Below are 115343 nucleotides of genomic sequence, written 5' to 3'. Positions count from 1 at the left end.
TCGGGCCCGCCTGCCGGCTTTGCGAGCGCGTCGGCTGCCTGACGCGCGCCGAGCCGCCGGTGACGCGCCCGCTTGGCCTCGACGAGATGGTGACAGGCCTGAGCGCCTTCGATTTCCAGTGACGCTTCGCAAGGCGGACTTGCCACAATCGCCGCCGGTCTCTGGATCACGCCGGACCCGCGCCTTTGCGTTACGCGAATAAGGTACGTTTTTGTCGTCCCTTGCGCATTGTGCCGTTCTCAAACATCGACAGTCGTACCCATGACCGACACAGCATCATCGCCGATCGCTCGTTCATCGACCGTCCCGCAGCGGGAGGAGCGCATCGGCTTCCTGCTCGTGTTCCTGTCGGCATTGATGTGGAGTTTCGGTGGCACGATCGCCCGCTTCATCACCGCCGGCGACAGCTGGACGGTGGTGTTCTGGCGTTCCGTGTGGGCGGCGGCCTTCCTGCTCTGCTTCATGGTCTGGCGTGACGGCTGGCGCGGCATGCTGAGGTCGTTTCGCGGCATGGGCCTGCCCGGCCTTGCCGTGGGCTTCTGCTTCGCCACCGCGTCGACTTCTTTCGTCGTGGCGCTTGCCTACACCACCGTCGCCAACATCCTGTTGATGCAGGCCGGCGTGCCGCTGCTTGCGGCGCTGTTTGCCTGGGCGCTCTTTCGCGAAAGAGTGGCGGTCGCGACCTGGCTGGCGATTGCCGCCGTCATCGCCGGTGTCGCCATCATGGTGTCGGAATCGCTGGATGGCGCCGTTTCGCCCATGGGCGACGGGCTGGCGCTGCTGATCGCCGTCATGTTCTCGATCGCCACGGTCATCACCCGGCGCTTTTCCAGCGTGCGCATGACGCCGGCGACCTGCCTCGGCACGATCCTGGCGGCGGGTTTTGCCGCCTCGCAGGCTTCGACCTTCGCCGTATCGGGCATCGACATGGGTTTTCTCTTCGTGTTCGGGGTGGTTAATCTGGGCCTTGGCCTCGCTTTCTTCGCCACCGGCGCGAGGCTGATCCCGGCCGCCGTCGCCGCGCTGTTGGGTACGTTCGAGCCGATCCTCGGGCCGATATGGGTGTGGCTGATCCACTCCGAGGTGCCGTCGGGCCGCACCATCGTCGGCGGCGCGGTGGTGGTCACGGCGCTGCTCGTCCATATCGGACTGGAGTTCAAGCGGCAGACGCGGCCAGTCAGGGCAGGGGTCACCGGCGTGCCGTCGCCGAATTGATGCGACGCCCTAGCTTTGCCATTGACAAGTTCGCTGCCGCGCGGGCAGGCTGGGACCACGGCAACAACAAGACAGGCTTATCTTGCCAAGTCTCCCCGGCGACCCGATCGAGACCGGATCACATCCCAGTATTTCTGCCTGCGCGGCGGCGAAAGCTTCTGACGATGCGGCGACTCCTTCCAGCCCAGGACAGTGGCGCGCGAGCATCGCTTGCGACAGCCGGCGGCGCGGCAATTGGCGCTTGTCGCCTCCTGGAAAGCTCAATAGTCTGAAGCAAATGCCCGGCCGCGCGGATACCGCGACGCGCCGGCGATGGAACACTCACCAAAGGAGAATAGCATGATCCGCAAAGCGCTCTGGCTTTCGGCGACTTCGGCATTTCTGGCGCTCTTTACGCTCGGCGGCCACGCCGAGGACCGCGTCGTCAATGTCTTCAATTGGTCGGACTATATAGACCCCACGGTCATCGACGATTTCACCAAGCAGACCGGCATCAAGGTGGTCTACGACACGTTCGATTCCAATGAGATCCTGGAAACCAAATTGCTTGCCGGCGGCAGCGGCTATGACGTCGTCGTCCCGAGCGGCAATTTCCTTGCCCGCCAGATCCAGGCCGGCGTGTTCCAGAAGCTCGACAAGTCGAAACTGCCGAACCTCTCCAACATGTGGGACACGGTTTCGGAACGGACCGCGAAATACGATCCGGGCAACGAATATTCAATCAATTACATGTGGGGCACGGTCGGCCTCGGCTACAACATCAAGAAGGTGCAGGCAGCGCTCGGCACCGACAAGATCGACAGCTGGGACGTGTTCTTCAATCCGGAAAAGCTGGCCAAGCTGAAGGATTGCGGCGTCTATGTCCTGGATTCGCCGACCGACATCTTCCCGACCGCCTTCAAATATCTCGGCATCAATCCTGAGACCACGTCGCCGGACGATTTTGCCAAGGCCGAGGAATTGATGATGAAGATCAGGCCCTACATCAGGAAGTTCCATTCCTCCGAATACATCAACGCTCTGGCCAATGGCGATATCTGCCTGGCGGTTGGCTGGTCGGGCGACGTGTTCCAGGCGCGCAACCGCGCCGAGGAGGCCAAGCAGGGCGTCGAGATCGGCTACGCCGTGCCGAAGGAAGGCGCCGAAATGTGGTTCGACCAGATGGCAATCCCTGCCGATGCGCCGCATGTCGCCGAGGCGCATGAGTTCCTGAACTATATGATGAAGCCGGAGGTGATCGCCAAATCGTCGAACGCCGTGCTCTATGCCAACGGCAACAAGGCTTCCCAGCAATTCGTCGACAAGGCGCTTCTGGAGGATCCCGCTGTCTACCCGGACGCCGCGACCTTGCAGAAGCTCTTTACGATCTCGCCCTACGATCCCAAGACCCAGCGCGTCATCACGCGCACCTGGACCAAAATCGTCACCGGTCAGTAGTCAGTCCGAGGAGGCCCGGCAGTCACCCTGCCGGGTCTCCTTCTTTTCGATGGGGCAAAGCAGCAGGACGGAGTGGGCACATGAAATCGCTTGGCAGCATCCGCAGGGATTTCGCGCCTTGGAACGATCCGAACGCCAAGCCATACATCCAGTTCGACAATGTCTCCAAGAAGTTCGGCGACTTCACCGCCGTCAACAACCTCTCGCTGACCATATTCGAGCGTGAGTTCTTCGCCCTGCTCGGCGCCTCCGGTTGCGGAAAATCGACGCTGCTCAGGATGCTCGCCGGCTTCGAGGAGCCGACGGCCGGCCGCATCCTGCTCGACGGCCAGGATCTGCGCGGCATCCCGCCTTATCGCCGGCCGGTCAACATGATGTTCCAGTCCTATGCCCTGTTTCCGCATATGACTGTGGAGAACAACGTCGCCTTCGGCCTCAAGCAGGAAGGGATGGCCAAGCCAGACGTCGAAAAGCGCGTCGCCGAGATGCTCAAGCTGGTCAAGCTCGAGCAGTTCGCCAAGCGCAAGCCGCACCAGCTCTCCGGCGGCCAGCGCCAACGTGTCGCGCTCGCCCGTTCGGTCGCCAAGCGGCCGAAGGTGCTGCTGCTCGACGAGCCGCTCGGCGCGCTCGACAAGAAGCTGCGCGAGGAGACGCAGTTCGAACTGATGGACCTTCAGCAGGAACTCGGCCTCACCTTCGTCGTTGTCACCCACGACCAGGAAGAGGCCATGACCATGGCCGACCGTATCGCCATCATGGACAAGGGCGAGGTCATGCAGGTCGCGACGCCGGCGGAAGTCTACGAGGCCCCGGCGTCGCGCTTCGTCGCGCATTTCGTCGGCAACGTGAACATGTTCGAGGGCAAGGTTGCCGAACGGACGGACAAGACGGCGCGCATCACCGGAGCGACCGGCGCCCAGATCCTCGTCGAGAATGCCGGCAATGCCGCCGCCGCGGGCGCCGATATCGTCTTCGCGATCAGGCCGGAGAAGATCAAGGTGTCGTCCAAGAAGCCGGCCGATGGCGTCAATGCGCTGGAGGGCGAAGTTTACGACATCGCCTATCTCGGCGACATGACCGTCTATCACGTCCGGCTGGACGACGGGCAGCTCGTGCGGGCAAGCGCCTTGAACGCGGCGCGCATCACCGAGGACCCGCTGACCTGGAACGACCGCGCCTGGGTCTCTTTTCGGCCGGATGCCGGCGTCGTACTGACGCGGTAGGGGGCTGACATGTCCGACATCGCCGCCACCGACGCCGCCCTACCGGCCGCGGCAAAACCGTTGCTGGCGCGGCTGGGCGCCGGCTTCGTCAACCGTCTCGTCATCTTCATTCCCTATCTCTGGCTGCTGTTCTTCTTCCTCGTCCCCTTCATCATCGTCTTCAAGATCTCGTTGTCGCAGACGGCGATCGCCATGCCGCCCTATACGCCGGTGCTTGATTTCAGCGATGGCGTCTCCGGCTTCTTCGCGGGCTTTCGCGATCTCAACTTCGACAACTATGCCTGGCTGACGCAGGACGCGCTCTACTTCAACGCCTATGTCACCAGCCTGATCATCGCGGCGATCTCGACCGTGCTGACGCTGATCGTCGGCTATCCCATAGCCTACGGCATGGCCCGCGCGCCGGCGACGATCCGCCCGACCTTGCTGATGCTGGTCATCCTGCCGTTCTGGACCTCGTTCCTGATCCGGGTCTATGCCTGGATCGGCATCCTGAAGCCCGAGGGGCTGCTCAATCAGTTGCTTCTGTCGCTGCATCTGATCAACCAGCCGCTGGTCATCCTCAACACCTATACGGCGATTTTCATCGGCATCGTCTACTCCTACCTGCCGTTCATGGTGCTGCCGCTCTATTCGTCGCTGGAAAAAATGGATTATTCGCTGATCGAGGCGGCCAAGGACCTTGGTTGTCCGCCGACCAGTGCATTCTGGAAGATCACGTTCCCGCTGTCATTGCCCGGCGTCATCGCCGGCTGCCTGCTGGTGTTCATTCCGGCGGTCGGCGAATTCGTTATTCCCGATCTGCTTGGCGGTTCGCAGACGCTGATGATCGGCAAGACGTTGTGGAACGAGTTCTTCGCCAATCGCGACTGGCCGGTCTCTTCAGCCGTTGCGGTCATCCTGCTGCTGTTGCTGACGGTCCCGATCATGATCTTCCAGCAGGCCCAGGCGAAGGCGCAGGAGCAGGACAAATGAACAGCAGCTGGAGCCGCTTCAACATCACCTCGATCGTGCTCGGTTTCGCCTTCCTCTATCTGCCGATCGTGCTGCTCATCGTGTTCTCCTTCAACGAATCCAAGCTGGTCACCGTCTGGGGCGGCTTTTCGACCAAATGGTACGTGTCGCTGTTCCACAATCAGGGCCTCATGGACGCCACCTGGGTGACGGCGCGCGTCGGCGTCATTTCGGCCACGGCGGCGACCGTGCTCGGCACGTTGGCGGCGCTGACGCTGACACGCTACACGCGTTTCCGGGGCAGGGTGCTGTTCTCCGGCATGGTGTTCGCGCCTTTGGTCATGCCCGAAGTCATCACCGGCCTGTCGCTGTTGCTGCTCTTCGTCGCTGTCGGCCTCGACCGGGGCTTCCTCACCGTCACACTCGCCCATACCACCTTGACGATGTGCTTCGTCGCCGTCGTCGTGCAGTCGCGCCTTGTGTCCTTCGACCGCTCGCTGGAGGAGGCGGCGATGGATCTCGGCGCGCCGCCGGTCAAGACATTCTTCCAGATCACGCTGCCCGTCATCCTGCCCGCGATCGTGTCGGGGTGGATGCTTGCCTTCACGCTCTCGCTCGACGACCTGGTCATCGCCAGCTTCACCTCGGGGCCGGGTGCGACCACGCTGCCGATGAAGATCTACAGCCAGGTTCGTCTGGGCGTGACGCCGGAGATCAACGCCGCCTGCACCATTCTGATCGCGGTCGTCGCGGTCGGCGTCATCGTCGCTTCGCTTGCCAATAAGCGTCGCGAGGTCCAGCGCCAGCGCGACGAGCAGGCCGCGCAACGCGGCTGAGCATGATCCCGAAAAGTGGGCACCGGTTTTCGCGGACAAACGGTTCCGTTTGTCCAGAGATCATGCCCGAATAGGCTGAGCATGATCCCGAAAAGTGGGAACCGGTTTTCGCGGACAAACGGTTCCGTTTGTCCAGAGATCATGCTTGAACAACGAGGCCGAAAGGCTGCTTATTCGCCCGACACGCCGCGGTTGATCGGCGAAATGAACGGCGTGCTCCATGTCCCCCCAACGAAGAAGGACGATTGCTTGGGGCCTTGCTGGCCGTTTGCCTGCGTGACGACCTGGTCCGGCTGGATGACACCGCCTGACAGCGCCAGCCCCCGTCCGGCATAGGAGGCGATGCCGGAAAGCCAGATCTTGTACTTCGCCGAATTGGCCTCGGCCTTGTCCAGTCTCGCCACGCCTTTCGAGATGGTGGCCTTCAGTTCGGCGCCATCGATCGGCAGTGTCCCGTCCGAGACGTCGTCAAGTGCGAAGAAGCCGCCCTGTTCGGTATGCTTGAGAAAGGCCGGCAGGTTGAACTTGCTGAGCGCGCCTGGCCCGAAGGTCGCCGAAACCGAGCCGTCGGCGGTTTCGAAGATCGAGTCCCAGGTCCTGCCGGGCCCTTTGAGGATGACGGACACGGTCCCGGTGCCGACCGGCACCAACCGCGTCATCCCGGCCGCCGTGCCGAAAGCGCCGCCATCGATATCGGAAGCCAGCAGCCGGATCTCGACCTGGCTGCCCTCGGGCTTGCGGTCGAAGCGAAGGCTGCTCTGGATGTTGCCGCCAAAGGCCGAGGCATCGGAAATGTCGAAAACGGACAGGCCATCCTTGACCTGCGCCGTGGCGGCGACGTCGGCAAGCTGGATGGAGCCGGCCGTGGCGTGCGCCGCCGACAGCCTGAGGTCGAGATTGACCCGGTCGGCGAAATTCGTGTCGACTTCGCTCGGACCTGCCCCGCTTGCCGGCCCGAGCGGCGTGAAGGCGGACAGGAACGACCTCAGATCGAGCGTGTCGAAGGCGAGCGTGCCGGAGATCACCGGCTGTGCGTCGCCAAGCGACAGGTCCAGCGCACCCATGCCTGGGTTATTGTCGAGGGAGAGTGCGGTGTTCTCGAATTTGACGCGCCCCGCCGTCGCGGTCACCTTGCTCGAGATGCTGACGGAGCCGATCGCGGCGCCCGGCGCGATATCGGCCTGCGACCATTCGAGCACACGCCGCAACGAGGGCGCTGAAAACTTGGCCTGGCCGTCGAAATAGGCGTTTTCGGACATGCTGGCCGTGCCGTCGAAAGAGAAGGTGGCGGGGGCGGCCTTGAAGGACAGGGTGAGCGGCGCCATGCCGCCGGCAAATAACACCAGCGGCTTCGGCGATGCGGCATCAACGGCGACGCTTTCGCCGCGCCAGATGCCGGTCGCCGAGAGCGTCGCATTGCTGTTCATCGCCGCCCATGTCGCCTGGCCGCTCAGGCTACTCAGCACCTCTTCGTCCTTGCCGTTAACGGACGCCACCATGCGGCCGTCCCTGAACTCCACCGTGCCGAAAGTGTCGGCCGGTAGCTTGTCAAGATCGGGTTTGGCGGGGTCCGCACCGACCACGCCGCGCGCCACGTCGATGGCGCGTGCGATGCGGCCGCCGGTCGGAGCGGTGGGCAGGAACAGGCCGCTCGCCGTGCGCTGGACCCTGATCGTCGGCCGCACCAGCCGCGCCGTGGAAAACACCACGTCGCCGCGCAGCGCCGCCATGGCCGAGAGGTCGACCTCGACCCGTTCGGCCTCGACGACCGGCGGTGCGTCGACGTCGGTCCACTTCGAAAGCGTCACATCCGTCAGGATCGCCCGGAAGTTCGGCCAGACCTCGATGCGCGGCGAGCCTTCGATGGCAACCCGGAAACCGCTCCAGGCACTCAATTCCCAGGCGATGCGATCGCGCACGATACGCGTCGAAGCGATCAGCGGCAGGGCGGCGACCACCAGCGCGATGACGATCACGGCAGCGCCGATCGCCCATGTTCCGCGTCGGATCAAAGATGATGGCATATCGCCCCGTATGCTTTCGTTCCGACAAAAATCGTCCGGCGGGTGTAAACCCGGTCGTCACCACGACTTCCAGTCGTCACTACGACTTCTAGTCGTCACTACGACTTAGGGTCGAGGCATTTCAAGTCTTTATGGCCCGGCGATGGCATTTGCGCACATCTGGACGCCTCGGCCGAACAAAATCTTGCTCTGCTGCGGCGCAATATGCATAAGCGGTGGCGATCCTGGGAGGACCCATCATGGCTGCCGAAGTACCACTCTGGACCCCGACGCAGGACCAGATTGACGCTGCGCCGCTGACCGCCTTCATGAAGGCCGCCGCTGCAAAAAGCGGCATATCCGTGACTTCCTATGCCGACCTTCACCGTTGGTCGGTGGCGGACCGCGAAGCGTTCTGGAGCCTGGTCTGGGATTTTTGCGGCATCGTCGGCGACAAGGGCAGCGCCGAAAGCGAGCGTGTGCTCGTCGATGGCGAGAAGATGCCGGGAGCGGCCTTCTTTCCCGACGCGATGGTGAATTTCGCCGAGAACCTCCTGAAGAAGACCGGAGCAGGAGAGGCGATCGTGTTTCGCGGCGAGGACAAGGTCGAGCGCCGGCTGTCCTGGAACGAACTGCATGCGCTCACCTCGCGCTTCCAGCAACTCTTCTTGTCGCTCAAGGTCAAGAAGGGCGATCGTATCGCTGCGATGATGCCCAACATGCCGGAAACAGTCGCCGCGATGCTCGCGACCGCCTCTATCGGCGCGGTGTGGTCGTCCTGCTCACCGGATTTCGGCGAGCAGGGCGTTCTCGACCGGTTCGGGCAGATCGAACCCGTCGTCTTCATCGTCCCCGATGGTTACTGGTACAACGGCAAGGCGATCGAGGTCGCCGACAAGATCGCCGCGGTGGCCGCAAAGCTGGGCACTGTCCGCAAGGTGGTGGTCGTTGACTATCTCGGCACCTCGGCCGATGTCGCTGATACGATCGAAAAGGCCGTGGCGATGGAAGAGGCGCTGTCGCCCTTCGCGGTCAGGCAGGTCACCTTCGAGCGGCTGCCGTTCGCGCATCCGCTCTACATCCTGTTCTCGTCCGGAACGACCGGTATTCCCAAATGCATCGTCCATTCGGCCGGCGGAACGCTGATCCAGCACCTCAAGGAACATCGCCTGCACGCAGGCCTGCTCGACGGCGACCGCTTCTTCTACTTCACCACCTGCGGCTGGATGATGTGGAACTGGCTGGTGTCGGGCCTCGCTTCGGGCGCGACGCTGCTGCTCTATGACGGCTCGCCTTTCTACCCCAACGGCAATGCGCTGTTCGATTTCGCCGATGCCGAGAAGATGACCTTCTTCGGCACCTCGGCGAAATTCATCGATTCGGTACGCAAGGCCGGCCTCAAGCCGATCCAAAGCCATGATCTGTCGACCGTGCGCGCCATCTCTTCGACGGGCTCGCCGCTGTCGCCCGAGGATTTCCGCTTCGTCTACGACGGGATCAAGAAGAACGTGCATCTGGCATCGGTCTCCGGCGGTACCGACATCGTTTCCTGCTTCGTCCTCGGCGTCCCGACTGAACCGGTATGGACCGGCGAGATCCAGGGACCAGGCCTCGGCCTTGCTGTCGACGTCTGGGACGACGACGGCAAGCCGGTCAGGCAGGAGAAAGGCGAACTGGTCTGCACCAAGGCGTTCCCGGCAATGCCGATCGGCTTCTGGAACGACCCCGAGGGCAAGAAATACCGGGCTGCCTATTTCGAGCGTTTCGACAATGTCTGGTGCCATGGCGACTTCGCCGAGTGGACCGCTCATGGCGGCATGATCATCCATGGCCGCTCCGACGCGACGCTCAATCCGGGTGGTGTGCGCATCGGCACGGCGGAGATCTACAATCAGGTCGAGCAGATGCCGGAAATCCTGGAGGCGCTCTGTATCGGTCAGGATTTCGACAATGACGTGCGCGTGGTGCTGTTCGTGCGGCTGGCCGCCGGCGTTCAGCTCGACGAGGATCTGGAGAAGCGCATCCGGGCGAAAATCCGCGCCGGCGCCAGCCCGCGCCACGTGCCGGCCAGGATCATCGCCGTGTCAGACATTCCTCGCACCAAATCGGGCAAGATCACCGAGCTTGCGGTGCGCGACGTCGTGCATGGCCGCGCCATCAAGAACAAGGAGGCGCTCGCCAATCCCGAGGCGCTCGAGCTGTTCAGAAACCTGCCGCAATTGGCCGAGTGACCGCCCCGCCCGGCATGGTTAATCAAATCTGCCGCGCGAATTTACCTAGATTTCACGAGTGGTACACATTCGTAAATTTTTTCGGGACCTGGTAAGGACTTGTTAAGGCCCGGCGTCGATAGTCGCACGTAACTTGAGGGAGAAATCCCGTTCCTCAGCCCCCGGAGGATCTGAATTCGCTCAAGCCCCCGTTGTGACAGCAAATCCCATCTTTCAAGGCGTCCTGTTGGGCGCCTTTTCTTTTCCAGGCGGCTGGATGGACGGGAGCTTGCCTATTCCGCAAGCACGCGCGTCGACGGGAACGCGATCTCGACCAGGGTTCCTTCGCCGGGCGTCGAGGTGATGATAAAACGGGCGCGGTTCGCTTCAACCATCGCCTTGGTCAACGGCAGGCCGAGACCGGTGCCGTCGCCGCGCCCCCGTTTCAATGCATTGATCTGTTTGAACGGCTTCAACGCCTGCTCGATCTCGGCTTGGCTCATACCGATGCCGGTGTCGCGCACGCGCATGACGACATCGCCCGAGGTCTCATAGGCGGTCGAGACGATCACCTGGCCGCCGGCCTGGGTATAACGGATGGCGTTCGACAGGATGTTGAGGGCAATCTGGCGCACGCTGCGCAGGTCCGCCACCACTTCCGGCAGTCGCGACGCGAAGCTGGAGCGGATGATGACGCGCTCGCGGTTGGCCTGCGGCTGCATCATTGCCACAGTCTCGGCCAGCGTGTCGTTGAGCGACACCGCTTCATAAGCCATTTCCTGCTGGCCCGCCTCGATCTTTGAGATGTCGAGAAGGTCGTTGACGAGATCGAGCACATGATTGCCCGATCGGTTGATATCGCGCAGGTAATCGCGGTAGCGGTCATTGGCCACTGGCCCGAATTTCTCGTCCACCATCAGTTCGGAAAAGCCGATGATGGCATTGAGCGGCGTACGGATCTCGTGGCTGATGCGGGCGAGGAAATCCGTCTTCTGCGAGGAGGCGCGCTCGGCCACCGCACGCGCCTGGGTCAGGTCCTCTTCGGCCCTCTTCCACTGCGTGATGTCGCGCACCACCGCACAAAAGCCGCTGTCGTTGGGCAGCCGGCCGATGGTCATGAACAGGGGAATGAAGCGGCCCTGCGCCTCGCGGCCGATGACTTCGCGGCCGTCGTTCAGGACGCTCGCCACGCCGGGCTCGGACAGGCCGTCGAGATAATCGCGCGCCGCGCGCTGGCTTTCGATAGCAAACAGCGAGGCGAACGGCTTGCCGGTCACGTCGTCGCTGTCGAAGCCGAACAGCGCCTCGGCTGGACGGCTTATGGAACGAATCGCGCCGTCACGGCCGATCAGCACGACGCCGTCGGTGGCGGTATCGATGATGGTGCGCATCTCGGCGATGCGCGCCTTGAGCTCGGAAATATCGGGCTGCGTCTGCTCGTCGCCAGCCGCATACAGTGCCGCCGGTGCCTCATCCTCGCCCGAACGGCGCACCACCAGCATCAGCGCCTTGCCGTCGCGCCACGGAACCGAGCGCAGGATAGCCTCGATTGGAAATTCCTGCCCGCCATGCGTCTTCAGCCGCAACGCCCGGTCGGCGCCCTCGGTGACGCCGTCATGGCCATAGGGATCGGCAAACAGCGTGCCCAGCCCGCCGGCGTCCGCCAGTTCATCGAGCGTTTCATAGCCTGTCAGGACGAGAAATTCCTCGTTGGCGTAATGAAGTTCATCCCCGGAATGGATGAGCAGCGGCACGGGCAGCTTGCTCAGGAGCGAGGTGTCGGGAGCCTTGCTCTCGTCCCCGACCGCAAAGGCCGACGGCACGTACCCTTCGAGCTTGAGCGGAGGCACTTTGAGGCGTGGCCGCTCGACCGGAGCCTCCACCGCGTCGCTGGTGCCGGCGGCCCCCTCGGCGGTTGCGGCCTGCTCATCGGATGCGGACGCTTCCTCGTCCTCGACCCAGTCCTCACTGTCCTCGGCATCGCGAAAATCGGCCGATGTCATGCTCTCGTCGTCGGCAATGTCATCGTTGGCGCCGGCGACGGTCGGTTCGCCTGCCGCCGCGACGGGCTCTTCGCTCTCCCGTTCCGTCTGCGCCGCCGCCGGTTCGGAAGCCGGGGTCTCGTCATTGTTGTCGGCGATCGGCGCTGGTTCCTCGCTCCGCTCGGCATAGTCGAGCAGCGAACCCGTCACTCCGGCCACCGTGTCGGCGGGCTCCTCATCAGCCGTTTTGTCCGGCCGTTCGCCATCAAGCCGGGCGAGATCCTCTGCATCCTCGGCATCGACATCGGTTTCGGACGGCTCAGCCGGTGCGGCTTCGCCCTTTGGCGCAAGGTTTTTGCGGGCGTCCGCTGGTTTCTCGGACGGCCCCGCCGGCGTTGCCGCCTCCGGTTGCCCGGCATCGTCCGGACCCGGTCTTTCAGCCTCCGGCTCGTCCGGGCTGCTTTCCTTCTTCAGCCGCTCGCCGATTTCGCGGAAGGCGCTGCGTTCCAGGGTCGACAGACCCTTGTCGTTAGCCGGCTGGCGATGTTCGGCCAGACGGATCACCTTGTCGGCAAAGCGGCGTTCAGGCTTCGGCACGATGGTCAGCGCCGGCACCTCGCCCCGGAACGGGTCCGATGGCTTCAACTCCTCGGCCTTCGGCTCCTCGGGTGCGGGTTCGACCGGTTCCGGCGCCTGGGGGGCCTCGCTGTTGGACACCAGCGCCATGCCGATCGCTTCCGGATCGATGACGGCGTCGCCGGCGCGGGCGACGCCGAAACCGCGGAAGCCCTCGAAGGCACGGCTGCGGCCATAGACCGGCAGGGCCGCCAGGTCGACCGGGATCTTCAGGTCCGTGCCGACGACCGGCCACAACACGGAACGGCCGGACCAGGTGTCGCGCCGCTCCAGGAGACCGGCGATCTCGCCGGACGCATCCAGCCCGAAGGCCGCCGCGACGTCCCTGAAGCGCCTGCCGATGACGTCCGCGGCCGGTTTGCCGACGACGTCGGCGAATTCCGGCGACAGCGCGCTGAACCTGCCCTCGGCGTCGGTTCGCCAGACGAAACGCAGCGGCGCCGCCGTGCGGTCCACGGTCCTGGCGGCCGGGGCTGCCGGAACAACTGGAGCCTGGGCATCGTGCTTCGCGTCCTCGGCTGGACCTTCGGCGGCAGCCGGCGAAGGTGCAGCTTCGGCGTCCGGCGCGGCTGGGCCGCGCGCATGCCTCCCGTCCTCGCCGGCATTGAAATACCAATGGTCGTGCTGTGCCGGCGTGCCGCTTGCCGCCGGTTGTCCGGGTTCTGCCGCCTCCGGCTCCTGCACGGCCGCTTCGGCAGCGATTCGCGCTGCCGGTTCCGAAATATCCTTGGCGACGGCCTGTGAGCGGTCACGTTCTTCGGAACGCTCGGCCGCTGGAGTTCCCTGCCCAGGCGCACCGTCGTCCAGCCTGTTCTCGTCGATCACCACCAGCAAATGCCGCTCAGGCGTCAGCCGGGCGAGACCCGCCGGATAGGATGTGCCGCCGCCCGGAACCAGCCGCTTGACGATGCGGTCGCCCTCATTCGCGACGTCGGCCACCAGCGCGGCCAGCGTCGCGGGCTCGATGCCGAGCTGCGAAAAGCTCTCCGATGCCGCTTCGACATTGCCGCTGGCGTCGATGAAGGCGATGAAATGACCATCTTCCGTGAAGCCGCTGATGGCCCTGCCGGCGATTTCGGCCGCACTGCGCGAGCCGGTCTGGGCCGCCCGCACCGCCAGCATGATGGCGTTCTCGCCGTCGGGCAGCGTCACAGCGCTTGCAAGGAAGCCGATGGCGCGGCTGGTCATGCCGGTCGCCAGCCTGACCGTGATGCTTCGGTCGCTGCCGATGTCGGGAAATCCACTAGTTGCCATGATCTGGCGGCGGGCGATCAGCGGCAGCCGTGCCTCGGCGCCGATGATGCTTTCGATGTCGGGATAGCCGAACACTGCGGCACCCGGTCCATTGGCCCAGATCACTTGCTCCAGATTCGCCGACAGGATCGCGATCGCGTCGCCGGCGGCGAAGCGCTGGCGGACCGCGTCGAGCACGGCGACGTCAAGAAAGGAATATTCGGACGGCATGCGCTGGCGAAATCCTCATGCAGCGGGCATTTTTGCAGTTAACGCTTTGTTAATAAAAGCCGGCGGCGCGAAGGTCCACAAGCCAGAACGTGCATAGGCCTGAATTTCGGCTCTTGGTTAACGGCCGAGACGGGAATCTATGGTGCAGTGCAACAAAGATATTGCAATGCACAAAAATTGCCTTTATATTGCCATCATACATGAACGAGACGGCTTTCCGTCAAAGCCGCTACCGCTGAAAAGGATGGAAAATGTCCAGGACCAAGACTGCCGAGACCATCGAAAACGTTGAATTCCCGAGCTTTGACGCTTCCAAAGCCACCGACCAGATCCGCGCTTTCGCCGAGAAGGGCGTTGAGCAGTCGAAGGAGGCTTACGCCAAGCTCAAGACTGGCGCCGAGGAGACCCAGAAGGCCCTGGAATCCACATACGAGTCCGCCAAGACCGTTTCCAGCGACCTGTCGCTCAAGACCGTTGCCGCACTGCGCGCCAATGCCGAAGCGGGCTTTTCGCATCTCGAGGCGCTGATCGGCGCCAAATCGCTGTCGGAAGTCGTGGAGCTGCAGACCGCGTTCCTGCGCAAGAGCGTCGAAATGACCGTCGAGCAAGCCAAGGAGTTCCAGACCGTCGCCTCCAAGGCGGCCGAGGATGTCTCCAAGCCGATCAAGACCGTTTTCGAGAAGGCGATGAAGGACATCAAGGCCGCCTAATATTTGCGCATGATCAGAAGATGTAACAAAAGGTCGCATTTTCTTCGAAATGATCGTGTGTATGATGGCAGCCATCAACGAATACCCGGTCGGCGGAACCTCCTCCCTCCGCCTCCGGGGTGACCAGCCAGCACCTCCTCCCGCTGGCTCGTAACAGGAAAAGGCCGGCACCTCCTCCCGCCGGCCTTTTTCTTGTCGGCAGATCCGCTTCCATGTGGGCAAGTGACCTTTGCTTTGCAAAAGCCTTGAATTAAAATCCATAAGCCCGTAAGGACGCATCGCCGAACGACAGAGCACTCGAGGGGACTACGTTCCGCCGATCCCGCTCAGGCAAACGTGCCGTTGTAGCTCAGCTGGTTAGAGCGCCGGATTGTGGATCCGGAGGTCGCTGGTTCGATCCCAGCCAACGGTACCATCGGCTTTCCTCTAAACAACTGGTTTGCTCAATAAAATTTTGACCGTGGACTTCCGGGCTTGCTCTGTAAAGCGACAGCCTGCTCAGGCTGTCGAAACCGCCGAAGTGATCCATGTGCATATGCGTCACGAAGACGTGCGAGATTCGCAGGATTTCGCGCAGCGAAAGCGTCGAAAGCTCTCCGAGATAGAAAAGGATGGCCCTGTTGCGGAAGCGGAAATCCAGTAGCAGGCCCGGATCGGAAAAAGGTTCGTTTACCAAGCGCGGCTGGACAAAAAGCGTGACTGGGAGAAGACCGCCGCGAGCGATGCTGGCTTCCTCCGTTCAGCTTCTCTTTGCCCGACCGGCATATTGGTCGACCGCGCCGGCCATCTGGAGCATGAGTGTGTCCATGGAGATGGAATTCCCGCCATAGGGGTAGAAGTCGGATTTATCGCCTTTCTTCCATTTCTCCCGCAGCTCGGGTTCGGTGATGTCCCAGTCGCGATAGGTCCTTTGCGCCAGTTCGCGCAGTTCTGCGTGCAATTCGGCGGTGGAGGGGCGGCCCCAGTAATAGTAACCGTTGTAGACCTTGAAGACTTCGAGGTCCCGCCCGAGCACGATCGTGTGCGGGATCATCACGTCGTGCGTGGTGTCGGTGTATTCCTTGATGTCCAGGTCCTTCTGCACGAGCCGTTCCTCGTCATAAAGAAAGGGCCAGGGCGCGGAGGTCTGCTGGCGGTAATTGTTGGTCGTATGCCAATCATCCGTGGTGATCGTGACGAGCTGTGTGTAGCCGACGACCAATTGCGAGTGAAACCGCACCAGTTCGAGCATTTGCTGCCGGTCTTTCGGACAGAAGAACCCACGCGTCAGCATCACGATCATCAGCTGGTCGCCCTGCAGGTCCGACAGCCGCCGTGGTGTCTTGGTGTGGTCGGGAAGAACGTAGTCGGGGAACTTCGCGCCAGCCACAATGTCTTGTCTCATTTTCAGTCGCTCCCATCGATCCGGTTCTGTAACTCCCGAACAAAAGACTCCCCCCCATGTTCCTTTATTCCAGGCAAGCCGATATGACGGCCGTCTGCCGTCGAACCGGCGACCCCATCGAGAGCGCATCCAAGTCGAGTTCGCCATCGACGATCGGCTTGCCGCCCTTTTCCAAACTCGAGCTTCGACCGGTTTTCGGTGCCTGCTTTTGAGTTCGTCAATCACTCCCTTGATCATCGCTAAACGGATTTCCGCGTAACCGCCGTGTAGCGCGTGATGGCACCCTCGTCGGGATCCTGAAAATGCACGGTAGCGTCGGCTGCGGCCGAGAATCCGCCGCTTTCAAAGTGTCGGCTCGGGAGAACGTGTTGTAGCCCGGCAAAACCGCAGCGCTGATCCGTTCAGCGAATTCCGCTGGCCAGTCACCTGGCCGAAATACGGACGCGCCGGTCACGCCATGCGTGATGACCTTGGTCATTGCCAGCCGGCTAGGAAGCACGCCGCCAAAGAAATCTTTTGGGCCTGCGAGGGACGCTGCGGATGTTCCGATGATCCACACCTTTGGGCTACATGCCCTGCAAAAGTTCGAGATCATCACACATGCGGTGTAACGAACCAGGTCATTGGCCAGAAGCTGAGGAGGTGCCAGTATATGGACCAGCGCACGCTTTGCGCGGTTAGGCCATGGCCGTCCTCTAAATCGCGAGATTGCAGATAGGTCCCATCATGCCCCCTGCTTTTATGACATCGAAGTTGGCAACCGTCGTGGCGATGATTGCTACCGTCGCCATTCTTTACGTCGCCAAGGAGGTCCTGCTGCCATTGGCAATAGCGGTCCTTCTCACATTTGCGTTGGCGCCGATTGTTTCTTTGCTCCGAAAGTTGAAGCTGCCGCGAATGATCGCTGTGCTTGGCGCGGTTGCATCGGCCTTCGTCCTCGTGTCGCTGTTCAGCCTGATCGTTGCCACGCAGGTGAGCCAGGTCGCGCAGGACATTCCGACATACCAATCCAACATCCTCGAGAAGATTCGGACTTTGAAAGAAACAGGATCCGAAGACGGCCTTATCAGCCGGCTCGGCAAGGTGTTCGAGCGCGTCAACACTGAGATAAACAAATCCCAATCCAGCGGGCAGGCAGATGTGGAGCAAACCACGAAGCAGCAGGATCCGCTTCTGGTTCAGATATTCTCGCCCCAGCGTCCGATAGAGACGCTGAGGAACATCATCGAGCCGCTGATCGGACCACTCGCCACGACCGGCCTTGTCATCATCGTGGTGATTTTCATGCTGCTCGAGCGTGAAGAATTGCGGGATCGATTCATCCGCCTTGTGGGCTACAGCGATCTCCATCGCACGACCCAGGCATTGCAGGATGCAGGCAGTCGCGTCGGACAATATCTGCTCATGCAATTGGTCGTGAACATCGTCTACGGCGTGCCCCTTGCGATAGGTCTTTGGTTTCTTGGCATTCCCAATGCCCTGCTATGGGGCATGTTGGCCGTTGTCTTGCGTTTCGTACCCTTTATCGGTCCGGTTATCGCGGCGGTGATACCTTTGTTTCTTGCCTTCGCAGTGGCTCCCGGCTGGAGCTTACTGGTATGGACTGGCGCTCTCTTCATCTTGGCAGAGCTCGTAATCAGCAACATCGTCGAGCCCTGGCTTTACGGCTCGCACACGGGCCTCTCGCCGCTGGCGATCATCGTAGCCGCCGTTTTCTGGGCCTGGCTATGGGGCCCGGTCGGCTTGGTGCTGTCGACGCCGTTGACCGTCTGCCTTGTCGTGCTTGGACGGCACGTGCCCCAATTCGAATTCCTGCAGATCCTGTTTGGCGATGAGCCGGTGCTTGACCCGAAGGAGCGTCTGTACCAGCGGCTTCTTGCCGACGATATCGACGAAGCCACCGACAACGCGGAAGAAATGCTCGAGGAGAAATACCTGATCGAGTTCCACAGCACGGTTGCCATTCCGGCGTTGCTGCTTGGTGAACAGGACCGGGCTCGGGGCGCGCTAACGGCAAGTCAGTTGGCGAACCTTGCCGAAAACGCCCGCACCCTGGTGGCCAATCTCAACGAGATCGCCGCGGAGGAAGAAGAAGAGGAAGAAGACGAGCACGCGGAAAAAGAAGGCGCGAGCGCGGATCCGGGCGAAGAGGATGAGGATCAAGCCGAGTTTGCGCCTGATCTCCCGGATGGTGCTGGGAAGTCAGTGCTGTGTATCGGCGGGCGCGGAGACCTCGACGATGTGGCCGCTGCGATGCTCGCGCAGGTCATTTCGATCGAGGGTGCGGATTGCGTGGCCGCGAGCCACCGTGACCTCCTCCCCGCGCGGATCCGGAAACTTCCGCTTGAAGCTCGCGACGCAGTCGTCGTGGGCTTCCTCAACCGCGATTCGTTCAAACACGCGGTGTTCGTCGTGAGGCGCTTGAGGCGACTCGCACCGCGTGCACGCATCGGAATCGCGCTCTGGCACGACACCCATGACAAGCCCAGGGAGGATGCGGCGGGCCTCGCCGAGCAATTGGAAGCGGACTTTGTTGCGTTCAACGTGGTCGACTGCGTGACGGGTGCGCTTTCAAACGAAGAACCGCGTCAAGTGAAAAAGAGAAAGCAAAGAAATCTAAGGCGGCCTCGCGCTCGTCAGGGCGTGGCGGCGACGGTGCAATTGGACGATTCGTTGGCTCAGCCGGTGCGGTGATCGTCAACGGCACGGCCCCTTTTGGACCAACTTCGGCTACCTGATAATGATCATGTGAGCGGTACCTCTGGCACCGGCAGGTAGTTTCGAAAGTTCGCTGGCAATCGCGCATCCACAGCGAACATCCGGGTGTTCGCTCTCCGTTCGACCTTAAGCAGATTCTGAAACAGCTCTTGTTCCGGCCCCAATTACGGAATCCTACCTATCTGTTACATTCGGCGACGCGGCGCTTTCGACGGTGTTTGAGCAGGAAAGGGCGGTGCCGGATTATCTGCTGCCCGGCTTTCGCTGGGCCTGAAATCTACACGGAGACGGGTGCGATCAACTCCAGAGAAACGAGTCCGCGCGCGACTTCGTCCCAGTCGGCGCAGATGGTTCGGGCGCCGGCCACGCGTAGTTTCTCGGCATGCCCCGGATAGGTGTGGCCGCCGCCGATGAAGCCGATCGCCGTCATACCGGCGGCGACTGCGCCCTGCACGCCGAAAGGCGAGTCCTCGACAACCGCGCAGTGCTTCGGTTCGATGCTCATCTGATCCGCGGCGAACAGGAAGATGTCGGGGGCGGGCTTCCCGCGCGCGACCATTGACGATGAGAATATGTTCTCGCCGAAGAATCTCGCGAGCCCTGTGACCGAAAGGCTGTGATGTATCCGCTCCAGCGAGGAGGATGAGGCGACGCAGCGGGGATTGGACAGCCGTTCAAGGAAGGGCTTCAGGCCCGCCATCGGCTGCAGACTTTCGGTGAAGAGCGCTTTCACCTCGTCCCACAAATCCGCGGTCTGGTGCTCCTCAAGGCGATGGCCGGTCGTGAGCCTGATGCGCTCCAGGATATCGGTCTGCTTCATGCCGACGCATTGCAGGACCGCCTGCGGGTCGAGTTCCATGCCGTGTTTCGAATAGACCCGCCCGTAGGCAAGCGCCGCCAGCGGTTCGCTGTCGACCAGCACGCCGTCGCAGTCGAATATGATCAATGTGTCTTGCATGCTCGCTCAGGTTTGCGCGCCAGGTGTCACAGGCCGCGTAGCGCTTCAAGAAGTTCGTCGTGAATGAGCCCGTTCGAGCCGACCTTCTGCGTGTCCTCGTCTGTGGAGTCGACACCTGAAAGCGTGGTGACCTTGCCTCCTGCTGCGCGTAGCAGCGGCATGGCAGCCGCGTAGGACACGACGTCGGCCTTGATCGAAACCGCCGCATCGAGCTGGCCGGCGGCGACCATCGAATGTTCAAAGGCCCCTGAGACGATAACGCGCACGCCGCGCGCGCCGACGCCGAGCCGCCGCACGATCTCTGCGGTGCGCGCCACCTCCTCGGCCGAAAAGTGCGACGTCAGCACGACGGCAATGACCGCATCGGCCAGTCTTGCAGTTGTCGACACATTGGCCGTCTTGCCGTTGACGGTCGCGATTCCGTCGCTGGTGTAGTGCGCCTCGAAGCCGGCGGCGGGTGCGACGGTCAGGCCGATCTTCGTCGCACCCTGCTCCTGATAGGCCATGGTGACGGAGAACCACGGCAGGCCGGACGCGTAGTTTATCGTGCCGTCGAGCGGGTCGACGATCCAGCGGCTTTCGCCCAAGATTCCCGTCGTGCCGGCTTCTTCCGACAGGATGGAAGCTTGCGGCGTAAGCGCGCGCAGCCCGTCGATGACAATGCGCTCCGAAGCGAGATCGGCGGCGGTGACAATATCCAGCCCTTCCTTGCGCGTGACGTCGAGGCGCTCCTCGCGCATCGACATCAACGTCGCGGCTGCCTTGCGTGCGATGGCATCGGCGTCTTTCAGGATTTGACGGTAGTCGCTCATGTTTCGTTTTTCCCGGGGTAGTCGACATCGGTGATGAAATCGTGGGCGGGGCCGAAATCGCCGATCGGGACGACGTGCGAAACGACACCGGTCTGCGGCGACCAGGCGTGCAGGGCGAAAGCCGGCGGTTCGAAGATGAAGCGATTGGGCTCGCCCGGACGAAGATCGAGCGCGACCTGGTGCGCGACGCCCGGCGCGACGAAGCCGACCGTGCCGGCAAAGCGCGTGGTGATGGGCCGGTGATAGTGCCCGCAGGCCACCCGCTCGATTTCGGCGTGGGACCTGATCATGTCGCGGAAGCCGTCGCCGACGACGCACATCATGATGTCCATGCCGTGCACGCCGACGGGAAAGGGCGGATGGTGCATGAAGACGAAGGTCGGGCGGCCGTCGCCCTCGGCGAGACGCTCACCGAGCCAGGCTTCGCGCCGCTCGCAGATCGCACCACCGTCCTCGCCCGGCTGCGCCGTGTCCAGCCCGATAAGGCGGACCGGAAGGTCCTCGATCGTATAATGCAGGAAATCCGGCGACTGGCTCAGATAGGGGAATTTCGGCGCCATCACCTCGCGCATTGTCTCACGCCGGTCGTGGTTGCCAGGAATGACGAAGACGGGCATGGGCAGGGCCGACAGCATGTCGGCGACCAGCGCATACTCTTCCGGGCGACCGCAATCGGCGAGATCGCCGGTGACGAGGACGCAATCGGGCGCCGGATCGAGCGCGGCGACGGTCGCGATGGCGCGACGAGTCATGGTGTTGGTCTGGAGACCCTCATAGGCCATCTGGCCGTCGGGTCGGATATGAAAATCGCTGATCTGTGCAATGAGCATCGGGAGGTCCGGCAGTGTGAAGGGAGGGCTGACACAAGAAGGGCGCCACATCGGCGCCACCTTAAAAAGGGCGCGCCAGCCGAAGCCGGCCGGCGCGCGTGGCATGGCGACTTATTTCATGAGTGCCTGTGTTTCGGAGACGAGGCTGTCGAGCCCGTCCTTGATGGATACGTCGCCGCTCATGACCTTGCTGATGATCTCGCGCTGGGTGCGCCAGATGCGGACCGTGTTGCCCGCCGAATAGCCGGGCCACGGGCGCGACAGTGCCATCTGCTTGGCAACGGTGGCGTAATTCGGGTTCGCTTCGTAGAACGGGCCGAGATAGTCGGTCCCGGTGGCGGCCTTGTTGGTCGGGAGGTAGCCGCTCATCTTCACGACCTGCTCCTGCGCCTTGGGGCCGGTGACGAATTTAAGGAATTCCCAGGCCGCCTTCTGCTTTGCCGGGTCGGAGGCAGTGATCACCGCCGCGTTGCCGCCTGTGGGCAGGCCACCCTTTTCCTTGTCGTCGACCGGGAAGACCGCGGTACGCAGCTTGAATCGGTCGCCGATCAGTTCGGTATCCTGGCTGAGACGGGCAGGCGTATCGAAGAAGATGCCAATCTGGCCGGCGATAAAGGCCTGGCGCGACTGATCCCAGTCGATCAACGGCATGCCGGCATCGGTGACGAAGCTGCGGAAATATTCCAGCGCCTTCAGGCCGTGCTCGTCGCCGAAGGCCACTTTGCCGTCCTTGGTCAGCTCGCCCCCACCCTGCATCAACATGGCGTCCCAGAGCCATTCGTCGGGCCAGTCATGAATATTGTAGGCGAGGCCGGCGATGCCGGAACCGGTGGCCTTGATCTTCTTGGCGAGTTCCATGATGCCCGGCCAGTCGGTGGGCATGTTGTCGGGATCGCCGCCGGCCTTTTTAACCAGATCGGCATTGTAGAACATGATCGGCATGGAAGCGTTGAAGGCCAGTCCGTAGAGCTTGCCGTCCACCCGGCCGAGGTCGAGAATGTTGCCGGCGTAGTTGGCGTCGCGCCATTCCTTCGACTCGGCGTCCATCATCGTGCCGAGGTCCAAGATCTGGTTGCGCGCCTTCAGCTTGCCGACCAGTTCATGCAGGACGTGATAGCCCGAATAATAGACGTCGGGCAGGTTGTTGGTGATGGAGGCCCGCAGCATGGCCTGGTGGCCTTCGTCGTAGCTGGCCGCCGGCGCGCGGAACTGGATCTTGATGTCGGGATGTTCCTTCATGAATTCCGCGGCCAGCGGCTCATGGAACTTCGCGAAGGCCGGGAATGCGTAGTAGACGTCGAGCGTCACGGGAGACTGGGCCAGCGCTGTCGACGCCGCTCCCAGCAATACGGCCGAGGCCGCGATGATCTTTGACAGGAATTTCATTAAGGCTTTCCTCCGGTTATGCGATTTGCCCGATGCTCTTGAGGCGATGATGCCGCCTTGCCCCGCGAAAGGTGTGGGGGAACGGCGCGACCGGGCTTCTAGCCGCGCCAGTTGTCAGTTTTATTTCACGCCGGTCATCGTGACGCCCTCGATGAAGCGGCGGCGTGCGAACAGGAACGCGAGCAGCAGAGGCGCGGTCAGGATGGTCGCGGCGGCCGTCAGTGCGCCGTAATTGGTGCCGGCTTCGGCGTCCGAGAAGAACATCATGCCGAGCGGCGGCGGCGCCAGGTTGACGTCGGATATGACGATTAGCGGCCAGTAGAGGTCGTTCCAGTGCGCGACGAAGGAGAACACCGCGAAGGCGGCGATCGCCGGCATGGCGCTGGGCGTGACGATGCGCCACACGATCTCGAACTCGCTCATCCCGTCGAGCCGCGCGGCATGAATGATGTCGTCGGGGAAGGAACGGAAAAACTGCCTGAACAGGAAGATCGCGAAGACTGAGAGGAAGAAGGGCACCATCATGGCGAAATAGGTATTCAGCAGGTCCATCTTCGCCAGCGCGATGTAGATCGGCAGCGCCGGCACCTGTTCGGGCACGCATAGGCCGAGCAGGACGAGGACGAAAAGCAGGTTGCGGCCCGGGAACTTCAGCTTGGCCAACGCGTAGGCGCATGGGATGGCGACCAGAAGCTGGATGATGAGGATGCCGCCGCACACTATGACGCCGTTGAGAGCGAAGCGCAGCAGCGGCGCGCTGGTCAGCGCCATCGCATAATTCTCGAAGCCGTAGAAATGCTTCGGCCAGATCCTGAGCTGGGCGTTGAACACCTCTTCCGGCGGCTTGATCGAGGTCACCAGCATCCACAGGAAAGGCAGGAGAATGAAGGCCGCGCCGGTGATCAGGATGCCGTGAGTGATGAACAGAGAGGCGAAGCGCCGGCCGGCGGAGCCAGCTGGTGTGGTTGTTGTGCCCGTCATCGCGGGAGCAGTGATGGTTGTGTCGGTCATCAGTAATGCACCCTGCGGTCCATGACGACGGTCTGGAGGATCGAGAAGACCAGAATGAAAATGAGGAAGATGAAGGTGAGGACCGACGCATACGCCATGCGGAAGTACTGGAAGCCTTCGAGGTAGACTTTGTAGAGCAGGACCTCGGTCGATCCCACCGGACCGCCATGGGTCAGCACCGCCACCGTGTCGAATACCTTGAAGGCGGTGATCGAACTGGTGACGATGACGAACATGGTCGTCGGTCCCAGCAGCGGCCACGTGATCGTCAGGAAGCGGTCGATTTCGCCGCCGCAGCCGTCGATCTCGGCGGCTTCGTAGAGGTCCTTTGGAATGGTCGAGAGGCCGGCCAGGAACAGGATCATATTGAAGCCGACCAGTTGCCAGATGCCGATCACGGCAAGCGTCGGCAGCGCCAGCGAGGGATTGCTCAGGAAGGCGACCTCGCCGATGCCGAGCCAGCGCAGCACCGCGCTCACCGGGCCGAGGCTGGGGTGCAGCAGGAACTGCCACACGGTCGCCATGGCGATGAAGGTCGAGGTCACAGGCAGGAAGTAGATGATTTCGTAGAGTGAGCGGGTGCGCTTGCGGCGGTGAACGAGGACGGCGACGAGCAGCGACAGGATCACCGAGCCGGGCAGGACGATCGCGACGTAGACGAGCGTGTTCTTGAGTGCGCGGCGGAATTCCGGATCGGTCAGCGCGTCGGTGATGTTTTGCAGGCCGACATAATGGACATCGACCTCGCCGAGCTCGTAGTCGGTGAAACTGAGATAACCGAGCACGCCGAGCGGCACGAGAATCGTCAGCACCAGCAAAAGCAGGGCAGGCAGCGCGAAGCCGCCGGCGACCAGCCTCTCGATGAAGGCCTGCCGGGCACCGGGCCGGGCGGGCGGAGCGGGTACCGCGGTCAGGCTCATGATGCGCGCGCTCCCTCTGCGAGGCGCAGCTTTCCCTTGGCGGCGGTGGCCGCGTCTTGGGAAACTTGGGGTTCCACGCGGTTTCCGGCGGCATCGAAGACATGGCAGGCCGAGGGATGGAACAAGAGTTCGGTGTTCTCGACCTCACCGTCCGGCACGCCCGCGCCTATGCGCGAGGTCACCAAGATCCCAGGGAGCGAGGGAACATCGAAATGCAGGATCTTCTCGGAGCCGAGATGCTCGCTGCGCCGCAGCTTCGCCGGAAGCGGGACCTGGTCCGCCGACTGGCCCGAGACCGCGCCGGGCAGGATCATTTCCGGGCGGACGCCGATCGTCGCTTTCTCTCCGGCGGGGAGGGCGGTGCCGATCGGCAGAGGCTTTCCGAGCAATTCCAGCCGCCCACCGACCCCCACCGTCACGGGAATCAGGTTGATCGTCGGGCTGCCGATGAACTGGGCGACCTGGACGTTGGCCGGCCTGTCGTAGAGTTCGTCGGGCGTGCCGAGTTGAAGGATGTCTCCGCCTTCCATCATGGCGACCCGGCTTGACATGGTCATCGCCTCGACCTGGTCGTGCGTGACGTAGACGAATGTCGCGCCGAGTCTCTGGTGAAGCTCGGCCAGCTCGCTACGCATGTGGACGCGCAGCTTGGCGTCGAGGTTAGAAAGTGGCTCGTCCATCAGGAAAGCGGCGGGCTGGCGCACCATGGCGCGACCGAGCGCGACGCGCTGACGCTGGCCGCCGGAGAGCTGGGCGGGCTTGCGCTCTAAAAGAGGTTCAATCTGAAGTTGCGCCGCGATGCCCCTGACCTGCTTGCCGATCTCCTGCATCACCTTGCGGCGCCGGGACGAGAGTAGGCGGACGAGCGGCAGGCGCTCGTAGAGGCTAAGCCCGGTCATCGTCAGGGGCAGCGCCATGTTGTTGAAGACGGACATGTGCGGGTAGAGCGCGTAGCTCTGGAACACCATGGCGATGCGCCGCTCATGCGGCCTCAGATGATCGATCGGCGCGCCATCGACGAGGATCGAGCCCGAGGTTTGCGGCTCGAGGCCGGCGATGATGCGGATGAGCGTCGATTTTCCGCAGCCGGAGGGGCCGACAAGCGTCAGGAACTCGCCATCGTTGATGGACAGGTTGATGTCTTTGAGAACCCGGTGGGGCCCGAAGGACTTCGAAAGGTTCTTTATTTCCACTGCAGCCACTGGGGTTGCTCCGTTTCGCGAACAATTGGGTAGAGGCGCTATCTCGGTGGATAGACCTCATGCACGACATCACCGATGAAAAAGGGTGTGAGGCCCGGAATTTCATGAGGCCGCACGGTGAAATCGGACCCGGAAAAGTCGTAGACGAGCACGCCCAAGGTGGCTTCTCCGGCCATCCCTTCCGGCTGCAAGTGCGCCTCGACGAGGAAGCCGGACGACGGCCCCCACAGGTACCGCACGCCGCCGAGTTGACGATCGTAGAGTTTGTGCAGGTGGCCGCTGGCCACGAAGGCCACGTCGTAGCGGCGCACCATGTCGAGCAGTTGCGCGCGAGGCTCGGGAGTGGGCGCCCAGTATCCAACGTCGCCTTCGGTCGGCTCGCCGATGAAGAGCGGGCGATGGGTGAACCAGCCGATCCGGCGCCCGGACGCTTCGCGCATGGCGTTTTCCAGCCACGCGATCTGCTCCGTTTCGGCCGGCTCGTCGCTGCCGAACAGCATCGAATCGAGTCCGATCAGGCGCCAGCCCTCGATGTCGCGATGCCACCAGTCCGGCCCGAAATGACGTCGCCAGCGGGCCAGGCGTTCTGCGTTGACTGGCTGATAGAGATGCTTGGGCTCGCCCACGTCGTGATTGCCCGGCACGGCGAGATAGGGCAGTCCGATGGAGTCCATCATCTCGGCGCAATAGCTCATGTCCTCCTCGACATCGGCGCCATCCACGGTGACGTCGCCTGTATGGATAACGAGGTCGGCATCGCTTTCCTTCAGCCAGTCGAGGAGCGGCTGGCTGTTGGCATGGAAATGTCGCTTGCCAGGGCTGAGATGGGTATCGGAAATCTGCACTATTCGCGTCATCGGACGTTCTGGAACCTTTGCCGGTCTCGCGGCGTTGATCTCGTCGTTTTGAAAAAAGCGCCTGAAGCCGGATGCACTCTTTCCCTTGCATGTGAAGGTGTGACGACGACGTCGGATTTTTAGGTCCAGGACGCGGCGTCTCCCGCAGGAAAGGCTCACTCGGTTGAAACGGCTTGGACCGGCATATTGAACCTCCCATCGTGTTCTCCGTCCGATGCCCATTGTCAGGGCATTCTGAGGTGCGGAAAACTTCCTCCAGCTTTCGAATGAAAAAAATTTCACAGCTTGATAAAAATATCAAGACAAAAATCGCGACCGTAGCCGCACCTCGAACTGCGGCGCCTAGAGGGTGCTGCCGAAGCGGTGCAGATCGACCAGACCGAGATCGAGTATTTGAGCGCGGCCGTGAACCGCTACTTCAAAAGAGAAGCTGCGCCCCCAGGACTTGCTGTATGCGTTCTGGGGCGTGCGGCTGTTGTTCGACGACGGCAATGGGAACCCTTCGGCGGTTACGCGCGACTACGTCTTCGACCTTGACGAGACCGGGGGCACGCCACTGTTCAATGTCTTCGGCGGCAAGATCACGACCTTCCGGAAATTGGCCTGGGAGAATCGTAGGATTCCCAAAACCGGATGTTTGTGATTCAAGATGCTGGCTGGATTGGAGGCCAGCATCTGATGACGCGAGCGCTTTCAAATGATCTTCGTGAGCGTGCAGTAGCGGCAGTTGTCGACGGGGAGACCTGCCGTGCGGTTGCCTCGCGCTTTGGCGTTGCGGTTTCCTCTGTGGTGAAGTGGTCGCAGCGTTACCGTGCCACCGGCTCGGTGGCGCCGGGCAAGATGGGCGGACACCGTAAGCGCGTTCTGGAGCCCCATCGGGCTTTCATTGTGGAGCGGATCAATCAGACCTCTGAACTGACGCTGCATCGGCTGAAGGACGAGTTGGATGCGCGCGGGATCAAGGTCTCGCACAATACGGTGTGGCTGTTCTTGAGGCGCGAGGGCCTGAGCTTCAAAAAAAACGCTGTTCGCCCTTGAGCAGGCACGCGCCGATATTGCCCGCAGGCGTCAGCGATGGCGATCCTGGCAGACCGGCCTCGATCCGCAGTGCCTGGTCTTCATCGATGAGACCTGGATCAAGACCAACATGGCTCCGCTGCGCGGTTGGGGGCCGAAGGGCAAGCGGCTGCGCGGCCTGGCTCCGCACGGCCACTGGCGCACGCTGACCTTCCTCGGCGCGCTGCGCTGGGATCGGCTCACAGCGCCTTGCGTCTTCGACGGCCCGATCAACGGCCAATGCTTCCGGGCCTATGTCGAGCAGCTCATCACGGTGCTGAAGCCCGGCGATATTGTCGTCATGGATAATCTGGGAAGTCATAAGTCGGCGGCCATCAGGCAGATGATCAAAGCTGCCGGCGCCAGGCTTTGGTACCTGCCGCCCTATTCCCCGGACCTCAATCCGATCGAGCAGGCCTTCGCCAAGATCAAACACTGGATGCGCCAAGCTCAGAAACGTACAATCGAGGACACTTGGCGCCACATCGGCCACCTCGTCGAAACAATCGAGGCAGCCGAATGCAGGAACTACTTCGAAAACGCAGGCTACGCTTCCGTCAAGATATGAAACGCTCTAGCGCGGCCTCCATCGCCTCGAACATATCTTTCCGCAGATGGGGGCGACTGGACCGCGAGTGTGCCGCTGCCGGGCGGCAACATGCCGAACGCGGACTTTGAGCCTTTCGTCAACGGATTGTGCAAAACATGGCCGTGGATGCCGCGCGCCCTCGTTCATCCTTACGGTGGCTCTACGGCACGCGGCCAGGAGGTGGTGGGCGCCACGGCTGGCATGTCCGACCTCGGGCAGCACTATGGCGGGCTGCTCTACGACTCGGAAGCGCGTTACCTGGTGGCGAGGGAGTGAGGGCGCACGCCCGAGGACATCCTCCCGCGGCATGGCGGCCCTCTTGGGACGACTTGCTGTGGGTCATAAGCTTGCTGTGGGTCATAAGCTGGATGGTTTGACCGGCGCTAGCTGCCAAGCCAGTCCCGGACAACTCCGTTGAATTCGCGTGGGCGATCGATCATGACCATGTGAGCGGCATTGGCGAAAATGTGCATGTCGGCTTGCGGCGCGCGTTCCAGCAGCTTGATGCCGCGCGCCACCGGCACGGTTTCGTCGCAACCTGACCAGGCTATGAACAGCTTGGCGTGCATGGTGGGCAAATGCGGAAGGAGATGGTCCTCCTGGATCTGGGTATATTCGGTGTCGTCCTTTTTCCGGGCAGCCTGCTTGAAGCGCTCCAACTGACCGGACTCGCAGGCCAGGCGATAGTTCTTTTTTAGCAGCTCCACGAACTCCGGCGGATTCTTCGTGCTTAGCCTCGCATTGGTTCGCAGAAAGTCTTCCTCGGTGTCGCATCCCTCGAGCACATTATACGCTGCTGCCGCTGCTGCCTGCCAAGCGTGGTCCTCATTTCCGCCGAGGCGCGGGGAGGTCGCACCGCTGCTCACGACGACCACCTTATCGACCAGACCCGGCTTTTCAACGGCGAGCATTGCCGCGATGAAACCGCCTTCGGAATGGCCGACGAGCGCGCATCGGGTGACGCCGAGCGCTTCGATGAAGGCTGAAACGTGATGCCGCCTTTCGAGGCGGGGAACGTGTTTCCCGTCCACCGGCGCATCCGAGAGACCGAAGCCGACCAGATCGGGCGCCAGCACCCGGAAGTCATGCGCGAGTGCCGGGATGGTGTTGTGCCAGGTGGACCAGGCATCGATCGCCAGTGACGAGCCGTGCAGAAGGATCACGGCCGGTCCGCTGCCAGCTTCGAAATAGCGCGTACGGATGCCGCCCGCCACGACATAATTCTCCTTCACCGTCGCCGCAGGTAGCGGCGGACGGGCGGCGTCTCGCGCTTTCAAGCGCCGCCGATCAGCTGACGGATTGGTTTTCAAGCTGTTCGATCATCCCGAGCGCGAACTGGGCGGCTTTGCGTACATGCTTTTTTGCAAGCCGCTCGGCATCCGATGCCCTGCGGTTCACCAGGGCGTCGAGCAGGGCTGCCAGCTCTTCCTGAGATGCCTTTCGCCGCTCTGCATCGGAAAGAGAAATCATGCGCAACTGTGAGGCCCGCATATGGATGCTGCGAAGCATCCGTTCCGCCTCGGAATTGTTCGCGCCCGCTATCAAGACGTCGTAGAATCTAGTCTTTGCAGCTATCATTTCGCGCGCCACACCGACGCGATAGGTTTCCATCAGCTCGTCATACACGCCCCGACAACGCGTGATATGATCGTCAGTCGCATTCTCGCAAAACAACCTGCATACAAGCGCCTCCAGCGCCTCGCGAAGGTCAAAAATGTCCTTCGCGATCTTGGGATCGACGACAGAGACGATAAGCCCCCGGTTGGGCAGGTTCGTGACCAGGCCCTCGTTCTCGAGCTCGCGCATCGCTTCCCTGAGCGACGTCCGTGAAACGCCCATGCGCTCGCAAAGCGTGCGCTCCACCAGCCGCTCTCCCGGCGCCAGTTCTCCGACGACGATGGCGTTGCGGATGGTATCGGCCACCTGCGTGTACAGGCGCGGCGGAGCATGGACTCGCAGATCATACACGGCGGATTTGCTCCTTTGAAACCTGCGCGGACGAGTGCAATGTCACAAGCATATCAGCTTACCGCAAGCATTGTGCTTCATTCAGTGGCCTGAGGCGTTCAGCGGCCGTGGCTCGTAGGCCCCGTCGATGCGGTCGATATGTTCGGGCGTAAGCACTATGTCCAATGCCGCGACTGCCTCGTCGACATGGTCTGTCGAGGTCGCTCCGAAGATGGGCGCGGTAATGCCGGGGCGCGCCAATGTCCAGGCGAGAGCCACCTGCGCCGGTGTCTTTCCGATGTCGGCGGCAACGGCAGCGACGGCTTCGCGTACGGCGTGGTCGCCGTCGCGGTGGTAATATCTCTGCGTATAGTCGTCGCTTTTCGTGCGCGCCGTCTGCTGGCCGGGATTGCGGCGGTCCGCGGCAAGGAAGCCGCGCGCGATCGGGCTGAACGGTATCAGGGCAACATCATCGTGGCGGCAGTAGGCAAGCAGTTCCCGCTCGCACTCCCGGTGAGCGGGATTGTATTCGCATTGCATCGAGATGAATGCCGGAAGGTCGCGTGCGCTGGCAGCCGCACGGCATTTTGCGAGTGTCCAGCCGGGCATCGTCGTGACGCCTACATAGAGCGCCTTTCCGGCGCGCACGATATCCGCCATGGCATCGACCAGTTCGTCGAGGTCGGTGTCCTTGTCCCAGATATGCGTCTGGAAGAGGTCCACGTGATCGGTTCCAAGGCGGACCAACGAATCGTCGATTGCCTTGAACAGGTGCTTTCTGGAGTAGCCGCGGCCGTTGCAATGCGCGGCCATCGGGTTTCCCGCCTTGGTGGCGATGACGAAGCTGTCGCGCGGCTGCTTGAGAACGAGTATCTGGCCGAGAATGCGTTCACTCTCGCCAGCCGAATAGAAGTCGCAGGTGTCGAAGAAGTTGATGCCGTGGTCGAGGGCGCGCGCAACGATCGGCGCCGACGCCTTCTCATCGAGCACCCAGGCCCGCCATCCCGCGGATCCGAATCCCATCGCGCCGAGGCATAGCCGGGATACCTTCAGATTGCTCTTGCCGAGCCTGACATAGTTCATGTGTCGATCCGTTGCTTGCGTGATGAGGATTTGGCGTTCTGCCCGGAGTCCCGCAGCAGCGACAGCGCGAAAGCCGCGGATCTTTCGACATACCCGCGCGTGAGCTTTTCGGCGAGGTCGGCATCGCGCGCGCGCAGCGCGTCGAAAATGCCGTGGAGCAAGGCCATCGTATTCCTGCGCCGTTCAGCCGAGGCGACGCGGGTGGTGACGGTGCGCAGATAGGTGACGCGGCCATGCAGGAGAAAGGTCATTTGCCTCGTGATGTCGTTGCCTGCGCCTTGCATGATGATGTCCCACACCGCGTCGAGCTTCTCAGCATGCTGCCTGGCAAGCTCGGAGGTGTCGGTTTCGCCTGCTTCCGAAATACGCCGCGCCAATTCGTCCATTTGTTCCTGGTTGGCCCGTTCGACAAACAGGCGCGCCATGGCCGATTCCAGGATTGCGCGGGCCTCGTAGATCTGCCGGACTTCCCGTTCCGACAAGCGGGTCACGAACATGCCCTTGCCGGCTACCCGAGTCACAAGCCCTTCGGACTCAAGCTGGCTCAGCGCTTCCCGAATGCTTGTGCGGCTTACGCCGGTCTGCTCGGCGAGCTTCCGTTCCACCAGCTTGTCACCCGGCTTGAACACTTCGTTGAACAACGCCTCGCGCAGCGTGACAACGGTCTGCTCGCGCAATGTCGGCGAATCCGCAATCGACCAGTCCGTCCATTCATGCATCGCGGCGTCCTCTCCCGTCATTCCTTTCATGACAGCTACGCGTTCGACTCTTTCATCACAAGTAGCCGATTCAAATACGGTTGACCATATGCCTGTCTGTCGGTATACCAAAAAAATCGAGTTCGAACGAGGGACCTGGGATGGCGCCGATGCGCACCAAAGACGATCTCATCGCCTATGAGAGAAGCGGTAAGGGCCATCCTCTCGTGCTGGTGCACGGTGTCGGCGCCAATCTGCAAAGCTGGGACGACGTCAGCAGCGAACTGGAGGGCAGCTTCGACATTATTCGTTCCGACCTGCGCGGTCATGGTCAGTCCGCGCACATCGATTCGGAATATTCCGTCGAGAAGTTTGCCGCCGATATCGTTCGGGTGATGGACGATGCCGGCGTGCGCAAAGCCCATCTGGTCGGCTTTTCATTGGGGGGCTTGATCGCGCAAGAACTGGCCTGCTCCTATCCGGACCGGTTTGAGCGCGTCGTGCTTCTTTCCGCAGTTGCGGGGCGCACCCCCGCCGAACGTGAGAAGGTTGTGGCGCGCCTGCAGATGATCCGCGACGGCGGTATGGACGCAGTCGTTGGTGCTGCGCACGACCGCTGGTTCACCAAGGAATTCGCCGAGCGCCATCCCGATGTGATCGAACGGCGAATTGCCGAGCTCAAGGCTGTCCACGTGCCGTCTTACCTGGAGGCGTATCGGGTGTTCGGCCTTACCGAACTGGTGGATCGGCTTTCCGAGATCAGGCAGCCAACGCTGGTGATGACGGGCGAATTCGATCAGGGGTCGAATGTCCGGATGGCCGAGACGATGCACCGGCTGATCCCCGATTCGGAATTACGCATTCTGGCCGGCCTGAAGCACAGCGTCCTGGTCGAGGCATCCAAGCTGGTGTCCGACCATGTCCGCGAGTTCCTTTTGCGTCCACGCTGAAAATGAAGGGAAGACGAATGAACGAGACGCTATTTGAGCGTGGGCTGGAGCGGCGCAAGGCGACGCTCGGCAACGAATATGTTGAAAATTCGCTGAGCAAGGCAACCGAGTTTTCCAAGGGCTTTCAGTCATTTATCACAGAATATTGCTGGGGAACGGCCTGGGGCGACGACAGGCTGGATGCCAGGACCCGCAGCATGCTGAACATCGTCATGATTGCCGCGCTCAACCGCATGCATGAGTGGGAACTGCATTTTCGCGGCGCCCTTCGCAACGGAGTCACTCGTGACGAGCTGGACGCGTTGATAACCCATCTCACGATCTATTGCGGCGTTCCTGTCGGCGTCGAATGCCATCGCATCGCCAACCGCGTGCTTGCCGAACTCGCAGCCGGCGGAGTGGAAAAATGACTGGGGTCCTGATCCGCAAGGTCGTCGATTTCGTCGAGGACACGCTTATCGAAGGGGGGCGCGTCGCGCCTGTTCCGCTTCGCATGGCCGCCTGCGCGGCGGTAATCCGCAATCCTTGGGCAGGATCGGCATTCGTCGAGGACCTGCAGCCGCACATCATGGAGCACGCCAAGGCGCTCACGGATGCCCTCGTGCCTCGCCTGGTGGCGATCATGGGCGGCCCGGACCGGATAGAAGCGTTTGGAAAGTGCGCGGTGGCCGGGACGGATGGCGAAGTCGAACACGCGGCCGGCCTGATCCACACGCTGCATTTCGGCAATGTCTTCCGCATCGCCGCCGGCGGCGATTCCTTTCTCCCGTTTACGAACAAGCGTGCCGGCGCCGGCACCGCGCTCACCGTTCCCTTGACCCACAAGGACGCCGAGAAGAAGGGAAGCCGCGCTCATTTTCTGACCGTGGAATTCACCATTACCGACGCACCTGCGCATGACGAGATCGTCATCGCCTTGGGCGCCGCGAGCGGCGGGCGTCCGCACCATCGCATCGGCGATCGGTTCAACGACATGCGGATCATGGGAGTCGATCAGGCCGGCCGGCCGCTGCCAGCCGAGAGCAAATAACGCGCAAGCCTCCGGGTCCTTGCCCGGAGGCCAATAACGGCAATGCCGATAATATCGGGAACTGAACCAACGGAGGATTTGTCATGGATAGAAGGCAATTTATGGCCGCCGTCAGCGGCTTCGCAATCGTGGCCTCTTTGCCGGCGGTAGCGCTGGCTCAAGATACCCAGCCGGTCACCGGCGGCACGCTCAACGTCGGCTTCATCAGCGACGTCCGCACGCTCGACCCGCTTCAGTCGTCGCAATGGACCGAGCGGCAGATCCTTTTCCTGATATTCGATACGCTTCTCGAGACCGAGGCGGACTTCTCCCTGAAGCCTGCCCTGGCGAAAAGCTGGGAGTTTTCGGACGACGGCAAGCGCGTGGTCCTGAAGCTGCAGGAAGGCGTGAAGTTCCATGACGGCACACCGTTCAACGCCGAGGCCGTGAAATGGAACCTTGATGCACGTCTCGATCCGAAAGGCAACTCATCGCAGCTCAAGTTGCTGGAAGGCGTCAAGAATGTCGAAGTGCTGGACGAATTCACCGTCGCCATCGACATGAAGGAACCTTATCCGCCGCTGCTGGCGCTGTTTGCCGACCGCGCAGGGCTGATGGCTTCGCCAGCTGCGGCCAAGAAATACGGCAGCGACGTCGGTTCCAATCCTGTCGGGACCGGTCCGTTCGTTTTCGGCGAATGGGTCCGCGGGTCGCGCATCGCGCTCACCAAGAACGACAGCTATTGGCAGAAGGGAATGCCATATCTCGACGGCATTACCTTCCATGACATTCCGACGAACGTCGTCGGCATTCAGCGCATGGCCATCGGTGAACTGGATTTCATAAGCCAGCTTGATCCGTTGGATACGCGCCTTTCCAAGGCCAGCCCGGACATCGAGCTTGTGCCGTCGAAGGGTGGCGTCTGGTATTCCTACCAGTGGCGGTGGGACGCCGAGCCATATAACAAGCCGGAACTGCGCCAGGCCATCGCGCATGGCCTCAACCGCGACCGCATCAACCAGATCATATGGGCGGGGCAAGGCAAGATTTCCGACAGCTTCACGCCAGACGGCCTGTGGTGGACCCCAACCGATCTGGTGCACTACGAATACGATCCGGAAAAGGCGAGCAAGATCGTGGCTGATTCCGGCCTGAAGGGCACCACCATCAAGCTTGCGGCGCCAAGCGGCGATACGCTGCGACGCTTTGCCGAACTTGCCAAGGAAGACCTCGACGCGATCGGCCTCAACATTGAGCTCGAGCCGGTCCCCCAAAGCGACTACTACGCAAAGGCGGTCTCAGGCGAGATACGCTTCACGCCGATGCGCTGGACGCAACGGGCGGATCCCGACGGCCTGATCCACTATCTCTTCTCCAGCAAAGGCACCGCGAACTCCACGGGGTACAAGAATGACCAAGTGGACAAATGGATCGATGAAGCGCGGGTAATTTCCGATCAGGCGCGCCGCAAGGAATTGTACGAAAAGATCCAGCGTCAGATTTCTGCCGATCTGCCTTACATGCCCGTCGGGTTCAGCGTCGAATTCAACGCCATGCGCAACACCGTCAAAGGGTTCGCTCCGATGCCGGACGAGATCCCGCGGTTCCGTTACGTCTGGAAAACGCAGGCCTGATCTTCATGCTTTGCCGCGGCGCGGCGCGCCGCGGCCTCTGGCGCGGGTGGGACCTGGTCCCGCCTGCAACCGGTAGAGGAACTTGATCGCCATTATGACCGCCGCCCATCGGATGTGCCCAACCGCCCGCTTTGCGAGACGGGCGCCCCGGAGGCGTTTCTTCAATCCTTCGCGATGAACTGAGGCCGGCATGCTTGCGCTTGTACTTTCCCGCATAGCGATCATGGTTCCGAACGTTATCGTTCTGACGTTTCTGCTGTTCACGTCGGTGACGTCCTTTCTGGGGACGCCGGCGGCGATCATGCTGGGGGAGAACGCATCCCCTCAATCGATCGCCGAACTCAACGCGAAGCTAGGCTTCGACCAGCCCATCCTGTCGCGTTACTGGAACTGGATCAGCGCCGCATTGTCGGGCGACTTGGGCCGGTCTTATTCCACCCAACAGCCTGTCGCGCAAATGATCGCGGATGCCCTTCCTCTAACGCTTGAGCTGGCATCCTGGGCGATCCTCATCGCATTCCTGGGGGCCACGCTGATCAATTCGGCGACGTTCATGAAAAAGCTGGTGGACCGGCTCACCGCCGCCGTCAGCATCGTCGGCATCACCGTGCCCAATTTCTTTCTCGGACTGCTGCTGATCTACCTTTTTTCGGTTCAGCTCCGCTGGCTGCCGACGACCGGATGGTCGCCGTGGTCACGGGGTGCCGGGCAGCATCTCATCCACATGATCCTGCCCGTCATCACGCTTACGACCTTTTATTTTAGCTCCTTCACGCTCGTCTACAAAGCCGAATACCAGTCGGTGAAAGGCAGCCTCTACATCCAGGCCGCGCGTTCGAAGGGGCTGTCCGAGGCGCGCATTTCCTACCGGCACATTCTGCCCAACAGCATATTGCCCTTGATCACCTATGCCGGTCTTTCGCTTGGACAACTGGTTGGCGGCGCGGTCGTCACCGAAACCGTCTTTTCGATGCCGGGCATGGGCCGGCTTCTGGTGGAAGCGATCTCGTCCCGGGATTTTCCTGTCATGCTGTCGGTTGGAATGGTGATCATCGTCGGCGTGATGATCCTCAACCTTGTGGCGGACGTGACCTACAGCCTCGTCAATCCGCTCGTGCGAACATCGGCTTAGCATCCAATGAGAAAACTTCCATTCCGATTGGTCCTTGGCCTGACGCTTCTGGTGATCATCACTTTGATCGCGGTGTTCGCGCCCTTGATCGCGCCCCTGCACTCGACCGCCACGACGGTAAACGTCCTCGGCCCGCCTTCGGCTGAAAACATCCTTGGCACGGATCAACTTGGCCGGGACGTGCTGTCGCGCGTCATCTACGGAACAAGGGTTTCACTGCAGGTGGGCGCTTCGGCGGCCACAGTGGCTGTGCTGATCGGCGCCCCCATTGGCCTGATCGCCGGATTTTTCCGTGGCTGGATCGATTTTGTCCTCGTCCAGATCATCGACATTTTCATCGCCTTGCCGGGGCTCGTTCTCGCATTGATCATCACCGCGATGCTCGGGCCATCGGTGGTCAACCTGGCGGTCACGCTGGGTGTCGTCACCGCGCCGACGGTCGCCCGGCTGGTTCGCGGTCAGGTCTTCGTCGTCCGGGAAATGGTCTTCGTGGAAGCTGCGCGCGCCACGGGCGCAAGCTCTTTCTGGATCATCCGCCATCATATCATGCCAAACACGATGCGCGTGGTGTGGGCGCAGTTCGCAATCAATGTGGCCTTCGCGATCTTCACCTCCGCAAGCCTCAGCTTCCTGGGGCTGGGCGTTCCTCCGCCGGCTCCGGACTGGGGCGGCATGGTACGCGACGGTTCGATGTTCCTGCCGATCCTGCCGCTGCTCAGCCTGGGGCCGGGCGCTGCCGTCGCCCTTACAGTTTTCACATTTTATCTTGTCGGGTCGAGCATGAACGAGGCCGCGTCCCGCAATGATCGCTGATTGGAACAGGGAAATGACGTCTAACCAGATCGAGCCGCCGCTGCCGGCATTCATAGAACAACGCCTGCAGGAGTTTGCCGGCCGGGAAGGTGCCCTGAAAGCGCGGCGATGGATGCGGCCGGCGGATGTTCTGATGCGTGTGGAGAACCTTCGCTGCTTCAAGGCTTCGCGCGTCAGTTTTGCCGACATGTTGTTGCGCAGGATCGTTCGCGAACGCTGGCAGATAAGGATGATCTCGGCGGAATGCGGCGATGACGGCGCGGCGAGATTCGTCTACCGGATCGACGCGGAAGGCCATTCCTTCTCCTATATTGCCCGAGCATATCCATGGGACGGAATCGAAAAAGTCGGACGCCGCTCCGATGGCGCGGACCGTGACATGTTCGGCGCGCTCTTCGTCAATCTTGCCAGCCAACAGCGTATCGAGCGGGAATTTGAAACATTCGACATCAAGGCTGAAGGCCAGATGCGTACGGATTCGGATGTGGTCGGCTGGACCCCGGCCAATCGCAGCAGCCGGCATTTCGACGCCGTAGTCGAAGCACTGTCCCGCGGCGAACAGCCCGCCCCCGAGCTCGGCATCGCCTATCTCATGCGGAACGGTGGCTTTCAAAGCAGCGGCCGCAATGGCACGGTTTCCTATCCGGGCATTCCCGAGGGGCATCCGCTGGCGCACCCGTTCTTTGCGGATATCTTCGCCATCTACCTGGTGCGGCTCGTCTCCATCGATCTCGTCAATGCCGTGGCGCGGCGGCGCAATCCGGATGCAGCGCAGCTCGACATTTCGATCGCGCGCGGGCTTGGAATAGGCAACTCCTCAGGCCAGGGCATGTGCGTTGCCCTCCAGCGCTGGCCGCATTGGGTCGCCACATGGGTGACCGTACGCGAGGCGGCTCTTGGCTACGCAAAAAGCCTGCCGGTCGATGCGGGAAGCATTTCAGTTGTCCGCGGCTCGATAGAGAGCACCATCCGCATCTATGCGCAGACCGACCCACAGACGCAGGACTACGTGGTGGCCAACGAAACCATCATCGAGAACCTGACACGCATATCGGCAAGCCTGCGCGAAGGACAGTTTCGGTGCTGGGGCGACGTTGCTGCGCACGTCGCAGAAGTCATGGATGGCGAGACCAGTGAGCAGTTCCACAGCGTACTTCTCGACGTGGTACCGGACTTTTGTGACGCCATCGCGCCCTATTTCCAGATCGGCGCAGCCCGCAAGCGGCAATTGCAGCCAGCAATGACGGTCGCTGAATTGCGCGAGATCCTGCGCAGGAACTACGTCTGGGCTCTCACCGCCGACCGCACGCTTGCCGAAACCCATCAGCACTTCTGGTACCATTCGATCGACAATGGCGAACAAAGGCGCGGCGAGCGGGTCATCGACCCGCACGAGCGTTTCGAATCCTTCATCGATCATATCGGATTGATCCAGAGGCTGGCGGCGGTGCTGGTCAGCCGTGGTGACAAGGAGCGCGCCGGCGACGTCGTCCTCGACCATCCGGACTTGCATTACGCCATTTCGCGGGTGCAATATCTGGATGGCCTGCTCTATGCGGAAATACGCGATCCGCTCGCGCATCGCGATTTCGTCCCCGCCGATCTCATACGGTTTTTCCTTGCGTCGCTGGGCATTCGCGGCTCGACGCCGCTCAGCATCCGCTATGTGCGGGGGACTTTCTTCCAAGACCAGCCGCTGCCTTCGGAATTCCTCGAGCCTGGCAGGCCGGGTTCCCGGGTTCGCAAGCATGAGAATGAGGTCGCCCTGTGAGCACGAGCATGTTTGTTGCCTATTCCGAACTGACTCGCGTCCTGCCGTGGTCGCTCAGGGCGCTGGGCTACGCGTTCGGAACCGCTGACCGGGGTGCTCATCTCGTTGCAACAGGTGCGGCGCTCGATCCGGCTATTCTGGATGAAATTCGCCAGGCGGGACCGCGGCCCTCCCATGGCTTCCGCTACCGGAAATCGAACGGGCTCACGATGCTGGACGCCGCCGGCGTTTCATTTCTGGAAACGGGACCTGCCGCGATCGATGCTCTCGCCGCGCATGCAGGCGGCGCCAAATGGGAAATGTGCCGGATATTGGCGGCGACCGAGCTGTCGCTTGTTCCGGCCACGCTGGTCGGTGCGATGGACTACAATCTCTCCTCTATCGGCATCATCGCCAGGGATGGAACCTTCGACTGGCTGTTGGCTGACCCCGACGCACGGGGTGTGCTTTATTCGGGCCGGGGCCGGGATGCCCTGGCGGCGCTCCTCGGTGAGGACACGGCGGTTCTGGGTTCGATCGACGCCGCCGGGCTGACGCCGGGCTGCGCGCTTCTCATGGTCAGCGCCCGCAGGCCTGAACTGAAGGCGTCCGGGCACGTTGCCGTTCGGCCTCGGGAAAAGATCGCCATGGCGCACCAGAAGGGCATTCCCCTGTCGCGCGAGACGCTGGATGCGCTGTACGCGCTCGAAATGCTCACCTGGGCTCCAACTTCGGAGCGCTCTCGCTCGCAGGCGGGCTTCACTGTTGCACCGGCGCCAAACTCATGAGTGAACGGAAATCCGATCCAGTGGTCGAGGTAAAAGGCCTCAACGTCGCTTTCGGCAAGCATCAGGTGGTGCATGATGTCGATCTGGCCATCCATGCTGGCGAGACGCTGGCGCTTGTCGGCGAGTCGGGGTCCGGCAAGAGCGTCACCTCCATGACGATCATGGGACTGCTTTCCGGCAATACCCAAGTGACCGGTTCGGTCATCGTGGATGGCCAGCAAGTGGTGGGGGCGTCGACATCGACATTGCGGCGGGTGCGTGGCGGCATTGCCAGCATGATCTTCCAAGAACCGATGATGAGCCTGAACCCGGTTCTGCAGGTCAGCACCCAAATCAAGGAAATGCTGCGCCAGCATCGACCCTTGAGCGATGCCGAGGCGCGGGAGGAGGGCATCCGGCTTTTCGACCGCGTTCGCATTCCTGACGCGCGGCGGCGGTTCAATGACTATCCTCACATGTTCTCCGGGGGGATGCGGCAGCGGATCATGATCGCCATCGCATTGGCGTGCTCGCCGAAGCTGCTTATCGCCGACGAGCCGACAACAGCGCTCGACGTGACGATACAGGCGCAAATCCTCGATCTCCTGAACGAGGTCCAGCGCGATACCGGCACCGCGATCCTGTTCATCACGCATGACATGGGCGTAGTGGCCAACATCGCCGACCGCGTCATGGTCATGCACAAGGGACGCGTGGTGGAGACGGGAGCAGTAAAGGACGTTTTCGAGCGTCCGCGCGAGGACTATACGAGGATGCTGATCGACGCGGTCCCCCGCCTGGGGCAAGGCGTCGCCCGCTCCTACCGCGCGCCCGCCAAGGATGCTGTGCCGAAGCCGGTTTTGAGCGTGCGCAAGCTGGTGACCCGGTTCGACGTGCGTGGCGGGGCGATGCGTCGCAAGCTGGGGCGTCTCCATGCCGTCGAGGGTCTGAGCTTCGACATCATGCCTGGAGAAACGCTGTCGCTGGTTGGTGAATCCGGCTGCGGCAAGTCGACGACCGGACGCAGCATCCTGTTTCTCAATCCTCCGGATTCCGGCGAGGTGGTCTTCGACGGACGCACGGTGCGGCGCGACAACAGGTCCGATCTTTCGGATCTCCGGCGCAATGTGCAGATGATCTTCCAGGATCCTTTCAGTTCCCTGGACCCGAAGCAAAACGTCGGTGCGATCCTGGCGGAGCCCCTGCTATGCCATGGGTTGGCGACCAGGGCCAAGGCCCTGGACAAGGCGAAACATCTTCTGGAGCGTGTCGGCCTCGAACCGTCGATGATCACCCGTCTTCCGCACGAGTTTTCCGGCGGACAGCGTCAGCGAATCTGCATTGCGCGGACCCTGATGCTCGACCCGAAGGTCATTATAGCCGACGAGGCCGTCTCGGCGCTCGACGTTTCGGTAAAGGCGCAGGTGATCGACCTGCTGCTTGAGTTGCAGGAGGACCTGCGGTTGTCCTACCTCTTCATCAGTCACGACATGGCCATTGTCGAACGTGTCAGCCACCGCGTGGCGGTCATGTATCTTGGCGAGATTGTGGAGATCGGGCCCAGCCGCGAGGTGATAGGGAATCCGAAACATCCCTATACCCAGAAGCTGATGGCAGCGGTGCCGAACCCGGAGCCGGCCGCGGACAGGCACCGCTTGATCGGCAAGCCGGTGACGGAATTGCCGTCTCCCGTGCGGCCGCTCGATTTCATTCCGCCGAAGCGGCAGCCTCGCGCGGTCGGACCCGACCACTTCGTGATCGAGTGAAAAGCTTTAACGAGGGCGCTTCAGATGGACGCCCTTGAACGAATCCGGGCAAGGCGCTTCCCGATACCTATGGAGAATTCGATGAACACACATGCTGATCAGTTCCGAATTGGAGAGAAGGCGGCGTCCTTTTTACGCCAGGAGAAAAAACTCCTTATCGATGGAAAATGGGTGCCGGCTCAGTCCGGGAAGATTTTCGACACGTATGATCCGGGCACGGGACGCATAATTGCACAGGTTCCGGAGGGCGACGCCGCCGATATCGACAATGCCGTCAAAGCTGCGCGGCGGGCCTTTGAAGAAGGCCCATGGAGCCGCATCACGCCCAGCGAACGTGGACGTCTCATCTGGAAACTGGCGGATCTGCTGGAACAGAACGCCGATGAACTGGCCGAACTGGAGGTTCTCAACAATGGCAAGCCGCTTGCCAATGCCCGGAATTCCGACGTCGCGCTCAGCGTGGATATGTTCCGCTACATGGCGGGCTGGGCGACCAAGATCACAGGGGAAACCATTTCGATCTCCGCGCCGGACAAGTACCATGCCTTCACAGTGCGCGAGCCGGTCGGCGTCGTCGGGCAGATCATTCCGTGGAATGCGCCACTGCTCATGCTGTCCTGGAAGGCAGCGCCGGCGCTGGCCACCGGCTGCACGATCGTGCTCAAGCCGGCGGAGCAGACGCCGCTGACGGCGCTGCGCTTCGGTGAACTGGTCCAGGAGGCCGGCATTCCCGCCGGCGTGATCAATATCGTGACCGGTTTTGGACCTACGGCGGGCGCAGCGATCGCCTCGCACCCCCAGATCGACAAGGTTGCCTTTACGGGTTCCAGCGAGGTCGGCCGCATCATCGTCAAGGCTGCCGCGGGCAATTTGAAGAAAGTGTCGCTCGAATTGGGAGGGAAGTCGCCCGTCATCGTCTTTCCCGATGCTGACATGTCGGTTGCCATTCCCGGTGTCACGCAGGGCATTTTTGCCAATAGCGGCCAGGTCTGCACAGCGGGATCGCGGCTGTTCGCTCATAAGAAGGTGTTCGACCAGATCGTGGATGGGATCGGCCAACGGGCAGGGAATATCCGCGTCGGTCATGGCCTCAGCGAAGGCGTCCAGATGGGGCCGGTCATTTCCCCGGTCCAGTGCGACCGCGTCATGAGCTATATCGAGCAGGGCAGGAGCGCCGGTGCAACCGTGGCGTTTGGCGGCACGCGGATAGGCAATGAAGGCAACTTCATTGCGCCGACGGTGCTGACCGATACCCGACCCGACATGGCGGTGGTGCAGGAAGAGATTTTCGGTCCTGTCCTGTGCGCCATGAGCTTCGATGACGACGACCTGGAACAGATCGCGCGGCAGGCGAATGACAGCATCTTCGGACTAGCTGGCAGCGTCTGGACGCGGGACCTAAGCGTCGCCCACAAGATGGTACGGCGAATTCGCGCGGGCCGGATCGGGGTCAACGTACACGGCTCGGTGGACGCGGCGATACCCACCGGCGGCTTCAAGCAATCCGGCTGGGGCAGGGAACGGGGACAGGAAGGGCTGAACCTTTATACGGAGACCAAGTCGGTCATCATGTCGCTTTGAAGGCCTGCCAAACCTTTCGCGAACAGCCGGCAAGGTCGATCCTATCCATGCCGGCCATATGGCGGCGGCATGACCCCCGGTAACGAATATGACTGTGGCGCGCCATCGACCAGGAAGGCTATGTAACGATCGAGTACCGGCAAGCAGCGAGGTTCTGTTGAGCGCTTTGGATCGCCCGCTGTCACGCGTCCTGCGCGACGTGACCAGCCTCATCAATTCCAGCGTCGACCTCGAGACAACGCTGCAGCACCTTGTCGATGCGGCATGCCAGCACGATGCCTGGTCGATGGCGGCGGTGATGAGCATCGATCAGGCGGATGGCAATGCTGTGGTCGTGACCCGGCATGATCCTAGCCAGTTGACGAAGTCCTATCGCAACCGCTGGACGCTGGCGACAAGTCCATCCCTCATCGCGTTGACCCGCAATGATCCGGTGATCATTCGCGATGCCCAGGAGAGCATCGAATTTCCGGGCTATCGGGAAGAGGCAATCCAGCGCGGTTATCGCACTGTCGTGGTTTTGCCTCTGGGCTGCCGGGACATGGAAGACCGCGCGATGGTCTTGTCGGTGCAGTCGCGCGACGTTGTCGATCTGTCAGCGGCCGATCTCGCATTCCTGCAGACGATCGTCCATCTGGGCGCCATAGCCGTGGACAAGGCCCACAGGCTAAGGGCGGAACATGCTGCCGCCGCGCAACTCCAAAACGCACTTGCCGCGCATTCCTCCCTGATGCACCAGGTCCTGTCGGACGGTTCCGTCGCATCCGCGGCTTCCATGGTCGAAACCTTCCTGCCGAACGCAATCGTCGTGGTGGATCTGACTGCCAACCTGGTCGTTGCCGGACGTTCGCCCAAGCCGGACCTCATCGACACCGACCGCTGGCGCGAGGAGATGGACGATTGCATGAGCCGCCAGTTTCTCCGTCTTGCTCGCGATATCTCGGACCAGGCCGGGCTTGAAATGCGCAAGCTGTACCTGAACTGCGGCGGCCATCACCTCAACCTGCCGGCGGCGGTGGAGCCGTTGGTCGTGGATGGCAAGACGGTAGGGGCGCTGATCGTGTTTTCGCTCGACGCCAATTTCGGCGACCTCGATCATCTTCTTCTTCAGAGCGCTCGGTTCGCGCTCAGCGTCCAGTTGATGCGCAGCCATTTACGGTTCCAGACGGAATCGCAGACTTCCAGCGAATTGTTCATGGAAATAGTTTCCGGCAACTGGCGCAACGTGGACGATTTGACGGCGCGGGCGCGCCGGCTCGGCATTGACGTAAACGCCACCGCCAGGCTGGTCGCGATCGGCCTCCCGGAAACTGTGCCGGAAAAGGGCAAGACCATACCCGAACTGCACCGCTCCATCATGCGGCTCGCCGGCCAATTGGCGCCGCAGGCGACCGCCGCCGCATTGGGCGAGATCATTCTGTGCCGCATTCCCGACGCGCCCCGCGACGCGGACACGGTGGTCAAGACGTTTGTGCGCAAGCTGATCGAGGAAACGCAGTGGCTGATCGGCACCAAGCCGATCATCGTGGCGGGTAAGACCTGTTCGAGCATTCACGACTATCCCCAGGCATGGCTTGAATGCGAGCGCATGATCCGTCTTGCCGTCCGCTTCAACCGTACCGGGTTGCTTGCGCCCCAGGACTTCGGTCCTTTTCCGCTGCTGCTTTCGGCGGCCGACAGCAAGGAAGTGAGGTCGTTCGTGGATATCGCCATTGGCGCGGTCGTGCGTCACGACGAGGCGCATGCAACGGACTATATTAGGACCCTGACCGTCTTTCTGGAGCACGGTTGCCGCAGCCAGGCCTGCGCGGACGCGATGGAATTGCATGTTACTACGCTTCGTTATCGCCTGAACCGTATCCAGGAACTGTTTGGCATCGAGATCGATTCACCCGAACGTCGGTTCGCGCTTGAACTGGCAATACGCCTCAACGAGACCATTGCCCGGGAGCAACCTGTCTGATGCGGTCTCTGCTTCGTGTCCTAGGAGTCTGACTACCGCCTCTCCTGCGTAGAGCAGGAAGACCCTCTCTCACGTCCCTTTATCCTTCCACCCTCCTGGAGAGGCAGGACGCATGGCGGACAAGAGGGAAAAAGAGCTGAGCACGATCGATCCAGTGGAACTGCGGCGAACGTTCGGCACCTTCGTCACGGGCATCACGGTGGTGACGACGCGGGACGAAGATGGTTCGCCGCGCGGCATGACTGCGAATTCCTTCACCTCAGTCTCCCTTGAGCCGCCGCTGCTGCTCGTCTGCATAGGAAAGAGCGCCAGCAGCTTTCCGGCATTCAACACGGCCGAAGGCTTCGCCGTCAACGTACTGCACGAGCGCCAGAAGGAGGTGGCGAGCCTCTTCGCCTCGAAGTCACTCTCCAAGTTCGAGACGATAGCCCATACTACCGTGCATACGGGCTCGCCGGTGCTCACCGACAGCCTTACCTGGTTCGACTGCACGGTGCATGACCGTATCGAGGCGGGAGACCATGTGATCCTGATCGGCCGGGTGCGTGCTTTCGGCACCAGCCCTGCCGCTCCGCTAGGGTTTTGCCGGGGGCGCTATGTCTGCGTGGAAGACCCGATGCCGCCTGGCTGGACGCCTTCCCATCGCATGATCATCGGCTACCTGGTCGAGCATGACGGCCGCATCCTGCTGCGCGACGATGGCGCCGGAGGCTGGGAACTGCCGACGGCAACGCACCGTAAGCCGGGCGACATGCTCAGCTTCGAAGGCGGCGGCGTGGTTGCGCCGCTCACCAGCGATGCGTTTCTCTATTCGGTCTTCGATGTGGCCGACCAGCAGCCCGGTTATGTCGTTTACCGTGGCGCGCTCGCGGGCCCGCCCGGCGAAATTCCGGATTTGTCGCCGTCGCTGAGGTTCTTTGCCCATGAAGAGCTGCCTTGGGACAGCATTCCGATCAGGCAGATACGCGCAACGCTGCGCCGTTACCTGCATGAGCGCGCGGACTCTCGCTTCGGGATCTACGTCGATTCCAGCGATGGCGGCCGGGTGGCGATGATAGACGGCGCCCCGCGTCCGTGGCGGTCGCTTAACGGCTTGGCCGGCGACCGAGAAACCGCGAAGGGATGAGATGATGGACCTGACGCTGAAGGTGATCGAAGGATCGCGCCAGGATCTTTTCATTGCCGGGGAGCGCGTCGCGCCGCGGTCCGGCCGCTACATGCCGAGCTACGATCCGACGAACGCGGCGCCTTGGTATGAGGTTGCCGACGCCGGGGCGGATGATGTCGACGCCGCCGTGCAGGCAGCCAAAAGAGCGTTTCACGATCCGGCCTGGCGCAGGCTGACGCAGACGGATCGCGGCAAGCTGCTGCGCCGGTTGGCCGATTTCATCGCGGAACACGCCGATGAACTCGCGGCCATCGAGACGCGTGACAACGGCAAGCTTCTGAAAGAGATGCGTGTGCAACTGCGCGCGGCGCCGGACAGCTATCTCTATTTCGCCGGAATGGCCGACAAGCTGCATGGCGAGACCATACCGGTCAATAAGCTCGATATGCTGAACTTCACGCTGCGCGAGCCGATCGGCGTGGTGGGCATGATCTCGCCGTGGAATTCACCGCTGATGCTGCTGACCGGCACGCTCGCACCCTGCCTGGCGATTGGCAATACGGTCGTGGTCAAGCCATCAGAGCATACTTCCGCGTCCACCCTTGCCCTCGCCGAACTGATTGCAAAAGCGGGCTTCCCGGCTGGCGTTTTCAATGTCGTTACCGGCAAGGGCGCCACGGCGGGCGAAGCGCTGACCTTGCATCCCGATGTCGCCAAGATCGCCTTCACGGGCAGTACGGCAACCGGCCGCCGCATCGCCGCCAACGCTGCCAGCCGACTTGTTTCGTGTCAGATGGAACTGGGCGGCAAGTCGCCTCATGTCGTATTCGCCGATACCGACATCGAGCGCGCGGTGAACGGCGTGGTTGCCGGCGTGTTCGCCGCTGCCGGGCAGACCTGTATCGCAGGCTCGCGCTGTTTCGTCGAAAAATCCATCTATGCCGCATTCGTAGAAAAGCTGGCGGATCGTACCAGGCGCGTGCGTATCGGCCATCCGACCGATGAGGACACGGAAATCGGTCCGCTGGCGCTCGCTGCCCAACTCGACAAGGTCGAGCAGTATGTGGACTACGGCGTCGCCGATGGCGCGCGGCTGGTTGCCGGAGGCCACCGGCCGCGGCGGGACGACCTCCCCGGCGGCTGGTATTACGAGCCCACGGTTCTGGCGGATGCGCGCAACGACATGCGCTTCATGCGCGACGAAATTTTCGGGCCCGTCGTGGGCGTCGTGTCGTTCGACAATGAAAGCGAGCTGATTGGGCTTGCCAACGACACCCATTATGGGCTGGCGGCGGGTGTCTGGACCCGCGACATCGACCGGGCGCTGCGCTTTGCGCGCAACGTTGATGCCGGCACGGTCTGGGTCAATACGTATCGCTCTGCTGCTTACATGTCGCCCTCCGGCGGGTTCAAGGAGAGCGGTTACGGCAAGCGCGGGGGCTTCGAGGTTATGCGCGAGTTCTCCCGCCTGAAGAATGTCGTCATCGACTACTCCGGCGCCACGCAGGACCCGTTCGTAATCCGTTTGCGCTGACGCTCATCCGACGGTTCCCTAATATTCGAAAAGGTCATTGCCATGAAATTTTCCGTTTCCCTGAACATGGAGAGGTTCAGTCCCGACAAGGATATGCGCCAGGTGGCGGCTGAGACGCTGGAACTGGTCCGTATGGCCGATGCCGGCGGCTTCGAGACCGCCTGGTCGCCCGAGCATCACACGATTGAATTCACGATCGCGCCCGGCCCGTTCCAGTTGCTGGTCTGGTGGGGAGCTCATACCGAACAGATCCGGCTTGGCACCGCCACCATCGTCGCGCCGTACTGGACCCCGATCCGTCTCGCGGGAGAGGCCGCACTTTGCGATCACCTGACGGGAGGGCGGCTGGAATTCGGCATCGCCCGCGGCGCCTATCAGTATGAATTTGACCGTATGGCGGGAGGCATCCCGCAACAGGAAGGCGGCGCCTACATGCAGGAACTGCTGCCGGCAGTCCAGAAATTATGGGCAGGCGACTACGCCCACGAGGGTAAGTATTACCACTTCCCGCTGGCAACCTCGGTGCCGAAGCCCTTGCAGCAACCCAACCCGCCCATCTGGGTGGCGGCGCGTGACCCCGGCACATTCGATTGGGCGGTGCGCAATGGCCACAACATCCTCTCCACGCCGTTGTCGCGGCCGGTCGCGGAAATCGGCATTCTCGGCGACAAGTTCAAGAAGGCGGTCCAGGATCATCCCGAAGTGCCGAGGCCGCGGTTCATGATGCTGCGCCGCACTTGCGTGTATGAACGTCCCGAGGACTGGGAACTGCCGGTTCGCTACAGCTATCAATATGGGCGCAGCTTCGAGAACCTGTTCCAGAACATCGGCACGGTGAAGAACGGCTTTCCTGAAGCGGTTTCTTACGACACCGTTGGCAACAGCGGCGACTACGATCCGCGGTCGATCCGCGACAATCTCCTGTTCGGCACGCCGGACGAGGTGGTCGAAAAGCTGATGGTCTATGAAGCGGCGGGCGTAGACCAGTTCTGCCTCGGCCTCGCCTTCGACCTGCCGTTTGAAGTGCAGAAGAAATCGCTGGCGTTGTTCATCAAGGAAGTGATGCCCGTATTTGCGATGCGCGAGAAGGAAGCGGGCAGGGAAAAGTCGCGGGTGATCGCCTGATGGGAGCTGTCGCGCCATGATTGTCGAGGAACGCATCTACAAGATAAGGGCCGGCCGTCTCGCCAGATACATGCAACTTATCAGCGAGGAAGGCCTTGCCATCCAGCAGCCGATCTTGGGCAACCTGATCGGCTATTTCCGCACCGAGATCGGACCTCTCAACCATGTCGTGCATCTATGGGGCTATAGCAACCTGAACGACCGCGCCGAGCGGCGTCAGCGGCTGGCCGAAGATCCCGCGTGGCGGGCGTTTACGGTCAAGCTCACCGAGAATATCGAAACGATGGAAAACCGAATCCTGATCCCGACCGATTTTTCACCGCTGCGGTAGGTTCAAGACCTCGCATCCCGCTTGCCCGACCGCGAAAGAATCCAGGAGCCGGTCCGTGGTCATCACCCAGCCGTAGTTGCGTGCGAAAGCATCGAGCATGGCCTGCCGGCTGGGCGGATGGTTGGAAGAAACAGCATCCTCCACCACAATCGTGGGATAACCGAAATGCACGGCGTGACGGCAGCTATCTTCGACGCACATCTCCGCTACCGTGCCGACGAATACCAGACCGTCTACCGCAAGCAGCTTGAGCGTCTTGGCAAGATCCGTGGCATGAAAGGCGCTGAAATAGACCTTGTCCAGCACGATATCGCCATCCTGTGGCGCAAGCTCGTCGATCACCTCCGCGGCATCCCGCAGGCCCTCGACATCGCCGTAGGATCGCATGAAGCCCGGCACGCACGCATGGGTCGGCGCATCGGTCAGCTTGATCCAGGTCAGCTTGCCGGCCAAGGCCTGATACAGGGGGTCGGCAACGTATCGCGTGAATACCACCGCCTTGCCGTTGCCGCGAAACGCCGCAATGAGTCTGCTGATCGAAGGTATGGTTTCGCGCGCGGATGCAACCTCCATCGGCGCATGCCTGCGCACGAAATCGTTCTGCATGTCCACGACCATGAGGGCAGGGTTTTTAGGCGAAGCCAGCACGCCGTTCCTCCATACAGGCGTCCCGGATTATACCTATCCGGGTAGCGGAGAGCCTATATCATCGAACCCGCGAGCCGTATGCTTTCCTTCATAGCATTGGGCTAGGCGGGTATCCTGCCGAACGGGGGAAGACGGCGGGTGCAGTTCTATCTTCATTAATCGGGATCGTGGCTCTGGAATGTGCTGACTATCGTCCGCCAGGCCAGGAGTGGAGGACAGGTGTGACGGATCGCATAACGGTCGAGGGCGTGTACAAGATTTTCGGCAGATCGCCGGAATCGGCTTTGGCCATGCTGAAGTCTGGCGAGACAAAGGAAGCTGTGCTCCAGAAGACCGGGCAGGTCGTCGGCTTGAGCGACGTGTCGCTGTCCGTTCCCGTCGGTTCGATTTACATGATCATGGGCTTGTCCGGCTCCGGTAAGTCGACGCTTGCGCGATGCATCAATCGCCTCATCGAGCCGAATGCAGGGCGCATCCTTATCGATGGCGAGGAGATCACCGGCGCCAGCGAAGCGCGGCTGCGCGAAATCCGCCGGACGCGTATCTCCATGGTGTTCCAGCACTTCGGCCTGTTGCCGAACAGAACGGTGTTGGAGAATGCCGAGTTCGGCCTGAAACTGCGCGGTGTGCCAGCCGCCGCGCGCAGGAAGAAGGTGATGGAGGTGCTGGAGGTCGTCGGGCTGGCTTCGTGGGCAAATCATCTTCCCGGTACGCTGAGCGGCGGCATGCGTCAGCGCGTCGGATTGGCCCGCGCACTCGCCACGGATGCCGATGTCCTGATCATGGACGAGGCTTTCAGCGCGCTGGACCCACTCATCCGCAGCGAAATGCAGGACGAACTGCTGCGCCTGCACAGGACTTTCCACAAGACCATCCTGTTCATCACGCATGATTTCCAGGAGGCGCTGAAGCTCGGAAGCAGGGTCGCCATCATGGCGGATGGAATGGTGATGCGCGAAGGCGTTCCGCAGGACATCGTGACCAAGCCCGGCAATGACTACGTCGCAGCCTTCACCCGCGACGTCAACCGGGCCCATCTGTTCGATGCGAGTTCCGTGATGGTGGAAAGCAGCCCGCTCCGGCTAGACGGACGTGCGTCCGGCGGCCGCGATGCCGATGGCGAACCGGTGTTCATCGTCGACGATTCGATGCAGGTCGTGGGTGTCGTCGGACCACGCCAGTTGCCACGCCTCGCCGATGGTTCGGCGATCCAATCATTGATGAGCAAGGACTATGAGACGGTATGCGGCACGGAAAAGCTGTCGGTGGTGGCCAGCCTGTGCCATCGAGACCGGCCGATAGCCGTTGTTGACGAGGGCGGCCGATATTTGGGGCGTGTCGATCCACTCCAGATACTGTCCCGCATTGGCGCTCCGGCGGCGGCTTCCTCGCAATCCCGGGGAGCGGAGGCCTGATCATGCTGGATGTCGATAATCTCTATGTCATCCCGCTGGACCAATGGATCCAGGTCGGCGTCCGCTGGCTGGCAATGCATTTCCGGCCACTTTTCCAGACCATCAAGTGGCCCGTCGAGACCCTTCTGACCGCGATCGACCATGGACTCCATGCCATTCCGTTTCCGATCCTGATCGGGATCTTTGCCCTCATCGCATGGCGCTCCGCATCGCGTGGCGTGGCTATATTCACGCTGCTTTCGCTGACCCTGATTGCCTTCATGGGCCTGTGGGCGGAAGCGATTACCACCCTGTCGCTCATCGCCACGGCAATCGTGGTGTGCGTCATTCTTGGCATTCCAATCGGAATCCTGTGCGCGCGCCACGATCGCGCCTGGACCATCGTGCGGCCGGTGCTCGATGTCATGCAGACGACGCCCAGCTTCGTCTACCTGGTCCCGGTGGTCATGCTGTTCGGCGTCGGAACGGTGCCTGGGGCAGTCGCGGTCATCGTGGCGGCGATATCGCCGCTGATCCGCTTCACCAATCTCGGGATTCGTCTTGTCGACAAGGAGATGGTCGAGGCGGGGCGGGCCTTCGGTGCCACCGATCGCCAACTTCTCTGGGAAGTCCAACTTCCATTGGCCTTGCCAACCATTCTGGGCGGCCTCAACCAGACAGTACTGATGGCTATGGTCATGTCGGTGATCGTATCCATGATCGGGGCCGAAGGGCTCGGACTTGTGGTCCTGCAGGGGCTGGGACGTCTCGATGTCGGCATGGCTGCCGTCGGCGGCATCGCCATCGTCCTGCTAGCCATGATCCTCGATCGCATCACGCAGGGCCTGGCCAACCAGGACAAGGCCGGACCAACCCGGGGCATCCGGGCCGCCCTGGCTCAGTTGCTGCGTCCCAGAAATGAGGAAGCGGGGAGTTTCGAAACGAACCACCAGCAGGTTTGAACACCGTCTCGATCAGGCGGAACGACGCAACAAATATCACAACAAGGGGAGAATACATGTCGGCGAATTATCGATACCGCAAAGGGCTGAGACTGGCCTGCGCCATGGCTGTTGCAGCAACCATGATGGGTGGGCAGAGTTTTGCGCAGGATAAGCCTGGCGAAGGCAAGACCATTCGTTTCACGTCCTCCGACAGCCTGGGCGCCAACTATATTCAGGACCAGGTCCTGATAGCGGGCCTCGAGAAACTCGGTTACGACGTAAAGTTGTCGACCATGAACATGTCGGCGATCCTGCAGGCCATTTCGCAGGACGACCTCGACATGACCGGCGACATCAACTGGCCGCAGGCCGAGCCCGCCATCGCACAGATCTCGGATACGGTCGAACTGATCAATGAAGGCACGATCGCGGGCGGCGGCATCAACGGCTACATGATCGACAAGAAGACAGCCGAAGCCAACAACATCACCAATGTCTCGCAACTGAAGGACCCGAAGATCGCCGCCTTGTTCGACACCGACGGTGACGGAAAAGCCAATCTGGTGAATTGCGATCCCGCTTGGAAGTGCGGTGACGTCGTCGATTTCCAGGTCAAGGAGTTCGGCTTGAGCGATACGGTGCGCTCCATCCGCGCCAAATACGAGCCGCTGATCGGCGAGGTCTTTGCGCGGGCCGACCGAGGAGAGCCGATCCTTCTTTACACCTGGAGCCCATCCTGGATCGTCTATCGGCTGAAGCCCGGCAAGGACGTGGTGTGGCTGCCGATCCCGTATGACGCTCTTCCCGAGGGCGTATCGAAACCGAAGACGCACGAGGTCAAGGACGTGGTTGGCTGTGCGGGGGGGCAGAACCCATGCCGCATGGCGGTTGGCCCATGGAACTGGCGCACGCTCGCCAACAAGAAGTTCCTGGCTGACAATCCGGCGGCCAAGAAATTCATCGAACAAGCGAAATGGTCGCTGGACATCTGGAGCCAGTGGGAAGGCGATCTGGGGGCCGGCAACAAGACCGACGCCGAGATCAAGAAGATCGCCAACGACTGGATTGCCGCAAATCAGTCGGAGTTCGATGGCTGGGTAAAGAATGCGGCTGCCGCCGGGAAATAATCCGGGCAGGCCTCTATCGTGGCCTGTTATCACAATGGTGGCGGACCCTGTCCGCCACCATTGTGATTGAGGAGACCGATTGCCGGCCAAGCGTTTTCGCTTCATGGCGACGTTTCCTTATGGGGAGCGGCTACACAGGCTCATGCAAAGGGCAGGCGATCGTTTGGACATGCGGCCTCAGAGACGATTATCTCGGGATAAATAGCTGCCGCCGCGCCTGATCGAGCGCGGGCCGCTTGGTATAGTGAGAAAAACTGAGTGAAGCCTTATTTCACGCGCAGCTATTACTCTAGGTCGCGCGTGAAGGTTCCGTTCTCCTTGAGCCCCCCGCTGTCGTGGAACTTGACATCCAGACGCCAATGCGAACGGCGGCGGCATGTCGTTACAAGCGCGAAACCGTCGCCAGGGGCGAAACTTGTCTGCACCTCGCAACAATACGGCCCCTGCTCAGGATCGGGATCGGGAAAGCAAAAAGTCTCATTGGCCTGGAAATTGTCGGCAGTTCCGTTCGCAAACGGATATGGCGCGTACAGCGCCGAACTGTGGATACAATGCAGGATGCTCTGCTTGCCGGTTTTGCTGTTTGTTACACGAGCGGTGACCAGGCTGCTCACGTGCTCGTCACCCGACAGGAATACCAGTCCCTTTATTTCCTTGTTGCACACGAACCTGAGCAGTTTATGTAAGGAAAACGGGTATCCATCCCACGCGTCCGAACGCAAGGCACAAGTGGGGGCCTCGGCCACCTCCCGCCGCCGCGGCAGCACTGCCGAGGATGTGAGAACAAATTTGGGCATTTCGGTGTGTTCAGGCTTGGTAAGCCATTCACAAAGTTTGGCGAATTGCGTTGAACCCATGATCCGCGCTTCGCACCAGTTCGAAACCGTCCGTCCTTGACGTTCGGTGCGCGTGTCGCAAAGGAAGAATGGCATACCGTTGTGGGTTAAATCGTCTCGCCAGATGTGTGCCGGCAGGCGCTTTTCCAGCACCTCGGTCTTGCCACGTTCGTACCTGAAGTAAGCCAGCTTCCCAGGCTTTATGACGATATCATTCTTGCGCATCGCCGGGTCAGGGTCTTTTGCCCAATTGTCGCGAATCTCATGATCGTCCAGCATCATTTCAACCGCCATGTCCAAGCGCTGCATCACCGCCTTCACACCGCGGCTCTGGCCCCGGCGTTCGTAGGGTATTCGGAATCGGTCGTTGACTACCTTAGGGTCGAAAAGCCCTGCCGTAGCGTCGATATATACCTGATCGCCGGCCAGCAGCAGCAACGTTGGGGCGCCGGGTTTGCCCAGTAGATCGCCGAGCGCGAGCAGAGACGCATCCGCGGGCCCTCGTGTCGCATGCTGACCGTCGGGCATGTGGTCGAGGAAATCACTGGGGTATTGGCAACTTGCGAGAGCGAATGAAAGGTTCGATACCGCGCGGGCATCGCTCTTGTGCCGATGGCTTCTGTGCGACCTTCCAGGCCTGCCGACGATCAGGCCACCTCGCAAATCATCCAATGTGTCAGTCTCGAGCGCATACCGAATAGCCTCGGCGGCCCTCTTCACCGCGTTCTTGGCATGCGAACCTGTGTCGAGGATTTCAGGTGGTGATCCCGCCGCGTCGGGCAGTTTCGGTAACCGAGCCAAGCCGCCAATACCCTGCGCCTGAACGTACAGCAGCAAGACCAGTACCTGCTGCGCTTCAGGCCACTCATGGAGCGGAACTTCAAATACGTAAGGAGATGCGGGTTGCTTAATATAGTAATGCGGAAGACTATTATAGAGGCTATCGTCGCTCTGTCCTTTCTCGTCGCCGCGGCTCGTAACCGGCGGACCGATCATGTGCAGGCGGTCGCCCTTTGCGTAGACGGGAACAATGAAAGCTGCATGAGGCAAGCCCCGCCCTCCGCTATCGGCCGCTTGCACCAGGATCTTGCCCGCCTCGACCTCTACGCGCACCCCGAAGGCGGGCGCCCTGGCTTCAGAGGGGAGAGAATGCGTCATGGCTTTTCCTCCAAGGGCCCCGGCATATCGGAGATATCCGGCATTCCTAGGTATTTCGCTATAACGCCGCAGATCGACGAGGCGTCTTTGCCGATCAGGCAATCCTGATGACCGTGGCCGGCAATGCACCAGGTCAGGTAGGACGGTTGGCCGAGCGCCAGGAACTGGCCGCTTTTGTCAATAAGATCCCTGATTTCTTCCTCCGATTGCACCGCCTCGACCGCATGCAGAGATGAGTTCAAATGCGGCACGCCGGCCCCTTTGAGCATATTTCGCATCAGTCTTAGCGTTGAGGGGGCGACCAAACCGTTTTCCGCTCCATGGATCGACATCATCGGGAATCTCAGTCGATCCCTCACCCGGTCCGGCAGCACATAGCGATTTATGCCGGCGCGATCGGTCACGGTGTTGAAGCCAGCAAAATGTATGACCTGCGAGACTGTCTCGACGCTGAGCGGGCCGAAGAAATCGTCGATGTGGTCGAGTACGAGGTCAGAGAGATTGTTGAGCGAGAAGGTGCGTGCATAGAGCGCGTCCATCCGATGTCTTGTGCCGACCCAAGGCGTCGCTTTGCCTGGGGGCCAGAGGGGATTCTCGCGCCGATACTCGTCGGACGGCAGCCACATTGCCGAGAGCGCTCTGTCGAGCAATTGACCGGCGAGCGAGATATCGCCATGCGGACTAAACACATAGTCTTCAAGTTGAAGAAAATAACGTACATATCGCATCACATATGCGGCGAGCACATTTGCCGAACTCAACAGCATTGCCGGGCCGACTTGCGAAAACACCACGCGCCCGATCTTATTGTGCAAATTCCTTCGATCATGCTCGCCAAGCACTGCCATGCTGAACATTGCCGCGCCCATGCAATGGCAGACGACATCGAGCCTTTCCTGCCCTGTCGCAGCCAGCACGTGTTGGACGGCGATCGGAATGTCATTCTCCGCCATCTCCTCAAAAGACCAACCGCCTGTGGCGGTAGTCAGGCCTGAACTCGATCGCATATCGAGCACCCAGACATCGCGCCCAGCATCACACAGCGATTGAGCGAGGTTGCCGGGTACGGCAGCATGAGCAAATGTGGTGCCGCTCGCACTGTAACCATGGATGAGCAAGACGGGGCGTTTCGGGACGCCCTTCTCGATCACCTTTGCGGAACTGCCGTCATAGCGGGCCAGGCGAATGCGGATCGGCGGGCTGAGCTGACCTTTCAAGGTCAACCAGTCGATTTGGGGCGCAGGTAAGCCCGGCACCGCCCCGGGCAACCGTTGTGGTTCACGCGCAGATGGCGGGTCGGGGCGGCGAAAACTCAGTGCATGTATCTGAAGCACGACGCGAAAACCGTAGAGTATGAAAGAGGCCAGATCTGCCAGTGCCGCGACACGGTCTTGCTGCCCCACTATCCGCAGCAGAGGCACCGATTGCCGCGCCAGGTATCGTTTGTTTAGCTCTAGCGACGGTAGCTTCTTGCCAATGACGGTCTTGCTCATCTGCGGGAAAACTTCGACCGACATCTCCATCAATTGCTGCCAAGGGCTGGCGCCGCGCGCATAGGTGAGCCGCTTCACCGCTCTGATTTTCTTCTGCGTGAACAGAGAGCTGTCGAACCTCGCGCCCGTGCCGAGATCTTCCGGCTCGACAACCTTGTCGATGTGCAAATCGTATTCGATCAGGCGGACCCCGCCCGCACGCGAGCACAGGTGCAGAATGTCGAGCAGTCTGAGATGGGATGCCCCTCCGCTAGGCGGCGTGAAACGCAACCATTCCTGGCCCTGGCGGACCAAGCGGTAAGCAAAGTCGCGCATCCCGCGGTTGAGCGCCCACGCAAGGATAGCGCGCAGCATTCGGGGCACGGGGCGCGATTTTTCCAGATCGAACAGGTGGAGCGATCCCGAGATCTCCGCCTCGAGCGCAACATGGCTTTCATAGGCCTGATCTGCAATGGGGTCGAACTCCTTTCCTGCACGCAGAATGCGCAGCCGACCATGGGCAATCGGCAAACACCGTCCACGGGGCGTTTGCAGCGCGTAGAGATCGGTGAGCACCACCGGCTTGGTGGTTAGCGTCAGTTCGACCATGTGTGGTTTCACACCGTTGCCGCGCATAGCCAGAGGGACCTTGCCGCGCACCTGTTCGGTCAGTTCGATGCTGGTAGGCGTAGGCGCAGGGTTCGTCCGCGGCGTGGAATATATCGGCCGCGTTTCGCCACGAGAGTTCCCAGGCAAGGGTGCATTGATCAAACGGCCGCCACTGAGTTGCCATTCCTCCTTGAGCTCGGTGATCGCTCGCAATGCCAGAACGGCTATGGTCAAGGCGGGATTGATGCCCAGCGACGTGGGCACGACCGAGCCATCGAGCACGATCAACCCTTCGTGAGTGCGTCTGAGGCCGACCGCAGCGGCATCGAACACGCGGCCGCAATGATCGGTCACGCCTTGGCGAACGTCGTCACCCATGGCGCAGCCCCCCAGGGGATGCACCGTCAGCAGCGGCCCGCGTTGGCGACCGAACACGGCTTCGAGCCTGTCGGACAAAGGTCGCCACAACAGGTTGTTCACCAGCCGTCCGCCCAATCCAGACTCTCGAAGCAACTTGCCAAGGCGCGCATGATGGTTCTCCAGCCGGGGGTCCAGTCGCAACTCCGGCCAGCGCACCGTGAGCATCCCGTCGGCGAGCAATTTTTCAGCATCCTTTTGCACCCCGTCGGCGCGCAATTTTTCAGCATCCTTTTGCATCCCGTCGGCGCGCATTTTTTCAGGATCGCCTTGCATCTCATCGGCGCTGTTTTGCATCGAGGGCCCTAGCGCAAGTGCTCCCTCCGCGTCGTCGCGGCCGATCATGGCCAGCACCAGGGAGTTGGTGATGGCGGCAGGATTGACGGCTGCGTCGTCTACTCGTGAAGGATCCGGCTCATGCTTCGCCCAGTCGCCATCGGCGACGCGATTGAGCACATCGAATGTGGTGGCGCTTTCCTCAAACAGGCGGCGCAGCGGTCCCGGTACGGCAAGATCCTGGATTACCAGGTCAGTAGCCGCGTTGCCGTCGCGCAGATCGATCATTGCGGTTATTGTCGGGCCGACCGCGCGACCGCAATCCTCGCTTTTGGTGTTTGGGGCCGGATCCTCGGTTTCATCAGCGACGCCATTCACCCGTGCCGCCAAATCATGGGCAACGACGAGCATGTCACCATTGGCGGAGAACTTGCTTCCCAGCTGATCGGAGAACTTTATCCCGCGGATTTGCGAGCGCATCAAAATTTCCGTCGAGCCGAATGTGCCTGCTGCAAGGATCACGCGCCTCGCCAGCAGCGCGAACGGCTTCCGCTGGTTATCGCGTAGATGGCCGTCGGTGTGATTGACGTCCAACTGCCATCCTTCGCCCGCGCGCAAAACGCGCAAGACGGTGGCGCCAGTGACGATTCGTACTCCGCTTTGTCGAGCCAGCCGCAACAAATTCAGGTCGAGGGATTCTTTGGCATTGTAGTTGCAACCAGTGGCGCAGTCGCCGCAACGGCGACATTTGCTCATCGCGACCCCGGCGTGGTTGGTGTGGCAATCGGAAGCGACGGTTATGTGAGCGGGCCGTGCTTTGCCACCAGCCAAATTTCTAATTGCTTCGGACTTGGCCAGGAAAGGCTTGGTGACACGTATCGGCTTGGCTCCCAGCCAATCGCGCAGCCGTTTACCCGTCTCCTCGAGATTCGTATCCCTGCGGATTTTGGTGGGCCAGCGTGCTTCCCGGAAAATCTCCAGCAGCGGCATCTCCATCACGCCGGCGTTGATTAATGAGCCTCCACCCAAGCCACACGCGACGAGAGCTACCGCGTCGTCGCTGCAGCGCAAGTCGTAAAGACCATCGAACACGCCGCGTTGGCGTTTCGCAAAGGGGGTGGCAAAGCGGATGTGGCCACCCAGATCGGCCAATCGCGAAGGGAACATTCCGGCCAAGTACTCCTTGCCGCGTTCGAGCACGCAGATTTTTAAAGATTGGCCTTGCACATCCTTGCAGCTACTCAGTTCGGCGGCAGCCACCGAGCCGCCATAGCCGCTGCCAACGATGACAACATCAAAGTCATATCCGCCCTTGACAGTTGCCCTTTCCGTATCGGCGATCTGCGGAAAATCGTGGACCAATGTCTCGAGTCGGTGCGAGAGCCAAGCCGTCGCACGTGGCGGCTCCGGCGCTGCCTTGATGTGTACCGGCAATGCGTCCTCCCTAATTTAGATATCAATCATATACGAAATTTGGTGTAACGTCAGGAAGTCACGCAATCTATCGGGGCGATATTCATTCCCTTTAGGAAGTGCGCGGTCGGCGGTGCCTTTCTCTGCCCTGAAACCATGGGCACGGCTGCGGGAAGGAACCCATGGAGGGTACTTGCGAGCTACTTGAGAGTTTTCTGCCGCTGGAATTACTCGGTAGAATTCACGCACTTCGAGCGGATGGCCCAGTAGCCGTCGAATTCCAGGCTGCAGTGGTGTTTGTCGATGTGTCCAGATACACGGCCTTGGTCGAGCAACTAGCACGACGGGGGCAAGAAGGACTTGAAAGAATCCCGAGCCTGCTTAGTCACTCCTACGCGCGATGCGTAGAGCAAGTATACAATCGTGGAGGCGAGATTTTGTACCTCGCCGGCGACGAACTGCTAGCCTACTGGTCGGCGGATGTCCGCGGACTTGAAAGCGCGGTGCGAGCGGCGACAGCCTGTGCCAAGGCAATCTGCGGCGGCCAGAACGAGCGTTTGGAGGACGGAACAGCTGAAATCGCACCCGCGCTGCATGTTGGAGTAGGGGCGGGGGCCCTCTGGGCGGCGGCTTTAGGCGGTCAGCCGGTCTGGACTCTCTTTGCAGGCGGAGATGCCATCATGCAGGCCGCTCAGTCCCAAGCGGCTGCGCGCCAATGGGAATATGTACTTTCCGACAAAGCCAACTTGGCCCTTGCGCAGCCGTCTCAATCGCGGCGCAGTCGGCCTACGCTGGCTTCTCCGCCTCCGGGCTGGCTGGCAAGGTTTTTGCCTTTGCAGCTCAGGGACCTGCTGTCCGAAGCCGACTTGCGCTCAGTTGCCGCGGACAGCGCCGTTGCCATCCGTTCCGAAGAAGATCGTCCAACGACCGCCCGCTTAGACGCCCTGGCGGAGATTAGGCCGATCACCGCCCTTTTCGCGCGAATTGCCGGACTTGACCATCGTCAACCTCAGGCGCTTGCGCGCTATCAATTGCTATGCGCGACCCTCCAGGAGGATCTGCGTTCGCGCGGTGGGCCGGCCGGCGAGTTGCTCTTCGACGACAAAGGTCTGATTTTCTTTGCGACGTTCGGAGCGCGAGGCAGTTTCCACCGCGACGATCCTTGCCGTGCCGTCGATGCTGCTCGCGCGATCCGTCTGACGGCCCAACGCTTGGGCCTCTCCGCGTCGATGGGCGTGGCTACCGGCGATGCGCTTTTTAGTGTTGTCGGAAGCGCACGCCGGCGCCAGCTGATGGTGATCGGCGCGCCCGTGAATCGGGCGGCGCGGCTTATGACGGCGGCATCGGCAAACGTTCTCTGCGATGCACCAACAGAGCGAGCCAGCCGGACGGCGTTTTGGTTCGAAGAACACGGCACGTTGCAACTGGACGGACTTGGGGACATGGCAACGGTATTTTGTCCCATGGATCCGCGCGCCCCGGTCCAACCTCTTAGTCCGCTGATTGGTCGGCAGAGCGAGCTGGAGTTCCTGAAACGTACGTTCGAGGAGACCCGCCGTGGAGGCAGGCGTTTGCTCGTTGTCTTGGGTGAGTCGGGCATTGGAAAAACCGCTTTGATCAGAGCTTTCACGGACGAACTGCGCTCAACCGCAATCGAGGTTTTGACCGCGCGCGCCGAACGTGACGATCGCCGGACATCGCTCCTGCCATGGCGGCGGGTGCTTGTGTCCCTTCTCGGCCTACCGTCCGACAGCGATGGATTTGCGGTGCTTGATGTCGTCACACAACGGGTTCAAGGCAACTCGTCGCTCGTTGGGCGACTGCCCTTGCTAGGTGATGTTCTGAGCATCGAAATTCCCCAAAACGACGGGACGCGACATCTGGAGGGACCTCATCGCGCTGATGCCACCATGCGTCTTTTGGGTGATCTCATGGATAACTTGGCACCGCGCCCGTTGGCATTGGTCCTGGAGGACAGTCAGTGGCTGGATTCGGCATCGTGGCGCCTCGTCGAGTGGGTTCTCTCATCTCTGTCCTCGTTGCTTCTGGTCCTGTGCGTACGCTCGGACGAAGTTCCGGAGGAGTTAAAAAACCTACGAAGGCGAGCCGAGGCCACAAGAAGGAATACATCCGGAACGGAACCTGACGATCCCGCGCGCCTGTGTCGTATCCTGGATCTTGAGGAACTCAGCGAGGCGTCGATTTGCGAACTGGTCGCCCGCACGCTCGGGGATGTGCCCCCACATGGCGAACTGGCGCGCCGGGTCTCGGCCTTAGCCGGTGGCAATCCGTTTTTCGCCGAGGAGATAGCGCTGACATTAAAGAGCCAGGGGCTCATCGCCATACGCGATGGTTTGTGGTGTCCGATCCGCCCGCTCGAGAGCCTTCGATATTTCGAAGGTGTCGATCGGGTCATTCGGGAGCGCGTTGATCGATTGGAGACCTCAGTCCAGCACGTTCTCAGGGCTGCGGCCGTGATCGGGCGTTCATTTACCGGCGAGGCCCTGGCGACGTTGCTCGAGGGCGAGTTGGATCACGACGGTGTGGGTGCAGCTGTCGAGTCGCTCGTGGCGGCGCATCTCGTGCGTCAGGGCACTGGATCAGGGAACTACGAGTTCCGTCATGATCAAATCCGAGACGTCGTTTATGGCTCAATTCCCAGTGAAGTGCGACAGCGACTTCATGCAGCTCTGGCCGCTTGGATCGAGTCGAGCCAGTCGGCCGCCATGGGCGCGGATGTCGCGGCCCTCGTTCAGCATTTTGAGGCCGCCGGAAACAATTTCAAGGCAGTTGGATATGCCAATTTGGCAGCAATCAAGGCGCTGCAGGTCGGTGCGTTTCGAGAGGTCGAGGCGTTTCTGGAAATCTGCTTGAGATACGAGTCGAAGCAGCCTTGGAGTGCTGAGCAAAGACTTCAGTCGGTGCGTTGGCGCAGGCAGCTCGGCGAGGCCCATTACAGTCGTGGCGACCTCCATGCTCAGGGCATTTCGGTGAGGCGCGCCCTCACCTTGGCGGGCACGCCGGTTCCACGTTCCTCGGCAGCCCTTTTGATGCGGCTGCTTGGGGGTGGAATGCGGCTCGCGTTCCAACAAGTGTTCCCTCCTTCGCTATGGTCAACTCAGGGTGGTGTGCTGGACTCCTGGGAGCGAGAACTAGCTCGCTGCCTTAACCAGGCGGCGGTCGTGGACTATTTCGAGCTTCGCTTTTCGCGAGCGTTTTCCCACACCGTCGCGGCTGTCGCCCATGCGGAGCGCACGGGGCTCACCATGGAGATGGTGATCGCGTCCGCCCAACTGGCATGCGGGCTGGGAATTCTGGGGCGCCGGCGCGCTTGCAACTACTTCATGGCAAGGGCAGAACGGGTGGTGACTGCGCTCGCCGATCCAGCGGTCCATGCCCACCTGTGTAATCTCGATGCGCTCTGGCGCATCGGCCGCTGCGACTGGCTGATGGTAGATCGTCGTCTGGATCAGTCTCAAGAGCTGTGTCTAAAGGCGGGCGATCAACTAAGTTGGTGCAACGCCCAGGCCATGCGCTTCTGGTCAATGTACTACCGCGGTGAATCGGGTGCGCTGGAGTACACCGCCCAGGCGCTGCTCTCCCGCGCGCAGAACAGCGGAAACCTCCAGCAAGAGATTTGGGCGCTCCGATGCAAGTCGTTGTGTGTGCTCCACACGGATAGCCCCCGTGAAGCGGTCGACATCCTTCGGCTGACCACGTCCGCTATGGTCGGATCCGCCGATCTCGCCGACTTGGTCTCCGCCAAAGGGTCGCTTGCGCTCGCGCTTGCACGGGTCGGGCTCCATGCTGAGAGCCTTCGGGCTGTGGTCGAGACGCTACGCCTGCTGCGCGAGATGCGTCGCCCGACTGTGCACAGCACACTGCCCGGCATTGCCGGCGTGTGCGAAGTGCTTCTGCGCGGCAGGGAGGTAGGCCTCTCGCGCGAGTACGACCAGTGGCGCCACTGGGAGCGCCAAGCGCTGCATGAGCTCAAGCGTTACCGCCGCGCGTTTCCTGTCGGCACTGCTCAGTATGGGCTGTGGGTCGGCGTGGCCCATTGGCTGGACGGGCGCGGTGACCGCGCCGTCTCTACTTGGCGGCAAGCACTCGCGGCTGCGCGGCGCCTCTCGTTACGCAGGGATCAGTCGATCATTGCGGCCGAGCTGAGGCGCCGGCAAGACAAGATCTAAGATACTCTCCTGCGTTGGAGTTATCCGATCGGCAACTTGGGGGCGACATGGCTTTTGGCGGCGCGAACGAAAGAAATGATCTCCCGCGCCTTGCACGGATCGATCCGCGCCTGTTCGATCTTCTTTTCGGCGGCTGCAAGGTTGAACGCCACGCGGCGGGCCAGATTCTCTTCGTCCAGGAAGATCCATCCGATCGTATTTACGGGGTGATGAGCGGGACGGTGGAGATCTCGATGTATTCGCCGGGAGGCCGGAAGCTGGTGGCCAATATCGAGCTTTCGCACAGCTTGGTCGGAGAGATCGGCGCGCTCGACGGGCGCCCGCGCACCGCAACCGCCACTTGCCTGACCGTTTGCGATCTGGCCTCGCTCGGTCGGAAGCAGCTCTTCGATCGCATCGAAAAAAACCCACCTCTGGCACGCGCCATGATTGAGCTTTTGTGCGCACGGCTGCGTTGGGTCAGCGGCGAACTTGGCGATCAGGCTTTCTTCGGCATTGAGGCCAGGCTGGCAAAACGACTGGTCTTTTTGGCCGGCGTTATGGCGGATGGCTCAGGTTGGATACCGATCTCCCAGTCCGAACTGGGGGAGTTCCTGGGCGCCACGCGCGAGTCCGTCAACAAGACACTTAACGATTGGCGCAACCGTTCGATCATCGCAATCAAGCGTGGTGGCCTGCGCATAAGGAACGCCGGTGCGCTTCGTCACATCGCCGAGTCACAGGACGATGACTGATGTCGCCATTCGCAATCGGCGCGCGTGCATCAGAGCCGCGAAATTAGATTGCGCAACGAAGACCGGATCGGCATGAAGGGATAGTCCTCCACCTGTCGTGGTGACGAACTGGGAACCTCCGTTCAGCATCCTGACGCCGTCCCAGGCGATTGGACCTGCCACGGCTGTCGCGCGATCTATGGTCGGGCTTTTCTTAATAGTCCGTCGGTCAGTCGGTACCCGCTCAAGGAGGCAGAGCGGTGGCGCTAGCCACCGCTCTTATCTGGATCAATTCCGGCAGTCCGGGCTGACAGGATCGTACTGGTGTGGGCTGACCCCCATGCACTTGGAGTTCGAAGCGCCACCAGGCAATCCGATCGACCCGGTCGGGAAGCCATACACCGCTTCTTCTGAAGCCAATGAATGTTGACCCTTCAAGTCACCCGGGGCTTCGAAGTCACCATTGTCGGCTCGCAGACTGTGGACGAAGGTCGAGTCGATCGCGAACGAAGGCACCGTGAGGATGAAGAATGCAGACGCAGCTGTAATGATCTTATACATGTTTCTCTCCCTTTGGTTGATGGCATCACAAAATTCGTGATGAGAACGAAATTGGCTTAGTTTAAAAACCAACTTCCTCTTCGGGCTTGATCTTTGCTATTTTCTTTATGATCTGTCCGAAAGAGAGACTAAATTGCCTGCTCTGTCATCTCTTGTACGCCGCGGGTGAGATTTGTATGTGAAGGAATTCACGCAGGGTGCTAATATGATCGACGGGACGCTTTTCATTCCCGCTGCTTCAGCACCGGGATCGGAACGAGGGACATCGGCTGGTACTGAGCCAGTCTTCGAAGGCCCGCAAGATCAGTCAAGTCGATGAAGCGCGCGTTGCTGGTGATAAGCTGTTCGGCGCGCAATTGCTGAATGATGCGATTGAGATGGGGCACGCTCAACCCGAGCGCGTCCGCCATGATTTCCTGTGAAAACGGCAGATCGAAACTTGCTTCGTCGGCGCGTTCGACTTCCAGGAGACGCGCGTGAATCTCCAGCAAAAGGTGCGCCAACCTTTCAATCGGAGTGCGCCGACCTAGATTGACGATGTGTTCCGCATAAGTCGCTGCCTCTTGGGCGGCGAGCCAACTTAACACCAGACCGAATTGGGGCTGCTCGTAGCAGAGACGAATGTACGCGTCGAACGAGCAGACGGCGTAGGTCAGTTCGCTCACGGCAACGACCGAACAAGTGGATCGATCGAAAAAGCTGACCGGGAATCCAATGACATCACCGGGCAGGATGAGCTTCAGGATTTGCCGCCTGCCGCTGCGCAGCAACCTGTAGCGGATCGCGTAGCCGTCTTTAACAAAGCACAGGTTTCGGAACTCGGAGCCGTGAACGACGAGTTCCTCCCGTTTCCGAATGGTAAGATCGCGCTCGAAGATTGCCTCAAGACGTTTGATGTCTAGCGAATCCAGCTTCATTGCACGTGTCAGTCGGGTCACGATCGGGTGGCCGGTCAGCGGCATGCCATGCTCCAAATGTTCATGACCTTCAACGAAACTTTCCTATGCTTATTAATCCAGATCAATGAACAGAATTATCAAACGAAAGTTGTATTGACTGGCAGGCCTACGCCACTGCGAATGCCCATGCAAATAGGCCATTTTCAGCGTTTCGCTGGAAAAAACCGGTTTGCGGGAACAACAAATGAGAGCCGTCCGACGGCTCCACGCTAAGGAGGAACAGCTGATGCCGCTCGACGATCAAAATACTTCCAATATATCCCGCCGCACCATGCTGCACGCGGGCGCAGGTCTTCTCAGTAGTGCCGTTCTGCCCTTATCCAGCTTTGCGGCTTTTGCAGCCGACGACAAGCCCGCGATAGGCACCTGGCCGGCCGGGTCGGCGGGCGACACCGTCTACATCGGAGCCGCGGTGCCCCTCACCGGTGCCTATGCCGTGCAGGGTGCTGATGAACTTAAGGGCTGGCAGCTGGCGGTCGACCACATCAACAACGGCCATGAGTTGATGAAGGCGTTGGCGCCGAAAGTCGACAAGGGGTTGCTCGGCAAGAAGGTCGAGCTGTTGTCCGCCGACAGCGCGGCCAAGCCGAACCAGGCCGTCGAGCTCGAGCAGAATTTCATCCACCAAAACAACATCATCCTGATGACTGGCTCGACTTCATCGGCGGTCGCGGTTGCGCTCAACAAATTCGCGCAGCGCGAGAAGATCCTCTACGTCGCGGGCATCTCCGGCTCAAACGACACAACAGGCAAGGACTGTGTCCGCTACGGCTTCCGCCAGAACTTCTACGGCCAGACCGCAGCCAACGCGATCGGCCCGATCCTTCTGAAGACCTACGGAAAGGGAAAGAAGGCGGCATTCATGACGCCGGACTACACTTACGGTCACACCGTCACCAAGTCGGTGAACGACTACCTGACCTCTCAGGGTGGATGGGAGATGGTGACGGACCAGGTCTCGCCGCTAGGCACCCAGGATTTCAGCCAGTATCTGACCAACATCGCCAATTCGGGCGCCGAATTCATTGTCAACGTCAACTGGGGCCGCGACGCGGTGCTGTCGATCCAGCAGGCCAAGCAGTTCGGCCTGACTCCGAGCATGAAGATGGTCATCCCCTACCAGATCCCCTTCCTTGCCAAGGAAGTAGGCCCCGAACTGACAGCCGGCGTTTTTGCCGCTACCGATTTCTGGTGGACCCTGCAGGACAAGTATCCGCTCGCCAAGCAGTTCGTGGACGCGTTCCAGAAAAAGTTCGGTTATCGGCCGGAATGGGGCGCCGAAAATGCCTATGTCAGCTTCGCTCATTGGGCGCGCATGGTGTCGCAGGCCGGTAGCTTCTATCCGCCGGACGTCATCAAGCAATACGAGAAGGGTGAGACCATCCCTTCACTCGTCGGCGACGTTCACTATCGGCCGGAAGACCATCAGTGCGTGCGACCGGTCGTACTCGTCCAGGGTAAGGACCCCAAGGACATGAAGAGCGACGACGACTACTGGAACGTGGTCGAGGTGGTCGATGGCGCGCCGCTGATGCAGAAGCCTGACGAGTTCGGCTGCAACCTGGGCAGCTACACCTGATATCCCGCAGCGCCTTCTCCGCCCGCCACGGGTGGAGAAGGCGCTCGCACCGGGACTGGCTCTGGCTGGACTCAGACGGTTCGTCTCCCGGCGGTCGGTGGAATGTCGATTGTTCGCGACTTGTCAACCAAACCCTTGCTGGCGCGAGGGCAGGGCATATTTTTCATGATTAAGGTGGGCACAGAGTGATCAACTGGGCAAATTTCATCTCGCAGTGCTTCAATGGGCTCGTGCTCGGCGCGCTTCTGGCGCTGATCTCCTCCGGGCTGACCATCATCTACGGGACGCTCGGCGTCCTGAACCTTGCCCATGGCGCGATGTTCATGCTCGGAGGCTATGCCGGCTGGCTCGCCTACACCTACACAGGTTCATTCCTCGCCGCGGTGGCGGCCGGATCGCTGTTCGTGATGATCATCGGCGTGTTGATCGAGCGGCTGATCATTCGCCATTTCTACATGCGGCCGCTTGAGGACCAGCTTCTCGTTACGTTCGGGCTCGGCATCGTTTTCGTCGAGACGATCCGCTTCTTCTTCGGCAGCCTCTCGCGCACGGTGCCGCCGCCCGCCTCGCTGGTCGGCATCACCCATCTGGGCTTCATGGTCTATCCCACCTACCGATTGGCGCTCCTCGGCATCGTCGCCCTGGCTCTGCTGATGCTCTATGTCGTGCTCTATCGCACCCGCATCGGGATGATCGTGCGAGCAGGCATCGAGGATTCGGTAATGGTCGATTCGCTTGGAATCGACGTCTACAAGATCTTCATGCTCGTCTTCGGCATCGGAGCCATGGCGGCCGGCTTCGCCGGCATTGTCAATGCACCCGTGGTGTCGATCGCGCCCGATGTCGGGGAAGCCATACTGGTCCAGACCTTCGTGGTCGTGGTGATCGGCGGCGTCGGTTCCTTTCCGGGCGCGATCCTCGGCGGCCTCATCGCCGGCGAAATCATCAGCATCACCTCGATGTTCAATCCCGGTTATTCCTATGTCATGCTGTTCGTGGCGATGACTCTGGTGCTGGTGCTTCGCCCGCACGGGCTGCTCGGCACGGCAGGGCGCGAGTAGATGCGGTCGCCATGAACATCAAACATCCCTTCCTTGTCGAGCTTCTGACGGCGCTGGCGCTCGTCCTGGCGCCGTTCGTGCTGCCCCATCTCGGCTTTTCGCCCAGCACGATCAATCGTATCCTTATATGGGGCCTGTTCGGGATCGGCTTCGACATCCTGTTCGGCTACACGGGATTGCTGTCCTTCGGCCAGTCGGCCTTCTACGGTACTGGCGGGATGTTCGCCGCCTATCTCCTGACTGAAACCGGCTTCTCCTATGTCATGGCTGCCATCGTCATGGGCGCCGTCGTGTCGGGTGTCGTCGGCTATGTGATCGGCCTGATCGCCCTGAGACGCACCGGCATCTATTTCGCCATGATCACGGTGGCGATCGCCGAAGTCTTCTTCTTTGTCGAGTTCAATCCGCTCTCGGCATTCACAGGCGGCGAGAACGGCTTGCCTGGCGTGCCAACCCCGGTCGTCAACCTCGGCTTCACGGTACTCGAATTCAACACCGACTGGACGATGTATACCTTCCTGGCGTTCTGGTATTTCGTGGGCATTGTCGTCGCACTTCGCATCGTACGCTCGCCGGTTGGCGCGATCCTTTCGGCAATCCGCGACAATCCGCTCCGCGCCGCGGCGCTTGGCCACGACATACACGGCTACAAGCTCACGGCCTTCGTGATTGCGGCGATCTATGCCGGCTTTGCCGGCGGCCTGTTGGGCGTCATGCAGGGCTTCATGCCGCCGGACGCTTTCATGTTCGACACGTCCGGCCAGGTCGTGATGCAGACGGCGATCGGCGGTGCTGGCACACTGTTCGGGCCGCTGGTGGGCGCGACGGTGTGGCTGTATCTGAGCGACTTTTTCCAGAACACATTGCATCTCGGCGCCACATGGAAGTTGGTGCTCGGCATCGTTTTCGTGCTGCTGGTCTGCTTCCTGCGGCGCGGCATCGTCGGTGCGATCGTCGATCTCTATGGGTTGACCGGCGGCCGCAAGCGCATCGAACGGGCCAATACCGCGGTCGAGAGTGCGCCGCACGTCGTGACGGTCGTCGAACCGATGCCGGCGCGCCGGCATGGCACTGCGCCAGCATCCGGACCGATCCTGCAGGTGCAGGGCCTAACCAAACGCTATGGCGGCATCACAGCCAACAGCAACATCGACTTCAGTGTCGATCATGGGGAGATACGGGGCATCATTGGACCCAACGGCGCGGGCAAGACCACGTTCTTCAAGATGCTCACCTGCGAGATCGCGCCGACCTCCGGCCGCATCATGCTGGCCGGCCGCGACATTACGGGCATGGGCGTGTCCGAGGTGTGCCAGCTCGGGCTCACCAAGAGCTACCAGATCAACCAGCTGTTCGACCGCCTGACGGTGCGGCGGAACCTGATGATTGCCGCGCTGGGCGAGGCGCGTGGAAAGTTCCGGCTTGACCTGTTCAAGAGTATCCACAGCGTTCCCGGTCTCAATGAGCAGGTCGAGCGAACGGCGGCGCTGGTGAACCTTACGGCGCGGCTCGATCGGCCCGTTTCGGAACTGGCCTATGGCGAGAAGCGGCGGCTGGAAATCGGCCTTGCGCTGGCGACGTCGCCGAGCCTGCTCCTGCTTGACGAGCCGCTTGCCGGCATGAGCCCGCGCGAGCGCGTCGAGACCGTGGCGCTGCTCAAGTCAATCGCGCGTGGACGCACGATGATCATCATCGACCACGACATGGATTCGCTCTTCGAGCTGGTCGAGAAAGTGACCGTCCTGCAGGAGGGCAGGGTACTGGTCGAAGGCATGCCCGCTGAGATCAAGACCAACGCAAAGGTGCAGGAAGCCTACCTCGGCGGGGTACATGGAGAGGTGGCATGAGCCTGCTCGAAGTCAGGGCGTTGAACAGCTATTATGGCGACAGTCACATTCTGTTCGACGTCTCATTGAGGGTCGAGAAAAACGAGGTCGTGGCGCTGCTCGGGCGCAACGGCGCGGGCAAGTCGACGACGCTGAAGAGCCTGATGGGCGTGGTGACGCCACGAGCCGGCTCGGTTGAGCTCGACGGGGTTGAGCTGGTTGGCAGGAAGGCGCACAGCATCGCTCGGGAAGGCATGCAGCTCGTGCACGAGAATCGGCGCATCTTCGGCAGCCTGAGCGTCGAGGAAAACATCATTCTGGCCGGATTGACCGCCGACGACCGCTGGCCGCTGGAACGTATCTACACGATGTTCCCACGGCTGAAGGAACGGCGCACCAGCCGGGGCACGGATCTCTCGGGTGGCGAACAGCAGATGTTGGCCATAGCCCGTGCATTGGTGCGCAACCCGAAGATCCTTCTGCTTGATGAACCCTTCGAAGGACTTGCTCCAGTCATTGTGCACGATCTGGTGCGCGCCTGCCGCGAACTGGCCCAGGCAGGGCAGACAATCGTGCTGGTGGAACAGAACATCGCCGCGACGCTGGCGCTCGCGAGCCGCGTTTATATCATCAATAACGGCCATATCGCCCACGAGGGCCCGGCCGCCGAGCTCAAGACACAGCCGGGGCTGCTGCAGCATCATCTCGGCGTCTAGGGGCGAGCAGCCGCGGACGGCGTTCGACTTCCGACCGCCTTCGGCCATCCGTGCTTCATGCCGGCGACTATCCAGGCCATCGCTTGCAGGACCGTATCGCCTTCTGGCGCCAGCCGCTGATCGCCGGAAATATCAGGACAGTCTCCAGGTTGGAGTCGGCCTGGATTTTTGCCGACCTGCCGTGTTGGAAAAGAGAGGCACCGTTCGATTTTCGAGGAATTTCAAGTCGAGCCGGCGCCGGCTTCGGCGGCAATCGAGCAGATGATCGCGTGGAACCCGGAACGGATCGGGTCGACGCACGGTTGATGGTCTCCGGCGGTGCGGTGGGCGAACTGAGGCGAGCCTTCCGCCGGGTCTTGTAAAGAGTGTTTCGCCGGCTTGTGCACCGCAAACGAGCGCTCTGATATTTGGCGCGAGGACACCGAGATGACTGAACGACCGGAGAGATATCGAAATGCGATTGTCCCTCATATCTACGTCGACGGGGCGTCGGATGGGATCGCGTTCTACGAGCGGGCATTCGGAGCGATGGAATTGTTCCGAATTGCCCACCCAGGCGGCAAAATCATGCACGCCGAGATTTTGATCTGCGGAGCCGTGATCATGATCGGGGATCCGGACGAGAGACTATACGGCGAGCCGCGGACACTTGGTCGCTGCACAGCTGGCCTTCACATCTTCACTGATGATAACGCGACCTTGCTGCGGCGCGCGGTCAAGGCTGGCGCGGAAGAGATCCAGCCACCCACGAATATGTTCTATGGCGCCAGTTCCGCCACCGTGCGCGATCCCTTCGGCCACGTCTGGGTGCTCCTGTCGTGGAGGGGGGACCTCGATCCGGCAGAGATGGAACGGCGCGGGAATGCGCTCCTGGCCTAAAGAAGAAAACGCTGGCGACATGCTAAATGCGGCTGTTCGCTGTGCGGCTCGTTAGTGAGAACCGGCTCGAAAACCTCCGCGAGGCAGTGAGCTTCGCCCGAGCGGCGTCGCAGCATTCTCCACAGGACGTGAGAGGTGTGGGGCATCGAGATTGCTCCCGGATCTCTGAACCCGCAGCGTCAATCATTCAGATGCTTCGCGTCAGGGCATCGGCCTTTGCCGCTTTCCATTCCGCCGGCTCCGCCCTGCGCCATTCGGTTTCCCCTGCGGCGTGCCGAGCAGCACGCAAACGGCGATTTCATGAAGCGGTTGCGCGGCGCCTTGGACGACGTAGTCCAGGCTGGAGCGATCGGAGATCAGGGTCGGCAGGCGCAAGGTGCCGATCAATCCTTCCGCCTCGAAGCGGGAGCGTAGAAGTTCGTAGAGTCCGGCATTGCAGGTAAACGGGCCGGTGATGAACACCTTCTCGGGGAAAAGCAGCCTGCAGGCGTTACCCAGCGCGCGCGCCATAAGATCGACGGCGACCCGGATTTCGGGAATATCCGTCAGCTCCATCGTCTCGATTTGGCTGGAGAGGAGTTCCTCCTCCCCTGAAGCCCACGGATATATCTCCCGTATGACCGGCAACAGGGCTGACAGCGAAGCTGCTGTTTCGAGACAGCCCCGGTTGCCGCATCCGCAGGGGCGATCCTTGAGCACGTTGAAACGCCAATGGCCGATTTCGCCGAAGGGGCCGCCCTGGCGCATCGGCGCATCGTCGCTGCCGCGATAGGCCAGGCCGATGCCCCAACCCCAATGAAGAATGAAGGCGCCTTCCAGTCGTTCCATGCCCGGCACGGCGTATCGGGCGCTCAATTCGACATCCAGTTGGCGAAACAGGAACACGCGCGGCGTGATGCCATCGAGCGCCTTGCCGACGTCGAAATCGCGAACGTTCGGCCATCGCGAGGTCAATATCCACGTCCGGGTCTTCACGTCCACGATGCCGGAAACGGCAACGGACGTTCCGACATGACGCATGCCAGACGGGCAGCTGCCGAGCAGACCGGCGACAAGGTCACGCATCGTCGCGGTCATGCGGGCCGAATCGGCGTCGGACGGAACATGGGCGGTTTGCCGGGCGAGGACACTTCCGCGGAAATCGACAAGGACGCCAACCAGTTCCTGGCTGGAAACAAGAAGGACGGTCGCGCCCGCGCAACCGGGGTTCAAAACGATTTGCGCCGGTGGGCGGCCACGGCCGCTCACCTGGCCGACGCTTTGCTCGATGATGCCCCTGCCGACGAGGTCGGCGATGGCGCGCGAGATCGCCATCGAGGTCATGTCCAACTCGGCGGCAAGTGCGGCGCGGGATTTGCCGCCGCCTTCGTGCAGGCTGGCGATGACGCGTGCGCAGTCGCGTTGGCGGGCGTCCTCGAAATCCGCGGTGTAGAGCGTCAACATGCCCGGATTCTTTTCCTTTCGCATTTTTGGATAACATTATTCAAAAATGGCTTGCAAGCGGTATCAAGCCGTGTACTCTCCGCGTAAGGAATCTTGGCGATCGGCCGCAACATGATTACTCCCGGTCTGGTCGACATGCAGGTCAATGGCTTCGCCGGCGTCGATTTCAACTCGGGGACCCTGACGGCGGCGGAACTCGACGAAGCGCTGGAGGCCCTCCTGGCGTGCGGCGTGACAGCGTGCCTGCCGACGATCATCACGGCAAGGCCGGACGAATTGTCGGCGCGGTTCAGCGCTCTCGACAAGGCTGTCTCCGAAAGCCGCCTCGGTCCCCTCATGTGCCCCGGCTATCATCTGGAAGGTCCGTTCCTCAATCCCGCCCCGGGTTATTCCGGATGCCATCCCGCCTCGGCGATGACCGCTGCGGATCCTGCGCTCATTGAGCGTCTGCAGTCGCTGCTCAAGCGCCCGATCCTTTTGACGACGCTGGCTCCCGAAGTGGAAGGTGGCATTGCTTTCATACGGGCCATGAACCGGCACAACATTCTTGTTTCGATCGGCCACTCGGCTTGCGGTTTTGAGCTCGTGGCGCAGGCCGCGGCGGCTGGCGCTGTCCTTTCCACCCATCTCGGCAACGGGCTGCCGCAAACCTTGCCGAAACTCGACAATACCCTGTTTGCCCAACTGGCCGAAGACCGTCTCGCCGCGACATTCATCGCCGACGGGATTCACGTTCCGCCAGGCGCGTTGAAATCGCTGGTCCGGGCAAAAGGGCTGGACCGGTCGGTCCTGGTTACCGATGCCGTTTCGGCGGCCGGTGCGCCGCACGGATCTTACGAATTTGCCGGAATGCGGGTCGAGAGCCGCGCCGATGGCTCGGTCCGCGTTCCTGGCGGCGTCGGGCTCGCCGGGTCGGCGCTGCGACTGGACGACGCCGTGCGCAACCTGGTGCGCTGGGGCATCGCCGGTTTCGCACAGGCTGTCGATATGGCCTCGGCAAATGTGATGGCGCTGCTGCAGCCGGCGCTGGACGCGCATGGCCTTCGCGTGCCCGCCAGCGAGATCGAGTGGGCGCCCGACATGACCATCACCCATGCGCGCGTCGGAGAAGAAGAACGCGAATACGACCGGCAAACGACAAAATGGGAAGGAAGACAACCATGACTGCTCGTGAACTCAAGGTGAATCGCCGCACCATCCTTGGCGGCATTGGCGGTACATTCCTCGCCGACACGACGCGGGCCTGGGCGCAATCACCCAAATTGGCGGCATCGCCGGTCGTCATTTCGGTGATGGACGTGGGCGGCGCGCTGGCGCTTTCGCAGCCGGCCTTCGAAAACTACGCCAAGAAATATCCCGAGCGCACCGAACGGATCGTCTTCACCAAGGCGCCGGTGACCGAGCTTGCCGGAAAGCTGCGCGCGCAGCAAGAAGCCAACCGCGTCGATATCGACATGGTGCTGACCGGCTCCGACGGTCTGGCGGCAGGCCTAGCCAACGGCACATGGATCAAGATTCTGCCTGATTTCAACGACAAGTTTCCCAAAATCGAGGACAATTACGAACCGGCCGCACTGGCCCTGCACAAGAAGCAGGGCGCGGGATATGGCGTTGTCGTCAACTACTATCCTTCCGGCCCGCTGATCGAATACGCCCCTGAGCGGGTGAAGGAGGTTCCCGGCTCGGTCGAGGAGCTGCTAGCCTGGGCCAAGGCCCATCCGGGCCGCTTCATGTATGCGCGGCCCACCAATTCCGGCCCCGGCCGTACATTCATGATGGGTCTCCCCTACCTGCTCGGCGACAAGGATCCGCAGGATCCCGTCGACGGCTGGGAGAAGACCTGGGCCTATCTGGCAGAGATCGGCCAGTATATCGACTATTATCCCGCGGGCACCGGCGTCACCATGAAGGAATTCGGGGAAGGTAGCCGCGACATCATCATTTCGACCACGGGATGGGACATCAATCCGCGCGCCCTCGGCATCGTGCCGGAATCGGCAAGGATCGGCACGCTCAAGGGCTTCCATTGGGTTTCGGACGCCTTTTTCATGTGCGTTCCGAAAGGCATTTCCGACGACAAGCTCGCCGTGGTGCTTGATCTGATGGCATTTTTGCTTACGCGCGAAGCGCAGGCTTATTCCTACGATGAGGGCTATCTCTACCCCGGCCCGGCGGTGAAGAACGTGCCTGTCTCCATGGCGCCGCAGCACAGCCAGGACATCGTCAAACGTTTCGGCAGGGACGAGTATGCCAGCCTCATCGCCGACAACCCGATCGAACTGCCGCTGCCGCCGGAAAAGATGATCGCCGCCTTCCGAAAGTGGGACGAATTGGTCGGCGCAAAGAAATCCTGATGCTTCGCCAAAGGCCGGCCGCGTCGAGGGGCTGGCGCTAGGATAGTGCAGCATGCCAGGCACCGGCCTGACGCGGCCTGTCCGCGACGGGACCTTCAGCGCAGCGGGGCGTCATTTGTGTTGCATTCGATACTAATAGACTAATATATCATTCGTCTGGGAGAGCCGGGATGAAAGTGCGGAGATGCCGCTCTTTCAAGGAGATAAATGAGGAGGACGACGATGTTCACGATTTCACGCCGCCAGGCGCTTGGCGGATTGGCTGGGTTTGCAGCGCTGCCCTTTGGCAGGTCATTCGCCGACGAGCTTGCTCTGCCCACTTCGCCGGTGGCGCTCAACATCATTGATGTCGCGGGCAATCTGCAGCTTACCCAGGCGGCAATCGAGAAATTCGGCAAGGAAAATCCGGGGCTCGTCTCCAAGATCACGTTCTCGCGCGCGCCGTCCCCCGAACTGCCGGCCAAGCTCGCCGCGCAGCAGGCGGCCAACCGGGTCGACATCGACCTGGTGCTGACGGGTCCGGGTGCCATGTCGGACGGCATCACCCAGGGCCTGTGGATCGACGTGTGGACGAAATACCCCACTGTGCTGCCCAAGGCTGAGGACGTCTATCTCGACAGCGCCTTGATGATGCAGAAGAACTTCGGCCAGAACGAAGGCGTCGCCGTCGTCTATTCGCCATCGGGCCCACTCTTCGAATATGCGCCGGACAGGGTCAAGACCATCCCCAGGAACACCGACGAACTGCTGGCGTGGGTGAAGGCCAATCCCGGCAAATTCTGCTATGCGCGGCCGGTCAATTCGGGACCGGGCTGGACCTTCCTGATGGCCATGCCCTACATCCTCGGCGACAAGAATCCTTCCGATCCCATCAATGGCTGGGAGAAGACCTGGGCCTATCTGAAGGCGCTGGATGAAGGCATCGATTACTATCCCTCCGGCACCACGGTGACGATGAAGGAGCTGGCCGAGGGCACCCGCGACATGATCGTTTCCACCTTCGGCTGGGACATCAACCCGCGTGTGTTGGGCATCGTGCCGAAGGAGATCGAGACGTTTGCGCTCGAAGGCACGCATTGGGTGCCCGATACGCAGTTCATGTGCATTCCCAAGGGCGTCGCGGAGGAAAAGGTCGCGGTTCTGGTCAAGCTCATGGCCTTCATGCTCGAACCCGCGCAGCAGGCCTATACCTACGACAAGGGCTATTTCTATCCCGGTCCGGCGGTCAAGGGGGTACCACTCAGCGCCGCGCCGCAGGAAAGCCAGGACGCCATCGCAGAGTTCGGCCGCCCACAATATGAAGAGCTGATCAGGAAGTTCCCGGTCGAAGCGCCGTTAAAGCCGGAAGCACTGGTCGCCGCCTTCGAGAAATGGGACCGCGAGGTCGGTGCCAACAAGATGAAATAGCGGACCAATGCGATTTGCCGTGATCGGCATCGATCATCGTCACGTCTATGACCTGATCGGTGGGCTTCTGGATGCCGGCGCCGAGTGCGCCGGCTACGATCCCGCGACGACCGATCCCAAGGTTGCCGCCGGCATCGCCGAGCGTTTTCCACGGATCGCGCCGGTCGAACGACGGCGCCTGATCGAGGATCCCGCCATCGACCTCGTCGTTACCGCGGCTGTCCCCTCCGACCGGGCCGCCATTGCCGTCGAGGCCATGTGGCATGGCAAGGACGTGCTTGCGGACAAGCCCGGCCTGACCACGTTCGAGCAGCTTGCCGCCGTGCGGCAGACCGTGCGTGAGACGGGACGCATCTTTTCGATCTGCTTTTCGGAGCGCCTCCTGACCCGAGCCTCGACGCTGGCGACGCAACTGGCGATGGACGGCGCCATCGGCGAGGTCATCCATGTGACGGGCCTGGGGCCGCACCGGCTCAACCGTGCGCTACGCCCGGCGTGGTTTTTCGATCCCGTGAATTACGGCGGCATCCTGGTCGATATCGCCTCGCACCAAATTGATCAGTTCCTGTTCTATACTGGCTGCGCCGACGCGAATGTCGTTTCAAGTGCGGTCGGCCATTTTGGCGCTCCTGACATTCCGGCATTCCAGGATTTCGGCGACATCCTCCTGCGGGGAGACAAAGCGAGCGGCTATATCCGCGTCGACTGGTTCACCGCCGACGGGCTGCCGACCTGGGGGGATGGACGGCTCGTCCTGCTCGGCACCAAGGGCACGATCGAGCTTAGGAAATATGTCGACATAGCCGGCAAACCTGGCACGGACCACGTATTTCTCGTCGATGGCCAAGGCACGCGCCATTTCGATGCGTCGGGTGAAAAGATATCCTATTTCGAGCGCCTGCTTGCCGATGTGCGCGAGCGTACCGAAACGGCGATGACGCAGGAGCATGTCTTCACGGTCTGCCGGCTGGCGCTCGAGGCGCAGGCGGCGGCGGTCGTCGTGACGGGGCAGGAAAGGAACGCGCGATGAGCAGGCTACGTGTCGCCATGATCGGCTTGGGTCCGGCGGCGTTGCCGCATGCGAAGAGCCTCGTCGATCTTGCGGGCAGGATCGAGGTGAAATGGGCGGCCAGCCGCAGCCAGGCGACGGCAGAAGCCTTTGCCGACCAGTTTTCCTTTCCCGTGACGACCGATATTGCGGCCGCGATTGCCGATCCCGAGGTTCAGGCGGTAATGGTGCTGACGCCGGCCAACGCGCATCTGGCGGTGGCCGAGCTGGCCCTTGCCGCCGGCAAGCACGTGCTCGTCGAAAAGCCGCTCGAAACGACGCTGGCGCGCGCCGAGAAGCTGGTCACGCTGGCCCGCGGGGCCGGCCTGCGCCTCGGCGTCGTCCTGCAGCACCGTTTCCGGCCGGCCAGCCTGCGGCTGCGCCAACTGCTGGCTTCCGGCGCCATCGGCACGGTGGAGGCGGCCAGTCTTCGGGTTCCGTGGTGGCGGCCGCAGGCCTACTACGACACCGGCGGCCGCGGCAGCTTCGCGCGGGACGGGGGCGGCGTGCTGTTGTCGCAGGCCATCCACGCCATCGACCTTTTCCGCTCTCTGCTGGGAGAGGTAGAGGTGTTGGCTTCGCAGGTGCGGACGACCGGCCTGCACCGGATGGAGGCTGAGGATTATGTCACCGCCCTGATGCGGCTCGGCAACGGCTCACCGGCCTCGCTGCTCGCCACGACGGCGGCCTATCCGGGCTCGCCTGAAACCATGGAGATTGTCGGCTCGCTCGGCACGGCCACGCTGACCGGCGGGGCGCTGAGCGTCGACTGGCTCGACGGGCGCGAAGAGCGCGTCGAGGCGGAGGGGAAGACAGGCAGCGGCGCAGCCATCATGGACTTCCCCCACGACGCGCATCGTGCGCTGATTGACGATTTCGCCGATGCGATTTCGCAAGACCGCGATCCGGTCGTGACGGGTGAGGAGGCGCTCCAGACACAGCGCCTGATCGCAGCCCTCATCCGTGCGGATCCGGCCAGCAACCAACCCGTATAAGAGCGCTTCCTTCGAACCTCGAACGCTCCAGGATTCCTGGAGAGTGGCTTTCCGCCGCCATCATGCGGCGGAAAGAAAAGCCTGTTTCAGGCGGAGGCGGGCTGCTGCTTTGCCCGCGCTACAATCTGCGTCGGATTGACGAAGCGCAATGCGATCAGCAGCCAGACCAGCGTCGTTATCATATACACCACCGCCATCGCGTCGATCGACTGCACCGCGCGAACGCCCGAGGCGAAGACCGAATAGTACAGCGCCACGACGAGCGTCTGGCTGGTCGGCCCGGCTGTCAGGAAGGTCAGTTCGAACATGCCGATGGTACGCACCAGCACCAGCAGCAGCGCCGCCAAGATGCCCGGCATCAGCATCGGCAGCAGAACATGGAGAAAGAGCTGGAACGTGTTGGCGCCGAAGACACGCGCGGCCGCCTCGATCTTGGGATCGATCTGCTCGATGAAGGGGATCATCACCAGGATGACGAAAGGAACCGTCGGCACGAGATTGGCCAGCACCACGCCCCAGAAGGTGCCACCGACCCCCGATTGGTAGAGCACGGTAGCCAGCGGAATGCCGAAGGTGATCGGCGGGACCAGAAGCGGCAGCAGGAACAGAAGCATGACCAGCTTCTTGCCGGGAAAATCGCGCCGCGCCAGCGCATAGGCCGCCGTCACGCCGAGCAGGCCTGAAAGCGCGACCACGGTGAAGGCGATCTGGAAGGTTACGATCAGGATATCGTGGAGCTGGAATTCCGCCCAGGCGGCGAAATACCAGCGGGTGGTGAAGCCGGCAGGAATCCATGTGCCCAGCCAGCGCGTGCCGAAGGACGACAGGATGACCGTGGCAATCATCGCCGCGAGGTTGAGTACGAAGAAACCCACCACCACCCAGATGGCGGTGATCCAGAGCTTGGCGGCGATGGTTGTGTCGCGGATCATGTCAGCCCTTTCCGCCTGCGGTGCTGCCGCGATAGAACAGGTTGCGCAGCATCAGGATGGCGACGACGATGACCAACTGCACACCGGCCATGATCATCGCGATTGCCGAGGCCATCGAGTAGTCATATTGCTCGAAGGCGGCCTGGTAGGCCGCAATCGAGATCACGCGGGTCGGCCCGGCCGGCGCACCGAGCAGAACCGCCGACGGAAAGACGGCGAAGGCCTGTACGAACGAAAGCAGGAAGGCGATGGCCAGGCCGGGGATCAGCAGCGGCAGGAACACATAGCGGAACCGCTGCCAGGAGCGCGCGCCGTGGGTCGCCGCTGCCTGTTCCAGTGCCGGATCGATGCCTGTCACATAGGAAAGCGTCAACAGGAACGTGAACGGGAAACCGGTGATGATCAGCGACGCGAAAACACCCCAGTAATTGTTGGTGAGTTTCACGGGACTGCTGATGACGCCGAACAACATCAGCGTGCGGCTGAACCAGCCCTGCGGTCCCAGATAGTTGAGCAGGCCTTCCGCCACCAGCACCGTGCCGAGCGTTACCGGCAGCACGAGGATGGTGGTCAGCATACGCTGGTGCGTCATCAGGCGAACGCGAAAGGCGATGGGCAGCGCCAGCGCCAGGCTGATAACGGTGACCGGCACCGCCAGCCACAGCGTTGTGGCAATGGTGTTGTAAAGGAACGGGTCGGAGAAGAAACGCTGGTAGTTGGCGAGGAGCCCCCCTTCCTTCGGCTGGAAGGACAGGAGCAGGCCGTAGACAAAGGGATAGACGAAGATCGCCAGCGTAAACAAGGCGGCCGGAAGCACCAGAAGGGTGACGCCGTCGATCCCGTGCAAGGCCAGCCGCTGGCGCAGAGAAGGAGAGGGCGTATGATCGAGCGTCGACATCGCCGTCCTCAGGCCGCGTAGATCAGGGCATGGGCAGAATCGATCGAGAGCGAAACCGTGTTCCCGACCGACGCGGCCTGGCTGGCATGGAAAATCAGCTCGAGGCCGCCCTCGGTGCGTGCCGTGCCGACGAATTCCCGGCCGCGATACTCGATGGTTTCGACCTTCGCATCGAGCGTCCCAATGCCCTTGTCGCTCACGGTGACATCGTCCGGCCTGGCGGCGATCACGGCTTGCGCGCCAACCGCGAGATCGTCGCGCACTCTGCCCGAAAGGCTGACGCCGCCGACCTCGACCGTGGCAATGTCGCCGTCGCGCCGGGTGACCTTGCCGGTTAGCCGGTTGCGGTAGCCCATGAATTCGGCGACGTCGAGATGGTCCGGGCTCTCATAGAGGTCCCGCGGAGCGCCGACCTGCCGGATTCGGCCATCGCGCAGCACGACTATGCGGTCGGCAAGCGACAAGGCCTCATCCTGGTCATGCGTCACATAAAGGGTGGTGGCCCCGAGCTGGTTGTGGATGCGCCGGATTTCCGCACGCATCTCGATGCGCAACTTCGCGTCGAGGTTGGAGAGCGGCTCGTCCATCAGCACCAGCGGCGGCTCGATGACGATGGCGCGGGCGATGGCGACCCGCTGCTGCTGACCGCCTGACAGTTGACCCGGCAGCTTGTGGCCCTGCGTTTCCAGCCGCACCAGCCCCAGCGCCTCGTCGACGCGCTGCGTGATCTCGGCCTTGGGCGTGCCGCGCATTTTCAGGCCGAAGCCGATATTGGCTTTGACGGTCATATGCGGGAACAGCGCATAGTTCTGGAAGACCATGCCGAAGCCGCGGTCTTCCGGCTTAAGCTGGTCGATGCGCTTGTCGTCGAGATAGATGCTGCCGCCCGTGGTGGAAAGCAGTCCGGCGATGCAGTTCAGTGCGGTCGACTTGCCGCAGCCCGAAGGTCCGAGCAGGGCGATGAATTCCCCCTTGCGCACGGTCAGCGAAACGTCACTCAGCGCGCTCATACTGCCGAATTTTCGACTCATATGATCGAGGCGGAGTTCGTCGAATTTCGACGAGGCGAGCAGCATCCGTTCGTAGCCCCATTGTTGTAGGCGAACCGGGCGGCATGCCCGGTTCCTATTATGCGCTGAAACTCAAAAGTTTGTCATTTCGCGGCGGCGGCGACCTGTTCGTCCCAGGTTCGGAATGCCGTTACCATCGAAGCGGGCTCCAGCGGCAGTTCGATCGGGTTGTTGGCGATCAGGTCGGCATATTCGGTGCGGCCGAATTCGGCGATCGCATTCTGGCTTTCCTGCGGCGCCATGTCGAGGGTGACATCCTTGGCCGCCGGGCCCGGATAGAAATAGCCCTCGTCATAGGTATAGGCCTGCTGTTTAGGCGTCAGCAGGAATGCCATCAGATCCTTGAGCACGGCGAGTTTTTCGTCGCTGACCCCTTTCGGCACGCACATGTAATGGGCGTCGGCGACCCAATGGAAGCCTTTCAGCGCCCCAACCTTGGCTTCCTTCGGCACGACGCCGAGAACGCGCGGGTTGATGTCCCAGCCAGTCGTCGACACCGTCATGTCGCGCGTGCCTTCGCCGAGTTCCTTCATCAGCGCACCGGTGCCGGTCGGATAATATTCGATGTATTTGTGCAGTTCCTTAAGATAGGCCCAGGTCTTGTCCCAGCCCTTGACCGGATCCTTCGGATCGCTGTCGCCGAGCAGATAGGGAAGACCCATCAGGAAGGTGCGGCCGGGGCCGGAATTGGCCGGGCGCGCATAGAGGAACCGGTTCGGGTTCTCCTTGGCCCACGCCAGAAGCTCCTCCGCCGTGGTCGGCACCGTCTTGACCTTGTCGGGCATGTATTCGAGCAGCGGCCCGGACGGGTAGTAGGTGACGACGACGCCGTGGTCCTTGGCCAGCGTCTGCATCCGCGCTGCCGGCTCCTGATAGATATCGGCCAGCTTCGGCAAGGCGCCCGAATCGTCAGGAAGCAGCTTGACCCACAGGTCCATCTCGAGGCCTGCCGACAGCGCATCCGTTCCGGTAAGCACGAGGTCGATATCGACGCGGTTCGCCGCCTGCTGCGCCTTGATCTTGCCGGGAAGCTCGGGGGCGGGCGCCTTGGTGAAGACGATGTTCGAGATCAGTTCCGGCTTGGCCGTCTTGTAATTCTCGATCGCCTTCTGGGTTAGCGCCAGATTGCCGGCGACATCGACGATATTGATGGTGACGGGCGCGGTCGGCAGCTTGGCGGTCTGGGCAAACGCGCGCGCAACCGGAAGCGCCGCCATGCCGGCTAATCCGCCGACCGCCTGTCGCCGAGTGATCTTGATCATCTTCATCTCCTCCGCTGGTCCTGTCTTGTCCGGCAGGATTTCAATTTTGATATATTAATCTACCAGTCATCAAAAACAACCGCTTTCTGCTCCGTGCATGAACCGCTGCGCCAATCATGCCACGGTGGCTGCGGCGCCGTCGTTCAAAAGATCGGTCAATACGGTTCCCAGGCTTGCGAAATGGGCTCGGCCGGGAGATCGGTGCCGAGGACCTGCTTCAGCCGCAGGAAGACGGCGGCCAGTTGGGCAGCCAAGCCGATCTTTGCGGTCCGCGCGCCCGATCCCGGCCGGCAGGTCACCCAGGTCCGATTGGAAAGCCGCTGCGCCATGGTCAGAGCCTATAGGCTTTCTTGGCCAGGCGGTAGGCGAGATCGTGCGCCACTTCCTGCGCCTCGTCCTCGTCGAGCCGGTGGTCAGCCACCAATTCCGCGAGAAAATTGCAGTCGACGCGGCGCGCCATGTCGTGCCGCGCGGGGATCGAACAGAAGGCACGGGTGTCGTCGTTGAAGCCCACCGTGTTATAGAAGCCGGCTGTCTCCGTGGTAAGCTTGCGAAACCGGTACATGCCTTCGGGGCTGTCGAAAAACCACCAGGGCGGGCCGAGGCGCAGCGCCGGATAATGCCCGGCAAGCGGCCCAAGCTCGCGCCCATAGGCCGTCTCGTCCAGTGTGAACAGGATCAATGTCAGGCGCGTGTCGTTGCCGAACGCGTCGAGGAGCGGCTTGAGGTCGTGGACATAATCGGTGCCGGTGGGAATGTCTGCGCCCTTGTCGAAGCCGAACTCGGCGAAAATCTGCGGGTTGTGGTTGCGGAAAGAGCCGGGATGGATTTGCATGACCAGGCCGTCCTCGACGCTCATGCGCGCCATTTCGGTCAGCATTTGTGCGCGGAACAGGTCCGCATCCTCGGGCGAGACATCGGCCTTCAACACCCGGTCGAACAGAGCCGTTGCTTCCGCCTTCGACAGGTCGGCGGTGCGGGCATTCGGATGGCCGTGGTCGGTGGACGTCGCGCCGCGCTGCTTGAAATATGCACGGCGGATTCGGTGCGCCTCAAGATAGCCGGGATAGCTGGCCGGCGTTCCGGCCAACGCCAGGAACCGCTCCACCTCGGCATGGAAACCCTTGCGCGAAGGGTCGACGACGGCGTCTGGCCGGTAGGCTGGCACAACCCGGGCGTCCCATCCGGAAGCCTTGATCGCATCATGCGCGGCAAGCGCATCGGTGGCGGCGTCCGTCGTTGAGATGGCTTCGATGTTGAAACGCTTGTAGAGCGCGCGCGGGCGCATCTCCGGCCGCTCGAGCTGTTCGGCGATGCGGTCATAAAGAAGGTCGGCATTCTTCGCGCCGAGCCGCTCTTCGATTCCGAAGACCGTTGCCAGCGAATGCTCGAACCACAGCCGTGTCGGCGTGCCGCGGAAAAGGGCGTAGTTCTCGGCGAAGCGGCGCCAGATCTTGCGGGGATCGGTTTCGATCGGGCCCCCATCCAGTCGTGGGACGCCGAAATCTTCCATGCGCATTCCCTGGGAATAGAACATGCGCAAAATGTAGTGGTCGGGCTTGACGAACAGCGTGGCCGGATCCGGGAATGGCAGGTCATACGCATACCAATCCGGCTCGGTATGGCCATGCGGGGAGATGATCGGCAAGGCACGCACGCCTTCATAGAGGCGCCTGGCGATGGAACGGACGGTAGGGTCAGGCGAAAAAAGCCTGTCGGGATGGAGCGGCATTGCAAAATCCTTGCGGTCGAGCCGCGAAAGCGGCGTTCGGAAGGGAGGGGCGATTGAATGCGCGCGATCATAATTTGGGATGAAGCGGCGTTCCGATATTGGCGAACAGTAAGGAATAATATATTAATATGCAACTGATTGAAGATCGGGGATCGAGAAATGACATCAGCAAAGGCGCATGCGGGCATTGCGGGCTCCGACCGCGACGCCGCCCCCGTTCGAACGAAGATGCGTCGGCCGGGCATCGTGCGTACGACGGCTGCGTCCGCAGTATACCGCGAACTGCACGAGGCGATCGTATCCATGCAGCTTAAGCCCGGCAACGCCTTGAATGAAAAGGTGCTGACCGAGCGTTTCGGTGTCAGCCGCACGCCGGTGCGCGAGGCGTTGATTCGTCTGGTCGAAGACGGGCTGGTCAATATCTATCCTCAGTCGGGAACCTTCGTCGCGCCGATACCGATCTCGCTCATTCCCGAAGCCGTCGTCATCCGTAAGGCGCTGGAAGGCGCCACGGTCGAAAAGGCCGCGCAATGCGCAAACGGCAACGATGTGGGAAAGCTCGACGACATATTGGCGCGGCAGCGGTTCCTTGCCGAACGACAGGACATGAACGGCTTTCACGAGGCCGACGAGGCCTTTCACGAGGCGATTGCCCGAATAGCCAGCTATTCCGGCATCTGGAACTATCTGAAGCCGGTCAAGGTGCAGATCGACCGGGCGCGACGCATGACGCTGCCCGCGCTCGGCCGCATGGACCATGTGATTGGCGAGCATACGGTCATCCGCAACGCTATAGGGGCGCATGACGTGAAGGCTGCCTGCGAGGCCATGCGAATCCACCTGGGCGCTGTCATTCCCGATGTCGAGCAACTGCGCGACGCCTACCCCGACTGGTTTATTTGAGCCGACCAGCCCTGAAATAGTTGGAGAAATGACGAATGCGCGAGGCATGGAGATGGTTTGGGCCGGACGCGGGGGTTCCGCTCGATGCGGTGCGTCAGGCCGGCGCCACCGATATCGTATCGGCGTTGCACGAAGTCCCGATCGGGCGTGCCTGGACGAAGGCGGAGGTGGCGACGCGCAAGGCGACGATCGAGGATACGCCGTCCGACCGCTCGCCGCTTGTCTGGTCGGTCGTTGAAAGCATACCGGTCCCCGACGCTGTCAAGCGTCACGGGGGCGAGGCGAAAGTCGAGATCGAGGCCTGGATCGCCAGCATGGAAGCGGTTGCGGCCAACGGCATCCATATCATCTGTTTCAATTTCATGCCCCTGGTGGACTGGACCCGCACCGATCTCGATTACGAACTGCCAAGCGGCGCGACCGCGATGCGTTTCGACCAGGACCGGTTCGCAGCCTTCGACCTGCACATCCTGCAGCGCAGGGGAGCCGAAGCCGATTATTCGAACGAGGACCGCGAGCGGGCGAAAGCTGTTTTCGAGGCGATGAGCGAAGAGGAGGCCGCGACCCTCGTCGCCAACATCGCCAGTGCGCTGCCGGGCTCGACCACGGAGCCGTTGACGGTCCCGCAATTTCGCGACCGGCTGGAGCGTTATGCGGGCATCGATGCCGCCCGGCTGCGCCACCATCTCACCGAATTCCTGGCGGCGATCGCGCCCGCCGCAGAGAGCAGCGGCGTCCGGCTTGCGCTGCATCCGGACGATCCGCCCCGCTCGCTCTTTGGTCTGCCGCGGGTGGCCTCGACCGCCGCCGACTACAACGCGCTCTTCGAGGCAGTTCCGTCGCCGGCCGTCGGCATGTGCTTTTGCACCGGAAGCCTTGGCGTGCGCGCCGACAACGATCTTCCGGCGATGGCGAAGCACTTCGCGTCGCGCATCCCCTTCGCACATTTGCGGGCGACCAAGCGCGAAGGCGATGGCCGCACCTTCCATGAAGCGGCGCATCTGGACGGCGACGTGGACATGGTTGCGGTACTGCGCGAATTGTTGGCCGAAGACGGCAAACGGGAACCGCACGACACCATCGTCTTCCGCTCCGACCACGGCCACCGCATGCTGGATGATCTCACAAAAACGGTGAATCCGGGCTATCCGGCGATAGGTCGCCTGCGCGGTCTGGCGGAACTGCGCGGCGTGATCCACGCGCTCCAGTCGAAGGGTTGACGGCGCGGCAATGCCTACCGTGATCGGCGCGGCTTCGGTCCGCCTGCGCCGATCCTGACCTATGTCTGACGTCGATCGGCATTAGGTCGGTTTCCGCCTGTGGAGGAGTGCCTCGGGGGACAGCCCGACTATCCGACCTGTTCTAGGCCAATCAATCCTTGACACGACTTCGTGCAAGCGCTTTCATGCAAGCGCTTGCATGGGGACGCGCATGCCTGACCGAAGGCGGAACAATTCATCTTCAACACCGACGCTGAGCGAGGTGGCGGACGCCGCCAACGTCTCTTCGGCTACCGTTTCGCGTGCTTTCAGCCGGCCGGAACTTCTCAGTCGCGAGACGGTCGCGCGGGTTCACTCGGTCGCCGCGCGGCTCGGCTATGTCCCCAATCATGCCGCGCGCGCACTAAGCACCGGCCGGATGGGCAACATCGCGCTAATCGTGCCCGATATCACCAACCCGTTCTTCGCGGCGATGATGCGTGGGGGGCAGGCGACGGCCCGCGAATGTGGCTATGCGACGTTTATCGGCGATTCTGACGAGACGCCGGAAGTGGAAGACATTCTCCTGACCAAGCTGTCAGCGCAGGTAGAAGGTTTCATCATCGCCTCTTCGCGCCTGCACACGAAACAGATCCTTGAACATGCGCGGAGGCGGCCTTGCGTCCTCGTCAACCGCGACATTCCCGGCATGGTACGGCTTCTGGTCGATAGCGGGCCAAGCTATGGGCAGGCGCTGGAGCATCTGGTTTCGCTGGGCCATAGATCGATCGCCTATGTTGCCGGGCCGGCATTCTCCTGGTCGAACAGCCAGCGCTACGGCACCGTGACCAGGAGGGCCGCCGAGCTTGGGGTTGAGATCGTACGGGTTCCGACCTCGCGGCCAAGCTTCGAGGCCGGCCAGGCCTGCGTCGATGAACTCGTCCTGACGGGCGCGACCGCCGTACTCGCATTCGACGATGTCATGGCGCAAGGCATCATGGCCGGGCTTGCCGCGCGCGGCCTGTCGGTGCCGGGCGACTACAGCGTGATCGGCTGCGACGGCATACTGGCGCCGACCCTTTTCCCGCCCCTGACGTCCATCGCAACCCATTGCGCGGAGGCCGGCAGGCAGGCGGTCGAGCTTCTCGTCGCTATGCTGCAAGGCAAGCCGCTCGCGCACAAGCGCATCAATCTCGTCACCGAATTCGTCATCAGGGCGACAACCCAGGCCCCGTGCTCGCAGCGAGAAACGGCGGGGCTCGATCGACTTACAACCACGGAGTGATCATGCGAATTTACGTGAAACCGGACAAAAAGCTGCTGGGCGCCGCTGCCGCTGAACTGGGGGCGCAGTCGATCCGCGCCGCGATCGAGGCGCGCGGGGCGGCCAATATCGTCGTCGCCACCGGAGCCAGCCAGTTCGAGGTACTTGCCGCGCTGGTGAAGCGGGATGACATCGACTGGTCGCGCGTCACCGGCTTTCACCTCGATGAATATGTCGCCATGCCGGATACGCATCCGGCCAGTTTTCGGCGCTATCTCAAGGAGCGCTTCACCGCGTTGCTGCCGTCGCTCGGGGCCTTTCATTTCATCGACGGGGACGTGCCGGATCCAGGTGCCGAGGTGGCGCGCATCAATGCGTTGATTGAGCGTCACCCCATCGATGTGACATTCGCGGGCATTGGCGAGAACGGCCACCTCGCCTTCAACGATCCGCCCGCGGACTTCGAGACGACCGCACCGTTCCACCTGGTAACGCTGGACGACCGCTGCCGCCGCCAGCAGTTCGGCGAAGGCTGGTTTCCGACGCTGGAAGACGTTCCGCACAGGGCGATCTCCATGACCGTCAACCAGATCATGAAAAGCGGTCTGATCGTGCTGGCGGTGCCGGACCGCCGCAAGGCCGAGGCGGTGCGCGATACGGTCGAAGCGCCGATCTCGCCGATGGTGCCGGCCGGTATCTTGCGCAGGCATGCCGACTGCCACCTGTTTCTCGATCCGCAATCGGCTGCTCTGCTTCGCGAAGTGCCGGACACCGTGGGCGAATAACCGTCCACGCAACCTAGAAAGGGAGGAGACACCAATGACAACCCGACGCAATGCCCTTCTAACGATCCTGGGTGCTGGCGTTGCCGCGGCGGCAAGGCCGGTTTTCGTGCTTGCCAAGGAGTTCCCGAAGCCGAAGGAACCGCTGGTCATCAATGTGGTCGACGTTGCCGGCGACCTGCAACTCAGCCAGCGGGCGCTTGAAAAGTTCGCCGAGACCCATCCGGAACTGATTTCGAAGTTCGTTTACACGCAGGCGCCCGCGCCCGAACTTGCCGCCAAGCTCAAGGCCCAGCAGGCGGCAGGCCGGTTGGACATCGATTTCGTGCTCACCGGTAACGACGCCCTTGCCGCGGGCATCGACCAGGGATTGTGGACCCAGATCCTGCCCGACTACGCCGATATGTTCCCCAAGCTCGACGAGCGCTACCTACCGGGCGCCTATGCCATGCAGCAGATGGCGAAGGGCCAAGCCTTCGTCGATAGCTGGTATCCGTCAGGCCCGCTCCTGGAATATGCGCCGGATCGGGTCAAGGACCTTCCTGGGACCGCTGAAGAGTTGCTTGCCTGGTGCAAGGCGCATCCGGGAAAGTTCATGTATGCGCGCCCGGCGAATTCCGGCCCCGGCCGAACCTTCGTCATGGGCCTTCCCTACCTGCTCGGCGACAAGGATCCGCTGGATCCTATCGACGGCTGGGAGAAGACCTGGGCCTATCTCAAGGAACTGAACGACTGCATCGACTATTATCCCTCCGGCACGACCGTCACCATGAAGGAACTGGGTGACGGCACGCGCGACATCATCGCCACGACCACCGGATGGGACATCAATCCGCGCTATCTCGGCATCGTTCCCGAAGACTACAAGATTGCGACCCTGAAGGGCTTCCACTGGGTCAGCGACGCCAACTATGTGGCTATCCCAAAGGGCGTTTCCGACGAAAAGCTCGGCGTTCTCCTGCAACTGATCGCCTTCATCCTTGAGCCCGAGCAGCAGGCATTCATGTACGATCACGGCTACATGTACCCCGGCCCGTCGATCAGGGACGTGCCCATAGAGATGGCGCCGCAGGACAGCCAGGACACGATCAAGCGTTTCGGCCGGCCCGAATATGCCGCGATGATCGCCGACAACCCGATCGAACCGCCGCTCGACGCCAAACCGCTGGTTGCCATGTTCGAGAAGTGGGACAAGGAGATCGGCGGGGCCAAAAACGCCAAATAGGGTATCTCCGCGCACGGCCATTCGACAGCGGTTTGTCCCCGCTGCCATGATAGCTAAGCCGCCTTGACGATCCCTGGTGGTCCGGGGAACCCGCCGGTCCGACCGAGATCGCGGTCGACTGGCCAAGGCCTTGGCCGGTCAAGGAATGGATGACTCGTCTGGCTATATGGCGGCCGCGGTGCCATCCATCCTGATGCGAATGCGGCATCCGTTGCGTACGGTGCCACATTCGACGCTCGCCCGCCTGCGCCGCCGAGGATGCCTCCAATTGCGCTTGGTGCCGCCATTGGCCGGCACCTTGGAAATCGTCGAGGACGAGGGAAGCTTTCATCTGTCCCGAACGTTTATGAGGGTGTTTACCACCTCTCAGGGGCTGGTCCCGACCCGGTCGGGTTCGTAGTCACCGCCCGCGGTACACCAGCCTAAAGCTGTAGGCCGAGGAAAAGATGCCCGCTCAAGCTTTCATCAACCGGATTGCGGCAGCCGTTCCGGAGAATGGCGTTCACCGCTTCTTTCTTCAATTTGCCGGTTCCCAGTTGACGGCAAATCCCCGTCGCCGGGCGATCTTTGATCGCATGGCGGACAGATGCGGAATAGAGCATCGTTATTCGTGCTTTGCGCCCGCCGATGATCCTGAAGGCCCAAGTGTCGATTTGGAGGGTGTTTTCAAACGCGGCGCGTTTCCAGGCACGGCAAAGCGCATGGAGATGTTCGCGGCCACAGCGCCCGCTCTGGCTGAACAGGCCGTGGAGAAGCTCCTTCATGGTCAGGACAGGAGCCGTATCACACATTTGATCGTCACCACCTGCACGGGGTTTTCCGCCCCCGGCCTGGATCTGGAAATAATTGCCCGGTGCAACCTGCCGACCTCCATCGAGCGCACAATCCTCGGCTTCATGGGTTGCTATGCAGCGATCAACGCACTCAAGCAGGCACGACACATCATCCGGTCGGAACCCGAGGCCCGGGTTCTGGTGGTCAGCATCGAACTCTGTACGCTTCACCTCAAGGAGACCTCCGACCTTGAAAAGCTGCTCTCGTTCTGCCTGTGGGGCGATGGCTGCTCGGCTGCGTCGGTAAGCGCCAGTCCTTTTGGCATAGGACTGGATAGTTTTCACGCGCTCGTCGATGGCGGCAGCCGCGACCTCATGACCTGGAACATACATGACGACGGTTTCGACATGGTGTTGTCGGGAGAGGTTCCCGCCGCAATCCACCATGCACTCGGCACAGACATAGGCAGCATTCTGGGAAACAGGAGCGTTTCAGACGTCGACCTTTGGGCCGTCCACCCGGGCGGCCGCTCCGTTCTCGACGCAGTGGAGCGCGCGCTGAATCTCCGTTCCGACGCGTTGTCGACCTCCCGCGAGGTCCTTCGTGAAAACGGAAACATGTCCTCTGCTACCGTCATGTTCGTACTCGAGCGAATGCTGCGCGAGGCCACAAAGGAAGACCGTGTGGGTTGTGCCATGGCATTCGGACCTGGCCTGACGACCGAGACGATGATGTTCCACACAGCCGGCGATACCTGAATGGCCAATGATCTCGACCATCGTCGGATCGAGCGGGAACTGCTCGACAATTTGCCTCCCGACGATCCAAGGGCCGTCGGTTCGCGGCGTGATCTCGCCTGGATAAACGCACTGATGTTTCAGAGCGCGATCATGGCCAGCCTGTTGAAGGCAAGCGTGCGCAAAAGCCCGACCAGATTTTTGGAAATTGGTTCCGGCGATGGAGCATTCATGCTTTCCGTCGCAAAGCGCCTCGCCCGGCGCTGGACAGATGTCGACCTGGTCATGCTTGACCAGTTCAACCTCATTTCAGACAGGCGGTTCGCTGATTTCTACGCACTTGGTTGGCGGGTCGAAACCATCATCGATGATGTCTTCGAATGGATCCAAAGCCCCCGAGCCGGCGCCTTCGATGTGGTATCGGCCAACTTGTTTCTGCACCATTTTCCGGACGCAGCCCTGAAACGCCTGTTTTTGGCGCTTCGCCCTCTGGCGCCAGTGTTTCTCGCCACCGAGCCGAGCCGAAACGCCATTGCCTTAAGAGCCTGCTCGCTTCTGCATATCATTGGCGCGAACGAGGTGACTTTGCACGATGCGCCGGCAAGCGTCCGCGCCGGTTTTGCGGGTCATGAGCTTTCCAGCCTATGGCCCCCGGATTTCAGGCGCCAGTGTGCAGAACGCAGAATTGGACCGTTTACCCATGCCTTCCTTGCCGTCGACCGCGCTTCGGAAGGTTTGCCATGATGTACGACGCCATCGTCATAGGCGCCGGGCCAAGTGGTTCTTCGGTGGCCCTGGCTTTGAGCGGCCAGGGGCGCGCCGTTGCTATCGTCGAGCGAAGTGAATTCCCGCGCCGCAAAGTTTGCGGGGAATTCATGTCCGCGGTCAATCTGGATCTATTGGATAGATTGGGCGGAGGCGCCGCGGTTCGCGCCAAAGCCGGTCCGGAGGTCAAGCGGGTTGCACTTTTTGCATCGGGTCCCGGCACGGATGCGGGCATGCCGCGGGCCGCGGGAGATGCATTTGGACGCGCGCTCGGGCGCGACGTTCTGGATGGCATGCTTTTGGATGCGGCTCGCGATGCCGGAGCCGACGTGTTCCAGCCTTGGCGGGCGGCGGAGATCACCACCGATGGTGACAACGCTATGGTTCGGATCGAAAGCAAGCACGATCAGGGAGTTCTCGTTGCGCCGGTCGTTATTGCCGCGCATGGCTCGTGGGAACAAGGAAGGCTTCCGACGAACCTGCCGAAAACCAACGCGCCGCACGATCTTTTCGGATTCAAGGCTCATTTCACCGGCGCTGAGCTCGACCGCGACCTCATGCCCCTGCTGGCATTTCCGGGCGGCTATGGCGGCATGGTCTGGGCCGACCGGAACAGGATGTCGCTGTCGTGCTGCATACGCCGCGACGCCTTGATCAGGCTACGCAAAAAAGGCAACGCCTCGTCGGCAGCCCAAGCTGTTCATGCGCATATCCTTGCTTCGTGTCCCCGTGTCGCCTCCACGATCGTGAATGCCACGCTCGATGGCGAATGGCTCGCCGCAGGTCCCATACGGCCTGGCATACGCCCATGTTTTGCCAACGACATATTTCGGGTGGGCAACCTCGCCGGTGAGTCCCATCCCATCATCGCTGAAGGCATCTCGATGGCCTTGCAGTCAGGCTGGTTGTTGGCCAATGAACTGGCTAGGTTCGCCCGTTGGGACCGAGCGGCAAGGATTGCTATTGGACGCCGCTATTCGAAGGGCTGGAACAGCCAATTTGCAACCCGCATTCGCGTGGCTGCCTTGTTGGCGCGCCTTGCCTCCCATCCCATGTCCGCTGCCGCGATGAACACGTTCGTCAGCGGTTTCCCGAACAGCCTGACGCTGGGAGCCAGATTGACCGGCAAGACGAAACCGCTGCCGATCGCGTGCGACTGAGAGGCTCAAGACTTTGTGCTCCAAGACGCTATAGCGGTCATGCACTCCGTCTTTCGATAGCCCCAGCCTTGCGATTCGACATGATGTCTCAGGCCCGGTCATCGCCGGGCCTGAGCTGAATTCTGCTGGCGGAACTATTTGTTGCAATTTTGGGACGGCGAGGTGGCAGTGCCGCTGGCGGTATTGGTGTCGACGTCATTGCCCGCAGTGTCCTTGCAACGGTCATTCATGCCGTTTGGTGTTGTCGTGGTCGAGTTCGTCGCATTCGGATCAGTTGTGACGGTCCCCGTGGTGCTGCCGGAGCCGTTGACGCTCGTGCCGCTGTTGTTCATGCCGCCGCCTGCGGTACCGCCGGCATTGCCCGAGCCGCTCGTTTGGGCCAGGGCGGATGTGGCGAGCGCTAAGGACAGGGCGGATGCGACCAAGATCGTTTTCATCATAAGTGCCTCCATTGGTTAAATCGCTTGTTGCGATCACTTTCCCAACGGAGCGCCGTCCTTGTTGTTCCTGTAACGGAAAATCGTGATCGATCTTCATTCTTGTCCGGCTTTGATGCTGAGCGAAGCACATCCAGAACTGTATAAAGGACGACTGCGGTCAGTGGCGACGGGCCACGCTCAGCCTGATCGACGGTTGTGCTTGCTGAGCAGGATCGGCAGGGAAACCGGCCGGAAATTCCACACGTCAACGCCGACATCACGCTGGCGAGTAAGCGGCTTCAGCTTGCCATGCGAATGGCCGTGCAAATTCACCGATCCCTTGCCCATCTGATTCCAGGTCCGAAACGGATAATGGCACAGGACGAGGAGGGTACCGTCCACCACCAGTTCCGCATAGTGCTGGATGCTGGCCCAGCCAGATGCGAGCGTTGCATCGCTTCCGTCATTGTTGCCGATGATCAGGTGCTTGCGCCCATTGAGCTGCGACAGGATGTTTTCGATGCCGGCCTTCGGGCGGGCAAAATCACCCAGATGCCAGATCTCGTCGTCCGAGCCGACGGTCTCGTTCCAGAGGCTCATCAGCGCCGCGTCATGCGTTGCCAGCGAGCCGAACGGCCGCCGATCAATTCGCAGGATGCGTGGATCGTTGAAATGAGTATCGCTCGTGAAGAAGATCATCCTGCGCGCGACTTCCCTCGCTGATCGACCCAGCCCGATACGCCGGACTAACGATCCGGTATTCGGCTGTACGCGCTCGTCAGCTTCCTTCCTTACGGCCGTCACCGGCGGCAGACGCTGAGTGTTCAGGCTCCGCAGCCTCAAGACCTTCGATAATCGGCGTAAGCGAGCCATCTTCCTCCGGAACTGGTTGCCGGCCGTTGGCTGCGTTCGCCTTGTCGAGGGCCTGCTGGATGGCGTCCTCTATGTTGCCGATATCTTCTTCGCGAACCTCGCGCCCGTATCCTGCGGCGTCCGCATCCTGCTCGAATTGCTGGGCCAACACCGCGACGCTGACTTGCGTGTCGGTCGCCAGGTTTCCGACATTCTCCTGCAGCCAGGTTCGAAAGAACTCGATCGTCGCGCTCATATTGCCTCCTGAACCGGACAACTGCTGCTGAGAGCGGTTGTTCCATGTTCCTGGCTACACTTTGCGGACTCTTGTGACGTTGACCTTGGGTACCGGGGATCCGATGAACGCGCCGGTTGAGCATGGCCATTGCCGCTGCCATCGGTGCCGCGGCCCTTGCCGTCGGCAACACACGGTATCCGAACGGAGTAGCCCCAAACTGTCAGCTTACAATTTGCAGTCATAGGTTACAGACTTCCCGTGTTCTATAAAGGGAGGTGGGAAGTACCTGGGCCTAACAATACTCTAGGGCGCGGTTGAAGGTTCGCCTTCGAATCGCGAAATGCCCAGGTGGTTCACAGCTCCCAAAACAATGGGAGGTGTCAGCCAAACAGGATGAAAATCGGGTTTCGGACCCTAGTCCCCTCGGTCCGATCCACCGGTTCAAGGGCAACGTAACACAGCTCAAAGCCGACAGGAAAAATGCAGTCCGGCAAGTCTCGGCCTCACATCGGGAAACCAGAGCCAGGCACCGACTTCCGCGCAGCACGACGTGTCCTCTCCGGCGATTGAGGAAAAATTGCGAGGTGATTGTCGTGTCTGTCGCCTGTCTTGACGCAGTCCCCCCGTTCATGGACAGAAGCGCTCCCGCAACTGCACCGAGCACAGTCGGCAGTGCCTGGCACAACGCCGACCACCTCTCCCTAGCTGGCCAGGGCGCGATATCGCGCGGCTTGGCCAGCTAGCTTCCCGCAAATCTTCTTTCAAAATAGATGGATCATTCCGGATCAAGGTCCGGAGATTGAATCGCAAAGCCCGGCAGGATCCAACTCTGGCTCTCCACCCACGCGCAGTGATTCATGTTGGATATCCACATATGCTCATATGATCGCCGAAATTGCAGCAACGCTTCCAGTTCCGGCTTTCCGCGCTCATAGGCGGATTGCGGATCGCCGAGCGTGAGCTTGCTGGCCGCTCGCGAGCACAGCTTCGCATGCTGCAATCCCAGCTCAAGAAACTTCACCCGCATCGAGGCTTCCGGATCTTGGATTGCGGAGGCTGCCGCCCTGTCAAGCAAGGCTTCCGCCGGCGCGAAACTCTCCTCTGGATAGACAGCGTGCGCCGCCTTCGCCCAGCTTCGCCAACGAGATGCTCCAAGAGCCTCGAACCCCTCCCGCAGCTGGGCGCGAGCGTTCGAAGTATACGCCTGCCAATAATCAAAATAGCTTTTGACGTCGTCGGCCGCAGGTCCGAAGGCTGAATAATATTCCGACAACAATGACTCCACGGCAGTCTCAGGATGTGTCTGCAGGCGCATCAACAAATAGAGATTTGGACCTTGCGTCGCCCAATGGCCTGTCAGCGAGTCAAAATCGGTTCCGACCATCCCGTTTCGCGCCGCGTTCTGAAACTCGTCGGCGAACTGGCCGGCGAATATGTGCGGCATGCAGTAGCCATCCAGGAAATAGTTGGTGCGCATGAACACCTGGGCAGTCGTTGCCGCCCATCCGCGCCACTGGTCTTTTATCCAGTCCTGCTCTTCGCCGCTGCGTGGATAGTACCAGGCCGATGGGCAAAACCCGATCAGGATATTCGGGTTCAACTTGATTCCCGATGTCGGTGCCGCGAAGTAATTCATATAGGCGTATCCCACCACGACCGCGTTAGGGTCGTCTTTCGCGGCTATCCGCTGAATGGCTTGCCATGAACGCGCATAGCGGTCCGATACGAAAGGCTTGCTGGCGATCTTCGACTTCGACGGAATGAACTTTCGATAGTCAGGCGGCTCTGGGCCATCCAGCGCTTTGCATATTTCGCACTCGCACTGCCCCGGGATGTCGTTCTCGACCGCATTGACGAAAGTTGGCTGTCCCGCAGAGGCGCTCCGATGCTCACGCCATTGCGAGACGATCTCTTCTCGCAAGCCCGGATTGGAAATGCACATCGAGAAGCGTGCACCCAGCCTCACCGGGCCCCGTTTGCCTCTGACCAATTGAAACCATTCGGGATGCTCGGTGCCATACCGCTGCCACCAGTCGACGAAAGCGTGACCGTAGTTCGTGGGTACTCTGCGGCCCATTCGGTGGCGACGCAGGAACGTGGCCTGGGCTTTCATATATTCTTTCGCCGCTGCTGCGGTGAAGCCCATTTCGGGATGTTCTTCGCTCGTGAAGCCAGCCCCAGCGCGCACGCGACGCTGCATGAACCGGGGCGTAACGACGTAATCAAGCGCGGGGATCACCAAAGACTGTGCCTTTGGGACAAACGTTCCCAGCTCACCTGGCCATAGCCATCGGACACCGAAATAGTGATCAAGGAGCTCGTACACGCCGAAGAGGGTGCCCGCGGACGTGTTTTGGTCGAGTGCACTGCCGGGATGATCGAGGCCGGCGATGCACAGATGGTTGCCGACGGTTCGGATGATACAGGTTTCACGCGCCAATGCGCCGAATGTGATTCCGGCTGCCCGGGCGAACCGGGTGTCGCCCAGAAAAATATGGGCGGCGTTACGCAGGCCAGCCGGCGAGACATGGTTTTCAGTTGTGATGGCAGGTTGGATGCCGGTCGCTTTTTTTATGTGCCAGCCGAGTTCCGTGGCGGCGTAGTGAACAGAGCCACTCGGCTGATCCGAAGTAACGAGCGTTGCCGCAGGTCTGCCGCGGGCGATAAGCGTTACGCCAGCTGAAGATTGAGTGGCCGCTTTGCCAGGGTTGGTAAAGCCAAGCCAGTGTAACAGGCCCAGAACCGTTCCCTGTGCAAACGTCCTTCGCGATAACGGCCCCATGCCAAAGACCTCACCTATGCGCGCGCATCCAAGAATGTAGACCCATTTTACGAGGACGGGCGTTCACAACAATTTGTATCACGTAAGCTTTGCATGCTTCAGCCGTTACGTTTCCCTTACCCGCATGCCGATCCATTGATGGCCAGTCTGCAGTTCGGGGCCAAGACGAAGATCAGCGTGTGAGGGTTCTCTTTGTATAATAGGTACATACACGCAGAGTCCCATATCATTTAAGGGTGCAAAGAATTAATCGAGATATACGCGATATTTTTCGGGAAAAACTATCCATCTCCACGGGATAAGCAATGCCCTCTTTTGGAGGCTTATCATGATCAAACACATTCTTTTGACAATCTCACTGAGTGCTTCGTTGGCTTCTTTCATCTCGCCGTTTTGCCGATTCCGGACAAAGACCGGGTCGTCCGAGGCCGGCCCGATCGGGTGGCACCTGCGGATCTGGTGAAAAACCGCTGGCAAGTCTGGTGGGTGCGGAGAGGACGGCAAAGGCGGCCAAATAGCTCCAGCCTGGGGATATCGCCCAATTCAATACTCCGCTGGCGTAGCCAGCGGAGGCAGTTTTCACCGCTGTGCGACCCATTTGCGCAAACCAATGGTGAAGTCCTCACGATCTGGGAACTCTCATCCGCCATGTTCGTTACTGCTCCACATTATGGAGAGATGGGGGTCGGATGGGTTTTTCGAGACGCAGGGACTGGGAAGCTCTAGCCAGCGCCCTCGACATCAACATCTATCAGCGTTCAAAGACAGTGTGGATTGCGGCTGGAAAGTACCGCGGCAAAGACATTGAAGTGAAAGGCCGCTCGCCAAGCATCGCACTCGCATTGTGGAAGGAAGCTGCGGGCTATACCGGCTCGGAGTGGTAGAAAGAGCGGTTCGTCAAGCCGCGCCGCTCAGGTCCAAGCGCCCATGCACAGTACAAGGCGCAAGCATTGTTCAAGGCTTACGGGCCTGGACATGTCTTGCGCCGGCCGCGTGGACAATCGTGACTTCAAGCGCGCCATGAAGCTCCAGACACGACAGCCTTGAACAAGTCGAGCCGTCGCGAATAAGTCGAGCCGTCGCAGCGAGGCGGCGCTGGATATCGATTTGACGGTCGATACCGGTACGCGACATGTGCGCACCGGCATCGGATCAGTGAGGTCTTGCCGGCTTAGCTGTGCCGCCGGTGTTGCCGGTTTCGCCGCTGCCATCACGGGATCGGGATTGGCAAGCGGTACCACTTTTGGATGGATCGACTGCCGCCAAGGGACAATTGACACAAACGGCACCTGGGGATGGCATTGGGCCATGCAAGGAGCGGGGCATCAGGAGCATTCTCCTGTGACGGTGGGCAATCCTTCAATGAGCGATGCAGAACGTGCTCCGCGCCTCGGCCACGGAAGATAGCCTTCTTCAGGCAATGAGCGGACTCATGGACTCTGACCCCGCCGACCACATTGAGCTAACCGCTGATATTGTTTCGGCCTATGTCAGGAAAAACCGGACGTCGCCTTCCGATCTGGTTGATCTGATCCAGAATGTCGGCCGTGCTTTGCAAAAGCTTGCCGTGGGCGATCACCAGCCCGAACCGAAACCTGTTCCAGCCGTGCCGATCCGCAAGTCGGTGACCCCTGACTTCATCGTTAACCTGGAGGACGGGCGCCGCATGAAATCCTTGAAGCGGTATCTGACATCCATCGGCATGACGCCAGCGCAATATCGCCAGAAATGGGGCTTGCCGCCGGATTATCCGATTGTGGCGCCAAATTTAACTGCGTTGCGCTCGGAGGCGGCCAAGAGGATCAGGCTTGGACAACGGAATGCCAGTGGCCGAACTTCCAGAGGCTAACCGAATGGAGCACAGGGCGAGGCTCCGGCAGTCCTCGCGCCGTTGCTCGTATCGTGACATTTGTTTTCTTCGGATCACAAGTTTGACGTGCCCGCCCGATGCCAGCGGGACCAACAGCCAAATGGGGCTGGGGGCAAGGCGCAAATGGCCACGCTCTCACAGGCGTGCAATTGCTGGTCCCGATCGACACCATGCCCGATCGACGCCATGATTGAAGATTGCAACGCGTTTCCGCAAGGCATGCGCCTGGAGGCGGATGTGTGCATCGTGGGAGCGGGTGCCGCCGGCCTGGCGATAGCATCACAACTAGAAGGCACGCGGCATCGCATATGCGTCATCGAAAGCGGTGGCATGACGTACGAGCACTGGCGCCAACGGCTGTCGCGCGGGCTGTCCGTGGGTCAACCTTACGAAGCTCTTGATCTTTGCCGCCTTCGTCAGTTCGGCGGGAGCACAGGCAAGGCTGGTTGGGGCGGATGGTGCAAGATGTTGGACCATGGCGATTTCGAGCACCGGCCCTGGATACCCCTGAGTGGTTGGCCCGTCGCCCATAAATCATTACTACCCCATTATGAGACCGCAGCCCGCCTGCTCGGAATCGACGACCTGCTGACCGATTGGCCGACTTCCGCGGTCATGCCTGAAAACGGGCCGCTCTTTTCGGAACGCTGCTTTCTCAGTCCCACTCCGGATCTCGGAGCAACGCTTCGCAAGAAGCTTCAGGACGCAAAAAACGTCCAGGTCGTGCTGCATGCCACGGCGCTGCGGCTCGACACCGACGACTGCGGAAGGCGGGTTCGCTCCATCGAGGTAGCGAGAACGCCGAACAAACGGTTCCAGATTGCTGCGCGATTTTTCGTGCTGGCCTGCGGCGGTATCGAAAACGCGCGCCTGCTCCTTGTTTCAAACCGACAGGCGCCGAATGGCATAGGAAACCAGTATGACCTGGTTGGCCGCTATTTCATGGAGCATCCCCGGGTAAAATGGGGAAGCTTGCAAGTCAGCCAGCCCGACAACATGATAGACCTCCACGTGCCTTGGACCCGCACGACCGGATTGTCGCCTGAAAACCGCGGCACCAATGATGCATTCGGACTGGCGCTGCGGCCCGAAATACGTGCAAGCGAGCGCCTCCTCGATTCCCGCACATGGATCAAGCCTGGGCCTTGCGTCAATCATATGGATGGTTCCGAAGCTTTGCAGTATCTTACCTTCTGGCTGCGGAGAGGCCGGCTGCATCGCGACCTTATCAAATGCGGCCGAACTATCCTGATGCATCCGGCGGGAGCAATATCGGCAGGTTTCGAACGGATCTGGCACTCACGTCGGCGTGCAAGGCATTTTCATTTTGACACGATACTGGAACAAGAACCGGATCCGGCAAGCCGCGTCACGCTCGATACAAGGCTCGACGAGTTCAGTCTGCCCCGTGTGAAGCTGCAATGGAACGTGGGGCCTCTCGTCCGACGGACGCTTGAGCGTGTCCAGGCGATCATCACTGAAGAGATGAAGCGGCTGGGGCATAGAAGCGCCATTCATCCAGGCCAGGACAAAAACCCGGCGGGGGAGCGAGACATTCCATATCACTGGGTTCGACACCACATGGGCACGACGAGGATGAGCGACGACCCGCGAACCGGCGTGGTCGATAGTTCGTGCCAGGTGCACGGCCTCGCAAATCTGTTCGTCGCCGGCAGCTCGGTCTTCCCGACCGGAGGCAACGACATGCCCACCCTCACCATTGTCGCGCTCGCTATCAGACTGGGCCAGCACTTGCGGCAAAGCCTCGAATAAGCTCGCCTCCACCTTCGCCAAAGCGGTCAATCGACGAGGAAAGGGAGCAGGCTGCGACGTCTCATGCCGCAGGTCCGCCATATGGAATATGCCGGCTCCTGAATGTAATTTTACGCTTTGCCGAGAAAGTGTGCGCGTTTTGAGCGAAGGTCTGACCAACGGCTCACATAGCCACCCCTGTTCAGCTCTTTGTCGTAACGATTCTGGATGACCGCTACTTCCGTAGCTACCCCCTATTGGTAAGCGCATGGACTTCGAAGCCAACTATAATACTGCAATCACGACTTTTTCACTTTGATTGCTTGAGGAAACCGAAATTTTGGCCGCGCTGTGCGTTTTGTCACACCACCACCTCCGGTCCACAAGCTATTACTAAAGTGTTAAGGTATGGGTTTAAAAGCGAAATCTCCGTTGGGGCGAGATTTGCGCGGGGGTGAGTCATGACAAGTTTTTTGCCTGCGAATGATCGGACGGACAAAACTGATCTTGATCAATATCCATCTATTCTCGACGTCAATCGTCTCTCACCGTCCTCGGGAGAGGGAATCGAGATTGCAATCATCGATGGCCGGCCTTTGATGTGTGACTGCTTCAGCAGAAGCCTCGAAATCATCGAGCCATCATTTCATATCCAGCATTACGCGTCGGTCGAAGCGTTCGACATGGCGGATCCCGAAGAAACGCAGAGAGTTTCGACGGTCCTGATGTGTGTAATGTGGTCGAACTCCCAGGCGGACTATCATCTTTCCCAGATAGGCCATCTGAAAGCGACCAGGCCCGAGGTAGGGGTGGTCATCCTATCGGATATCGAGAACTTTGAGGACATTCTCAAAGTGGTCGAAAACGGCGCGCGTGGCTATATTCCTACCAGCGTCAGGTTGCAGGTGGCCGCCAAGGCCATCCAGCTTGTCGCGGCGGGCGGAACTTTCGTCCCGCCCAGTGTTCTCTTTCATTCAGGACGCGCCGTCACCGACGGTCAGTCCGCGACCAAGCAGCAGCCGCACGGAGACAACACTTTTACCTCGCGTCAGATGTCTGTCATCGAGGCATTGCGTCGAGGAAAGGCGAACAAGGTCATCGCGTACGAGCTCAACATGTGTGAAAGTACGGTCAAGGTACACATTCGGAATGTCATGAAAAAACTTCGTGCGAGAAACCGTACCGAAGTCGCCTACATACTCAACACAACGCCGTATGAAGGGATTGCCATACGGAATTGAAATATGGGTGCCGCCTCACTCAACGAGTAATGGTTCTTGACGGACCGTTTTAGTAGATGTGATTTGCTTGAGTTTGGGGAGCAGCCGCAACGGAAGCGGCTGCGAACCTTTGCAAGGGGGCGCTACCCAGGATGAAACAACCGCCCGTTCGATATCCAGGCCCGCAGACTGACGGGGAGATCACCTCCGTAGCTGATGCCAACCATATGCACGGGCCGGATTTGAAAAATATCGAGCATTTCAGCAATGTTAAGTCGTCCACGCTGATCGAGATAGACCGCCGCTGTCGTTGGTTGCATCTCAATGAAGGGGACGTCCTGGTCCCGGCCGGCGAAAGTGTCGACCGGCTTTTTTTTCTGCTCGAGGGCGAGCTTCGAGCGCTCGTTTATACCCGCAATGGCAAGATTGTGTCGCTCCCCCCTGCGCATCGTGGCTCGCTTGTTAACGGAATTGCCTTGAGCGGCGACATCCAGATGCCATATTCGGTCGAAGCGGCGGGACCATGCACTATCGCTTCGATCGGCAGTCGTGCCTTTCTGGACATAGTCAAGCAGGATCCTGAAGCCCTGCATGCGGTTGTACAATTGTTGGTGGAACGTCAGCAGGTGCTTGTCGAGCACATCGTTGAGCTTTCGACGCTCAACGTTCGGTCCCGGGTGCATAAGGAGTTGCTGCGCTTATGCGCTGAAGACATCGGAGCCGACGGTTCGGCGAGGATTTCTCCTATCCCGACCCATACGGATCTGGCCCACCGCATTGGCACCCACCGCGAGGCGGTGGCACGCGAGTTGAGCTACCTGCAAAACATCGGACTCGTGCTGCGCCACGCCAAAGAGCTTTACGTGCCTGATGTATCCCGTATCGCCGATCTTGTGGCAAAGTCGGACGACTAAATCGTAGGCGATGCGTCGGGGCACCTTTCGAGAGTGGTCGGGACGTCGGTTGTGTTTGGGCTTGATCTACGCTGGCCCTGAGCGGCAGCCGCGGTGCTCCAAGGCGACTGATAGGCAGCTTCGCCTGCTCATTCGGCTAGTTCAAGACGACCGTGAACTCGCTCTGCGACCGACTTCAGGAATTGGTCGGACGTCGATGTCCATCCAAAGAGTATCTGAACGAGCGTGATCGAGGCATCATGATTGCTCCTTGGGGCGTCCCAAGCGATGGGCTCGCTGGTGCAATCCGTCAGCAGTATGCAGCGATAGTCCCTGAAGAAGGCATCCCGAATTGTCGATTCCACACACACGCTGGTCGTGCATCCTGTCACGATGAGGTGTTTGACGCCTGCGGATTTCAGAACAGAATCGAGTTCGGTTTCGTAGAAACCGCTGAATCGCGTTTTATAGAGGACGACATCCCCTGCCTGTGGCTTGAGGCCGTTGACGACCTCTGTTCCCCAGGTGTCGCGGATCAGAATCCGGCTCTCGCTGCCATCCGGGGCTGTCATGTTCGCGCCCACCCCGAAGATCTGGAGATGTCGAATACGGTTGGGGGCGTCCGACGTTCCAAGGTCCGAGAGGTCGCGATGATATCCCATCTTCAGGTAGACGATGGGCATGCTCAATTCGCGAGCGGCAGCTATTACGCTGGCAGTAGGGCCTACAGCCCGTTGAATCCCGGAGATATCGATTCCGGCTCTGTCGAACATTCCACCGTTGGAGCCGAAGTCATTCTGCATGTCCACGACGAGTACGGCGGCGTCAGCGGGATCAATTGAAATAGGTTGAGGCTTGGCGTCGATGACAAATGGATGCATTTCGTCCTCATCCCTGCTTGCAGCCTAACAACAGTGGTTACGACCAGTCTGCTATCTATCCGCCTCAAAAGCCGCAGGCCGCCGCGCAACGGCGATCCTACCCCCTTAGCCATGCCGCACGTTTGGCATTTGACGCCAGCCAAAGCCGCATCGCGCTTGGCTGCGAGGCCGAGCGATAGATCTTCTGATGATAGACAAACTCATAGGGCCACAGCTCAAGCGTTCGGTTCGCGAAATGCGTCAGCACCCAGGTGATCGCCGCCGCCGCCAAAATGAAGGCGCTCATCGATAGGACAACATTGCCGGAAAAAAGATGGGCGCGGGAAAACAGCGAGCGTGTCAGAAGATACGTGTAGGGATGCACCAGATACAGGCTGTAGCTCACCGTTCCGAAGTATCGAAGCAGCCGATTGCCAAGGAGTAGTGCCGTCAAGCTGTTCCGCGACACTGCAAGGCAGAAGTAGAGCCCCGTCGCGACCATGAGCAAGGGAAGCTCGGCATTTTGGAAATCGGACCAGTGATAGTCGTAATGGCCGCGGCTGGCGAGAAAGACGCAAGCTGCCAGCGCCCCGCTCTCGGCAAGCCGATGGCGGCCCCGGTTTACCCATTCAAATCGGTCGTAGGCAAGGCGGATCAGCCCGCCGGCAAGAAAATACAAGGCGATCGGGTACCGGGCGATAAAGAGCGCCGCGAGAAGACCGAGCGCAATTGTGCCGAGTCTGGTTGGGCGACGAACCGTCAGGAAAACGAACGCTGCCGTAAACACATAGAACCAGACCTCGAAGGTCAGGCTCCACGCGTTCGGCGTCAATTGCTCGGTATGGGTTGCAAGGTTCAGGAATGTCAGTCCTGCCAGAACCGCTGTGAGATTGTTGGTTTCGGGATAAAAGTTGGTGGTTGCGTTCAGCAAGATGAAAAGCAGGCTTAGCGCGAAAAACAGAGGGTAGAGGCGCAGGAACCGTCGGGCAGCAAACTGAGCGGGACTATAGCGTATCGCACTGGGCAGGATGACGAAGCCACTGATTACGAAGAAAAGGCAGACTCCGAAGGTGCCGAAATTCCAGAAGGGCGTAATGCGGTCGACATAGGCCGAATTGGAGGCGTAGACGTGCTCCGCCGTGCCGCCCAGGAGGTGAGCGAAGAAGACCATAAGAGAAGCAATGCCGCGCAACCCATGCGCGGCTACATTGAACGAATTGTCGCCAGCCGGCTTCGCTGACGCTTCGACGGGAAAATGCTGCGGACCCGATGAGTTCTGAGGATGGAGATGTGCAACGGTCATCTGAGCCTTCAAGTTGGATCCCGCAGACCATTTCACCGTACACCATCCCAGGTCTCGCAATGCTCGGGAATTCGAAGGACACCCCCGCCCAAAAGTAGTGGGCTGCCGCAGAAAAACTCCACCGGATGACTAACAGCCGCATTGCGGGACTGATTTAACCCAGGCCCGATGCTGATTGCGGGCGATCGCTGGACCGCAACCGAAGTACGGCTTGACTGACACCGATCGGAATTGGCGAACCCTCGGCCGCAGCCACGAGAGCCGCCCCGTCGAACCGCCCCGCTATGTCGCTTTCTCGAGCCGGAGATCGCCTTGGGCGACATGCATTAGCGGAGATGGCGGCGGCCCTGCGCGTCGACGATGGTGTTGTCTGCGACATTGGCGCTGATGTGCGCGCCGTTGTGGATCAGGCAGTCGGCGCCGATCTGGACGCCCAGGAGCACCGTTGCGCCCATTCCCACGACGGTCAAGGCTCCGATGCCCACTCCGCCGGCTATGATAGCGCCTGGTGTCAGGTGCGCATTGTCCTGAACGACGCTGTCGTGGCAGACTATAGTCCCCTGATTGACGATGACGTTGTTACCGATCGTACAGCGCGGACCGATGCTCGCGCCGGCCAGAATATGGCAGCCATGTCCAATCCTGGTCGCCTTGGAGACGATCGCGGAAGGATGGATCACAGGCGGCAGAACGAAGCCCATTGCGGTGGCGCGTTCATACATTGCCCGCCTCACCTGGCTTGACTGGGCGCCTCCGATGCCGATGAAGGCATGGCGCGTGCCCTCGGCAAGCAAGCGCTCCAGGCAGTCTTCCGTGCCGATCACCGAAATACCGCCGCAGACGTGGTGGCCGGCGGGCAACGCTTGATCGGTGCAGCCCAGGATATCGTATCCGGCACCATCGAGAGCATCGATCAAACAGGCGGCGTGGCCGCCGCCGCCGATGATGACGGCCCGCCTGGAGAAAGCGACGGAACTCGGCTCGCCCGGTTCGGCTCTCTTGGCGCCTGATCGGCGGCTGGCAGCAGCGCGCACCTCGGCTTCGCCAATACGGCCATTGGACGGAACGACGTCCGCAAGGTCGACCCCGAGCTCGGATGCGGCCTTGCGGGCTTTAGCCGTTATCGCGACCTCGCTGGCCCCGACATCGGCCGCGCTGGTCTCCCCGACAACGACATTCGAATTTTCGTCGATGATTTTGCAAAGCGTTGCGCCGACAGGAACGAAGTCACCGACCTTGATGTCCAGCAGGCCGACAGTTCCTGCCTCCGGAGCATCTACCTCGACTGCGGCCTTGGTGGTCTCAAGCACGAAAAGAATGGTGCCTTGTTCGACCCTTTCACCTTGTGCGACCCGAATCTCGATGAGCTGGAGATTGTCCTCGTTGGCGTTAACCCGCGGGGCTTCGACAAGCACGGTCATGTACGCTTAGCCTTTCTGGAACAGCTCGATGCAGGCCGCCTGGATGGCGTTCACACCCGGCAGCAGATCGTCCTCCCAGTCGCGGCTTGAGGGAATGGGGTGATCGGGCCCGGTCAATGCGCTGAAGTGCCTGACCCGGCCGATCAGCGCGCGCGCACACTCCGACGCGAAGCCCCAGCCGGGAGAGCCTTCCTCCACCGCGACCACACGCGTGCAGTTGCCGACCTGGCTTCGGACCTCATCGCCAGGGAAGGGCGACAGCTGTTCGACGGCCACCACGGTGGTCGCGATTTCCTCCTCTTGCGCGAGTTTCTTTGCGGCCGCGACAGCGTGCTCGACGCAACCCCCATATGTCAGGATCACGACATCTGCATCCGCCGGGCGTGGAAGCGCGTCGGGTCCGAGCACGGGCCTGGAATACATCACCTTGTTTTCGATGATCAGGTGAGGGGATCGCGACGCGAAGGCCCGATGCAGAAGCGTGCCAGGATCGGCATACTCGTGAGTGGCAAGCACCGTCAGCCCGGGCACGCCGCAAAAATGCTTTTCCAGACTTTGCGAGTGCGTCGGCCCATAGCCGCGCCGTCCGCCCATGGGAGCGCGGATGATGACGGGGACCTCAACCTGATCGTTGTACATCCAGCGGAACTTGGCGACGTGATTGATGATCTGGTCGGCAGCAAGGGCTATGAAGTCTCCGAACATGAGTTCGACGATCACAGGCCGGCCTTTGATGGCCATGCCTGCCGCCATGCCAACAATGCCGCCTTCGCTGATCGGCGTGGTCCAGACACGGTCCTTATAGGCTGACGAAAGACCCTTGGTGACTTTGAAGGCGCCACCGTAGGGGTCAAGAACATCCTCACCCAAAATCACCAGACGGAGATCGGCTCCCATGAGATCGTGTAGCGCGCGATTGATAGATTCGACGACACGCATGGATCAACCCCGCGCCAAGGCGGCCGCGGCGGCGGATTCGACCGCGCGGTCCACGACATTCAGGCAGTAGGCGTCGATCTCATCGGCGTTGGCAACGCGCCGGCGCATCGGGGGTATGGGATCTCTGGCTCGAGCTTGCTCAAGACGCTCCGCCGGCCTCGTATCATCTCCCTTGCTGTGGGGGCCGATCCGCTCGGTTCGCAAGTAGAGCCAGCAAGGGCGGGATTCGGCGCGTACATAGCCTACGGCTTCTTGGGCGAGCTCATATATCGCGATCGGATCGTTGCCGTCATAGGCGAATGTGCGGACGCCGAACGGCTCGGCCCTGGCGACGATCGAACCGGAGACGGTCAGATGCTTGGGCGTCGTCTGCGCGATCTCGTTGTCCTCGATCACAAAGACCACCGGGGCGGCGAAAACAGACGCAAGGTTCAGGCTCTCGTATACGGCTCCCTCGCCCATCGTGCCGTCGCCGAGGAACACCACTGCGACGGCGCCCTCGTCCTTTCGCGCCAGCGCACTACCAACTGCGACGGGTGCGATGCCTCCTTGGATGCCATTGGAGTGGAAGTTGCGGAAGCACAGGTGCTGGCTGCCGCCGCGTCCGCCGCAAATGCCGGTTACACGCCCCATGATCTCGGCTATCAGGCCCTCGACTTCGCCCGAATAGGCAATGAAATGACCGTGGCAGCGGTGGTTGCTCCAGACAATGTCGCGGTCCCGGTCAAGAGCGTTTATCACGCCAACCGCATTGGCTTCCTGTCCAATGGACGTGTGCGTCGTGCCGAACAGGAGACCTTGGGAAAAAAGATCGAGCAAGCGCTCCTCCACGAGCCGGATGAGCATCATCTGCTGATAAAATCGAACCGCGGCTGGCAGTTCGAATCCGAGCAAACCACGCTCTGTAGGGGCAAGAGTGAGGTTCCGCGCTGCTGACGACGTCACTATCTGCAGCTCTGCCAGAGAAGACGCTAGAACGGTTTCATCCTTCCTGATCGCGCGTTCCTTTGTCATGCTGCCTCGAGCTGGCGCGAAGCCGTAACAAGGATTGACCGCGCCGTCGACGCGGCAGCCATGGTCTCCTCGGTCGTCCAGGACGGGTCGACCAGAAAAGCCATACTCGTTTCACCGAGCTGCCGTGCGATCGGCAGACGTTCGGGCGGCGCTACCCCGGCGTCCGCGAAGGCATGTTCAAGATAGATCTCAGAGCAGCTTCCCGAGAAGCATGGGACGCCGGCCGCATTGATAGCCGCAATCAACTCGTCGCGCGACCATCCGGGGGACAGCATCTCGGGCTTGATATAGAAATAGCATCGGTACCAGGCATGCTTATGCTCCGAACCGAGCTGGGGCGCGTGCAGCATCGGCAATTCAGCAAGCGTCATCATCCAGATGCTGGCATTTCGCTCGCGTTGGCGAGTCCAGTCGGGTAGGCGCTCGAGCTGCCGCAAGCCAAGCACTGCCTGGATTGATGTCATGCGCCAGTTGGTGCCGATGCTGTCATGCAGCCAGCGAAACCCGGTCGCCCTATGGGGGGCAAAGACCAGATCGTAGTTCTTGCCGTGGTCCTTGAGGCTCCAGGCAGCGAGCCACAATTTCTTGTCGTCCATTGCGACAAGCCCACCTTCGCCGCCCGTCGTGATGATCTTGTCCTGGCAGAACGAGAACGCCGCTATGTCGCCGAAGGAGCCAATCGGTCGTCCGTTGTATTCGGCTCCATGCGCCTGGGCGCAATCTTCGATGACTTTTATGCCGCTGCGCTTTGCGAGTTCCATGATCGGCGCCATGTCGCACGGCCAGCCGGCAATATGCACGACGATCACTGCCTTTGTTCGAGCCGTTATCTTCGGCGCAATCGTCTCGGCGGAAAGGTTGCCCGAACTCGGGTCGACATCCGCGAAAACGGGCGTGGCGCCGGCAAACATGACGCAGGCGGCGGAGGCGACGAAACTGCGGGGCGTGACGATCACCTCGTCGCCGGCGCCGATGTGGAGAATCTTCATCGCAAGATCCAGCGCGAGCGAGCCGTTGGCCAGCGCCACCGCGTGACGTCGGCCGAGGCTGCGCGCATAGGCGCGTTCGAAGGTCTTCACATGGTCGCCGGTCCAGGCGTTCACCTGGCCGGATCGCAAAACCTCTACCACATCGGTTATTTGTTCTTCGTCGTAGATTGGCCAGCGTTTCATCGCAGAATACTCCAGCTAGAATTCAAATGACGTTTCGCAGAAGGACAAAGGCCTCGGCCGCCCTCAGATGGGCGGCGGTGCCCCTGACGATCGCAAGCGCCCGCAAGGTTTCGATCGAACGCTCATGCGGGAAATCTCTGATCTGTGAGGCGAACATCGACGCAGCTTCGAGTTTGCGGTCCAGCGTCGATGCGATGTCTATGAAGACGTTCGGCACGAAGCTCGGCGTCACATAGGGGGCATTCCAGTTCGTTTCGGAGACGGTCTCGTAAGCCATGATCGTCCGCGGATATTGAGATTGGGTCGGGCGAGCCGCTACCAGCGATGACAGGAAGATCAGCTGGTGGTCCATGTGCACATCACCGACGAAAGGGATGAGCAACGTATCCGGCACGACATCCCGCAACAGGGTCAGCAGCGCCCTGTTGAGCGTCGCGTGCGGCGTCTCGGCGATCTGCGCTGCCGGCAGATCAAGCCAATGCGTCTGTTGCACGCCCAAACAGGCATGCGCCGCCTTGGCCTCGCTGCGAACCCGTTCCGTCATCTCCTCTGTGAAGGCGGGCGGGCTGCCTCGCGTAACCACTGCGACATGAACTTCTGCGCCTTGGGCAGCCATCCGGGCTATCGTGCCGCCACACCCCAGGACCTCATCATCAGGATGCGGTGCGATCACCAGAAGTCGACCGAGTGCTGGGTTCATGGCCGGACCGTCCCGGCGGGCATAGCCTTCAAAGCATGGTCGACATGGCGGCGGTCGACACGTTCGCCCAACAGTGCCACTTGGACAGTCAGAACCAGTATGTGCAGATCGAGCCACAGGCTGCGGTTGCGCACATACCAGAGGTCGAGCGCTAGCTTTTCGCTGTTGGTGAGGCGGGTATTGCCGTTCACCTGTGCCCATCCGGACAGGCCGGGGCGGACCGTGCCGCGAATACGCCCCAGCTCGCCGAATTCGGCGATGGTGGCCGGGAGCAACGGACGGGGCCCCATGAAGGCCATGTCCCCCCTGGCGATCGAGAGAAGCTGCGGCAGCTCATCGATGCGGACGGAGCGCATCAATCGCGTGGCCGGCGTCTCACGCAAAGCGTCGGGGAGCAGCATGCCATTCCCGTCTCGCCCTTCGTGCATCGTACGAAACTTGCAGATCACGAACGGGCGACCTTCCAGCCCGCTGCGAGACTGGCGGAAAAACAATGGACGGCCGACACTGGCCCAGACAATGGCAGCAGCCACGAGCCATAGCGGCAGGCTGAGAACCAAAAGGATCACCGCGGCGATACGGCTTGGTATGGCCCGGCCAAGCGGAACGCGCGCAGTCCAGCCGCCGGAACGTGCTGTTGGGGTGCTGAGGCCGATCATTGCGACGGTCCGACCTGGACGGAAGAGGTCGTCGCCAAGGTAGTGGCTGAACGGCTTGTCGTGTCCTGGGCGCTATCCAGGCGGTTTATTGACACAAGGATCGTATCTCCGGCCGCAACCGGATCGTCGAGGGTCGCCACCTTTGTGGCGGTCTGGCCATTTACCTTGCGGCGGATCTGGTAGGTGAACGTGATGGAGTTGTTGCTGCGTGTCTGCTCCGCGGCCAGCGAGCTCAACAGCAGGATCTGTTCCTCGGTCGATTCTCGAACCGCGATCAGGCGTTCGATTTCAGAGTTGTGGGCCTGGAGATCCGTCAGCGCCGTGTGTGTCCAGGTCTGGGTGGCGTCATCCAGGTCGCGCTGCAACTGGCTCAATTCGCGGCGCACCGTCGATGCCTGATTGTAGATTTCAAGCAGATGGGATTGCTGCGTGGTCGCTTCGCGCTCGGCGTTCGAGAGGTCTGTGATTGTGACGAGACCTTTCTTGTTAAGGCCCCTGATGCGATCGAGATCCGCCTGTGCCGAAGCGATCACTGTCTTTTGTATGTCCGAAAGCTGTTGAACATTGGCGAGGGCAACATTCACTTCTTCGATCCCCGCCGAGAGCTGCTTGCGACGTGTCGTCAGCGCATGTTGATCTGCTTCAAGGATGCGCTGCTCGGTAGGAAGCAGCGTCGCGAGCAAGTTGGCGTTCATGAGGCCTTTGATCTTGGCAGGCAGATCCAGTTCCGAGATCTTGTCGCTGTTTGCCAATTGGGCCTTGATGCGCGCAGCGGCGACCGCCTCCTTGGCGATCTCCACCACGCTTTCATCAAGAGCTCCGCGCAATCGGGCGCGTGTTACGACGCGATCCTCCGCCGTGGCTCCCCCGGTCGACTGGCCGCCCGCAAGCGCCACCGCCTGCTCCACATTCAGTGCCGGCTGGTAAGGAAACGAGCCCGGCGCCTTTACATCCCCAAGGACGAAGATCGGGCGGAAGCTCACCACCGCAAGAGCTATATGCGGGTCATTGAAGAGTTCACGCTCGATGAATGCCTTACGGATACGACTCAAGGCGTCGGGCACCGTCAGGCCGCCGACTTCAAAGCTGCCGATCAGCGGAATGTTGATCGCGCCATCGCTGGCGACCGTGAGTTGTTCGGCGGGAAGCGCGTCGTCGATGAAGTCAAACGACACCACATCGCCGACCGAAACCTTGTAGTCATCGTCCGCCGCGGCCCAGGCATCAAGCTGGGAAATCAGAATCGCCGCAACCGCAAGGATCGCAATACTGGCGAATCCCAGTGCTTTCGCAAGGAATGTACTGGTCCACGCGCCTGTCGATCGCCTGCTCCGCGCCGCATTGCAATAAGATGCCATGGAAGCCCACCATAGAATTTTCCTGCAAAGACCCTAGCGACACCTGCGCGAGGACAATGAGTCATACCTTTGGTGGAGCGGTGACAACCTTCGGTCTGGTTCCCACCTAATTTGGCTAACTGGATGTCGACTGCAACCAACGTATGGTGCGGCTGGATACTGCCGGACGATTGAATGCTTCCTCAGGGCGGAGCGTTGCAGACAGCTGGGAAGCCTGCGTGCACACAAGTGTTCTTCACACCATTACCAGTCTCGACGTCGGCGGCGCTCAGGTCATGCTTGCCCGTTTTCTTGGCCAGGTCGACCAAAATCGCTTCTCGACTTCAGTTCTGTCCCTGCTTTCACCCGGTCCGGTGGCTGCAAACGTAGAATATACAAGATCGGGGCTCGTTTCGCTCGGCATGACGGAACGGCCGCGACCGCGCGATGTCGTTCGGCTGACGCGGTCGATAAGACGGGCGGCCCCCGATCTTCTTCACGGATGGATGTATCACGGCAACGTCGCGGCAACGCTCGGCTCGATGCTAGGGCTCAATTTCTCGCCGGTCATCTGGAGCATCCATCACACGGTTCGAGATCTCGCCGACGAGAAACCGTTGACGCGTCAATTGATACGGCTCTCGGCCCGCCTGTCGAGGCGCACCAGCGCGATCTCATATTGCTCGCGCGTCGCCGCCGATGATCACGAGCGCCTGGGCTTTGATCCGCGCCGAAGGGTGGTTATCCCGAACGGGACGGATTGCGATCAATTTTCCCCCTCGGCCGACGCCGGTGCGAAGCTGCGCCGCCTGTTCGGCTTGCCGCCCGGACGGCTGATGATCGGCCATGTGGCACGCTTCCATCCCATGAAGGACCAGGTTAGCCTGGTCCGCGCCATCAGCCGGCTCCTGGAACAGGGATACGACGTTCAGGGCATATTTATCGGGGAGGGACATGCCGACGGCCCGGTGCGGCGCACCGCCCGTGAGCTCGGCATAGACGACCGCATTACCACGCCGGGCATCCGCGCGGACATCGCCGACCTCATGCCGGGCTTCGATGTCTACGCGCTTTGCTCGGCTTGGGGCGAGGCATTTTCCCTTGCCGTAGGCGAGGCGATGGCCAGCGGCGTGCCGGCGGTGGTTACCGCGGTCGGCGACTCCGGCTGGCTGGTCGGCGACAGCGGCGTGGTCGTTCCACCGGGAGACAGTGAAGCACTGGCCGCCGGATTGATCAGGCTTGTCAGCCTTGAACCGGCCGAGCGCCGCGCCTTGGGTCAACAAGCGCGTCGTCGCGTCATGGAGAACTTCTCGCTTTCCCTTTACGTCGGCCGGCACCTGGAACTCTACGAAGCAGCTCTAGGGCGTCGTCGCCATATCCGATAGGAGCGGCTGGTGGTTGCTGTGCACATGAATGGTCGAGATTCTCCTCGCGCCCCTGTGGACTATGCGATGCGCCGCAAGCGCATCGTCGTCATTGCGAGCCTGACGCGTTCGCTTGTCAACTTTCGTCTCGAATTGTTGAAGGCCATGGTCGCTGCGGGGCATGATGTCATTGCGCTCGCCCCCGATGAAGATGAGCGGGCGATCGCCGGGCTCAA

98 protein-coding genes, 1 tRNA gene and 1 pseudogene (2 of these 100 only partly in view) are annotated in these 115343 nt (G+C 61.2%); 59 read left to right on the top strand and 41 right to left on the bottom strand.

The window, feature by feature from the left end; translation table 11 throughout:
- From FJ972_RS26515 to FJ972_RS26490, 6 genes are all read left to right on the top strand, one after another.
- Positions 1-122 carry the 3' portion of a helix-turn-helix domain-containing protein gene (locus FJ972_RS26515; RefSeq protein WP_140525263.1) on the top strand. The gene continues 1324 nt to the left of window position 1, outside the view, so the window shows 122 of its 1446 coding nt (coding positions 1325-1446); its start codon lies off the left edge, out of view; its stop codon occupies positions 120-122.
- A 139-nt stretch (positions 123-261) separates the two neighbouring features.
- Positions 262-1215 carry a DMT family transporter gene (locus FJ972_RS26510; protein WP_140525264.1) on the top strand — a complete coding sequence of 318 codons (954 nt, stop codon included), beginning with the start codon at positions 262-264 and terminating at the stop codon, positions 1213-1215.
- A 339-nt stretch (positions 1216-1554) separates the two neighbouring features.
- Positions 1555-2652: a polyamine ABC transporter substrate-binding protein gene (locus tag FJ972_RS26505; protein ID WP_140513398.1), complete on the top strand. Its 1098-nt coding sequence runs from the start codon at positions 1555-1557 to the stop codon at positions 2650-2652.
- Positions 2653-2732: 80 nt separating this feature from the next.
- Positions 2733-3875 (top strand): ABC transporter ATP-binding protein, encoded by a 1143-nt coding sequence (locus FJ972_RS26500; protein WP_140525265.1) that lies wholly within the window; start codon positions 2733-2735, stop codon positions 3873-3875.
- Positions 3876-3884: 9 nt separating this feature from the next.
- On the top strand, positions 3885-4850 hold the full coding sequence (locus tag FJ972_RS26495) for an ABC transporter permease subunit (RefSeq protein ID WP_140498523.1): 966 nt from the start codon (positions 3885-3887) through the stop codon (positions 4848-4850).
- Positions 4847-5665: an ABC transporter permease subunit gene (locus tag FJ972_RS26490; protein WP_140513402.1), complete on the top strand. Its 819-nt coding sequence runs from the start codon at positions 4847-4849 to the stop codon at positions 5663-5665. The genes FJ972_RS26495 and FJ972_RS26490 overlap by 4 nt, the downstream gene beginning before the upstream one ends.
- Before the next feature lie 170 nt (positions 5666-5835).
- On the opposite strand, the gene FJ972_RS26485 is transcribed toward FJ972_RS26490, so the two are convergent.
- A complete protein-coding gene (locus tag FJ972_RS26485; protein WP_140525266.1) occupies positions 5836-7689 on the bottom strand; it encodes an AsmA-like C-terminal region-containing protein in 1854 nt (617 codons plus the stop codon).
- 239 nt (positions 7690-7928) lie between these two features.
- Between FJ972_RS26485 and FJ972_RS26480 the strand changes: the two genes are divergently transcribed.
- Complete coding sequence (locus FJ972_RS26480; RefSeq protein ID WP_140525267.1) at positions 7929-9899, top strand: acetoacetate--CoA ligase; 1971 nt, start codon at positions 7929-7931, stop codon at positions 9897-9899.
- Between the two features lie 272 nt (positions 9900-10171).
- Here FJ972_RS26480 and FJ972_RS26475 read toward each other — a convergent pair whose 3' ends face one another.
- Positions 10172-13960 (bottom strand): histidine kinase dimerization/phospho-acceptor domain-containing protein, encoded by a 3789-nt coding sequence (locus FJ972_RS26475; protein WP_140525268.1) that lies wholly within the window; start codon positions 13958-13960, stop codon positions 10172-10174.
- A 251-nt stretch (positions 13961-14211) separates the two neighbouring features.
- On the opposite strand from FJ972_RS26475, the gene FJ972_RS26470 reads away from it, so the two are divergent.
- Positions 14212-14670 carry a phasin gene (locus FJ972_RS26470; protein ID WP_140525269.1) on the top strand — a complete coding sequence of 153 codons (459 nt, stop codon included), beginning with the start codon at positions 14212-14214 and terminating at the stop codon, positions 14668-14670.
- 338 nt (positions 14671-15008) lie between these two features.
- Positions 15009-15085 (top strand) — tRNA-His (locus FJ972_RS26465).
- A gap of 324 nt (positions 15086-15409) precedes the next feature.
- Here FJ972_RS26465 and FJ972_RS26455 read toward each other — a convergent pair.
- The gene (locus FJ972_RS26455; protein WP_140498517.1) at positions 15410-16054 is read right to left on the bottom strand and encodes a redoxin domain-containing protein; all 645 of its coding nucleotides are present in this window, start codon (positions 16052-16054) and stop codon (positions 15410-15412) included.
- 217 nt (positions 16055-16271) lie between these two features.
- Complete coding sequence (locus tag FJ972_RS30375) at positions 16272-16532, bottom strand: DUF3182 family protein (RefSeq protein WP_413466307.1); 261 nt, start codon at positions 16530-16532, stop codon at positions 16272-16274.
- A 248-nt stretch (positions 16533-16780) separates the two neighbouring features.
- Between FJ972_RS30375 and FJ972_RS26445 the strand changes: the two genes are divergently transcribed.
- Positions 16781-18748, top strand: coding sequence for an AI-2E family transporter (locus FJ972_RS26445; protein WP_140513410.1), 1968 nt, complete (start codon positions 16781-16783; stop codon positions 18746-18748).
- A 301-nt stretch (positions 18749-19049) separates the two neighbouring features.
- Here the strand turns inward: FJ972_RS26445 and FJ972_RS26440 are convergent, their stop codons facing one another.
- From FJ972_RS26440 to FJ972_RS26405, 8 genes are all read right to left on the bottom strand, one after another.
- Positions 19050-19730, bottom strand: coding sequence for an HAD family hydrolase (locus FJ972_RS26440; RefSeq protein WP_140525271.1), 681 nt, complete (start codon positions 19728-19730; stop codon positions 19050-19052).
- Positions 19731-19756: 26 nt separating this feature from the next.
- Entirely contained in the window at positions 19757-20542 is a 786-nt protein-coding gene (locus FJ972_RS26435) for an inositol monophosphatase family protein (protein ID WP_140525272.1), read from the bottom strand.
- Entirely contained in the window at positions 20539-21372 is an 834-nt protein-coding gene (locus tag FJ972_RS26430; RefSeq protein WP_140525273.1) for a phosphodiesterase, read from the bottom strand. Before FJ972_RS26430 ends, FJ972_RS26435 begins: the two co-directional genes overlap by 4 nt.
- Before the next feature lie 111 nt (positions 21373-21483).
- A complete protein-coding gene (locus tag FJ972_RS26425) occupies positions 21484-22758 on the bottom strand; it encodes an ABC transporter substrate-binding protein (RefSeq protein ID WP_140498511.1) in 1275 nt (424 codons plus the stop codon).
- 120 nt (positions 22759-22878) lie between these two features.
- Positions 22879-23739, bottom strand: a complete 861-nt coding sequence (locus FJ972_RS26420) for a carbohydrate ABC transporter permease (protein ID WP_140525325.1) — start codon at positions 23737-23739, stop codon at positions 22879-22881.
- A gap of 29 nt (positions 23740-23768) precedes the next feature.
- On the bottom strand, positions 23769-24683 hold the full coding sequence (locus FJ972_RS26415; RefSeq protein ID WP_411908945.1) for a carbohydrate ABC transporter permease: 915 nt from the start codon (positions 24681-24683) through the stop codon (positions 23769-23771).
- Positions 24684-24685: 2 nt separating this feature from the next.
- Complete coding sequence (locus tag FJ972_RS26410) at positions 24686-25891, bottom strand: ABC transporter ATP-binding protein (RefSeq protein WP_140525274.1); 1206 nt, start codon at positions 25889-25891, stop codon at positions 24686-24688.
- A gap of 38 nt (positions 25892-25929) precedes the next feature.
- Complete coding sequence (locus FJ972_RS26405; protein WP_140525275.1) at positions 25930-26970, bottom strand: metallophosphoesterase family protein; 1041 nt, start codon at positions 26968-26970, stop codon at positions 25930-25932.
- 123 nt (positions 26971-27093) lie between these two features.
- On the opposite strand from FJ972_RS26405, the pseudogene FJ972_RS26400 reads away from it, so the two are divergent.
- The 3 genes and pseudogenes from FJ972_RS26400 to FJ972_RS26390 all read left to right on the top strand — a co-directional run.
- Positions 27094-27352 (top strand): annotated as a pseudogene (locus FJ972_RS26400) (glycerol-3-phosphate dehydrogenase); the annotation flags it as partial.
- 74 nt (positions 27353-27426) lie between these two features.
- A protein-coding gene (locus tag FJ972_RS26395; protein WP_140525276.1) for an IS630 family transposase occupies positions 27427-28372 on the top strand; the annotation gives its coding sequence in 2 pieces (ribosomal slippage) (positions 27427-27762 and positions 27764-28372; 945 coding nt in all).
- Positions 28373-28441: 69 nt separating this feature from the next.
- Positions 28442-28669, top strand: coding sequence for a hypothetical protein (locus FJ972_RS26390; RefSeq protein WP_140525277.1), 228 nt, complete (start codon positions 28442-28444; stop codon positions 28667-28669).
- A 107-nt stretch (positions 28670-28776) separates the two neighbouring features.
- On the opposite strand, the gene FJ972_RS26385 is transcribed toward FJ972_RS26390, so the two are convergent.
- From FJ972_RS26385 to FJ972_RS26370, 4 genes are all read right to left on the bottom strand, one after another.
- The gene (locus FJ972_RS26385) at positions 28777-29703 is read right to left on the bottom strand and encodes an alpha/beta fold hydrolase (protein WP_140525278.1); all 927 of its coding nucleotides are present in this window, start codon (positions 29701-29703) and stop codon (positions 28777-28779) included.
- Positions 29681-30361 carry a GntR family transcriptional regulator gene (locus FJ972_RS26380; protein WP_140498504.1) on the bottom strand — a complete coding sequence of 227 codons (681 nt, stop codon included), beginning with the start codon at positions 30359-30361 and terminating at the stop codon, positions 29681-29683. Before FJ972_RS26380 ends, FJ972_RS26385 begins: the two co-directional genes overlap by 23 nt.
- Before the next feature lie 81 nt (positions 30362-30442).
- The gene (locus FJ972_RS26375; protein ID WP_140498503.1) at positions 30443-31423 is read right to left on the bottom strand and encodes an aldo/keto reductase; all 981 of its coding nucleotides are present in this window, start codon (positions 31421-31423) and stop codon (positions 30443-30445) included.
- The gene (locus FJ972_RS26370; protein WP_181173488.1) at positions 31420-32142 is read right to left on the bottom strand and encodes a GntR family transcriptional regulator; all 723 of its coding nucleotides are present in this window, start codon (positions 32140-32142) and stop codon (positions 31420-31422) included. The genes FJ972_RS26375 and FJ972_RS26370 overlap by 4 nt, the downstream gene beginning before the upstream one ends.
- A gap of 149 nt (positions 32143-32291) precedes the next feature.
- Here FJ972_RS26370 and FJ972_RS26365 point away from each other — a divergent pair, with 149 nt between their 5' ends.
- The 15 genes from FJ972_RS26365 (at position 32292) to FJ972_RS26295 (ending at position 49584) form a co-directional block, all read left to right on the top strand.
- Entirely contained in the window at positions 32292-33071 is a 780-nt protein-coding gene (locus FJ972_RS26365) for an alpha/beta fold hydrolase (protein WP_181172793.1), read from the top strand.
- Positions 33072-33088: 17 nt separating this feature from the next.
- Positions 33089-33481 (top strand): carboxymuconolactone decarboxylase family protein, encoded by a 393-nt coding sequence (locus tag FJ972_RS26360; RefSeq protein WP_140525281.1) that lies wholly within the window; start codon positions 33089-33091, stop codon positions 33479-33481.
- Positions 33478-34101: an amino acid synthesis family protein gene (locus FJ972_RS26355; protein ID WP_140525282.1), complete on the top strand. Its 624-nt coding sequence runs from the start codon at positions 33478-33480 to the stop codon at positions 34099-34101. Before FJ972_RS26360 ends, FJ972_RS26355 begins: the two co-directional genes overlap by 4 nt.
- 101 nt (positions 34102-34202) lie before the next feature.
- The gene (locus tag FJ972_RS26350) at positions 34203-35714 is read left to right on the top strand and encodes an ABC transporter substrate-binding protein (RefSeq protein WP_181173489.1); all 1512 of its coding nucleotides are present in this window, start codon (positions 34203-34205) and stop codon (positions 35712-35714) included.
- A gap of 190 nt (positions 35715-35904) precedes the next feature.
- The gene (locus FJ972_RS26345; RefSeq protein ID WP_140513435.1) at positions 35905-36846 is read left to right on the top strand and encodes an ABC transporter permease; all 942 of its coding nucleotides are present in this window, start codon (positions 35905-35907) and stop codon (positions 36844-36846) included.
- Between the two features lie 6 nt (positions 36847-36852).
- Positions 36853-37659, top strand: coding sequence for an ABC transporter permease (locus FJ972_RS26340; RefSeq protein WP_140525284.1), 807 nt, complete (start codon positions 36853-36855; stop codon positions 37657-37659).
- Between the two features lie 13 nt (positions 37660-37672).
- A complete protein-coding gene (locus FJ972_RS26335; protein ID WP_140513437.1) occupies positions 37673-39430 on the top strand; it encodes a hypothetical protein in 1758 nt (585 codons plus the stop codon).
- Positions 39431-39438: 8 nt separating this feature from the next.
- The gene (locus FJ972_RS26330; protein WP_140525285.1) at positions 39439-40197 is read left to right on the top strand and encodes a hypothetical protein; all 759 of its coding nucleotides are present in this window, start codon (positions 39439-39441) and stop codon (positions 40195-40197) included.
- A complete protein-coding gene (locus FJ972_RS26325) occupies positions 40194-41942 on the top strand; it encodes an ABC transporter ATP-binding protein (RefSeq protein WP_140525286.1) in 1749 nt (582 codons plus the stop codon). Before FJ972_RS26330 ends, FJ972_RS26325 begins: the two co-directional genes overlap by 4 nt.
- Positions 41943-41966: 24 nt before the next feature.
- Positions 41967-43523, top strand: a complete 1557-nt coding sequence (locus FJ972_RS26320; protein ID WP_281405887.1) for an aldehyde dehydrogenase family protein — start codon at positions 41967-41969, stop codon at positions 43521-43523.
- Positions 43524-43611: 88 nt separating this feature from the next.
- On the top strand, positions 43612-45486 hold the full coding sequence (locus FJ972_RS26315) for a helix-turn-helix domain-containing protein (RefSeq protein ID WP_140498493.1): 1875 nt from the start codon (positions 43612-43614) through the stop codon (positions 45484-45486).
- A 112-nt stretch (positions 45487-45598) separates the two neighbouring features.
- A complete protein-coding gene (locus FJ972_RS26310; RefSeq protein WP_140525288.1) occupies positions 45599-46612 on the top strand; it encodes a flavin reductase in 1014 nt (337 codons plus the stop codon).
- Between the two features lie 4 nt (positions 46613-46616).
- Positions 46617-48128 (top strand): aldehyde dehydrogenase, encoded by a 1512-nt coding sequence (locus FJ972_RS26305; RefSeq protein ID WP_140525326.1) that lies wholly within the window; start codon positions 46617-46619, stop codon positions 48126-48128.
- Positions 48129-48170: 42 nt separating this feature from the next.
- Positions 48171-49253: an LLM class flavin-dependent oxidoreductase gene (locus tag FJ972_RS26300; RefSeq protein WP_140498491.1), complete on the top strand. Its 1083-nt coding sequence runs from the start codon at positions 48171-48173 to the stop codon at positions 49251-49253.
- Between the two features lie 16 nt (positions 49254-49269).
- A complete protein-coding gene (locus FJ972_RS26295; protein ID WP_140525289.1) occupies positions 49270-49584 on the top strand; it encodes an NIPSNAP family protein in 315 nt (104 codons plus the stop codon).
- On the opposite strand, the gene FJ972_RS26290 is transcribed toward FJ972_RS26295, so the two are convergent.
- Positions 49570-50232, bottom strand: coding sequence for a cysteine hydrolase family protein (locus FJ972_RS26290; protein ID WP_140525290.1), 663 nt, complete (start codon positions 50230-50232; stop codon positions 49570-49572). The genes FJ972_RS26295 and FJ972_RS26290 overlap by 15 nt on opposite strands.
- A 221-nt stretch (positions 50233-50453) precedes the next feature.
- Here FJ972_RS26290 and FJ972_RS26285 point away from each other — a divergent pair, with 221 nt between their 5' ends.
- Genes FJ972_RS26285 through proX form a run of 3 tightly spaced genes read left to right on the top strand, consistent with a single transcriptional unit; the run spans position 50454 to position 53697 of the window.
- The gene (locus FJ972_RS26285) at positions 50454-51647 is read left to right on the top strand and encodes a quaternary amine ABC transporter ATP-binding protein (protein WP_140525291.1); all 1194 of its coding nucleotides are present in this window, start codon (positions 50454-50456) and stop codon (positions 51645-51647) included.
- A 2-nt stretch (positions 51648-51649) separates the two neighbouring features.
- On the top strand, positions 51650-52588 hold the full coding sequence (locus FJ972_RS26280) for an ABC transporter permease (RefSeq protein ID WP_140498487.1): 939 nt from the start codon (positions 51650-51652) through the stop codon (positions 52586-52588).
- A 56-nt stretch (positions 52589-52644) separates the two neighbouring features.
- Positions 52645-53697, top strand: a complete 1053-nt coding sequence (gene proX / locus FJ972_RS26275) for a glycine betaine/L-proline ABC transporter substrate-binding protein ProX (protein WP_224519139.1) — start codon at positions 52645-52647, stop codon at positions 53695-53697.
- Between the two features lie 284 nt (positions 53698-53981).
- Here the strand turns inward: proX and FJ972_RS26270 are convergent, their stop codons facing one another.
- Both FJ972_RS26270 and FJ972_RS26265 read right to left on the bottom strand, forming a co-directional pair.
- A complete protein-coding gene (locus FJ972_RS26270) occupies positions 53982-55691 on the bottom strand; it encodes an alkaline phosphatase D family protein (protein WP_140525292.1) in 1710 nt (569 codons plus the stop codon).
- Positions 55688-59899, bottom strand: a complete 4212-nt coding sequence (locus FJ972_RS26265; protein WP_140525293.1) for a GMC family oxidoreductase N-terminal domain-containing protein — start codon at positions 59897-59899, stop codon at positions 55688-55690. The genes FJ972_RS26270 and FJ972_RS26265 overlap by 4 nt, the downstream gene beginning before the upstream one ends.
- Before the next feature lie 416 nt (positions 59900-60315).
- On the opposite strand from FJ972_RS26265, the gene FJ972_RS26260 reads away from it, so the two are divergent.
- Together FJ972_RS26260 and FJ972_RS26255 are read left to right on the top strand one after the other, a co-directional pair.
- Positions 60316-64068, top strand: a complete 3753-nt coding sequence (locus tag FJ972_RS26260; protein WP_181173490.1) for an ATP-binding protein — start codon at positions 60316-60318, stop codon at positions 64066-64068.
- Between the two features lie 47 nt (positions 64069-64115).
- Entirely contained in the window at positions 64116-64802 is a 687-nt protein-coding gene (locus FJ972_RS26255) for a Crp/Fnr family transcriptional regulator (RefSeq protein ID WP_140525295.1), read from the top strand.
- A gap of 267 nt (positions 64803-65069) precedes the next feature.
- On the opposite strand, the gene FJ972_RS26250 is transcribed toward FJ972_RS26255, so the two are convergent.
- Together FJ972_RS26250 and FJ972_RS26245 are read right to left on the bottom strand one after the other, a co-directional pair.
- Positions 65070-65342 carry a hypothetical protein gene (locus tag FJ972_RS26250; protein WP_140498482.1) on the bottom strand — a complete coding sequence of 91 codons (273 nt, stop codon included), beginning with the start codon at positions 65340-65342 and terminating at the stop codon, positions 65070-65072.
- Positions 65343-65566: 224 nt separating this feature from the next.
- A complete protein-coding gene (locus tag FJ972_RS26245; protein ID WP_140498481.1) occupies positions 65567-66304 on the bottom strand; it encodes a Crp/Fnr family transcriptional regulator in 738 nt (245 codons plus the stop codon).
- A gap of 223 nt (positions 66305-66527) precedes the next feature.
- Here FJ972_RS26245 and FJ972_RS26240 point away from each other — a divergent pair, with 223 nt between their 5' ends.
- The 6 genes from FJ972_RS26240 (at position 66528) to FJ972_RS26215 (ending at position 72362) form a co-directional block, all read left to right on the top strand.
- The gene (locus FJ972_RS26240; RefSeq protein ID WP_140513453.1) at positions 66528-67880 is read left to right on the top strand and encodes a substrate-binding protein; all 1353 of its coding nucleotides are present in this window, start codon (positions 66528-66530) and stop codon (positions 67878-67880) included.
- 185 nt (positions 67881-68065) lie between these two features.
- Positions 68066-68941, top strand: coding sequence for a branched-chain amino acid ABC transporter permease (locus FJ972_RS26235; protein ID WP_140525296.1), 876 nt, complete (start codon positions 68066-68068; stop codon positions 68939-68941).
- Positions 68942-68952: 11 nt separating this feature from the next.
- Entirely contained in the window at positions 68953-70788 is a 1836-nt protein-coding gene (locus tag FJ972_RS26230; RefSeq protein WP_140498478.1) for an ABC transporter permease subunit, read from the top strand.
- On the top strand, positions 70785-71483 hold the full coding sequence (locus FJ972_RS26225; protein ID WP_140513459.1) for an ABC transporter ATP-binding protein: 699 nt from the start codon (positions 70785-70787) through the stop codon (positions 71481-71483). Before FJ972_RS26230 ends, FJ972_RS26225 begins: the two co-directional genes overlap by 4 nt.
- Before the next feature lie 83 nt (positions 71484-71566).
- Positions 71567-71845 carry a hypothetical protein gene (locus FJ972_RS26220; protein WP_140525297.1) on the top strand — a complete coding sequence of 93 codons (279 nt, stop codon included), beginning with the start codon at positions 71567-71569 and terminating at the stop codon, positions 71843-71845.
- Positions 71846-71909: 64 nt separating this feature from the next.
- Positions 71910-72362, top strand: a complete 453-nt coding sequence (locus FJ972_RS26215) for a VOC family protein (RefSeq protein WP_140525298.1) — start codon at positions 71910-71912, stop codon at positions 72360-72362.
- A 201-nt stretch (positions 72363-72563) separates the two neighbouring features.
- Here FJ972_RS26215 and FJ972_RS26210 read toward each other — a convergent pair whose 3' ends face one another.
- On the bottom strand, positions 72564-73805 hold the full coding sequence (locus tag FJ972_RS26210) for an ROK family transcriptional regulator (protein WP_181165372.1): 1242 nt from the start codon (positions 73803-73805) through the stop codon (positions 72564-72566).
- Between the two features lie 111 nt (positions 73806-73916).
- Between FJ972_RS26210 and FJ972_RS26205 the strand changes: the two genes are divergently transcribed.
- The 5 genes from FJ972_RS26205 to FJ972_RS26185 all read left to right on the top strand — a co-directional run bounded on the left by FJ972_RS26205 (position 73917) and on the right by FJ972_RS26185 (position 79609).
- Positions 73917-74969, top strand: a complete 1053-nt coding sequence (locus tag FJ972_RS26205) for an N-acetylglucosamine-6-phosphate deacetylase (RefSeq protein ID WP_140525300.1) — start codon at positions 73917-73919, stop codon at positions 74967-74969.
- On the top strand, positions 74966-76159 hold the full coding sequence (locus FJ972_RS26200) for an extracellular solute-binding protein (protein ID WP_140525301.1): 1194 nt from the start codon (positions 74966-74968) through the stop codon (positions 76157-76159). Before FJ972_RS26205 ends, FJ972_RS26200 begins: the two co-directional genes overlap by 4 nt.
- Positions 76160-76381: 222 nt before the next feature.
- Positions 76382-77566, top strand: a complete 1185-nt coding sequence (locus tag FJ972_RS26195) for an ABC transporter substrate-binding protein (protein WP_140513467.1) — start codon at positions 76382-76384, stop codon at positions 77564-77566.
- Between the two features lie 7 nt (positions 77567-77573).
- Positions 77574-78596 (top strand): Gfo/Idh/MocA family protein, encoded by a 1023-nt coding sequence (locus FJ972_RS26190; RefSeq protein WP_140525302.1) that lies wholly within the window; start codon positions 77574-77576, stop codon positions 78594-78596.
- A complete protein-coding gene (locus FJ972_RS26185; protein WP_140525303.1) occupies positions 78593-79609 on the top strand; it encodes a Gfo/Idh/MocA family protein in 1017 nt (338 codons plus the stop codon). The genes FJ972_RS26190 and FJ972_RS26185 overlap by 4 nt, the downstream gene beginning before the upstream one ends.
- 86 nt (positions 79610-79695) lie before the next feature.
- Here FJ972_RS26185 and FJ972_RS26180 read toward each other — a convergent pair whose 3' ends face one another.
- From FJ972_RS26180 to uxaC, 6 genes are all read right to left on the bottom strand, one after another.
- Positions 79696-80541, bottom strand: a complete 846-nt coding sequence (locus FJ972_RS26180) for an ABC transporter permease (RefSeq protein ID WP_140498468.1) — start codon at positions 80539-80541, stop codon at positions 79696-79698.
- Between the two features lies 1 nt (position 80542).
- Positions 80543-81439 (bottom strand): ABC transporter permease, encoded by an 897-nt coding sequence (locus FJ972_RS26175; protein ID WP_140525304.1) that lies wholly within the window; start codon positions 81437-81439, stop codon positions 80543-80545.
- 8 nt (positions 81440-81447) lie between these two features.
- The gene (locus FJ972_RS26170) at positions 81448-82515 is read right to left on the bottom strand and encodes an ABC transporter ATP-binding protein (RefSeq protein ID WP_140525305.1); all 1068 of its coding nucleotides are present in this window, start codon (positions 82513-82515) and stop codon (positions 81448-81450) included.
- 77 nt (positions 82516-82592) lie between these two features.
- Positions 82593-83768: an extracellular solute-binding protein gene (locus FJ972_RS26165; RefSeq protein ID WP_140525327.1), complete on the bottom strand. Its 1176-nt coding sequence runs from the start codon at positions 83766-83768 to the stop codon at positions 82593-82595.
- A gap of 158 nt (positions 83769-83926) precedes the next feature.
- Entirely contained in the window at positions 83927-84100 is a 174-nt protein-coding gene (locus FJ972_RS26160) for a hypothetical protein (protein WP_181167349.1), read from the bottom strand.
- 2 nt (positions 84101-84102) lie between these two features.
- Positions 84103-85503 carry a glucuronate isomerase gene (gene uxaC / locus FJ972_RS26155; RefSeq protein WP_140525306.1) on the bottom strand — a complete coding sequence of 467 codons (1401 nt, stop codon included), beginning with the start codon at positions 85501-85503 and terminating at the stop codon, positions 84103-84105.
- A 228-nt stretch (positions 85504-85731) separates the two neighbouring features.
- On the opposite strand from uxaC, the gene FJ972_RS26150 reads away from it, so the two are divergent.
- The 8 genes from FJ972_RS26150 to FJ972_RS26115 all read left to right on the top strand — a co-directional run bounded on the left by FJ972_RS26150 (position 85732) and on the right by FJ972_RS26115 (position 94312).
- Entirely contained in the window at positions 85732-86406 is a 675-nt protein-coding gene (locus tag FJ972_RS26150; protein ID WP_140525328.1) for a GntR family transcriptional regulator, read from the top strand.
- Positions 86407-86441: 35 nt separating this feature from the next.
- Positions 86442-87626: a mannonate dehydratase gene (gene uxuA / locus FJ972_RS26145; RefSeq protein WP_140525307.1), complete on the top strand. Its 1185-nt coding sequence runs from the start codon at positions 86442-86444 to the stop codon at positions 87624-87626.
- A 211-nt stretch (positions 87627-87837) separates the two neighbouring features.
- The gene (locus tag FJ972_RS26140) at positions 87838-88890 is read left to right on the top strand and encodes a LacI family DNA-binding transcriptional regulator (RefSeq protein WP_224519138.1); all 1053 of its coding nucleotides are present in this window, start codon (positions 87838-87840) and stop codon (positions 88888-88890) included.
- Between the two features lie 2 nt (positions 88891-88892).
- Positions 88893-89654 carry a glucosamine-6-phosphate deaminase gene (locus tag FJ972_RS26135; protein WP_140525309.1) on the top strand — a complete coding sequence of 254 codons (762 nt, stop codon included), beginning with the start codon at positions 88893-88895 and terminating at the stop codon, positions 89652-89654.
- A 34-nt stretch (positions 89655-89688) separates the two neighbouring features.
- The gene (locus tag FJ972_RS26130; RefSeq protein WP_140525310.1) at positions 89689-90876 is read left to right on the top strand and encodes an extracellular solute-binding protein; all 1188 of its coding nucleotides are present in this window, start codon (positions 89689-89691) and stop codon (positions 90874-90876) included.
- 446 nt (positions 90877-91322) lie between these two features.
- Complete coding sequence (locus tag FJ972_RS26125; protein ID WP_140513489.1) at positions 91323-92408, top strand: type III polyketide synthase; 1086 nt, start codon at positions 91323-91325, stop codon at positions 92406-92408.
- Entirely contained in the window at positions 92409-93131 is a 723-nt protein-coding gene (locus tag FJ972_RS26120; RefSeq protein WP_140525311.1) for a class I SAM-dependent methyltransferase, read from the top strand.
- Positions 93128-94312: an NAD(P)/FAD-dependent oxidoreductase gene (locus FJ972_RS26115; RefSeq protein ID WP_140525312.1), complete on the top strand. Its 1185-nt coding sequence runs from the start codon at positions 93128-93130 to the stop codon at positions 94310-94312. The genes FJ972_RS26120 and FJ972_RS26115 overlap by 4 nt, the downstream gene beginning before the upstream one ends.
- A 134-nt stretch (positions 94313-94446) precedes the next feature.
- Here FJ972_RS26115 and FJ972_RS26110 read toward each other — a convergent pair whose 3' ends face one another.
- The 4 genes from FJ972_RS26110 to FJ972_RS26095 form a co-directional block, all read right to left on the bottom strand.
- Positions 94447-94752 (bottom strand): hypothetical protein, encoded by a 306-nt coding sequence (locus FJ972_RS26110; RefSeq protein WP_140498458.1) that lies wholly within the window; start codon positions 94750-94752, stop codon positions 94447-94449.
- Positions 94753-94929: 177 nt separating this feature from the next.
- Complete coding sequence (locus FJ972_RS26105) at positions 94930-95430, bottom strand: metallophosphoesterase family protein (protein ID WP_140498549.1); 501 nt, start codon at positions 95428-95430, stop codon at positions 94930-94932.
- 79 nt (positions 95431-95509) lie between these two features.
- Positions 95510-95839, bottom strand: coding sequence for a DUF768 domain-containing protein (locus FJ972_RS26100; RefSeq protein ID WP_140498457.1), 330 nt, complete (start codon positions 95837-95839; stop codon positions 95510-95512).
- A gap of 757 nt (positions 95840-96596) precedes the next feature.
- Positions 96597-98603 carry a DUF4838 domain-containing protein gene (locus tag FJ972_RS26095; RefSeq protein WP_140525313.1) on the bottom strand — a complete coding sequence of 669 codons (2007 nt, stop codon included), beginning with the start codon at positions 98601-98603 and terminating at the stop codon, positions 96597-96599.
- A gap of 689 nt (positions 98604-99292) precedes the next feature.
- On the opposite strand from FJ972_RS26095, the gene FJ972_RS26090 reads away from it, so the two are divergent.
- The 5 genes from FJ972_RS26090 to FJ972_RS26070 all read left to right on the top strand — a co-directional run bounded on the left by FJ972_RS26090 (position 99293) and on the right by FJ972_RS26070 (position 104359).
- Complete coding sequence (locus FJ972_RS26090; protein ID WP_140525314.1) at positions 99293-99487, top strand: hypothetical protein; 195 nt, start codon at positions 99293-99295, stop codon at positions 99485-99487.
- Between the two features lie 485 nt (positions 99488-99972).
- Positions 99973-100452, top strand: a complete 480-nt coding sequence (locus tag FJ972_RS26085; RefSeq protein ID WP_318012505.1) for a MucR family transcriptional regulator — start codon at positions 99973-99975, stop codon at positions 100450-100452.
- 144 nt (positions 100453-100596) lie between these two features.
- Positions 100597-102246 carry an FAD-dependent oxidoreductase gene (locus FJ972_RS26080; RefSeq protein WP_140525315.1) on the top strand — a complete coding sequence of 550 codons (1650 nt, stop codon included), beginning with the start codon at positions 100597-100599 and terminating at the stop codon, positions 102244-102246.
- 440 nt (positions 102247-102686) lie between these two features.
- On the top strand, positions 102687-103466 hold the full coding sequence (locus FJ972_RS26075; protein WP_140498453.1) for a response regulator transcription factor: 780 nt from the start codon (positions 102687-102689) through the stop codon (positions 103464-103466).
- A gap of 131 nt (positions 103467-103597) precedes the next feature.
- Positions 103598-104359, top strand: a complete 762-nt coding sequence (locus FJ972_RS26070; RefSeq protein ID WP_140498452.1) for a Crp/Fnr family transcriptional regulator — start codon at positions 103598-103600, stop codon at positions 104357-104359.
- Between the two features lie 128 nt (positions 104360-104487).
- Here the strand turns inward: FJ972_RS26070 and FJ972_RS26065 are convergent, their stop codons facing one another.
- The 9 genes from FJ972_RS26065 to FJ972_RS26025 form a co-directional block, all read right to left on the bottom strand.
- Positions 104488-105219, bottom strand: a complete 732-nt coding sequence (locus tag FJ972_RS26065) for a cysteine hydrolase family protein (RefSeq protein ID WP_140498451.1) — start codon at positions 105217-105219, stop codon at positions 104488-104490.
- 97 nt (positions 105220-105316) lie between these two features.
- Complete coding sequence (locus FJ972_RS26060) at positions 105317-106501, bottom strand: acyltransferase family protein (protein ID WP_140498450.1); 1185 nt, start codon at positions 106499-106501, stop codon at positions 105317-105319.
- 326 nt (positions 106502-106827) lie between these two features.
- Entirely contained in the window at positions 106828-107922 is a 1095-nt protein-coding gene (locus tag FJ972_RS26055; protein ID WP_140525316.1) for a NeuD/PglB/VioB family sugar acetyltransferase, read from the bottom strand.
- 6 nt (positions 107923-107928) lie between these two features.
- Entirely contained in the window at positions 107929-108861 is a 933-nt protein-coding gene (locus FJ972_RS26050) for an alpha-ketoacid dehydrogenase subunit beta (RefSeq protein ID WP_140498448.1), read from the bottom strand.
- A 3-nt stretch (positions 108862-108864) separates the two neighbouring features.
- Positions 108865-109875 carry a thiamine pyrophosphate-dependent dehydrogenase E1 component subunit alpha gene (locus FJ972_RS26045; RefSeq protein ID WP_140498447.1) on the bottom strand — a complete coding sequence of 337 codons (1011 nt, stop codon included), beginning with the start codon at positions 109873-109875 and terminating at the stop codon, positions 108865-108867.
- The gene (locus tag FJ972_RS26040; RefSeq protein ID WP_140498446.1) at positions 109872-111047 is read right to left on the bottom strand and encodes a DegT/DnrJ/EryC1/StrS family aminotransferase; all 1176 of its coding nucleotides are present in this window, start codon (positions 111045-111047) and stop codon (positions 109872-109874) included. The genes FJ972_RS26045 and FJ972_RS26040 overlap by 4 nt, the downstream gene beginning before the upstream one ends.
- A 22-nt stretch (positions 111048-111069) precedes the next feature.
- The gene (locus tag FJ972_RS26035) at positions 111070-111747 is read right to left on the bottom strand and encodes a PIG-L deacetylase family protein (protein ID WP_140498445.1); all 678 of its coding nucleotides are present in this window, start codon (positions 111745-111747) and stop codon (positions 111070-111072) included.
- Positions 111744-112406, bottom strand: coding sequence for a sugar transferase (locus tag FJ972_RS26030; RefSeq protein ID WP_140498444.1), 663 nt, complete (start codon positions 112404-112406; stop codon positions 111744-111746). The genes FJ972_RS26035 and FJ972_RS26030 overlap by 4 nt, the downstream gene beginning before the upstream one ends.
- A complete protein-coding gene (locus tag FJ972_RS26025; protein ID WP_140525317.1) occupies positions 112403-113764 on the bottom strand; it encodes a polysaccharide biosynthesis/export family protein in 1362 nt (453 codons plus the stop codon). The genes FJ972_RS26030 and FJ972_RS26025 overlap by 4 nt, the downstream gene beginning before the upstream one ends.
- A 143-nt stretch (positions 113765-113907) precedes the next feature.
- Between FJ972_RS26025 and FJ972_RS26020 the strand changes: the two genes are divergently transcribed.
- Together FJ972_RS26020 and FJ972_RS26015 are read left to right on the top strand one after the other, a co-directional pair.
- Entirely contained in the window at positions 113908-115128 is a 1221-nt protein-coding gene (locus FJ972_RS26020) for a glycosyltransferase (protein WP_140525318.1), read from the top strand.
- A 66-nt stretch (positions 115129-115194) separates the two neighbouring features.
- A protein-coding gene (locus tag FJ972_RS26015) for a glycosyltransferase family 4 protein (protein ID WP_140498441.1) crosses the window boundary here: on the top strand, positions 115195-115343 show its 5' portion. Its footprint extends 982 nt past the window's final position; the window shows 149 of its 1131 coding nt (coding positions 1-149); the start codon lies at positions 115195-115197; its stop codon lies beyond the right edge, outside the window.

This window comes from Mesorhizobium sp. B2-1-1 (assembly GCF_006442975.2).
Lineage (GTDB): Bacteria > Pseudomonadota > Alphaproteobacteria > Rhizobiales > Rhizobiaceae > Mesorhizobium.
The sequence above is the reverse complement of the archived record's forward strand: the minus strand, read 5'-3'. Positions and strand labels throughout refer to the sequence as shown.

Excerpts from the sequence above, each read along its gene's own strand:
- proX (WP_224519139.1), top strand. The coding sequence starts at position 52,645 with ATGTCGGCGAATTATCGATACCGCAAAGGGCTGAGACTGGCCTGCGCC.
- FJ972_RS26170 (WP_140525305.1), bottom strand. The coding sequence starts at position 82,515 with ATGCTGCTCGCCTCGTCGAAATTCGACGAACTCCGCCTCGATCATATG.
- FJ972_RS26040 (WP_140498446.1), bottom strand. The coding sequence starts at position 111,047 with ATGAAACGCTGGCCAATCTACGACGAAGAACAAATAACCGATGTGGTA.
- FJ972_RS26425 (WP_140498511.1), bottom strand. The coding sequence starts at position 22,758 with ATGAAATTCCTGTCAAAGATCATCGCGGCCTCGGCCGTATTGCTGGGA.
- FJ972_RS26045 (WP_140498447.1), bottom strand. The coding sequence starts at position 109,875 with ATGACAAAGGAACGCGCGATCAGGAAGGATGAAACCGTTCTAGCGTCT.
- FJ972_RS26095 (WP_140525313.1), bottom strand. The coding sequence starts at position 98,603 with ATGGGGCCGTTATCGCGAAGGACGTTTGCACAGGGAACGGTTCTGGGC.
- FJ972_RS26055 (WP_140525316.1), bottom strand. The coding sequence starts at position 107,922 with ATGACCGTGCTTGTCGAAGCCCCGCGGGTTAACGCCAACGAGGACAAT.
- FJ972_RS26050 (WP_140498448.1), bottom strand. The coding sequence starts at position 108,861 with ATGCGTGTCGTCGAATCTATCAATCGCGCGCTACACGATCTCATGGGA.
- FJ972_RS26280 (WP_140498487.1), top strand. The coding sequence starts at position 51,650 with ATGCTGGATGTCGATAATCTCTATGTCATCCCGCTGGACCAATGGATC.
- FJ972_RS26090 (WP_140525314.1), top strand. The coding sequence starts at position 99,293 with ATGGGTTTTTCGAGACGCAGGGACTGGGAAGCTCTAGCCAGCGCCCTC.
- FJ972_RS26115 (WP_140525312.1), top strand. The coding sequence starts at position 93,128 with ATGATGTACGACGCCATCGTCATAGGCGCCGGGCCAAGTGGTTCTTCG.
- FJ972_RS26105 (WP_140498549.1), bottom strand. The coding sequence starts at position 95,430 with ATGATCTTCTTCACGAGCGATACTCATTTCAACGATCCACGCATCCTG.
- FJ972_RS26250 (WP_140498482.1), bottom strand. The coding sequence starts at position 65,342 with ATGTATAAGATCATTACAGCTGCGTCTGCATTCTTCATCCTCACGGTG.
- uxaC (WP_140525306.1), bottom strand. The coding sequence starts at position 85,503 with ATGCCGCTCCATCCCGACAGGCTTTTTTCGCCTGACCCTACCGTCCGT.
- FJ972_RS26435 (WP_140525272.1), bottom strand. The coding sequence starts at position 20,542 with ATGAGCGACTACCGTCAAATCCTGAAAGACGCCGATGCCATCGCACGC.
- FJ972_RS26200 (WP_140525301.1), top strand. The coding sequence starts at position 74,966 with ATGACTGCTCGTGAACTCAAGGTGAATCGCCGCACCATCCTTGGCGGC.
- FJ972_RS26120 (WP_140525311.1), top strand. The coding sequence starts at position 92,409 with ATGGCCAATGATCTCGACCATCGTCGGATCGAGCGGGAACTGCTCGAC.
- FJ972_RS26475 (WP_140525268.1), bottom strand. The coding sequence starts at position 13,960 with ATGCCGTCCGAATATTCCTTTCTTGACGTCGCCGTGCTCGACGCGGTC.
- FJ972_RS26195 (WP_140513467.1), top strand. The coding sequence starts at position 76,382 with ATGTTCACGATTTCACGCCGCCAGGCGCTTGGCGGATTGGCTGGGTTT.
- uxuA (WP_140525307.1), top strand. The coding sequence starts at position 86,442 with ATGCGCGAGGCATGGAGATGGTTTGGGCCGGACGCGGGGGTTCCGCTC.
- FJ972_RS26360 (WP_140525281.1), top strand. The coding sequence starts at position 33,089 with ATGAACGAGACGCTATTTGAGCGTGGGCTGGAGCGGCGCAAGGCGACG.
- FJ972_RS26075 (WP_140498453.1), top strand. The coding sequence starts at position 102,687 with ATGACAAGTTTTTTGCCTGCGAATGATCGGACGGACAAAACTGATCTT.
- FJ972_RS26185 (WP_140525303.1), top strand. The coding sequence starts at position 78,593 with ATGAGCAGGCTACGTGTCGCCATGATCGGCTTGGGTCCGGCGGCGTTG.
- FJ972_RS26210 (WP_181165372.1), bottom strand. The coding sequence starts at position 73,805 with ATGTTGACGCTCTACACCGCGGATTTCGAGGACGCCCGCCAACGCGAC.
- FJ972_RS26305 (WP_140525326.1), top strand. The coding sequence starts at position 46,617 with ATGGACCTGACGCTGAAGGTGATCGAAGGATCGCGCCAGGATCTTTTC.
- FJ972_RS26310 (WP_140525288.1), top strand. The coding sequence starts at position 45,599 with ATGGCGGACAAGAGGGAAAAAGAGCTGAGCACGATCGATCCAGTGGAA.
- FJ972_RS26065 (WP_140498451.1), bottom strand. The coding sequence starts at position 105,219 with ATGCATCCATTTGTCATCGACGCCAAGCCTCAACCTATTTCAATTGAT.
- FJ972_RS26130 (WP_140525310.1), top strand. The coding sequence starts at position 89,689 with ATGACAACCCGACGCAATGCCCTTCTAACGATCCTGGGTGCTGGCGTT.
- FJ972_RS26230 (WP_140498478.1), top strand. The coding sequence starts at position 68,953 with ATGAACATCAAACATCCCTTCCTTGTCGAGCTTCTGACGGCGCTGGCG.
- FJ972_RS26500 (WP_140525265.1), top strand. The coding sequence starts at position 2,733 with ATGAAATCGCTTGGCAGCATCCGCAGGGATTTCGCGCCTTGGAACGAT.
- FJ972_RS26125 (WP_140513489.1), top strand. The coding sequence starts at position 91,323 with ATGCCCGCTCAAGCTTTCATCAACCGGATTGCGGCAGCCGTTCCGGAG.
- FJ972_RS26320 (WP_281405887.1), top strand. The coding sequence starts at position 41,967 with ATGGACGCCCTTGAACGAATCCGGGCAAGGCGCTTCCCGATACCTATG.
- FJ972_RS26030 (WP_140498444.1), bottom strand. The coding sequence starts at position 112,406 with ATGATCGGCCTCAGCACCCCAACAGCACGTTCCGGCGGCTGGACTGCG.
- FJ972_RS26445 (WP_140513410.1), top strand. The coding sequence starts at position 16,781 with ATGCCCCCTGCTTTTATGACATCGAAGTTGGCAACCGTCGTGGCGATG.
- FJ972_RS26180 (WP_140498468.1), bottom strand. The coding sequence starts at position 80,541 with ATGATCCGCGACACAACCATCGCCGCCAAGCTCTGGATCACCGCCATC.
- FJ972_RS26205 (WP_140525300.1), top strand. The coding sequence starts at position 73,917 with ATGATTACTCCCGGTCTGGTCGACATGCAGGTCAATGGCTTCGCCGGC.
- FJ972_RS26175 (WP_140525304.1), bottom strand. The coding sequence starts at position 81,439 with ATGTCGACGCTCGATCATACGCCCTCTCCTTCTCTGCGCCAGCGGCTG.
- FJ972_RS26215 (WP_140525298.1), top strand. The coding sequence starts at position 71,910 with ATGACTGAACGACCGGAGAGATATCGAAATGCGATTGTCCCTCATATC.
- FJ972_RS26470 (WP_140525269.1), top strand. The coding sequence starts at position 14,212 with ATGTCCAGGACCAAGACTGCCGAGACCATCGAAAACGTTGAATTCCCG.
- FJ972_RS26315 (WP_140498493.1), top strand. The coding sequence starts at position 43,612 with ATGACTGTGGCGCGCCATCGACCAGGAAGGCTATGTAACGATCGAGTA.
- FJ972_RS26325 (WP_140525286.1), top strand. The coding sequence starts at position 40,194 with ATGAGTGAACGGAAATCCGATCCAGTGGTCGAGGTAAAAGGCCTCAAC.
- FJ972_RS26150 (WP_140525328.1), top strand. The coding sequence starts at position 85,732 with ATGCGTCGGCCGGGCATCGTGCGTACGACGGCTGCGTCCGCAGTATAC.
- FJ972_RS26225 (WP_140513459.1), top strand. The coding sequence starts at position 70,785 with ATGAGCCTGCTCGAAGTCAGGGCGTTGAACAGCTATTATGGCGACAGT.
- FJ972_RS26375 (WP_140498503.1), bottom strand. The coding sequence starts at position 31,423 with ATGAACTATGTCAGGCTCGGCAAGAGCAATCTGAAGGTATCCCGGCTA.
- FJ972_RS26370 (WP_181173488.1), bottom strand. The coding sequence starts at position 32,142 with ATGCATGAATGGACGGACTGGTCGATTGCGGATTCGCCGACATTGCGC.
- FJ972_RS26335 (WP_140513437.1), top strand. The coding sequence starts at position 37,673 with ATGACGTCTAACCAGATCGAGCCGCCGCTGCCGGCATTCATAGAACAA.
- FJ972_RS26420 (WP_140525325.1), bottom strand. The coding sequence starts at position 23,739 with ATGACGGGCACAACAACCACACCAGCTGGCTCCGCCGGCCGGCGCTTC.
- FJ972_RS26350 (WP_181173489.1), top strand. The coding sequence starts at position 34,203 with ATGGCCGCCGTCAGCGGCTTCGCAATCGTGGCCTCTTTGCCGGCGGTA.
- FJ972_RS26485 (WP_140525266.1), bottom strand. The coding sequence starts at position 7,689 with ATGCCATCATCTTTGATCCGACGCGGAACATGGGCGATCGGCGCTGCC.
- FJ972_RS26495 (WP_140498523.1), top strand. The coding sequence starts at position 3,885 with ATGTCCGACATCGCCGCCACCGACGCCGCCCTACCGGCCGCGGCAAAA.
- FJ972_RS26405 (WP_140525275.1), bottom strand. The coding sequence starts at position 26,970 with ATGGGCATCGGACGGAGAACACGATGGGAGGTTCAATATGCCGGTCCA.
- FJ972_RS26490 (WP_140513402.1), top strand. The coding sequence starts at position 4,847 with ATGAACAGCAGCTGGAGCCGCTTCAACATCACCTCGATCGTGCTCGGT.
- FJ972_RS26160 (WP_181167349.1), bottom strand. The coding sequence starts at position 84,100 with ATGGCGCAGCGGCTTTCCAATCGGACCTGGGTGACCTGCCGGCCGGGA.
- FJ972_RS26440 (WP_140525271.1), bottom strand. The coding sequence starts at position 19,730 with ATGCAAGACACATTGATCATATTCGACTGCGACGGCGTGCTGGTCGAC.
- FJ972_RS26035 (WP_140498445.1), bottom strand. The coding sequence starts at position 111,747 with ATGAACCCAGCACTCGGTCGACTTCTGGTGATCGCACCGCATCCTGAT.
- FJ972_RS26330 (WP_140525285.1), top strand. The coding sequence starts at position 39,439 with ATGTTTGTTGCCTATTCCGAACTGACTCGCGTCCTGCCGTGGTCGCTC.
- FJ972_RS26355 (WP_140525282.1), top strand. The coding sequence starts at position 33,478 with ATGACTGGGGTCCTGATCCGCAAGGTCGTCGATTTCGTCGAGGACACG.
- FJ972_RS26505 (WP_140513398.1), top strand. The coding sequence starts at position 1,555 with ATGATCCGCAAAGCGCTCTGGCTTTCGGCGACTTCGGCATTTCTGGCG.
- FJ972_RS26060 (WP_140498450.1), bottom strand. The coding sequence starts at position 106,501 with ATGACCGTTGCACATCTCCATCCTCAGAACTCATCGGGTCCGCAGCAT.
- FJ972_RS26255 (WP_140525295.1), top strand. The coding sequence starts at position 64,116 with ATGGCTTTTGGCGGCGCGAACGAAAGAAATGATCTCCCGCGCCTTGCA.
- FJ972_RS26295 (WP_140525289.1), top strand. The coding sequence starts at position 49,270 with ATGATTGTCGAGGAACGCATCTACAAGATAAGGGCCGGCCGTCTCGCC.
- FJ972_RS26480 (WP_140525267.1), top strand. The coding sequence starts at position 7,929 with ATGGCTGCCGAAGTACCACTCTGGACCCCGACGCAGGACCAGATTGAC.
- FJ972_RS26240 (WP_140513453.1), top strand. The coding sequence starts at position 66,528 with ATGCCGCTCGACGATCAAAATACTTCCAATATATCCCGCCGCACCATG.
- FJ972_RS26020 (WP_140525318.1), top strand. The coding sequence starts at position 113,908 with ATGGTGCGGCTGGATACTGCCGGACGATTGAATGCTTCCTCAGGGCGG.
- FJ972_RS26345 (WP_140513435.1), top strand. The coding sequence starts at position 35,905 with ATGCTTGCGCTTGTACTTTCCCGCATAGCGATCATGGTTCCGAACGTT.
- FJ972_RS26135 (WP_140525309.1), top strand. The coding sequence starts at position 88,893 with ATGCGAATTTACGTGAAACCGGACAAAAAGCTGCTGGGCGCCGCTGCC.
- FJ972_RS26430 (WP_140525273.1), bottom strand. The coding sequence starts at position 21,372 with ATGCTCATTGCACAGATCAGCGATTTTCATATCCGACCCGACGGCCAG.
- FJ972_RS26085 (WP_318012505.1), top strand. The coding sequence starts at position 99,973 with ATGCAGAACGTGCTCCGCGCCTCGGCCACGGAAGATAGCCTTCTTCAG.
- FJ972_RS26245 (WP_140498481.1), bottom strand. The coding sequence starts at position 66,304 with ATGCCGCTGACCGGCCACCCGATCGTGACCCGACTGACACGTGCAATG.
- FJ972_RS26070 (WP_140498452.1), top strand. The coding sequence starts at position 103,598 with ATGAAACAACCGCCCGTTCGATATCCAGGCCCGCAGACTGACGGGGAG.
- FJ972_RS30375 (WP_413466307.1), bottom strand. The coding sequence starts at position 16,532 with ATGACCAAGGTCATCACGCATGGCGTGACCGGCGCGTCCGTATTTCGG.
- FJ972_RS26510 (WP_140525264.1), top strand. The coding sequence starts at position 262 with ATGACCGACACAGCATCATCGCCGATCGCTCGTTCATCGACCGTCCCG.
- FJ972_RS26110 (WP_140498458.1), bottom strand. The coding sequence starts at position 94,752 with ATGATGAAAACGATCTTGGTCGCATCCGCCCTGTCCTTAGCGCTCGCC.
- FJ972_RS26190 (WP_140525302.1), top strand. The coding sequence starts at position 77,574 with ATGCGATTTGCCGTGATCGGCATCGATCATCGTCACGTCTATGACCTG.
- FJ972_RS26340 (WP_140525284.1), top strand. The coding sequence starts at position 36,853 with ATGAGAAAACTTCCATTCCGATTGGTCCTTGGCCTGACGCTTCTGGTG.
- FJ972_RS26100 (WP_140498457.1), bottom strand. The coding sequence starts at position 95,839 with ATGAGCGCGACGATCGAGTTCTTTCGAACCTGGCTGCAGGAGAATGTC.
- FJ972_RS26365 (WP_181172793.1), top strand. The coding sequence starts at position 32,292 with ATGCGCACCAAAGACGATCTCATCGCCTATGAGAGAAGCGGTAAGGGC.
- FJ972_RS26025 (WP_140525317.1), bottom strand. The coding sequence starts at position 113,764 with ATGGCATCTTATTGCAATGCGGCGCGGAGCAGGCGATCGACAGGCGCG.
- FJ972_RS26300 (WP_140498491.1), top strand. The coding sequence starts at position 48,171 with ATGAAATTTTCCGTTTCCCTGAACATGGAGAGGTTCAGTCCCGACAAG.
- FJ972_RS26455 (WP_140498517.1), bottom strand. The coding sequence starts at position 16,054 with ATGAGACAAGACATTGTGGCTGGCGCGAAGTTCCCCGACTACGTTCTT.
- FJ972_RS26270 (WP_140525292.1), bottom strand. The coding sequence starts at position 55,691 with ATGACGCATTCTCTCCCCTCTGAAGCCAGGGCGCCCGCCTTCGGGGTG.
- FJ972_RS26140 (WP_224519138.1), top strand. The coding sequence starts at position 87,838 with ATGCCTGACCGAAGGCGGAACAATTCATCTTCAACACCGACGCTGAGC.
- FJ972_RS26080 (WP_140525315.1), top strand. The coding sequence starts at position 100,597 with ATGGCCACGCTCTCACAGGCGTGCAATTGCTGGTCCCGATCGACACCA.